General features: G+C 66.6%; 116 protein-coding genes (2 of these 116 running past the window's edge). 58 read left to right on the forward strand and 58 right to left on the reverse strand.

The genetic code is table 11. From position 1 onward, the window contains the following. From RCP37_RS00275 to eccB, 8 genes are all read right to left on the reverse strand, one after another. Window positions 1-142, reverse strand: the 5' portion of a protein-coding gene (locus tag RCP37_RS00275; protein WP_308487211.1) for a MinD/ParA family ATP-binding protein. The gene continues 875 nt to the left of window position 1, outside the view; 142 of the gene's 1,017 nt are visible here — the first part of the coding sequence; its start codon is at window positions 140-142; its stop codon lies off the left edge, out of view. Between the two features lie 94 nt (window positions 143-236). Then, complete coding sequence (locus tag RCP37_RS00280) at window positions 237-1,085, reverse strand: ESX secretion-associated protein EspG (RefSeq protein WP_308485091.1); 849 nt, start codon at window positions 1,083-1,085, stop codon at window positions 237-239. A gap of 104 nt (window positions 1,086-1,189) precedes the next feature. After that, window positions 1,190-1,483, reverse strand: coding sequence for a WXG100 family type VII secretion target (locus tag RCP37_RS00285; protein ID WP_065041726.1), 294 nt, complete (start codon window positions 1,481-1,483; stop codon window positions 1,190-1,192). Between the two features lie 36 nt (window positions 1,484-1,519). Then, window positions 1,520-1,837, reverse strand: coding sequence for a WXG100 family type VII secretion target (locus RCP37_RS00290; RefSeq protein ID WP_308485092.1), 318 nt, complete (start codon window positions 1,835-1,837; stop codon window positions 1,520-1,522). Between the two features lie 115 nt (window positions 1,838-1,952). Further along, on the reverse strand, window positions 1,953-3,137 hold the full coding sequence (locus RCP37_RS00295) for a PPE family protein (protein WP_308485093.1): 1,185 nt from the start codon (window positions 3,135-3,137) through the stop codon (window positions 1,953-1,955). A 3-nt stretch (window positions 3,138-3,140) separates the two neighbouring features. Further along, window positions 3,141-3,446 carry a PE domain-containing protein gene (locus tag RCP37_RS00300; protein WP_308487212.1) on the reverse strand — a complete coding sequence of 102 codons (306 nt, stop codon included), beginning with the start codon at window positions 3,444-3,446 and terminating at the stop codon, window positions 3,141-3,143. Window positions 3,447-3,545: 99 nt separating this feature from the next. Continuing rightward, a complete protein-coding gene (eccCa, locus tag RCP37_RS00305; protein WP_308485094.1) occupies window positions 3,546-7,694 on the reverse strand; it encodes a type VII secretion protein EccCa in 4,149 nt (1,382 codons plus the stop codon). 4 nt (window positions 7,695-7,698) lie between these two features. Then, entirely contained in the window at window positions 7,699-9,198 is a 1,500-nt protein-coding gene (gene eccB / locus RCP37_RS00310) for a type VII secretion protein EccB (protein ID WP_308485095.1), read from the reverse strand. A gap of 144 nt (window positions 9,199-9,342) precedes the next feature. Between eccB and RCP37_RS00315 the strand changes: the two genes are divergently transcribed. After that, window positions 9,343-10,083 carry a DUF4226 domain-containing protein gene (locus tag RCP37_RS00315; protein WP_308485096.1) on the forward strand — a complete coding sequence of 247 codons (741 nt, stop codon included), beginning with the start codon at window positions 9,343-9,345 and terminating at the stop codon, window positions 10,081-10,083. A gap of 236 nt (window positions 10,084-10,319) precedes the next feature. Next, on the forward strand, window positions 10,320-11,051 hold the full coding sequence (locus RCP37_RS00320; RefSeq protein ID WP_308485097.1) for a hypothetical protein: 732 nt from the start codon (window positions 10,320-10,322) through the stop codon (window positions 11,049-11,051). A gap of 32 nt (window positions 11,052-11,083) precedes the next feature. Here RCP37_RS00320 and RCP37_RS00325 read toward each other — a convergent pair whose 3' ends face one another. The 5 genes from RCP37_RS00325 to RCP37_RS00345 all read right to left on the reverse strand — a co-directional run bounded on the left by RCP37_RS00325 (window position 11,084) and on the right by RCP37_RS00345 (window position 16,118). Further along, window positions 11,084-12,043: a hypothetical protein gene (locus RCP37_RS00325; protein WP_308485098.1), complete on the reverse strand. Its 960-nt coding sequence runs from the start codon at window positions 12,041-12,043 to the stop codon at window positions 11,084-11,086. Continuing rightward, window positions 12,040-12,819, reverse strand: coding sequence for a DUF5631 domain-containing protein (locus RCP37_RS00330; protein WP_308485099.1), 780 nt, complete (start codon window positions 12,817-12,819; stop codon window positions 12,040-12,042). Before RCP37_RS00330 ends, RCP37_RS00325 begins: the two co-directional genes overlap by 4 nt. A gap of 1,612 nt (window positions 12,820-14,431) precedes the next feature. Next, the gene (locus RCP37_RS00335) at window positions 14,432-14,845 is read right to left on the reverse strand and encodes a hypothetical protein (RefSeq protein WP_308485100.1); all 414 of its coding nucleotides are present in this window, start codon (window positions 14,843-14,845) and stop codon (window positions 14,432-14,434) included. Window positions 14,846-15,174: 329 nt separating this feature from the next. Further along, a complete protein-coding gene (locus RCP37_RS00340; RefSeq protein ID WP_308487213.1) occupies window positions 15,175-15,657 on the reverse strand; it encodes a hypothetical protein in 483 nt (160 codons plus the stop codon). 128 nt (window positions 15,658-15,785) lie between these two features. Beyond that, window positions 15,786-16,118, reverse strand: coding sequence for a VOC family protein (locus tag RCP37_RS00345; protein ID WP_373693206.1), 333 nt, complete (start codon window positions 16,116-16,118; stop codon window positions 15,786-15,788). A gap of 77 nt (window positions 16,119-16,195) precedes the next feature. On the opposite strand from RCP37_RS00345, the gene RCP37_RS00350 reads away from it, so the two are divergent. Further along, window positions 16,196-17,122, forward strand: coding sequence for an alpha/beta fold hydrolase (locus tag RCP37_RS00350; RefSeq protein WP_308485101.1), 927 nt, complete (start codon window positions 16,196-16,198; stop codon window positions 17,120-17,122). Here RCP37_RS00350 and RCP37_RS00355 read toward each other — a convergent pair. Further along, the gene (locus tag RCP37_RS00355) at window positions 17,119-18,075 is read right to left on the reverse strand and encodes a dipeptidase (RefSeq protein WP_308485102.1); all 957 of its coding nucleotides are present in this window, start codon (window positions 18,073-18,075) and stop codon (window positions 17,119-17,121) included. The genes RCP37_RS00350 and RCP37_RS00355 overlap by 4 nt on opposite strands. A gap of 54 nt (window positions 18,076-18,129) precedes the next feature. Here RCP37_RS00355 and RCP37_RS00360 point away from each other — a divergent pair, with 54 nt between their 5' ends. Further along, on the forward strand, window positions 18,130-18,741 hold the full coding sequence (locus RCP37_RS00360; protein WP_308485103.1) for a GNAT family N-acetyltransferase: 612 nt from the start codon (window positions 18,130-18,132) through the stop codon (window positions 18,739-18,741). Window positions 18,742-18,761: 20 nt separating this feature from the next. On the opposite strand, the gene RCP37_RS00365 is transcribed toward RCP37_RS00360, so the two are convergent. The 7 genes from RCP37_RS00365 to RCP37_RS00395 all read right to left on the reverse strand — a co-directional run bounded on the left by RCP37_RS00365 (window position 18,762) and on the right by RCP37_RS00395 (window position 27,072). Continuing rightward, window positions 18,762-19,310, reverse strand: a complete 549-nt coding sequence (locus tag RCP37_RS00365) for an AAA family ATPase (RefSeq protein ID WP_308485104.1) — start codon at window positions 19,308-19,310, stop codon at window positions 18,762-18,764. Window positions 19,311-19,357: 47 nt separating this feature from the next. Further along, on the reverse strand, window positions 19,358-20,476 hold the full coding sequence (locus RCP37_RS00370; RefSeq protein WP_308485105.1) for a nitronate monooxygenase: 1,119 nt from the start codon (window positions 20,474-20,476) through the stop codon (window positions 19,358-19,360). Between the two features lie 153 nt (window positions 20,477-20,629). Beyond that, entirely contained in the window at window positions 20,630-22,060 is a 1,431-nt protein-coding gene (locus tag RCP37_RS00375; RefSeq protein WP_308485106.1) for an alkaline phosphatase family protein, read from the reverse strand. Window positions 22,061-22,223: 163 nt separating this feature from the next. Beyond that, entirely contained in the window at window positions 22,224-23,684 is a 1,461-nt protein-coding gene (locus RCP37_RS00380; RefSeq protein ID WP_308485107.1) for an alkaline phosphatase family protein, read from the reverse strand. Window positions 23,685-23,737: 53 nt separating this feature from the next. Then, complete coding sequence (locus tag RCP37_RS00385; RefSeq protein ID WP_308485108.1) at window positions 23,738-25,129, reverse strand: alkaline phosphatase family protein; 1,392 nt, start codon at window positions 25,127-25,129, stop codon at window positions 23,738-23,740. A gap of 173 nt (window positions 25,130-25,302) precedes the next feature. Beyond that, on the reverse strand, window positions 25,303-26,352 hold the full coding sequence (locus tag RCP37_RS00390) for a glycoside hydrolase family 183 protein (protein WP_308485109.1): 1,050 nt from the start codon (window positions 26,350-26,352) through the stop codon (window positions 25,303-25,305). A 3-nt stretch (window positions 26,353-26,355) separates the two neighbouring features. Further along, window positions 26,356-27,072, reverse strand: a complete 717-nt coding sequence (locus tag RCP37_RS00395; RefSeq protein WP_308485110.1) for a TetR family transcriptional regulator — start codon at window positions 27,070-27,072, stop codon at window positions 26,356-26,358. A 69-nt stretch (window positions 27,073-27,141) separates the two neighbouring features. Between RCP37_RS00395 and RCP37_RS00400 the strand changes: the two genes are divergently transcribed. Both RCP37_RS00400 and RCP37_RS00405 read left to right on the forward strand, forming a co-directional pair. Next, window positions 27,142-28,197 (forward strand): flavin reductase family protein, encoded by a 1,056-nt coding sequence (locus tag RCP37_RS00400; RefSeq protein ID WP_308485111.1) that lies wholly within the window; start codon window positions 27,142-27,144, stop codon window positions 28,195-28,197. Window positions 28,198-28,216: 19 nt separating this feature from the next. Further along, complete coding sequence (locus RCP37_RS00405; protein WP_308485112.1) at window positions 28,217-29,335, forward strand: fatty acid desaturase family protein; 1,119 nt, start codon at window positions 28,217-28,219, stop codon at window positions 29,333-29,335. Window position 29,336: 1 nt separating this feature from the next. Here the strand turns inward: RCP37_RS00405 and RCP37_RS00410 are convergent, their stop codons facing one another. After that, on the reverse strand, window positions 29,337-29,945 hold the full coding sequence (locus tag RCP37_RS00410; RefSeq protein WP_308485113.1) for a TetR/AcrR family transcriptional regulator: 609 nt from the start codon (window positions 29,943-29,945) through the stop codon (window positions 29,337-29,339). A gap of 109 nt (window positions 29,946-30,054) precedes the next feature. On the opposite strand from RCP37_RS00410, the gene RCP37_RS00415 reads away from it, so the two are divergent. Continuing rightward, window positions 30,055-31,404: a cytochrome P450 gene (locus RCP37_RS00415; RefSeq protein ID WP_308485114.1), complete on the forward strand. Its 1,350-nt coding sequence runs from the start codon at window positions 30,055-30,057 to the stop codon at window positions 31,402-31,404. 6 nt (window positions 31,405-31,410) lie between these two features. Here the strand turns inward: RCP37_RS00415 and msrA are convergent, their stop codons facing one another. Genes msrA through RCP37_RS00445 form a run of 6 tightly spaced genes read right to left on the reverse strand, consistent with a single transcriptional unit; the run spans window position 31,411 to window position 36,264 of the window. Then, window positions 31,411-31,917 (reverse strand): peptide-methionine (S)-S-oxide reductase MsrA, encoded by a 507-nt coding sequence (gene msrA, locus RCP37_RS00420; RefSeq protein ID WP_308485115.1) that lies wholly within the window; start codon window positions 31,915-31,917, stop codon window positions 31,411-31,413. Window positions 31,918-31,934: 17 nt separating this feature from the next. After that, complete coding sequence (locus RCP37_RS00425; RefSeq protein ID WP_308485116.1) at window positions 31,935-33,101, reverse strand: cytochrome P450; 1,167 nt, start codon at window positions 33,099-33,101, stop codon at window positions 31,935-31,937. Continuing rightward, window positions 33,101-34,213 (reverse strand): alpha/beta hydrolase, encoded by a 1,113-nt coding sequence (locus RCP37_RS00430; protein WP_308485117.1) that lies wholly within the window; start codon window positions 34,211-34,213, stop codon window positions 33,101-33,103. The genes RCP37_RS00425 and RCP37_RS00430 overlap by 1 nt, the downstream gene beginning before the upstream one ends. A gap of 16 nt (window positions 34,214-34,229) precedes the next feature. After that, entirely contained in the window at window positions 34,230-34,883 is a 654-nt protein-coding gene (locus tag RCP37_RS00435) for a TetR/AcrR family transcriptional regulator (RefSeq protein ID WP_308485118.1), read from the reverse strand. Further along, on the reverse strand, window positions 34,880-35,713 hold the full coding sequence (locus tag RCP37_RS00440; RefSeq protein ID WP_308485119.1) for an enoyl-CoA hydratase/isomerase family protein: 834 nt from the start codon (window positions 35,711-35,713) through the stop codon (window positions 34,880-34,882). The genes RCP37_RS00435 and RCP37_RS00440 overlap by 4 nt, the downstream gene beginning before the upstream one ends. An 11-nt stretch (window positions 35,714-35,724) precedes the next feature. Then, window positions 35,725-36,264, reverse strand: coding sequence for a VOC family protein (locus RCP37_RS00445; RefSeq protein ID WP_024440291.1), 540 nt, complete (start codon window positions 36,262-36,264; stop codon window positions 35,725-35,727). A gap of 132 nt (window positions 36,265-36,396) precedes the next feature. On the opposite strand from RCP37_RS00445, the gene RCP37_RS00450 reads away from it, so the two are divergent. From RCP37_RS00450 to RCP37_RS00460, 3 genes are read left to right on the forward strand one after another with little or no spacing between them, the layout of a single operon-like run. Then, window positions 36,397-36,903 (forward strand): nuclear transport factor 2 family protein, encoded by a 507-nt coding sequence (locus RCP37_RS00450; RefSeq protein ID WP_308485120.1) that lies wholly within the window; start codon window positions 36,397-36,399, stop codon window positions 36,901-36,903. Further along, a complete protein-coding gene (locus tag RCP37_RS00455) occupies window positions 36,900-37,910 on the forward strand; it encodes an NAD-dependent epimerase/dehydratase family protein (protein WP_308485121.1) in 1,011 nt (336 codons plus the stop codon). Before RCP37_RS00450 ends, RCP37_RS00455 begins: the two co-directional genes overlap by 4 nt. Continuing rightward, window positions 37,907-38,302 (forward strand): DUF427 domain-containing protein, encoded by a 396-nt coding sequence (locus RCP37_RS00460; RefSeq protein WP_308485122.1) that lies wholly within the window; start codon window positions 37,907-37,909, stop codon window positions 38,300-38,302. The genes RCP37_RS00455 and RCP37_RS00460 overlap by 4 nt, the downstream gene beginning before the upstream one ends. A gap of 17 nt (window positions 38,303-38,319) precedes the next feature. Here the strand turns inward: RCP37_RS00460 and RCP37_RS00465 are convergent, their stop codons facing one another. After that, window positions 38,320-38,709 carry a nuclear transport factor 2 family protein gene (locus RCP37_RS00465; RefSeq protein WP_308485123.1) on the reverse strand — a complete coding sequence of 130 codons (390 nt, stop codon included), beginning with the start codon at window positions 38,707-38,709 and terminating at the stop codon, window positions 38,320-38,322. 64 nt (window positions 38,710-38,773) lie between these two features. Here RCP37_RS00465 and RCP37_RS00470 point away from each other — a divergent pair, with 64 nt between their 5' ends. Further along, window positions 38,774-39,700, forward strand: coding sequence for a DNA-3-methyladenine glycosylase family protein (locus RCP37_RS00470; protein ID WP_308487214.1), 927 nt, complete (start codon window positions 38,774-38,776; stop codon window positions 39,698-39,700). Here the strand turns inward: RCP37_RS00470 and RCP37_RS00475 are convergent. Continuing rightward, window positions 39,687-40,277 (reverse strand): TetR/AcrR family transcriptional regulator, encoded by a 591-nt coding sequence (locus RCP37_RS00475; protein WP_308485124.1) that lies wholly within the window; start codon window positions 40,275-40,277, stop codon window positions 39,687-39,689. The genes RCP37_RS00470 and RCP37_RS00475 overlap by 14 nt on opposite strands. A gap of 187 nt (window positions 40,278-40,464) precedes the next feature. Here RCP37_RS00475 and RCP37_RS00480 point away from each other — a divergent pair, with 187 nt between their 5' ends. The 3 genes from RCP37_RS00480 to RCP37_RS00490 all read left to right on the forward strand — a co-directional run bounded on the left by RCP37_RS00480 (window position 40,465) and on the right by RCP37_RS00490 (window position 43,035). Further along, window positions 40,465-41,037 (forward strand): TetR/AcrR family transcriptional regulator, encoded by a 573-nt coding sequence (locus RCP37_RS00480; RefSeq protein WP_308485125.1) that lies wholly within the window; start codon window positions 40,465-40,467, stop codon window positions 41,035-41,037. Window positions 41,038-41,109: 72 nt separating this feature from the next. Next, window positions 41,110-42,048, forward strand: coding sequence for a class I SAM-dependent methyltransferase (locus tag RCP37_RS00485; protein WP_308485126.1), 939 nt, complete (start codon window positions 41,110-41,112; stop codon window positions 42,046-42,048). A 126-nt stretch (window positions 42,049-42,174) separates the two neighbouring features. After that, window positions 42,175-43,035, forward strand: coding sequence for an SDR family oxidoreductase (locus tag RCP37_RS00490; protein WP_308485127.1), 861 nt, complete (start codon window positions 42,175-42,177; stop codon window positions 43,033-43,035). A gap of 33 nt (window positions 43,036-43,068) precedes the next feature. On the opposite strand, the gene RCP37_RS00495 is transcribed toward RCP37_RS00490, so the two are convergent. Continuing rightward, window positions 43,069-43,905 carry a tyrosine-protein phosphatase gene (locus RCP37_RS00495; RefSeq protein WP_308485128.1) on the reverse strand — a complete coding sequence of 279 codons (837 nt, stop codon included), beginning with the start codon at window positions 43,903-43,905 and terminating at the stop codon, window positions 43,069-43,071. 82 nt (window positions 43,906-43,987) lie between these two features. Further along, a complete protein-coding gene (locus RCP37_RS00500; protein WP_109470502.1) occupies window positions 43,988-44,131 on the reverse strand; it encodes a hypothetical protein in 144 nt (47 codons plus the stop codon). Window positions 44,132-44,265: 134 nt separating this feature from the next. Here RCP37_RS00500 and RCP37_RS00505 point away from each other — a divergent pair, with 134 nt between their 5' ends. Then, complete coding sequence (locus RCP37_RS00505) at window positions 44,266-44,913, forward strand: TetR/AcrR family transcriptional regulator (RefSeq protein WP_046285376.1); 648 nt, start codon at window positions 44,266-44,268, stop codon at window positions 44,911-44,913. A gap of 15 nt (window positions 44,914-44,928) precedes the next feature. Here the strand turns inward: RCP37_RS00505 and RCP37_RS00510 are convergent, their stop codons facing one another. Together RCP37_RS00510 and RCP37_RS00515 are read right to left on the reverse strand one after the other, a co-directional pair. Beyond that, window positions 44,929-46,440 (reverse strand): HNH endonuclease signature motif containing protein, encoded by a 1,512-nt coding sequence (locus tag RCP37_RS00510; RefSeq protein ID WP_308485129.1) that lies wholly within the window; start codon window positions 46,438-46,440, stop codon window positions 44,929-44,931. 52 nt (window positions 46,441-46,492) lie between these two features. Continuing rightward, complete coding sequence (locus tag RCP37_RS00515) at window positions 46,493-47,392, reverse strand: alpha/beta hydrolase (RefSeq protein WP_308485130.1); 900 nt, start codon at window positions 47,390-47,392, stop codon at window positions 46,493-46,495. 75 nt (window positions 47,393-47,467) lie between these two features. Here RCP37_RS00515 and RCP37_RS00520 point away from each other — a divergent pair, with 75 nt between their 5' ends. Next, entirely contained in the window at window positions 47,468-48,805 is a 1,338-nt protein-coding gene (locus RCP37_RS00520; RefSeq protein ID WP_373693207.1) for an FAD-binding oxidoreductase, read from the forward strand. Here RCP37_RS00520 and RCP37_RS00525 read toward each other — a convergent pair. After that, complete coding sequence (locus RCP37_RS00525) at window positions 48,802-49,338, reverse strand: TetR/AcrR family transcriptional regulator (RefSeq protein WP_308485131.1); 537 nt, start codon at window positions 49,336-49,338, stop codon at window positions 48,802-48,804. The genes RCP37_RS00520 and RCP37_RS00525 overlap by 4 nt on opposite strands. A gap of 106 nt (window positions 49,339-49,444) precedes the next feature. Between RCP37_RS00525 and RCP37_RS00530 the strand changes: the two genes are divergently transcribed. After that, entirely contained in the window at window positions 49,445-50,098 is a 654-nt protein-coding gene (locus RCP37_RS00530) for an SDR family NAD(P)-dependent oxidoreductase (RefSeq protein WP_308485132.1), read from the forward strand. Here the strand turns inward: RCP37_RS00530 and RCP37_RS00535 are convergent. Together RCP37_RS00535 and RCP37_RS00540 are read right to left on the reverse strand one after the other, a co-directional pair. Next, window positions 50,095-50,901: a thioesterase family protein gene (locus RCP37_RS00535; RefSeq protein ID WP_308485133.1), complete on the reverse strand. Its 807-nt coding sequence runs from the start codon at window positions 50,899-50,901 to the stop codon at window positions 50,095-50,097. The two genes, RCP37_RS00530 and RCP37_RS00535, sit on opposite strands and share 4 nt — an antisense overlap. A gap of 10 nt (window positions 50,902-50,911) precedes the next feature. Next, a complete protein-coding gene (locus RCP37_RS00540; RefSeq protein ID WP_308487216.1) occupies window positions 50,912-51,772 on the reverse strand; it encodes an SMP-30/gluconolactonase/LRE family protein in 861 nt (286 codons plus the stop codon). Between the two features lie 88 nt (window positions 51,773-51,860). Between RCP37_RS00540 and RCP37_RS00545 the strand changes: the two genes are divergently transcribed. Further along, window positions 51,861-52,760 (forward strand): acyl-CoA thioesterase, encoded by a 900-nt coding sequence (locus tag RCP37_RS00545; RefSeq protein ID WP_308485134.1) that lies wholly within the window; start codon window positions 51,861-51,863, stop codon window positions 52,758-52,760. Here the strand turns inward: RCP37_RS00545 and RCP37_RS00550 are convergent. Next, window positions 52,755-53,450 (reverse strand): DUF427 domain-containing protein, encoded by a 696-nt coding sequence (locus RCP37_RS00550; protein ID WP_308485135.1) that lies wholly within the window; start codon window positions 53,448-53,450, stop codon window positions 52,755-52,757. The two genes, RCP37_RS00545 and RCP37_RS00550, sit on opposite strands and share 6 nt — an antisense overlap. Window positions 53,451-53,594: 144 nt before the next feature. On the opposite strand from RCP37_RS00550, the gene RCP37_RS00555 reads away from it, so the two are divergent. The 7 genes from RCP37_RS00555 to RCP37_RS00585 are packed head-to-tail and all read left to right on the forward strand — an operon-like array spanning window position 53,595 to window position 60,030. Further along, complete coding sequence (locus tag RCP37_RS00555) at window positions 53,595-54,152, forward strand: hypothetical protein (protein WP_308485136.1); 558 nt, start codon at window positions 53,595-53,597, stop codon at window positions 54,150-54,152. Further along, on the forward strand, window positions 54,152-54,868 hold the full coding sequence (locus tag RCP37_RS00560) for an NIPSNAP family protein (protein ID WP_308485137.1): 717 nt from the start codon (window positions 54,152-54,154) through the stop codon (window positions 54,866-54,868). Before RCP37_RS00555 ends, RCP37_RS00560 begins: the two co-directional genes overlap by 1 nt. Window positions 54,869-54,918: 50 nt before the next feature. Continuing rightward, a complete protein-coding gene (locus RCP37_RS00565; RefSeq protein WP_308487217.1) occupies window positions 54,919-56,094 on the forward strand; it encodes a cytochrome P450 in 1,176 nt (391 codons plus the stop codon). 3 nt (window positions 56,095-56,097) lie between these two features. Further along, on the forward strand, window positions 56,098-57,066 hold the full coding sequence (locus RCP37_RS00570) for a zinc-binding dehydrogenase (RefSeq protein WP_308485138.1): 969 nt from the start codon (window positions 56,098-56,100) through the stop codon (window positions 57,064-57,066). Beyond that, window positions 57,063-57,812 carry an HpcH/HpaI aldolase family protein gene (locus RCP37_RS00575; RefSeq protein WP_308485139.1) on the forward strand — a complete coding sequence of 250 codons (750 nt, stop codon included), beginning with the start codon at window positions 57,063-57,065 and terminating at the stop codon, window positions 57,810-57,812. Before RCP37_RS00570 ends, RCP37_RS00575 begins: the two co-directional genes overlap by 4 nt. After that, window positions 57,809-58,540 carry an SDR family NAD(P)-dependent oxidoreductase gene (locus RCP37_RS00580; protein ID WP_308485140.1) on the forward strand — a complete coding sequence of 244 codons (732 nt, stop codon included), beginning with the start codon at window positions 57,809-57,811 and terminating at the stop codon, window positions 58,538-58,540. The genes RCP37_RS00575 and RCP37_RS00580 overlap by 4 nt, the downstream gene beginning before the upstream one ends. After that, window positions 58,537-60,030, forward strand: coding sequence for a flavin-containing monooxygenase (locus RCP37_RS00585; RefSeq protein ID WP_308485141.1), 1,494 nt, complete (start codon window positions 58,537-58,539; stop codon window positions 60,028-60,030). The genes RCP37_RS00580 and RCP37_RS00585 overlap by 4 nt, the downstream gene beginning before the upstream one ends. On the opposite strand, the gene RCP37_RS00590 is transcribed toward RCP37_RS00585, so the two are convergent. Next, window positions 60,011-61,126 carry an alcohol dehydrogenase catalytic domain-containing protein gene (locus tag RCP37_RS00590; protein WP_308485142.1) on the reverse strand — a complete coding sequence of 372 codons (1,116 nt, stop codon included), beginning with the start codon at window positions 61,124-61,126 and terminating at the stop codon, window positions 60,011-60,013. The genes RCP37_RS00585 and RCP37_RS00590 overlap by 20 nt on opposite strands. Before the next feature lie 14 nt (window positions 61,127-61,140). On the opposite strand from RCP37_RS00590, the gene RCP37_RS00595 reads away from it, so the two are divergent. The 16 genes from RCP37_RS00595 (at window position 61,141) to RCP37_RS00670 (ending at window position 77,276) form a co-directional block, all read left to right on the forward strand. Then, window positions 61,141-61,617 (forward strand): acyl-CoA thioesterase, encoded by a 477-nt coding sequence (locus tag RCP37_RS00595; protein ID WP_308485143.1) that lies wholly within the window; start codon window positions 61,141-61,143, stop codon window positions 61,615-61,617. Between the two features lie 36 nt (window positions 61,618-61,653). After that, window positions 61,654-62,094: an SRPBCC family protein gene (locus RCP37_RS00600; protein ID WP_024442929.1), complete on the forward strand. Its 441-nt coding sequence runs from the start codon at window positions 61,654-61,656 to the stop codon at window positions 62,092-62,094. A 20-nt stretch (window positions 62,095-62,114) separates the two neighbouring features. Beyond that, on the forward strand, window positions 62,115-63,698 hold the full coding sequence (gene fadD5, locus RCP37_RS00605; RefSeq protein WP_308485144.1) for a fatty-acid--CoA ligase FadD5: 1,584 nt from the start codon (window positions 62,115-62,117) through the stop codon (window positions 63,696-63,698). A gap of 323 nt (window positions 63,699-64,021) precedes the next feature. Beyond that, window positions 64,022-64,759 (forward strand): MlaE family ABC transporter permease, encoded by a 738-nt coding sequence (locus tag RCP37_RS00610; RefSeq protein ID WP_109559839.1) that lies wholly within the window; start codon window positions 64,022-64,024, stop codon window positions 64,757-64,759. A gap of 1 nt (window position 64,760) precedes the next feature. Next, window positions 64,761-65,630 carry an ABC transporter permease gene (locus RCP37_RS00615; RefSeq protein WP_047320359.1) on the forward strand — a complete coding sequence of 290 codons (870 nt, stop codon included), beginning with the start codon at window positions 64,761-64,763 and terminating at the stop codon, window positions 65,628-65,630. A gap of 5 nt (window positions 65,631-65,635) precedes the next feature. Beyond that, window positions 65,636-66,847: an MCE family protein gene (locus tag RCP37_RS00620; protein WP_308485145.1), complete on the forward strand. Its 1,212-nt coding sequence runs from the start codon at window positions 65,636-65,638 to the stop codon at window positions 66,845-66,847. Then, complete coding sequence (locus RCP37_RS00625) at window positions 66,844-67,872, forward strand: MCE family protein (RefSeq protein ID WP_308485146.1); 1,029 nt, start codon at window positions 66,844-66,846, stop codon at window positions 67,870-67,872. The genes RCP37_RS00620 and RCP37_RS00625 overlap by 4 nt, the downstream gene beginning before the upstream one ends. Then, window positions 67,869-69,473, forward strand: a complete 1,605-nt coding sequence (locus tag RCP37_RS00630; protein ID WP_308485147.1) for an MCE family protein — start codon at window positions 67,869-67,871, stop codon at window positions 69,471-69,473. Before RCP37_RS00625 ends, RCP37_RS00630 begins: the two co-directional genes overlap by 4 nt. Next, window positions 69,470-71,035 (forward strand): MCE family protein, encoded by a 1,566-nt coding sequence (locus RCP37_RS00635; protein WP_308485148.1) that lies wholly within the window; start codon window positions 69,470-69,472, stop codon window positions 71,033-71,035. Before RCP37_RS00630 ends, RCP37_RS00635 begins: the two co-directional genes overlap by 4 nt. Continuing rightward, on the forward strand, window positions 71,035-72,204 hold the full coding sequence (locus RCP37_RS00640) for an MCE family protein (RefSeq protein ID WP_308485149.1): 1,170 nt from the start codon (window positions 71,035-71,037) through the stop codon (window positions 72,202-72,204). Before RCP37_RS00635 ends, RCP37_RS00640 begins: the two co-directional genes overlap by 1 nt. Continuing rightward, window positions 72,198-73,790: an MCE family protein gene (locus RCP37_RS00645; protein WP_308485150.1), complete on the forward strand. Its 1,593-nt coding sequence runs from the start codon at window positions 72,198-72,200 to the stop codon at window positions 73,788-73,790. The genes RCP37_RS00640 and RCP37_RS00645 overlap by 7 nt, the downstream gene beginning before the upstream one ends. Further along, window positions 73,760-74,416: an Rv1363c family protein gene (locus tag RCP37_RS00650; protein WP_046283305.1), complete on the forward strand. Its 657-nt coding sequence runs from the start codon at window positions 73,760-73,762 to the stop codon at window positions 74,414-74,416. The genes RCP37_RS00645 and RCP37_RS00650 overlap by 31 nt, the downstream gene beginning before the upstream one ends. Then, window positions 74,413-75,369, forward strand: coding sequence for an RDD family protein (locus RCP37_RS00655; RefSeq protein WP_373693086.1), 957 nt, complete (start codon window positions 74,413-74,415; stop codon window positions 75,367-75,369). Before RCP37_RS00650 ends, RCP37_RS00655 begins: the two co-directional genes overlap by 4 nt. Beyond that, a complete protein-coding gene (locus RCP37_RS00660; RefSeq protein ID WP_046283303.1) occupies window positions 75,366-75,914 on the forward strand; it encodes an Rv1363c family protein in 549 nt (182 codons plus the stop codon). Before RCP37_RS00655 ends, RCP37_RS00660 begins: the two co-directional genes overlap by 4 nt. Further along, window positions 75,881-76,597 carry a mammalian cell entry protein gene (locus RCP37_RS00665; RefSeq protein ID WP_373693087.1) on the forward strand — a complete coding sequence of 239 codons (717 nt, stop codon included), beginning with the start codon at window positions 75,881-75,883 and terminating at the stop codon, window positions 76,595-76,597. Before RCP37_RS00660 ends, RCP37_RS00665 begins: the two co-directional genes overlap by 34 nt. 10 nt (window positions 76,598-76,607) lie before the next feature. Then, the gene (locus tag RCP37_RS00670; RefSeq protein WP_308485152.1) at window positions 76,608-77,276 is read left to right on the forward strand and encodes a YoaK family protein; all 669 of its coding nucleotides are present in this window, start codon (window positions 76,608-76,610) and stop codon (window positions 77,274-77,276) included. A gap of 11 nt (window positions 77,277-77,287) precedes the next feature. On the opposite strand, the gene RCP37_RS00675 is transcribed toward RCP37_RS00670, so the two are convergent. The 10 genes from RCP37_RS00675 to RCP37_RS00720 form a co-directional block, all read right to left on the reverse strand. Further along, on the reverse strand, window positions 77,288-78,082 hold the full coding sequence (locus tag RCP37_RS00675; protein ID WP_373693088.1) for a mannan-binding family protein: 795 nt from the start codon (window positions 78,080-78,082) through the stop codon (window positions 77,288-77,290). Between the two features lie 10 nt (window positions 78,083-78,092). Further along, on the reverse strand, window positions 78,093-78,707 hold the full coding sequence (locus tag RCP37_RS00680; RefSeq protein ID WP_308485153.1) for an Rv1363c family protein: 615 nt from the start codon (window positions 78,705-78,707) through the stop codon (window positions 78,093-78,095). 19 nt (window positions 78,708-78,726) lie between these two features. Next, a complete protein-coding gene (locus RCP37_RS00685; RefSeq protein ID WP_308485154.1) occupies window positions 78,727-79,977 on the reverse strand; it encodes an MlaD family protein in 1,251 nt (416 codons plus the stop codon). Next, window positions 79,974-81,209: an MCE family protein gene (locus RCP37_RS00690; RefSeq protein WP_308487220.1), complete on the reverse strand. Its 1,236-nt coding sequence runs from the start codon at window positions 81,207-81,209 to the stop codon at window positions 79,974-79,976. The genes RCP37_RS00685 and RCP37_RS00690 overlap by 4 nt, the downstream gene beginning before the upstream one ends. Before the next feature lie 14 nt (window positions 81,210-81,223). Beyond that, window positions 81,224-82,315 carry an MCE family protein gene (locus RCP37_RS00695; protein ID WP_373693208.1) on the reverse strand — a complete coding sequence of 364 codons (1,092 nt, stop codon included), beginning with the start codon at window positions 82,313-82,315 and terminating at the stop codon, window positions 81,224-81,226. 110 nt (window positions 82,316-82,425) lie between these two features. Next, the gene (locus tag RCP37_RS00700; RefSeq protein WP_308485156.1) at window positions 82,426-83,478 is read right to left on the reverse strand and encodes an MCE family protein; all 1,053 of its coding nucleotides are present in this window, start codon (window positions 83,476-83,478) and stop codon (window positions 82,426-82,428) included. Window positions 83,479-83,482: 4 nt separating this feature from the next. Next, window positions 83,483-84,562, reverse strand: coding sequence for an MCE family protein (locus RCP37_RS00705; RefSeq protein ID WP_308485157.1), 1,080 nt, complete (start codon window positions 84,560-84,562; stop codon window positions 83,483-83,485). Further along, complete coding sequence (locus tag RCP37_RS00710; protein WP_308485158.1) at window positions 84,559-86,139, reverse strand: MlaD family protein; 1,581 nt, start codon at window positions 86,137-86,139, stop codon at window positions 84,559-84,561. Before RCP37_RS00710 ends, RCP37_RS00705 begins: the two co-directional genes overlap by 4 nt. A 1-nt stretch (window position 86,140) precedes the next feature. Further along, window positions 86,141-86,998, reverse strand: a complete 858-nt coding sequence (locus RCP37_RS00715) for an ABC transporter permease (protein WP_308485159.1) — start codon at window positions 86,996-86,998, stop codon at window positions 86,141-86,143. Between the two features lies 1 nt (window position 86,999). Then, on the reverse strand, window positions 87,000-87,869 hold the full coding sequence (locus RCP37_RS00720; RefSeq protein ID WP_047320377.1) for an MlaE family ABC transporter permease: 870 nt from the start codon (window positions 87,867-87,869) through the stop codon (window positions 87,000-87,002). 425 nt (window positions 87,870-88,294) lie between these two features. On the opposite strand from RCP37_RS00720, the gene RCP37_RS00725 reads away from it, so the two are divergent. Beyond that, a complete protein-coding gene (locus RCP37_RS00725) occupies window positions 88,295-88,840 on the forward strand; it encodes a hypothetical protein (RefSeq protein ID WP_308487221.1) in 546 nt (181 codons plus the stop codon). A gap of 98 nt (window positions 88,841-88,938) precedes the next feature. Continuing rightward, window positions 88,939-89,589 carry an Rv1363c family protein gene (locus tag RCP37_RS00730; protein WP_308485160.1) on the forward strand — a complete coding sequence of 217 codons (651 nt, stop codon included), beginning with the start codon at window positions 88,939-88,941 and terminating at the stop codon, window positions 89,587-89,589. 195 nt (window positions 89,590-89,784) lie between these two features. Here RCP37_RS00730 and RCP37_RS00735 read toward each other — a convergent pair whose 3' ends face one another. After that, the gene (locus RCP37_RS00735; RefSeq protein ID WP_308485161.1) at window positions 89,785-90,873 is read right to left on the reverse strand and encodes a phosphodiester glycosidase family protein; all 1,089 of its coding nucleotides are present in this window, start codon (window positions 90,871-90,873) and stop codon (window positions 89,785-89,787) included. 124 nt (window positions 90,874-90,997) lie between these two features. Next, the gene (locus tag RCP37_RS00740; RefSeq protein WP_308485162.1) at window positions 90,998-91,720 is read right to left on the reverse strand and encodes a pirin family protein; all 723 of its coding nucleotides are present in this window, start codon (window positions 91,718-91,720) and stop codon (window positions 90,998-91,000) included. A 124-nt stretch (window positions 91,721-91,844) separates the two neighbouring features. Between RCP37_RS00740 and RCP37_RS00745 the strand changes: the two genes are divergently transcribed. Both RCP37_RS00745 and RCP37_RS00750 read left to right on the forward strand, forming a co-directional pair. Further along, complete coding sequence (locus RCP37_RS00745) at window positions 91,845-93,758, forward strand: putative alpha/beta hydrolase (RefSeq protein ID WP_308485163.1); 1,914 nt, start codon at window positions 91,845-91,847, stop codon at window positions 93,756-93,758. Next, window positions 93,758-94,315 carry an LppA family lipoprotein gene (locus tag RCP37_RS00750; protein ID WP_308485164.1) on the forward strand — a complete coding sequence of 186 codons (558 nt, stop codon included), beginning with the start codon at window positions 93,758-93,760 and terminating at the stop codon, window positions 94,313-94,315. The genes RCP37_RS00745 and RCP37_RS00750 overlap by 1 nt, the downstream gene beginning before the upstream one ends. Before the next feature lie 4 nt (window positions 94,316-94,319). On the opposite strand, the gene RCP37_RS00755 is transcribed toward RCP37_RS00750, so the two are convergent. Continuing rightward, the gene (locus tag RCP37_RS00755; protein WP_067968924.1) at window positions 94,320-95,444 is read right to left on the reverse strand and encodes an NDMA-dependent alcohol dehydrogenase; all 1,125 of its coding nucleotides are present in this window, start codon (window positions 95,442-95,444) and stop codon (window positions 94,320-94,322) included. Between the two features lie 68 nt (window positions 95,445-95,512). Beyond that, a complete protein-coding gene (locus tag RCP37_RS00760) occupies window positions 95,513-96,256 on the reverse strand; it encodes a glucose 1-dehydrogenase (RefSeq protein WP_308485165.1) in 744 nt (247 codons plus the stop codon). Between the two features lie 48 nt (window positions 96,257-96,304). Between RCP37_RS00760 and RCP37_RS00765 the strand changes: the two genes are divergently transcribed. Genes RCP37_RS00765 through RCP37_RS00785 form a run of 5 tightly spaced genes read left to right on the forward strand, consistent with a single transcriptional unit; the run spans window position 96,305 to window position 100,512 of the window. Beyond that, entirely contained in the window at window positions 96,305-97,144 is an 840-nt protein-coding gene (locus RCP37_RS00765) for an alpha/beta hydrolase (RefSeq protein WP_308485166.1), read from the forward strand. A 45-nt stretch (window positions 97,145-97,189) separates the two neighbouring features. Further along, window positions 97,190-97,942: a DUF2786 domain-containing protein gene (locus RCP37_RS00770; protein ID WP_308485167.1), complete on the forward strand. Its 753-nt coding sequence runs from the start codon at window positions 97,190-97,192 to the stop codon at window positions 97,940-97,942. A gap of 11 nt (window positions 97,943-97,953) precedes the next feature. Next, window positions 97,954-98,463: a TIGR04338 family metallohydrolase gene (locus RCP37_RS00775; protein ID WP_308487222.1), complete on the forward strand. Its 510-nt coding sequence runs from the start codon at window positions 97,954-97,956 to the stop codon at window positions 98,461-98,463. A 59-nt stretch (window positions 98,464-98,522) separates the two neighbouring features. Continuing rightward, window positions 98,523-100,121 carry a TNT domain-containing protein gene (locus RCP37_RS00780; RefSeq protein ID WP_308485168.1) on the forward strand — a complete coding sequence of 533 codons (1,599 nt, stop codon included), beginning with the start codon at window positions 98,523-98,525 and terminating at the stop codon, window positions 100,119-100,121. Window positions 100,122-100,179: 58 nt separating this feature from the next. After that, the gene (locus RCP37_RS00785) at window positions 100,180-100,512 is read left to right on the forward strand and encodes an Imm63 family immunity protein (protein ID WP_308487223.1); all 333 of its coding nucleotides are present in this window, start codon (window positions 100,180-100,182) and stop codon (window positions 100,510-100,512) included. A 110-nt stretch (window positions 100,513-100,622) separates the two neighbouring features. Here the strand turns inward: RCP37_RS00785 and mymT are convergent, their stop codons facing one another. Beyond that, window positions 100,623-100,772 (reverse strand): copper-binding metallothionein MymT, encoded by a 150-nt coding sequence (gene mymT, locus RCP37_RS00790; protein WP_308485169.1) that lies wholly within the window; start codon window positions 100,770-100,772, stop codon window positions 100,623-100,625. A gap of 122 nt (window positions 100,773-100,894) precedes the next feature. On the opposite strand from mymT, the gene RCP37_RS00795 reads away from it, so the two are divergent. Both RCP37_RS00795 and RCP37_RS00800 read left to right on the forward strand, forming a co-directional pair. Next, the gene (locus RCP37_RS00795; RefSeq protein WP_308485170.1) at window positions 100,895-101,554 is read left to right on the forward strand and encodes an O-methyltransferase; all 660 of its coding nucleotides are present in this window, start codon (window positions 100,895-100,897) and stop codon (window positions 101,552-101,554) included. 128 nt (window positions 101,555-101,682) lie between these two features. Then, a complete protein-coding gene (locus RCP37_RS00800) occupies window positions 101,683-102,126 on the forward strand; it encodes an SPW repeat protein (protein WP_308485171.1) in 444 nt (147 codons plus the stop codon). A gap of 57 nt (window positions 102,127-102,183) precedes the next feature. On the opposite strand, the gene ilvD is transcribed toward RCP37_RS00800, so the two are convergent. Further along, window positions 102,184-103,908: a dihydroxy-acid dehydratase gene (gene ilvD / locus RCP37_RS00805; protein ID WP_373693209.1), complete on the reverse strand. Its 1,725-nt coding sequence runs from the start codon at window positions 103,906-103,908 to the stop codon at window positions 102,184-102,186. A 73-nt stretch (window positions 103,909-103,981) separates the two neighbouring features. On the opposite strand from ilvD, the gene RCP37_RS00810 reads away from it, so the two are divergent. From RCP37_RS00810 to RCP37_RS00825, 4 genes are all read left to right on the forward strand, one after another. After that, window positions 103,982-104,554: a DUF305 domain-containing protein gene (locus RCP37_RS00810; protein WP_308485173.1), complete on the forward strand. Its 573-nt coding sequence runs from the start codon at window positions 103,982-103,984 to the stop codon at window positions 104,552-104,554. After that, window positions 104,551-104,844, forward strand: coding sequence for a copper-sensing transcriptional repressor RicR (gene ricR, locus RCP37_RS00815; protein ID WP_308485174.1), 294 nt, complete (start codon window positions 104,551-104,553; stop codon window positions 104,842-104,844). The genes RCP37_RS00810 and ricR overlap by 4 nt, the downstream gene beginning before the upstream one ends. A 79-nt stretch (window positions 104,845-104,923) precedes the next feature. After that, window positions 104,924-106,135 (forward strand): MFS transporter, encoded by a 1,212-nt coding sequence (locus tag RCP37_RS00820; RefSeq protein WP_308485175.1) that lies wholly within the window; start codon window positions 104,924-104,926, stop codon window positions 106,133-106,135. Between the two features lie 160 nt (window positions 106,136-106,295). Beyond that, window positions 106,296-107,429, forward strand: coding sequence for a L,D-transpeptidase (locus RCP37_RS00825; RefSeq protein ID WP_308485176.1), 1,134 nt, complete (start codon window positions 106,296-106,298; stop codon window positions 107,427-107,429). Window positions 107,430-107,472: 43 nt separating this feature from the next. Here the strand turns inward: RCP37_RS00825 and RCP37_RS00830 are convergent, their stop codons facing one another. After that, window positions 107,473-109,461 carry a M13 family metallopeptidase gene (locus RCP37_RS00830; RefSeq protein ID WP_308485177.1) on the reverse strand — a complete coding sequence of 663 codons (1,989 nt, stop codon included), beginning with the start codon at window positions 109,459-109,461 and terminating at the stop codon, window positions 107,473-107,475. Between the two features lie 51 nt (window positions 109,462-109,512). Between RCP37_RS00830 and RCP37_RS00835 the strand changes: the two genes are divergently transcribed. Both RCP37_RS00835 and RCP37_RS00840 read left to right on the forward strand, forming a co-directional pair. Further along, window positions 109,513-110,229, forward strand: coding sequence for an Rv1363c family protein (locus tag RCP37_RS00835; RefSeq protein ID WP_308485178.1), 717 nt, complete (start codon window positions 109,513-109,515; stop codon window positions 110,227-110,229). After that, window positions 110,226-110,939: a hypothetical protein gene (locus tag RCP37_RS00840; RefSeq protein ID WP_308485179.1), complete on the forward strand. Its 714-nt coding sequence runs from the start codon at window positions 110,226-110,228 to the stop codon at window positions 110,937-110,939. Before RCP37_RS00835 ends, RCP37_RS00840 begins: the two co-directional genes overlap by 4 nt. Before the next feature lie 22 nt (window positions 110,940-110,961). Here RCP37_RS00840 and RCP37_RS00845 read toward each other — a convergent pair whose 3' ends face one another. Continuing rightward, window positions 110,962-111,456, reverse strand: coding sequence for a helix-turn-helix domain-containing protein (locus tag RCP37_RS00845; protein ID WP_308485180.1), 495 nt, complete (start codon window positions 111,454-111,456; stop codon window positions 110,962-110,964). Beyond that, a protein-coding gene (locus RCP37_RS00850) for an MMPL family transporter (RefSeq protein WP_308485181.1) crosses the window boundary here: on the reverse strand, window positions 111,453-113,123 show its 3' portion. Its footprint extends 1,317 nt past the window's final position; 1,671 of the gene's 2,988 nt are visible here — the last part of the coding sequence; the start codon falls outside the window, past its right edge; the stop codon is at window positions 111,453-111,455. The genes RCP37_RS00845 and RCP37_RS00850 overlap by 4 nt, the downstream gene beginning before the upstream one ends.

The raw sequence follows: 113,123 nt of genomic DNA on the forward strand, positions 1-113,123 counted from the left end.
GCGGAATCTTCCGCGGTGTGGCCAGGTCGGAAATGCGCATAGAGTCCGATACGGAATCCCGGTAGCGGTGGCTGGATGCCGGATCCCATCGCCCGGATGAGCCTTCGTCAGGCATATTCTGGCTATTCCATGGGCTCGTCACGAGCGTGATGTTAACACGGCTGCTGATTCCGTGTTTGCAACGTTTCTGACGGGGGACGGTAATGCACGGTAATGGTGAAGATGTGAATTCACTGTCATACAACGCGCCGATGCGAATGCCAGTCCGCACCGGCTGGGAGCCGAGCGATGAGCCGCAGGATGGCGTTGGCGACGTCGGCACGCGTACCGGGGGAGACGATCTGGTAGCGGCGGCCGCCGTTGTCGACGTTCTCCACGCAGACGCGACCCGACGGAGTGTCCGAGATCAGCACCGCCGTGTCCGCGATCGCCATCCGCGCCAGCTCCTCGGGGCCGGCACCCGGCTGGATCGCGACGATGTTGGCCTGGCCGGATAACTCCGGGTCGGCGGCCAGCGCCACGATCTGCTGCTGGTCGATGTCGAGCCGCTGTGCGGCCAGGTATCGACGCAGACTGTCCTGGTCGCGGACCCGCTCGAGCAGCTCCTTGGTGTCGAGGGTGACCGGCCGCAGCTTGGCGGCCTCGGTGACGCCGCACAAACGCTCGATCTGGCCGACCAGCAGATCGCCCGCGGCCGCCTGGTCGGTGGCGCTGCCGGCGGGATAGAGCCGCACCTCTTGGTCATGGCGTTCGAGCACCACCCACCAGGAGGCGAAACGGCTGATCGAGACGCGGGTCAAGTGCTGGGGGTCGGCGGAGGGCCGCCCGGGGAAACGCAGGTTCAGCATCAGCGCGATGTCGCGCCGCATGATCACCGTCAGCCATTCCCGGACCATCGAGTCCACTTCGCCCTGGTCATCGAGCACGCCGATCGCGGTGAGTTCCTCGGCGATCGGGTGTCGCAACGCCCGCTCGGCGGTGTCCAGACGGGGCAGCAGGGGACGCAGTCCCAGCTCCGGACAGAGCGTCTCGATCCCGGTGACGGCCTGCAGCACCCACAGCCCGTCGAGCGTCGTAGTCAGCACGTCACCCTCGTCTCAGCTGTGGTTGCGGTAGTCGACCTGACACACGAAATGGGGCGTCTGCGCCGGTCGCGCGGACACCCCACCTCGGTGACGATCGGGGTCGATCAGAAAAGCGACTGGATCGTCTGGTCGGTCGAAATGGCCCCTTCCAACACAGAGCCGATGGTGGAACCGTGCTGGCCGATGGTCTCGATCAGGCCCTGCAGGCCGGACAGCATCTGGGCCTGGGCTTCGAAGAAGCCGGTGGCACCGTGGCCGGCGAAGTACTCGGTCAGCATTTGGGTGAGCTGGTGGGAGTCCTGGTGGATCTGGTCGAGGGTGCCGGCGCTGCTGACCACGCTGTGGGCGTGATCGGAGACGGGGCCGGGGTTGTAGGTGATACCGCCACTGTCTGCCATGGGGATCGATGTCCTTTCGAGTACGGGTGTCGGAGGTTAGGCGGACTGTCCGCCGAAGAGCGAGTGGAAGGCGTGCTCGGAGTGGGACTCGTGCGACTCCATCAGGGCAGCGGCCTGGTTGAGGCCCTCGGTCAGGCGGTGGCCGCCGGTGAGGACTTTCTGTACGTCTTCGTGGATCTGCGCGGCGGTGGCATACGAGGCCTTGGAGCCGCCCCCGTCCCACGTCCCAGCGCCCAGGATGTTCTCGTGGTCGGCCAGGTACTGGTTGGCGATCGCCTGCGCGTGTTCGATGTGCTGCGACAACTTCGACGCGGTGTTCCGCATCAGTTCGGGCGTGACGACAATGGCTGCCATCGTTTCCTCCTTGGTTGTAGAACAACCCCCCCGGGTCCGGCGGGATGTAGCTGGCGGTAGTGTATTGGCTCCTCTCGGATGTGTCGATTCACCCTTTACTTAGCAAACGACCTGGTCACGCCCGGTCGTCGACAACTCGCACGGTGTTGGTCCGGTCGGATGACCGCTCGCCCTGACCTTTTCCTCCTGCACCGGCGCCGTGAGCCATCGGCATGCCGCCCATGCCGCCGCCGCTGGTGGTCGTCACCCGCTGGGACTCGACGGAGCCCAGCGCGCCACTGGGCCGCAACCCCACCGGACGGCCGCCCCCGGACTCGAATGCGCTCACGGGTCGGGTGAACGCGGACATCGGCGCTCCCGCTCCGCCGCCTCCGAAACCCCCCGCACCGGGTGAGACCGTCGCATTGGCCAGCATGGCCGTGGCCGGAACCCCGCCAGCCCCGGCCGGATTGAGAGCGCCGCCCAGCATGCTCGGGTTCATGAACATGCCCATCAGGGACTGCATCGGGCTCATCATCGACTGCGGCATCTGCATCAGGGACTGCGGCGCCTGCATCAGCGTCGAGCCGATCTGCTGGACCGGGCCCAGCATCGAACTCATCTGTGAGCCCATGCCCTGGGCGGCGTTGGCGCCCTGGCCGGCGGCATTGGTTGCCGACGACGTACCGGTGTAGGCGGCGCGCATCGCGCCACCGGCCGCGGCCTGCGATGCCGCTTGGCCGACGGCGCTGGCCGCGGCCGCCGGCGCCGCGGGCGACGCGCCCATCCCGGCCACCGGCGCGGGAACCGTCAGGCTGGAGGTGAGCGCGGTCAGCACCGCCCCGTAGGACGCGCCCACCGCCGCGTTATTGGGCCAGAACATGCCGAAGTACTCGAACTCGAGTGACGTGATGCGGGGTGTCAACGCCCCCAGTACCGACGGATTGATCCCGTAGTCGGTGGCGGTCTCGACCCGGTTCTCCTCGCACTCCTGGGTGGTACGCATGCTGCCGTAGGCCAGTTGGTAGGCCTCGACCGCCGCCGCGACGATCGGCGCCTTGACGTCCACCCAGCCCGCCAGTCCATGCAGGGCCACGTTCAGCAGGGTGGCGTTGAGAACAGATCCCTCCGAACCGGCACCGACCCATCCGATCGAGGTCAATGCGGTGTTGACCGCCGAGGCGATACCCGACGCGTGGTGTGCCACACCCAGCGACGTCCATGCCGCCCCGTTGGTCAGCATGGTCATCACACCCGCGCCGGATTTGATCAACATGTCGTTGGTCTCCGGTGTGCGGGCGGCCCACCCCGGGTCGGCCACGGATTAGCCGCCGAGTGCGACGGTGGCGGCTCGCAGTGCCTCGGTGGCGCCGTACACACCCGAGGCGGTGGCCTGCGCTCCGGAGAAAAGTCCGCGCTGCGCCGAATGCTCGGCGACAATGCCCAGGTATTCGGACCCGGATGCCAACAGGGCGGCCTGGAACGCGATGGAATCGGGGTCGTTACCCATCGGCAGAACGCCCAGCAGGGCCGGGCTGGCCGCGGCGGCAGCCGCCTCCGTTTCAGCGGTGATTCCCGCCTCGACACCCGATGACGCCAGGACTGCTTCCGGTTCTACAGAGAACATAATTTCCCTCCGATGCCTCATCGCTGATATGCCGACGTTGGCAGGTCGGAGTCGATCGTAAACCGATATTGGGCCGCCGTCACTTCATGATGTAAATACCGGTTATTGCTGCTCGAAATCGTGGATCATCGACGAGGGCACCCCGACCAGCACACCTTCCACTTCGGAATCGTTGACCAGTAATCCCCGGCCCGCGGGCAACGCCTGTGCCCGCACCATCCGATTGACCTTGTTCTGCGGGTCGTTGTCCATGAACAAGGTGGGCACCTTGGCGGCCCGTTGCGTCTTGACCCAGGGGTCCATCTCGAGCTGGCCGAAGTTGGACGAGTTCCTAGTGGCGAACACGTGCAGCCCGATCTGGCGGCCCCGCTCCATCAGCTTCCACAACGCCGCGCCCACCGGGGGTTTGGCCGGATGGATCTGCGCCGGACGCAGATCCATCACGTCGTCGACCAATACGAAATGGCGTGGCCCCTCCCAGGGTTTGAGCGCGCGCAGCTCCTCCTGGCTTAGGCCCTTGGCGGGCAGCCGGGGCAGCAGAACCTGCTGGGCCAGCGTGGTCAGCACCTCGTCGATCTCGTCCTGGTCGTAGGCGTAGGCATTGACGTAGCCGGCGCCCTGCAGGTCACGCAGCGGTCCGGTCTTGGGGTCGATGATGGTGATCTGGGCTTCCTGCGGGCTGAACCGCGCCATCACCGCTTCGCCGATTGCGGCCAGGGTGGCGCTCTTGCCGCATAGGGCCCGCCCCAGAATCATCATCCCGGGATGCTCGGACAGCATCAGCGGCACCGGCAGCAGTTCGTGCTGCTCGCCGATCATGAACGCGATTGACGGGGCGGTCTGGGCGGGCGGACGCTGCGCCACGTCGTAGGCCAGGATCTCCGACAGTGCCACCGCGGGCGGCAGCCGCTTGAGCGTGGCGTGCTTGGTCACGCCCGCGACCTCGGCGACTCGCGCCCCCAGTTCGCGGGTTCCGATCCGGGCGCCGTCTTCGGCGTCCGAGGCGGCCAGTTCTGGCACCCCGATGAGCATCTCGTGCAGCGACTCGGTCAGACCGAAGCCGGGGCGGTTCACGGTGCGCTTGGCGGCATCGCGGGCGTCCAGAGACGCCGTGCCCATCTCGTTCTCGCCCGGGTTCTGCAGCCGCAACTGGATGCGCACGTCGGAGTTCTGCAGCAGCGTCTGACGCTGACCGTGGATCCAGCCGGAAGCGCTGGTCATCAGGTGCACGCCGTACTCGGGACCGACACCACTGAGCGCGATGATGCGGTCGCCGAGCATGGTGTCGGCGGCGTAGAGGTCGGAGAAGTCGTCGATGACCAGGAACACATCGCCGTACGGGTCGTTGGGATCGGTGCCCGCGAGGCTGTCCCCGCCGGAACCGAAGCGCCGCTCGCGGAACTCGTTGATGTCGATCTTGTCGCGGCGGAAGGTGTCCTGCCGGGCGCTGATCAGGGCGGCCATCGTCGCAACGGTGCGCTCCACCCCCTCGCGGTCCGCCGGCGAGACGATGTCGGCCACATGCGGCAGGGTCTCGGCGTAGCCCAAGGTGGCGCCGCCGACACAGAAGAACGTCAGCCGTGCCGGGGAATACATCAGCGCCGCCGAGCACATCAGTGTCATCAGCGTCGTCGTCTTGCCGCGGCTCTTGGCGCCGACCACCATCACGTTGCTGCGCAACACGTCGACGCAGTGCACCAGCTGCTGGGCGTCCTCGGGGATGTCTTTGACGGCCAGCGGCCACACCAGCCCGGGGTTGCGGCCGTAGTCGATGTCCCACGGCTTGCCCCGGTACCGCGCCACCAGCTGATCGACCGACTCGGAGATCTCCAGCGGGGGCAGCCACGGCAGGTGCGGTGCCTGGCGGTCCGCGGCGATCAGGGACTCGCGCAGCACGTCGACGATCTTCTTCTTCTTGAACCCGTCGGCGTGCAGCAGGAACTCGTCGGGCTCGGCGTCGGTAGCCGACATGTCCTGCAGTGCTTGGGCGTCCGCCTCGTCCAGCGGCTGGTACTGCCAGGTGTACAGCCGGGGTTTGGTCAAGGTCATGTCGAGGGTCTTGCCCGTCGACGACTTGCGCTTAGGAACGACGAACGGCGCCGACAGGTAGAAACAGCGGAACGGGTCCAGGTCGCGCGGGCCGACCTTCAAAAGGCCGAAGCCGTTCTCTTTCGAGGGCAGGTGATAGGCGGCATCCGAGCCGATCACCTCACGGCTGTCGTCACCGGACTCGGCGCGCAGCGCGACCCGGAAGGCGATGTTGGACTTGACTTTCTGCAACGAGGACAGGTCCAGGCGCTGCCCGCCGAGCATGAAGAAGACGTTGGCGCCGCGGCCTTCCTGACCGATGTGGATGATCAGGTCGATCCACTTGGGATGGTTCTGGAACAGCTCCAGGTATTCGTCGATCACCACCAGCAGGATCGGCACCGGCTCCAGGTCCCGGCCGGCCAGCCGGATCTCCTCGTAGTCGTTGGCGTCGCGCGCACCGACGGAGTTGAACAGGCGGTAGCGCCGGGCGATCTCACCGTCGATGGCCCGGCGCATCCGTTCGGCGAGGTGCCGCTCGTCCTTACCGAGGTTGGACAGGGCCGCCGACACGTGGGGAATGCCGAGGATGTCCTGGGCCGCGGACTCGAACTTCATGTCCACGAAGATCACGTTGAAGGTCTCCGGCGAGTGGGTCAGCGCGATGCCGTACACCAGGGAAAGGAAGAACTCCGATTTGCCCGAGCCGCTGGTGCCGATAACCACGGAGTGGAAACCGAAGCCGCCGAAGTCTTTTGCGCGCAGCACGACGTTCTGCAGTTCGCCGTTGGGCTTGGCGCCGACCGGGATCTCAGCCCAGCGCTCGTCGCCGCGACTGCGCCGATCGGCCCACAGCCGGTCGACGTTGAGCTCGCGCGCGTCGTCGATCCCCAGCGCGCGCAACAGTTCCAGGGCGCCGCTTCCCGCGTCGGCGACGTCGACACTGGCCGTCGGGGACCAGCGCGCCATCGCCCGCGCGTAGCGGTAGGCGCGCGGCACCGACAGTTGGTCGGCGTGGGCGAAGAACTTACCGCCGGAGCGCAGCATGGGCCGTGAAGGATTGCCGATGACCTCGAAGATCTCATCGCGGGCGAATCCGACACCATTGCCGAGCCGGGAGGCGACCCGCAGCACCGTGATACCTTCCTTGCCGACGCGCCCGATGACGCTCTCCCAGGCCTCGGGGCTGCCGGTGTTGTCGTCGACGATCACCCAGTGCGGCCCCAGATCGTGTCCGTCCGTGCCGGTTTCCAATGCCGAGCCCATAGTGGTGGGGCTCGGCGCTGACGGCGGCCGCCAGGCGCCGCGCTTGCCTTTCATGTGCAGGTCGGCGCCGAGCGTCGCCTCGAGTTCAGTGGGGCTGGTGAACACCAGGCGCCGCCACCCGCAGGCGTCGAACAGCTCGTCGTGCTGGTTGTGCGGAAGCCAGACCATCCAGGACCACAGCTCGGGGTGGCGGGTCACCACCATCAACTTGACGTCCAGCGGATTGTGAAACACCGCAAGCCCGCTCAGCACGGATCGCAGTAGCGAGCGGACCCCGTCGAGATCCTCGCCGACGAAGCTGAAGCCCGGGCGGGCGCGCAGGTTGACCACTTTCGCGATGTCGCGGATCTTGCGTTGTTCGAGGATGAAGTCGCGCAACGCCTGGCCGGTGACCGGCTCCAGCTCCTCGTCGATCGGGATCTCCGGCCACTGCACCGACAGCACTGAGTCCGGGGCATGCTGCACGCCGACGCCCACCCGCACATCGAGGAAGTCCGGGTCGGAGCGGCGCCGCTCCCACATCTGCGGCCCGCCGATGACCGCGCCCAGGTCTTGCGGGTTGGAGTGCACCAACTCCTGGGAATTGCGTTGGGCGCAGACCGCTTTCTGGATCTCGTCGCGCTCGCCGTCGAGGGAGCGCAGATAGCTGCGCCGATTCTTTTCCTGCTCGCCCCAGCTGATCTTGCGGGCCCGCCCGAATCGGCCGGAGAACATCAACATGCCCAGGCCTGCCATGCCGACCATCGGGAACATGCCCGAACCCAGGCTGCGCACCCCGGACACGTAGAGCATGACGATGGTGCCGATCAGCGCGACGATCAGCGCGGGCATGCCGATCATCACCCACAGGTTGCGGGGCTCGCGTTCGGGAAGGGCATCCGGTGCGCGGGGCGCGACCCGCACCGGCTTGGGCTCGGGGACCTGAAGACGGACCGGAACGAATGCGCGCTTTGACATCGCCTCAGTGCCCTCCCGGGACGCCCTGCTGATTGTTGGGGACCACCGGCTGCACCGCGCCGGCCGACGCCACGGTGTCGCGGGCCAGCAGCGCGGCATGCCGGGACAGTTCCGGGCCGGTCGCGAAGGTGCGCAGCAGCGGCCACGGCGCCTGCTGTGCCGAGCCGGGATCCAGGCCGAGGCCACGCAGGGTCTCGCTCTCCCCGGCGATGCCGAACCGGACACCGTTGGGCGACACCCAGAACAGTGTTTCGCGGGAATCGGAGTCGAGCAGTTCACTGGTCGAGGTGACGAAGTTGGTTGCGCCCGGCAACACCAAGACCTGGTTGGCCACCACCGAGGTGGGGCTGCGGTCATCACGCACCAACCGGACGATCCGGTTGTCCATCGCCGGCGACACCGGCAGCCCGCGCCCGCTGTACAGGGTGATCCGCGCCTGCCGGTCTCCGGACGCCTTCTCCCAGCCCACGCACGTGGTCGGGTCGGCGGCGGTGTCGACGAACTTGAGCCTGCTGTTGGGGTAGTACTCGACGGGCAGCGTGCCCACTTCGGGGATGTTGACCAGCTTGTCCGGGCTGACCACCAGGGGCGCCACGGACCCGAACGAGTTCGCGCTGCGGATCAGGTCGGCCACGAAGCTGGTGATCTTCTGGACCCCGTCGGGCACCAGCACATAGAACTGGGAGCCGCCGCCGGCCGTCCTGGTCTCCAGCACCGCCCCGACCTGGGATCCGGGCACCCACTGCGACGGCGTGCCGGCCAAGGGGATCACCGGGACCCGCAACGGCTCGGTGCTGGGCAGCGCGTCGAACAGTGCCCGCGACATCTCCACCGGAACGGTGATGCCCGGGTCGATGCCGAGGCTGAGCGTGACTGCCCGATCGGCGGGATCCACCTGGGATCGTTTGCCGCCCCAGATGACGTAGGTGGCGCCCTGGAAACGAGTCAGCACCGCTGCGCCCGGGGCTAGTGGCGCGGCGCGGCCGGCCGTGCTCAACGGGCCCGCGATCGAGGTCACCACGGGGGGTTCGGCACGGCGCGGGGAGCCCGCGGTGTCGCAGACCGCCCAGGCTGAGGGGGCGCCGGTGTTGGCGACCAATGACGTCGGGGCGCCAGGGATGCCGATCATGGGGCCGGTCGGGTATTTGGCGATCTCGGCGGGTTTGACCCAGGTGGGCACCTGCGCGTTTCCGACCGCCAGCCGCGCCGAGGTGATGTTCAGCGCCGGATACAGCCGCCCATCGATGCGCGCGTAGATCGCGCCGGAGTCGCGGTCACCGACGATCGACGATGTGCGCACGATCCCGGCCGGACGCAGCACGTTCAGCAGCAACATCCAGCCCATGCCGATGAAGATCAGCACGACGGAGAGCACGATTGCGGCGGTTTGTTTGCGGTCGTCGTGCTTCATGCGCACCGAGAATTTGGTGGTGGCGGCGCGCAGTCGTCGGTTGTAGAACAGGTGACCGGAGTTCTGGTCCCGGTTCGACAGACTCAGCGGCATGCTCTGCTACCCCTAACGACGCACGCTCGGCGGCGCCGCCCCCTGCGGCGACAGAGCGCACCGCGACGACATTACTGGCCTTGGCCAGCGGGAACCAGTCACTTGCGCAGACGCGATGAGGCCGACGCGCGTACCTTTTGCGCTATGCCGGACCAGTCGGGGGCGTTCGCTGAGGCCGCCCGGGCACGCGAAGAGCAGTTGGCGCAGCGGTTGGTGACGTCGGTCGAGCTCGACCGCTCCTTCGAGGGGATCCTGCGCGGCGCCCACCAGTACAACCTGCAGGCGCGGGCGCGTCTGGACGCGCTGGAAGCCGAGATCCGCCAGAGTGCCGCGAGTTGGCCCGGTCTGGACACCCCGGCCGGTGCCCGTCAGTTCCAGGCGTATCTGGCCGGCAAGACCCGGGAGATCCACAGGATCGTCGCCGATGCAGGCGCGGATAGTCAGCAACGGGCGGCTCAGGTCCAGGCGTTGACTGGGCGGTATCCGGCTGGTGGGGCAAAACGGGGCGGCCAGAAGACCAGCCCGCCCCCCACCCCGAGTCCGACGCGCGAGTCACCCGCGTACGACCCGGCGGATGCGGCCGACCTATTCAAGAAAATTGATGACTGGAAACAGGAAAATAAATCCGTCACGAATAAGGTTAAGGCGTTCAATAAAAAATGGCCCGACGGTATCACCTTCGATATGGAAGACGCCGCGCAGGCGGCGCGATACCAGGAGTGGAAGCGTGAACACGATGCTGTCCAATTGGCGAGAACTAAAGTAGTGCAAGAGTATGGTGAAATTGTCGTGGAAGCCGGAAAATTCGGAGGCCAGGTTGACGACAGCACCGGAGATATCGTTTGGCCAGATGGGTCCAGAACCTCAATGCGTCCGCCGGAGTGACTGTTGCTCTACAAGTTTCGACTGATCGGCTGCGGCAGCAACCCGAACGGGAGGAAGTAATTCAGATGGCTCGGGGTCGTCGAACCGTAACCACTGCTATTTCGTTCAGTCTTGCCCTGGCGGTGGCCGGTTGTGAATCAAATAATCCACAGAACCCGCCCGTTGCGGGTACTTCGAGTGTTGTAGGGACGCCGTCGCCCAAGGTGTTTCCCCCTGCCCTCAACGAAGCGACCGTTGTGCCGAAGCCGGTGGCGAGATTGCAGCCCGGAATTCAGGTATTGGTGGGCGACGGATCGGCGACGACGGTGTGTACGACCGGCTTTTATGTGGATTTCCCGGATCCGCACGCCTCGGGAGGACGGTCCACCGGTTTTGTTACCGGCGCGCAGTGCGCCCACGGTGACGAGGATGCTCCAGTCGCCGTCATGAAGATCGAAGACGCTGGATTGGCTCCAACTCGGACCAAGATCGGCGAGATGGCTTACCTGACGGCTGGTGAAGCAGGTCCGCAAGTGGCCGATGAGCCTTGGACGATGCCGACATCTCCGCTGGCGCTATTCAGTTCCGTACCGGGTGGCTGGCCTCTGCCCGTCGACGGCGCAGTCAACGGAAAGCCACCAATAGCAGAGACCATCCAGACAGCCGATGTGGTGCAACACAGCCGGTCTCGCGCAGCGTGGACAGGCCTCGACGGCGGGGTTGTCGGAGGGCACGTGGTCGATCCCGCCGTGACAGCGGAAGTGCGGGACATCCCCGCCGGCATCGACCGAGTCGTCGTCGCCGTGGACGATGTGAAGGCCGCCATCGATGGCAAAATCATCGGCGCGCCGGTGACAGCCGAAGTCAATGGCTCCATTGCCAACCTAGGAATCATCACCGGGATCGACGAGGCGCGTCACTGGGTAGTGGTCGACTTGATCGGTCCGTTCCTGACGCGACAAAGCGCCTCGGTTATCGCCGAGAATTAAGTGCCGTGCCGATCGGCGCGGCGCCGAATCTGTTACCTCGACGAATCGTCTTTGTCCACAATGCGTTTCAGCGGCGTGATGCCGGGGTGCCCGGCAGCCTTTGCGACGGACTTGGTCACCGGCACATTAGGCGGGGCCGTCGTTCGTCCCTTGACGGGCTGGCCGTTGGGCACGCCGGGGGCGGCGATCCGCTTCGCGTCGGTCTTGTCGTCTTTGCCGCCCTTGCCGCCGGCGCCGGCCCCGCCGGGCATCATCGGCATCATCCCGCCACCACCCCCACCCGCGGTCGGCGCACCGCCTGCGGTGCCGGCGGCACCGGCACTGGACAGGGAGCTGGTGGGCGTTGTCGGAGTTGACGTCCCCGGAACCGGTGGTGGTCCCAGGTTGCTGGCCGGCGTGGTGCCCATGCCCAGCCCTCCTCCGCCACTTCCGCCGGAGCCGAAATCCCCGCCGCCCACACCGGCGTCGGGACTGATGTTCGAGGCCAGCGTGGTGCCGCCGAGGCCGGCCTTGCCCAGCGACGATGCAGCGCTCATCAGCGGCGACAACGCACCTTGGCCGGCTTGCATCAACCCCTGGGGCAGTTTGGTCACTGCGCCGAGAGCCCCGCTGAGTGCGCTGGTGATGCCCTGCATCGCGCTGTTGACACCCTGCATCGCCCCGCCCATGGCTTCCTGCGGCGATTGCTGTGCCATCACGGCGTCACCCTGCGAGGCGACGTTCTGGAACTTCGAAGCCGCTTCGGCCTCGTGCTCGCCGAACTTGCGTACGGCATCGGCGGCGTGGCCGGTGCGGTCTCGGTGATCGTTGGCCAGTTCGGTGTTCGTCTCGACCAGGTTCAGGTTGGTTGCGGCACCAAAGGCGGCCATCGTGGCGTCGACCGGGGACGATCCACCGTCGTGGACCGGTCCCGGGGGGATCGCCGCCGGCGGCTGTGAGAGTGCAATGTGCAAAAAGTCGGCACCGTAATGCTTCACGAAGTCGTCTGTCATGGCATAACCCCCCCATGCCGTACTGCCACTGCCAGATACCACGCCAGGTGGTAGCGGGCGAGCTCTTCGCTTCCGTCGATCAGGGCGTCGATGGCCGCCAACAGCATCCAGTCGGCGACATCCCGCGGAGCATGCTGGGGATAGGCCGACAGTACGCGCGCCTGCGTGTCGGTGACTACCTGCTGGAACAGCTCGATTTCGTTGTCGGCGACGCCGGATCTGCGTGCCACGGCGCGTGCCACGGTCTGCACGATCCGCGGTAGGCCGTCGTTGGCGCCGGTGATGTCGATGAGCGTGGGACCGAGTTCGTCAACGTGCTGCCCATAGCGGGCGCGCTCCCCGCTGCCGGGAATCGGATCGTTCGGGCCGGCCTCGGTGATGTAGGTGTTCGGTTGATGGGCGGCGGCCGCGATCACCGCACCCAGCAGATCGACCGCGCTGGTCTCGCGGCGGCGGTGGGCCGGATCCAGCAACGTGAGCCCCGGCGGGAGTTTGACGGTGGGCGGAATCCAGCCGCCGGCCAAATCGGTGGCCAACACGGTGGTGGTCTCGTCGTCGCGAAGGCCAGCCGCCCAGGCCAGCTCCGGCGCCTGGCGGGCCACCGCGTCGACTTTGCGCTGCAGATCCTGATGTTCGGCCAGACGCCGGGCGGCCGTACCGGCTCCGGCCCCGGCCGTGCCCCCGGCGCCCATGCTGCCGGCCACCGATGCGCCGGACTGGCTGGCTGCGCCGGGCGTCGGCTTGCCCGGTGTCGGACGATCGCCGGCGGAGGCCACGGTGGGTCCCCCCGACGTCGGCGTCGTGGGGCCGCCGGGCGGGGGAGTCGGGCTCGCAGGACCGGCAGGCGCCGTGGGCGCGGCCGGGACGGCTCCAGCTGCTGGGCGCAAATCTGCCCCGTAGCCGGGCAAGGGGCCCGACGGGGCTGCTGGGCCGGCGCTGATCGGCCCCGACGATACGGAGGCCGGGCTCGCTGTCACCGGCGGTGCCGTTGGAGCTGCCGGTGTCGCGCTGGCGGTGGGTGCGGCCGGGGCGATCTCGGTGTTGGGGCTGCCCAATTGGGCTATATTGCCCAGCGCCCCACCGGCCATCGGCGTCACCGACGGGGATGGGGGAATCTGCGATGGCTGACCGAGTCCCCCAGGGCCGGCTCCGCCTGGCGCCAATGGCGATGGCGGCCCGCCCAGTCCGGGAGGACCACCACCTGGCATGCCCGACGCGAGCGCCTGGGCTGGCCCGCCGCCCGGGAGGCCGGGTGGCATACCACCGCCGCCGCCGGAGCTTCCGAGGCCCGACATGCCGGAGGCCATGGGGGAAGGTATGCCGCCTGGTGATCCGACCCCTCCTCCCGAGAATCCGCCGCTCCCACCTGACGGCCCGCTTGCGGCGAGGTCAGTGGTACCCGTTTGGCCTCCTTGAGGGCCGATATCGCCGCTGCCTGAGGTGAAGCTGCCGCCGCCACCTGTGGTCGGGATGCCGTTGCTGCCCCCACCTGTGGGGATGTCGTTGCCGTTACTGCTTCCGCCTGGGGTGACATTGCTGCCGCCACCTGTGGTGGGGATGCCGTTGCCGCCTCCACCTGTGGGGATGTCGTTGCCGTTACTGCTTCCGCCTGGGGTGACATTGCTGCCGCCACCTGTGGCAGGGATGCTGTTGCTGTCTCCGCCCGGGGTGATGTTGTTGCCGCCGCCCGTGCCGCCGTCGTCCGGAAGAAGGAGATCGTCCACGCTCCTGGGAATGGGGCGATTCTCCGCGTCCCCAATGCCGTACCGGAATGGAAGCTGGTCGGTACCAGTTGCCTTTCTGCTCAGCTCTTCGGCGGTGGGTGGTTGGGACGGTGGTGGGCTGAAATTTGCGCCGTTATCTTGCAGCCACTTCTGGGCGTCGCCTTCGATGCCGAGATCTTCGAACATCTGTCGGGTTGCCTCAATGATCTGTCGGTTGGCTTGTGAGCTATGTTCGGCTGCCTTGCCGTTGGCTTCGACGATTAGTCCGATGGCTTCGGTCATTGCCTCCGGTGTATTTTTCGCTACCAGGTCGTCGATTTTCGGGTTGTACTGGTTGGCGATATTCGTCAAGTTCTGACGGAGTTCATTAACGGCCTTGGCGACGCTGTCGCTAGCTGTGCTTTTACTCCGACAGTGCTCCGCTGCATTCGCAAGGCGGTTATAGCCAATCCGAAGGCGCATCAGCTCGTCTTCGGTGGTCTGTCCGCTGTTTCGAGAGCTTACGCTGTTGGTGAACGCCCGAAGTTCGATAGCCTCATTTTCTTTGGCACTGGATTGACTTGACCAGTGCTGGACCCCTTGCTCGGGTCTGGTCGGGGGGCCGGGCCACCACACACCTACCAAGTAAGACGACCATTTACCCGGCGGTAGGTCAGTGGGCAGATCAGTCACTGCATAAATCCTTCAAAACATGTTCTTTGGCGTTCACGGCATCGACGGCATTATCGAATGGTGACTTGCCCGCGCTGCTAAGGGTGGACTCAACGACCAAGTCTTTGTACGTCAGCACCACTGCCTTGGCGACATCACGGAGGTTTGGATCCAATGCGGGGTCTGACGAGGCGCCTTCAAGGATTAGGGCCCCGTTTACCAAGGCGATACGTCCGAAGCCTGCGTCGGGTCCGTTGGTCTCGATATGGACAGCGTCCATGGCCGGTTTGAACTGACCACATAAGTCGGTCTTGGCGGCCGTCTTTTGGGCCGTCGAATAGGTCGGGCTGGCCGGGGCTCGAGTGAATGCCACTATTGCCAGGAGCATCGAGCCGATACCCAACAAGGCGCCAAGTGCCGCAACCACTAGGGCAGACCGACGGCGCGGTTGACCGGTGGGAGGCGCCGGCCAGGAGGGTGATGGCATGGTCACATTGCGGATGGTAGCCCTCAACGCGATTTCACGTTTACATCCTGATTGAGACTGCGTTCGGTCGGCAGGCGGATGTCCCCGGGCCTGAACGTAATGGCAGGGGCAGCGCGTTATCTGGCGCCGGAGGAAGCCCTGGTCGCTGTTCCAGTGGGGAGTGGTCGCGATGTACGACTCGGAAAAGGTGGTCCTGCTAGCCAGCTGTTTGACTCGATGGCGCAGCATCGGAGTGGCTTCAACCGACGTTCACCGCTTGTAGAAGGTGACTAATCGCCGCAGAGCTCATGCATCACGCGAGTTTTGGCGTTTGCGTCGTTGATCGCTGCTCCGAGCGCCGGGTCGTCCCCCTCTTTACCCGTGGCAACCGCTACTAGAGTTTGGTAGGCGCGTGCGAGATCGCGGGCAGCGTCGCGGTACTCAGGTTCTAGGGCGGGGTCTGCCGCAGCCGTCTCGAGGATCAGGGCACCATTGGTTGCGGAGAGACGCGCGAGCGCAAAGTTGTTGGGCGTGTTCGTCTCAATGTGTTCCGCATGAGCTGCCAGCTTGTAACTGTCACAGAGACGCTTCTTCGCGTCGGCTTGCTGCGCCGCCGTGTAATGCGGCGTTGACGCGTCGGCTGAGCGGGTTAGCGAAATGATCGCCACGACCAACGCGGCGACTGACAGCAATGCAGCAAGCGCCGCGAATACCGCAGTGGATCGCCGGGGTGGCGGGGCGGGAGGCGGTGTGGGCCAAGGAGGTGGTGTCATGGTCACCTTCCGGATGGTAGACCTCAACCAGGCACTAGGCCCCTAGATCGTTGCCTCGCAATGGGGGCGAACCCAGAGCAAGACAACCTGTTAGCTAGGGGACCGGTCGCGCTCGGCCGCGCTGACCCCTACCGCCCCAACGGCTTATAGAACACCAGCCCATTGCCCTTGTTGTCGTAGACCACCGCCCGGCGCTCGTGCGCGTCGTCGTAGGGGCCCTTCACGATTCCGCCCCCACTGGCCTCGATAGCTTTCGCCGCACCGTCGACGTCGTCGGTCTTGATGCCGACCACCACCTGTCCGTGGATGGGGTGGTCCACCGCGGTCGCCAGCGCCAGTGTCACCGATCCGCCGTCGAGGGCGGCGAAGTGCGCACCGTCGCGAAACTTCAGCGGCATGCCCAAGGTCTCGCTGTAGAACTTGATCGATTCGTCCAGGTCGTCGGTGGACAAGACGATCATCCGAATGTCGTGGTCGCTCACGGCTACCTCCTGTAGTTCGGCCTCGATTCAGGCTAGGCCCGAGATACCGTCTGCGGGTGGGTAAACGCCTGGCCGCTTTGGTCTTCACGCTCGTCCTGGTCGCATTGCTGGTCAATGCGGTGGTCACCGACCGCATTGCACGCGCTGCCGAACCGTTCGGCGGGGGGCGGGTGCTGGAGCTGCCCGGCCCGGATCTCAATGTGCGCGAGTACGGCGCGGGTGGCGATCGGGCCATCGTGTTGTTGCACGGGTATTCGGCGTCGATCCAGTGGTGGGAGGCGGTGGCGCCGGCACTGGCGCAGGGCGCCCGGGTAATCGCGATCGATCTGGTCGGCCACGGCGGGTCGGAGGCCCCGAGCGACGCCGCCCCCTACAGCGCCGAGGGCCAGGCAACCGCCGTGCACCAAGCGCTCGACGCCTTGGGCGTACACCATGCGGTGCTGGTGGGGCATTCGATGGGTGGGACGGTGGCCACTGCGCTGGCCGAGAGCGCACCGGACCTGGTGGACCGGGTGATCGTCTCCGACACCCCCGCGGCGTTGGGGATGACCGCCATGCCCGCGCTGGGCAACGCGGTGTGTTGGCCGGTGCTCGGTGCCGCGGTGGACAAGTTGCGCGGCCTCGACGCCGTCGACAAGAGCTCGCTGCAGACCGGCTTCGACGCCGACTTCCCGGTTCCCGCATTGGCCTACCGTTCGTTGAAACGGATGACCCACAACGCATTGTGTGACGCCAAGACGGCGGGCCAGATCAATGAAGAGCGGGCGGTGGCCGACCGCTTGGCGGGTCTGGGCAAGCCGGTGCTGGTGGTGTGGGGTGACAGTGATGTGCTGACCCCGACCGCCCAGAACGTCGACCGCTACCGCCAGGCCGGACTGCAGCCGATCGTCATCGCCGGATCAGGCCACAGTCCCTTACTCGAGAAGCCAGCCGAATTCGTCAGCACCATAAAGCCTTTCATCAACGCACAAAGCAAGACCTAGGTCGGCCAAGTCTCGCGTGCCACCCGGTGGAAGTTGCCGCCGAGCACGGCATTGATGTCGGCGACAGCCCAGCCCCGGTCCGACAGGTGATCGCGCAGGCCCAGCCAGGTCTCCGGAGGCATCCACTGGATCGGGCCCCAGCGGGTGTAGCTCTCGTCGAACAGCTGCGGGTTGGCGAGCAGCTCGGCATTGAAGTCGGCGTGGTCGAAGGAGTAGTCGGTGCTGACGCCGACGTGCTCGATACCGACTAGCTCGACCGCGTATTCCAGGTGGTGTGCTGCCGCGTCGAGGGTTGGAGTGTTGGGGCCCAGGAAGATTCCCACTGCGGTGATGCCGACTACACCACCGGTGGCCGCACACGCACGGGCCTGATCGTCGGTGATGTTGCGTGGGTGATCCCACAGGGCCCGCATACACGAATGGCTGTAGACGACCGGGCCGGTCGAAACAGCACACATATCCAGGCCGGTGCGGGCGCTGCAGTGTGAGCCGTCGGGAACCATGCCCACGGCGTTCATCTCGGCCACGATCGCGCGGCCCCACGCGGTCAGTCCGGAGTCCACGGCGTCCAAGCAGCCGCTACCGGCACGGTTGGCGTGGTTGTAGGTGGGCAACAACGTACGGACCCCAAGCTCGGCCAGCAGGGCTAGGTTGCTCAAGTCGTCGTCGAGTGGGTTGGAGTCCTCCAGGTCGAACACCACCGCGATTCCGCCGGCACGGGTGATCGCGTCGACGTCGTCCAGTCCGGCTGCCACCGTCAGGCCTGGGTGGGCGTCGATGGCGCGGAGAAAATGCCGCAGCAGGGCCAAAGTGTCGGCCAAGCGCTGTGGGGCGTAGCCCGCGTTCACCGACAGCAGTGCCCCGCCGGAGTGCTGGTAGCGGGTCAGCGGGGCCACCTCGGCGCCGTCCTGCAACGGCAGGCAAGTGTGCTGGTCCCACAGCAGCGTGCTCATAGCCGCTGATCTTGCTCTGCACGCCGCCCGAATGCGACGCATTAACCTAGCCCCATGGCAATCGACTCGCGGCCCGCGTTGAAATCGGACATCCCCTCGTTGGCGCAGGCGTTGGGGCGCGCGTTCTACGACGACCCAGTATCGATGTGGCTGCTGCCCGACGACGAGGCCCGCACCGAGCAGTTGACGACGTTCTTCGGCACCTCCACGCGGGTTCATCACCTGGCGGGCGGTGGCGTCGAGGTGGCCGACGACGGCGCAGTCGTCGGGGCGGCTGCACTGTGGGACCCGCCCAACCGCTGGAAGCAGTCGATCTGGTCGCAGCTGCGCATGGTGCCGTCGTTGTTCCGGTCCTTCGGCTTCCGGCTTACCCAAGGCCGCACGCTGACAGACCTGTTGGATGCCAACCACCCCGAAGAGCCGCACTGGTATCTGGCGGTGATCGGCAGCGACCCGTCGGTGCGGGGGCGCGGCTTCGGACAGGCCGTCATGCAACCGCGGCTCGATCGCTGCGATGCCGAACTCTGCCCGGCCTATCTGGAGTCCAGCAAGCACGAAAACGTGCCGTACTACGAGCGTTTCGGCTTCCGGGTGATCGGCGAGATCAACGTCCCCAACGGTGGGCCGACGCTGTGGAAGATGTGGCGGGAGCCGCAGACCCCCTAGGGGCGCGGGAGCGCAAGGCGCTAGGTGGCAAATAAGCGGAAGCGGCCATCACGGATAGCTTCCGCCACCCGGCGGGAACTGTGCTCCTCCCCTTCGCTCGAGGTGTCGAGTACATGGTTGTCGAACTCGCCGAGGTCGGAGAATTGGTCCCACATCGCGAGGATCGGCCCCTCGTCGATGAGGGCGCTCGGCGCGGTTCGGGCCTGGGCCCGTTTCAGTGTGATGGCGCGCTGCGGTCGCAGGACCACGTAGTCGAGCGGCAGGTTCTGGTGCTGCATTGCTCGGATTCGGAAGTGGTCGAGCATCCACGGCCCAATGATTCCGTCGATCACGGTGGCGAAGCCGCCGAGTGCATAGGTGTAGGCGGCACCCGCGATCACGTCCATGACAGTCTGGTTCTGCGCGTCAGAGGCGGGATCGTAAGGGGGTATCGCGCCCGACACGATGTAGTGCCAGAAGTCGTCCGTGTGCAGATGAACGCCCTTGTCATAACCGCAGGCAAGCTTCGAGGCGAGCGTTGACTTTCCCGACCCGGGTGGGCCGGTCAGGATGATCACGCGTCCGGTCACGGACGACAAGCTACCCGCGAAGTCGACCAGCGACGGACAAACGAGGATCAGTCGCTGACCGAGCCGCCGAGTCGTTCAGCGGCGGCGATGTAGTCCTCGACGAACTCGAACACGACGTCGCGCGCGGGTTTCACCTTGTTCATCAGCCCGACGCCCTGGCCGACGAAATAGGTGGACAGGGCCTGGGCCCCAGCGTGTCCGGTGGCGGCCAGCTTGTCGATGCGACGCAGTGTGGGTTCGGCGATCATCGACTGCAGCGGTAGCGGCAAGGTCGGGTGGCCGGTGTCGTTGGGCCGCCATGCGTCGGTCCAATCGGAGATCAGTTGGCGTGCGGGCTTGCCGGTGCGTCCGGTGGAGCGAATGGTGTCGCGGGAGGTGGCCGCGAGCATCTTCTGCACGGTGTGCGGAGCTGTTTCGGCCTCCTCGGTGGTGAGCCACACCGAACCTGTCCACGCGCCGGCGGCGCCCAAAGCCACGCAGGCCGCCATCTGCCGACCGGTGACGATCCCGCCGGCGGCAAGCACGGGCACGGCGTTGTCGATGGCTTCGATGACTTCGGGAACGACCACCAGCGTGGAGACCTCGCCGCAGTGTCCGCCCGCCTCGGTGCCCTGAGCGACGATCAGATCTACGCCTTGCGCCACCTGCTTGAGGGCGTGCTCCTTGGCGCCCACGAGCGCTGCGACCGGGATGTCGTGGTCCTTGCCGGACTTGATCATGTAATCCGGCGGAACGCCCAGCGCGTTGGCCATCATGCGGATGGGATGGGCGACGGCGACTTCGAGCAGTTGCTCGCCGTTGCTACCGGCGAGCATGGCGGATCCCAGCCGGGGCTTCTCGTCGGGCTCAATGTCATGCTGCGCCAGCAGGTCTGCGATGAAGGCCTTGTACTCATCGGGGATCCGGTCGGACAGTTGCCGGCCGGAGAGGTTCTCGCCCTTGCCTTCGAATTTGGCGGGCACGATGATGTCGATACCGTAGGGCTTTCCCTTGACCTGCTCGTCGATCCAGGTCAGTTCCTGATCCAACTGCTCAGGGGTGTAAGCGGCGCCGCCGAGCACGCCGAACCCGCCCGCATTGGTCACTGCGGCAACCACGTCACGGCAGTGGCTGAAGGCGAAAAGCGGGAAGTCGATGCCGTACTGCTCGCAGATGGGGGTCTTCACGGTTTCGCCGCTCCTTTGTTCAACAGGGATCGAGAACGGGTCCGGGTCCCGCGGTGTGAGGTAACTACCGCGACGTTAGCGCAGCGGCTTCCGGCCGAAACACCGATGCCGCCAGGTCCCTGACCTGGCGGCATAGCGGCGTGCGAAGGGCTATCAGCCCACCAGCGCGTCGAGCAGCCCCGACAGGTCGGAGTCGCCGAGATCGGGCGCCGAGAAGCTGTGGCCGGCCAACAGGGAATCGATGATGGTGGCCTCGGAGCCTCCCGGAGGCGGCGGCAGCGGCGCGTCGGTCGGAGCGATGACGCCCGATCCCGTCAGGTAGCCGACGCCGTGTGCCACCAGTTGGAGTGCGTCCACCGACAGACCACCGAAGAAGTCGTTGATCTCCTGGGCGAACTGGGCCAGTCCGCTGATCAGGAAGATGTCCTGATCGACGATCCCCTGCAGGAACTTGTCGATGTCGGCTACCCAGCCGTTGATTACGTAAGGGACCGTGGCGATTACGGTGCGGAGGCCCAGGGCGAGGTCGTTGCCGATGTTCGGGTAGCCGTACATCGCGATCGCGTCGGTGAGCGCCTGCTTGAGGTCGACCGGCGTGACGATGCCGTTCAAAACGGTCGGGTCGAACGCCATCGAGACACCGTCGAAGTCCGAGCGCATCGGGACGCCGAACAGCGACAAGATGGTGGGCGTGATGTCGGCGATCGAGTAGTTCAGGTTCTGGCTGCCGTCGGTGGCGTGGTCGCCGGCCTGATCGAAGATGACGAACTGCGTTGTCTCGTTGGGCGATTGGAAGCCGTGCCCGAAGCCCAGCGACTGCTGGTGGCCGTGGTCGGTGGTGATGATGATGGACCACTCATCGCCGGTGGCCGCCTCGGCCGCCGCGACTGCGGCCAAGATCGCTTGAATGTTGTTGCCGACGTTGATGACGGCCTGCATGTACTCGTCCGACCCCCCGCCGAACTCGTGTCCGGCCTCGTCGGCCTGCACCTGGTAGGAGAACATGAAGGTGTCGATGTTGGGGTTGGTCGTGGTCGCCAGAATCTGGGCGATGGTCTGCGCGGTGACCTCCGCGTCGGTGTCGGCCCAGCTGTTCTGGAACGGCACGAACAGGTTGTTGTCGGCTCCGTAGCCGCCGGCGGCGCCGATGTCGTTGATGTAGTCCCAGTCGGCGATCACCGACGTCTCGATGTTCGGGTTGTGGTATTCGAGCAGGTTGAACACCGTCGGCCACTTGTCGTACGGGTCGGACTCGAACACGTTGTTGATCACGCCGTGCTTGTCGTCCCACACCCCGGTGAGGATCGTCGACCACGACGGGCCGGAGATCGTGGTGTGGTTGACCTCGGTTGCGGCCCCGGTGATGCCCTGGTCCATCGCGGTCTTGAAACCGCTGTCGTAGGCGTATTCCAGGATCTTGGAGAGGTTGGTGCCGTCGGTCCCGATCAGCAGCACATGCTCGGCGGCCAGCAGCCAGTCGGCCGTCGTTGCGGACAGCCCCGCCGGCGACCCGACGGCGGCTCCTGTCCCGGCAACCAGGCCGGCGACGGCCACACCACTGAGGAACTTCTTGATTGTTGTCACGATCGGATTCCCTCGTCGAGTTGGGCCAGCCAATTGGGCGCAAGACTAGCAGTTACCCAGCGAAAACTCAGCTTTCTGCCCAGAATCGCTCATTTGAGCAGGGTGTTGCTGAGGAGGTCAGCGGGTTATTTCACCCGGCGCGACGCACGTAAGCGCGGCTGTATCAGCTCGGCAGGGCATCTACGTCGAGCAGCGGAAGTTCCGAGGCGCCCAGGTCGGGGGCGCTAAAGGCATGGTCAGCCAGCAAGGCCTCCAGCGATCCGGTGAACTCAGCGGCGCCCGGCAGCGGCAGCGGCGCGTCGTTCGGCGGGATGACGCCGGCCCCGGTGAAGTACGCGACCACCCTGCCGATATCGGTGAGTACGTCGGCCGTGGCGTCACCGACGGTCTTGAGCACCCACTGGGCGCCCTCGGCGAGCCCGCTGATCAGGAAGATGTCCTGGTCGACGATCGACTGCAGGTAGTTGAGGATGGGCGGCAGTGCGTAGTTCTCCAGGAAGTAGCCGGCCCCGCCCGCCAGCGCCCGGATGCTCAGCATGACGTCGATGCCGATGTTCGGGTAGCCGTAGCTGTGGATCGCGTCGGTGAGGGCCTGCTTGAGGTCGGCGGGGAACACCACACTGTTGAGCAGGTCGGGGTTGAGCTGCATCGGGGTGCCGTCGAAGTCTGAGCGCATCGGGATGCCGAAGGCCTGCAAGATGGTCGGGGTGATGTCGATGGTCTGGTAGGCCAAGCTCTGCCCGCCGGCCTGGGCTTCGTTCCCGGCCAGCGACAACATGACGAAGCTTGATGTCTCGTTGGGTGATTGGAAGCCGTGGCCGAGGCTGAATCCGAACAGGTCCGGGTTCTGCTGGTGCCCGTGATCGGTGACCGCGATGATCGTCCATTTGTCACCGGTGGCCGCCTCGGCGGCGGCGACGGCCTCCAGGATTTCCTTCCAGTTGGCCCCGACGTTGATGACGGCGTCGCGGTACTCCTCCGACCCGCCGCCATAGGAGTGCCCGGCATGGTCGACCTGCGACTGGTAGGAGAACATGAAGGTGTCGAGGTTCGGGTTGTTCGTGGTCGCGAGGATCCGCGCGACGGTCTCCTGCGTGACCAGCGCGTCCATCTCCGCTGAGGTGGAGCCACCGGAGATGCCGATGATGTTGTCGGCCGGGTAGTTGCCCGTCGAGGCGATCTCGGTGAACAGGCCCCGACCGGAGATCACGGTGGTGTCGACCTCAGGCTTGAAGTACTCGATCAGGTTGAACACCGACGGCCAGGTCGTGTACGGCTCGGGCCGGTAGACGTTGCTGACCACGCCATGCTTGTCGTCCCAGACACCGGTGAGGATGGTCGACCACGATGGTGTGGACATCGTCATATGACCCGCGATGGTGGTGGCCGCGGTGACGCCCCGGTCCATCAGCATCTTGAAGCCGCTGTCGTCGTTGTAGGCGTACTCCAGGATCTTGTCCAGGTTGGTGCCGTCGGTGCCGAGCAGCAGCACGTGCTCGGCGGCGAGCATCCACTCGGCGGTCACGGCTGACAGGCCCAGTTGCGTCCCTACTGCCGCGGCTCCCGTTCCAGCAACCAGGCTGGCGACGGCCGTAGCGCACAGAAACTGCTTCACCTTCGTCACGGTCGGGTCTCCTCGCTGAAGTAGTTGGTGTGGCTGCCGGCGGCTTCGGCGGATCAGCCCAGCAGGGCGTTGACGTCGAGCAGCGCAGACAGGTCGGAGAACTCGGCGCTGCCCGGTAGCGGCAGCGGCGCGTCGTCGGGTGCGATCACGCCCGAACCGAGCAGATGCGTGACTCCCATTGCCAGCGTGTTGGTCACGTCCACTGTCAGGCCGCCGAAGAAACCGTTGATCTGCTGGGCGACTTCGGCCAGCCCGCTGATCAGGAAGATGTCCTGGTCGGCGATCGACTGCAGGAAGGTGTCGATCTGGGTCATGAACTTGTCGATGAAGTACGGCACGGACCCGGCCAGAGTCCGGATGGCCAGCGTGATGTCGTTGCCGATGTTCGGATAGCCGTACATCGCGATGGCGTCGGTGAGCGCCTGCTTGAGATCGACGGGCGTGACGTGGCCGTTCAGGACGGTCGGGTCGAATGCCATTGAGGCACCGTCGAAGTCCGAGCGCAGCGGGATGCCGAACAGCGACAAGATGGTGGGCGTGATGTCGGCCAGCGAGTAGTTCAGGTTCTGGCTGCCGTCGGTCGCGTGATCGCCGGCCTGATCGAAGATGACGAACGAGGTTGTCTCGTTGGGTGACTGGAGGCCGTGGCCCATGCTGAGACCGGGCAGGGTCACCGTCTCCTGGTGGCCGTGGTCGGTGGTGACGATGATCGACCAGTCGTCGCCGGTTATTGCCTGCACCTGCGCGATCGCGGCCAGGATCTGTTGGATGTTGGCCCCGAGATTGATGATGGCCTGCATGTATTCTTCCGACCCGCTGGCGAACGAGTGCCCGGCGTGGTCGCCCTGCGACTGGTAGGAGAACAGGAAACTCGAGATGTCATCGGGGTTGTCCGCCGTGCCGAGGATCTGGGCGATGGTCAGCGCGGTGACCATCTCGTCGCTTTGGGCGGCGCTGTCCCCGGCCGGGACGAAGATGTTGTTGTCGACCGAGTATTTGCCGGCGTCGGCCAACTGGTTGAGGTAATCCCAGTTGCTGATAATCGTGGTATCGATCTCCGGCTTGTGGTACTCGATCAGGTTGAACACCGACGGCCACGCGTTGTAGGGCTCGGGTCGGAACAGGTTGTTGTAGACCCCGTGCTTGTCGTCCCACACGCCGGTGAGGATCGTCGACCACGACGGCCCGGAGAGTGTGGTGTGGTTGGTCAGACTCGCGGTGCCGGTGATGCCCTGGTCCATCGCCGTCTTGAAGCCGCTGTCGTCGTTGTAGGCGTATTCCAGCACCTTGGCGAGGTTGACGCCGTCGAGGCCGATCAGCAACACGTGCTCAGCGGTAAGCATCCAGTCGGCGGTCACCGTCGAAAGACCTACCTGGGTCCCTACGGCCGCGCCTGTTCCGGCAACCAGGCTTGCGACGGCCGCACCGCACAGAAACTGCTTCACCTTTGTCACGATCGATTTCCCTCGCCGGAGTTACGTGGACCACTGGGCGGCAAGCCTAGCAGCTGATCCCCAGGAAAAATTCAGCTTTATGGGGCAATTTGCTCATTTACCCAGAAAGTTACTGAGGAATCCGGGTTAACCGTCCAGGTGCGGCGCTGTAGTCGGGCTCCGGGTTAGAGAATTTTCTCGCCGCTGCGCAACGTCGTGCGAAACTGCATCACCCGGTATGGCCAGCCGTGCGCGGTGTTCCACTGCGACACCAACAGGCCCACTCCGCCGGTGCGGTCCACCCGGGAGCCGGGCAGCACATAGCCGCCGTAGAGCTGGGCGACTCGGCCTCGTGCGTGATCCTCGTCGTCCCAACTGCTCCCAAGCAGCGGGCGCTGCAGCGCAGTCCCGGTCAGGTCGGCGGTGGGGGATTCCAGGACTCGGTAACCCAGGGCGTAGCGCGACGATACGAACCCGCCGAGCACCCAGGTTTCGGGCGCCAGCCGTCGCAGCGACAGTTCGCCCCATGTCTCACCCGGCGGGGTGATCGGCACCGGGGCTTGGCCCCAGGCCCGGCGCTCGCCCCGGTAGCCCCAGCCCGAGTATTTGCTCGGATCCCCAAGGTGTGCCGGACGCACCCTTTGCAGGATGACGCCTTTGTCGCGCTGGAAACCGGTCGAGACCACATACACCCAACCGTCGCCGGGGTCATAGTCCCACGACCAGCACTGGGCGTACCCGCGATGCAGCCGCGCGGGGAACCGCGCCCCCATGTTGTGCCAGGTGATTCCGTTGTCGGCCGATTGCCAGATCTCGGTCCATGCCACCTTGCCGAACCCGCGGTTGACGATCGCGTGCAGGTAGAGCATCTGCTCCACCCGCAGCAGATCCGACGGGATCACGGTGCTGATGGCATAGCGGTCCAGCCGGGAGGCCGGTTGGCGGTGCCGGTAGTGCCACAGCTGGCGCGCATAGTGCGCGTCAGGGCCGCCGGCTCGCCGGTAGCGCACCCGATGGGCGGCGTCGCCGGTACCGATCAGGATCACCGGGGATCGCCAATCACCCTGGCCAACCCGCTCGCCGGCGAAGGTGTCGCCGAACACCGACACCAGGGTGCCGTCAGAGGCCAATACAGAGGCGCCCAGGTCCGCGCACGTCACGCCCCACCGATCGGTGATCCCGGGGCCGGTGATGTCGGCCAGCTTCCCGGGGGTATTCCGCGCGGCGGGGTCCACCGCTCAAGGCTTGCTGCGCCAGCCGCCTGCGGCGACCGCGATCATCCGGAGTTGTTTGACGGCAACGTTTTTGATCTCGGCGAGCGTCTCGGCGTCGGGGGCGTCCTCGATGGCCTCCGCGGTGACGATCATCGCGTTGACGAACAGACCCGCCAGGACGTTGAGATCCTCGGCGCTCCAAGCGTTGAACCCGGGGAAACGCGCCAGATCCGTGGCCAGCTCCGAAGTGATCAGCCGGATCTCGGTACGGATCGCATAGCGCAGCACGGTCATGCCGCTGAAACGTTCCCGGTTGATGAATCGCCAATATTCGTGGCGGGAGGCCACGCTGTTGACCAGGACCTCCACCGAGGACTCGATGACCCGGCTGGGGTCCACCCCGCCGGTCCGGGCATCGCGCAGCGTCTCGCGCAGCGCCCGAAACGATTCGTCGATGAGCACCAGGCCCAGGGCATCCATCGACTCGAAATGCCGGTAGAACGCGGCGGGAACGATGTGGGCGGCGCGCGTCACCTCGCGCAGGCTCAGGGCGCTGAAGCTGCGTTCGTCCAGCAGGGTGAGCGCCGCGTTGATGATCGCGCGACGGGTGGCTTCCTTGCGTTCCTCACGCGAAACGCGCTCCGGCCGTTCTGGGCGGGGCGTGCGTTCGGGACGGGGAGGCCGTTCGGGCCGCGGTGGCCGCGTGCGCCCGGACCGTGAATTCGGCGTACGACTGTTCACTGTTGTGAAGCGTAACACAGCGGGCAAATAGCCCTTGACTCGTCGTGAACAAGTGTTCACTGTGTACATATGTTCACTCAAACTTTGACGCGGCGGGTACTGGGCTCGAGCCTGGTCGATCTGCTCACCGGTCCCCACGGGGTCGACCGTTACACCGAGTTGGTGTCGCCGACGTGGACCCAGAACGACGCCCGTGCCCGGGTCGTCGCGGTCCGGCGCTCCACCCCGCGCAGCGTGACCCTGCTGCTGGAACCCAACGACGCATTTCCCGGCTTCAAGGCGGGACAACACATCAACCTGTCCGTCGACATCGACGGGCGCCGGCGCACCCGGTGCTACTCGCCGGCAAGCGCAGAAGGCCAACGGCTCCTCGAGCTCACCATCGGCCGCCACGAAGGGGGACTGGTCTCCGAGCACCTCTTCCGCAACGCCCAGCCCGGCCTGGTGCTCGGACTGGAGAAGGTCGGCGGCGACTTCGTGCTCCCGGCCATTCGTCCCCGGAGCATCCTGCTGGTCTCCGGCGGAAGCGGTATCACCCCGGTGATGTCGATGCTGCGCACATTGATCGCCGAACGCTACGACGGCCGGGTGACATTCATCCACTACGCCCGCAGCCGCGAAGAGGCCTGCTACCACGACGAACTTGCCGAGATGTCGCGGTTGCGCGTGCTGCACGGCTACACCCGCACCCCCGCATACGGCGACCTGCAGGGCTATTTCGGCGCCGAGCATCTTCAGGCCGCTATGCCGAACCCCGAAGCGGTGTACGTGTGCGGGCCGCCGGCGCTGGTGGCGGCCGTGCGCGAGCAGTGCCCCGACGCAATCTCAGAGAGCTTCGTGCCCCCGGTCTTCACTGCTCCGGCCGACCCTTCCGGTGGCCAGGTGAGCTTCCTCGGCAGCACCGTCTCGGTGGTCGACGACGGCAGGACTCTGTTGGAGCAGGCCGAAGCGGCCGGCCTACAACCGGCCAGCGGATGCCGGATGGGCATCTGCCACAGCTGCACATGCCGAAAAACCGGTGGCGCGGTGCGAAACCTGATCACCGGCGCGATCTCCACCGCCGAGAGCGAAGACATCCAGATCTGCGTGTCGGTGCCCGTCGGCGACGTCGAAATCGATTTGTAGAAAACGAAAGGAGCCAATCATGACTCAGTCAGTTCTCGAGCAGCCGCAGACCGAGCAGCCGCGGGCGCTCGAACAGTCGCAGGTTCTCAAGCGCTCAGATCTGCCGGCGAACCTCGATGCATTTGGTGCCGAGCTCGATGCCCTCCGCCAGCGCGTCCTGGACGACCTCGGCGAGCGCGACGCCGACTACATCCATCGGATGATCAAGGCGCAGCGCACCTTGGAGGTCGGCGGGCGCGCCCTGCTGTTCTTCAGCATCATCCCGCCGGCCTGGCTGGCCGGCACGGTGATGCTGGGCTTGTCGAAGATCCTCGACAACATGGAGATCGGCCACAACGTCATGCACGGCCAGTACGACTGGATGGGCGAACCGGCGTTGTACGGCAGGGACTTCGAGTGGGACAACGCCTGCCCAGCCGACCAGTGGCGGCACTCGCACAACTACATGCACCACACCCACACCAACATCGTCGGCATGGACCGCGATGTGGGCTACGGCATCCTGCGCATGAGCGACAAACAACCCTGGGAGCCCTACTTCCTCGGTAACCCGCTCTACGCCTTCCTACTGATGGTGCTGTTCCAGTACGGCGTGGCGGTGCACGAGCTGGAGACCGAACGCATCCGGGCCGGCGAGATCGGATTCGCCGACAAGAAGGAGATGCTGCTTGAGACCTGGCAGAAGGTTCGTCGCCAGACCCTCAAAGACTATGTCGCCTTCCCCCTGCTGGCCGGGCCGTTCGCACCACTGGTGTTCGCCGGCAACATGACCGCCAACCTGATGCGCAACGTGTGGTCTTACACGATCATCTTCTGCGGGCATTTCCCTGACGGCACACAGGAGTTCACCGTTGAAGAGACCGAGAACGAGTCCCGCGGGATGTGGTACTACCGCCAGATCCTCGGCTCGGCGAACCTCACCGGCGGCAAGTGGTTCCACATCTTCAGCGGCAACCTGTCGTTCCAGGTGGAGCACCACCTCTTCCCCGACCTGCCGGCGCACCGCTACGCCGAAATCGCGCCGCAGGTGCGGGAAATCTGCGAGCGCTATGGCGTGCCGTACAACACCGGCCCGCTGCTCAAGCAGTTCGGCAGCGTGGTCCGCAAGATCTGCAAACTGGCGCTGCCCTGGAACTGAGTCAGGCCCGGGGGCCCAGCAGCGCAATCGACGCGTCGATGGCCGGCTCGGTGATGACGCCGATGTCTTTGCCGTCTTCGACGGCCAGCGCAGTCAGCTCTCGCAGGCCGCCCAGCAGAATCACCGCCAGTGCCGGACTCAACGCCGGCAGATTCGCCCGGCGAAACCCGGGACTGCCGCTGAGTTCGATCAGCAGGTTCGACATCAGCTCCAGACCGCGACGCTGGGCCGGCCGGGCCACCTCGCCCAGTGACGGCATGTCGCGGATCCAACTCAGCGTGATAGCCGGGCGCGCCCGGATCTGGGCGACATACGCCTGCACGGCTTGGCGGATCTGCACCTGCCAATCGGACTGGGGATCCACTTCGGCCCGGATTCGCAGCGCCAACTCCTCGTTGTCCACCCGCAGCAGTTCCAGGAGGCACTCTTCCTTGCTGGCGAAGTGGTCATAGAAGGTGCGTTTGGAGGTGCGGGCCGCGCGCACAATCTCGGCGACGGTGCTGGCCCGGTAGCCGCGCTCGGCGATCGAATCGGCCAGCCCGTCGAGCAATCGGTGCCGGTAGGGGTCGGCAGCGTTGGCCGCCGGGGTATCGACTGCAGGCACCGTCATCGCCGCACCTCCCTGCGCGTGAGCCTTGCCACTTGTTGGTACTTAAGAGTACCGTGTCTCGCAAGCATTGGTACGCATCGGTACCAAATCTCACGTCGGGAGGCGTCGCATGACCCACACGATGGCCAGCGCGGCCGCGGACACCGTCGAGACCCCGGATTCACCGGCGATCAACCTGCCGCCCGGCGCGCGGGGGTTCAAGTTGATCGCGGGAGTGCTGTTCATCCTGTCCCGGCGCCGGGTGCTGCAACGCCTGACCGGTAAATACGGCGCGGCCTTCACCGTCGCGGTCCCGATGTTCGGGCCGACCGTCATCGTCACCGACCCCGACCTGGTCCGGCAGGTAATGCTGACCAACCCAGAAGATCTGGGCAACATCCAGCCCAACCTGTCGCGGGTACTCGGCTCGGGTTCGGTGTTCGCGCTCGACGGCGCGGCGCATCGGCGCCGGCGCAACTTGCTGAGCCCGCCGTTCCACGGCAAGAGCGTGCGCGCCTACGAGCAGATCATCGTCGAGGAGACCCTGCGCGAGATCGCCGGCTGGCCCACCGGAAAGCCCTTCGAGACCTTCGGTCCGATGAACCGGATCACCCTGAACGTCATCCTGCGGACCATCTTTGGAGCCGAAGGCGCTGAACTGGATCAGCTGCGGGCGCTCCTGCCCAAGTGGGTTACGTTGGGCTCTCGGCTCGCGGCCTTGCCGATTCCGATTCGCCGGTACGGTCGGTTCACCCCGTGGGGCCGCCTGGAGGCATGGCGTGCCCACTACGACGTCATCCTGGACAAGCTGATCGCCGATGTGCGAGCCGACCCTGATTTCGAGAACCGATCCGACGTGCTGACCCTGCTGCTGAGCAGCAACCACGAAGACGGTACGACCATGACTCGCCAGGAGATCGGCGACGAGCTGCTGACCCTGTTAGCTGCCGGGCATGAGACCACGGCATCGACCATGGCCTGGGTCTTCGAGCGGCTGAGCCGCTACCCACAACTGCTCGACGAACTGACCGCCGAGGCGGACGCTGGTGGGAACACGTTGCGACGCGCCACGATTCGCGAAGTGCAGCGGGTGCGCACCGTGATCGACTTCTCCGGACGGCATGTTTATGCGCCCAGCATCCAGATCGGCGAGTGGGTGATTCCGCGCGGATTCTCGGTGATCGTCGCCATCAACCAGGTGCACCAGAACCGCGCCGCGTTCGATGATTCACAGGGATTCGACCCCAAGCGCTACATCAACGGCAGCCCGTCGGCGTTCGAGTGGATGCCGTATGGCGGCGGCACCCGACGCTGCCCCGGCTCGACCTTTGCGAACCTGGAGATGGATGTGGTGTTGCGGACGGTGTTGGAGCGCTTGACCATCGAGCCCACCACAGCGCCCGCAGAGAAGTACCACTCCCGCGGCGTGGCCTTCACGCCCAAGAAGGGCGGTCGGATCACGGTGCGCCGCCGGGACTGATCCCGGCTAGCGCTGCGGTTGCAGCTGCCAGTTCGGCCGGATGTAGTGGCAGGTGTAGCCGCTCGGGAACCGCTCCAGGTAATCCTGATGCTCGGGTTCGGCCTGCCAGAAATCCCCGGCGGGGGTCACCTCGGTCACCACCTTGCCCGGCCAGCGGCCGGAGGCCTCCACGTCGGCGATGGTGTCCAGCGCGACCTGGCGCTGCTCGTCGTCGAGGTAGAAGATCGCCGAGCGGTAACTGGTTCCGATGTCGTTGCCCTGCCGGTTACGCGTGGTCGGGTCGTGGATGGCGAAGAAGAACTCCAGCAGGCTGCGGTAGTCGGTCGCCGTGGGGTCGTAGGTGATCTCGATGGCCTCGGCATGGGTGCCGTGATTGCGGTAGGTGGCATTCGGGACATTGGGGTCGCCGGTGTAGCCGACTCGGGTGCTCACCACGCCGGGCTGCTTGCGGATCAGGTCCTGCATGCCCCAGAAGCAGCCGCCGGCCAGGATCGCTCTCTGGAAATTGGTCATGCCCTGATTATCCGCAGCTATCGGTGACCCGCCAGCGGATAGGAACGATAGCTGGTCAGCACGGCGCTGGGCTCGCGGTGCGGTGGCGCCTGCGCGGTCAACTCGGGGAACCGGTCGAACAGGGCGAGCAGGCCCAACCGGATCTGCATGCGGGCCAACGGCGCGCCCAGGCAGACATGCGGGCCGAACCCGAATCCCAGGTGGCCGGTCTGCGACCGGGCCAGGTCGAGGCGGTCGGGGTCGGGGAACATCGCCGGGTCCCGGTTGGCGGCCGCCAGCCCGAGCAGGATCGGGGCGCCGGTGTCGATCACGCTCTCACCGATCTCGATCGGGGCGCTGGCCACCCGGGAGATCATCAGGGCCGGGCTGATCATCCGGACCAGTTCGTCAACGGCCTGCGGGGAGTCGGCCAGCAGGCCGCGTTGCCCCTTCTCCTGGATCAGCAGTTCGGCCGCCCCGGTCAGCACGGCGGTGGTGGTGTCGTGCCCGGCTGACAGCAAGAAGATGGCGTTGTGCAGCAGCTCGTCGTCGGACACCGGCAGCCCGCTGGTGGCCACCACCGACAGCAGGTCATGGCCGGGATCAGCGCGGCGCAGCACCAGCAGGTCGGCGAGCAGAGCCTTCATTCCGGCGGCGGCGTCGTCCGCGGCAGCGAACGCGGTCCGAGATGCCGCCGGTTCCAAAGCCCCGATCAGCGCCATCGACCAGGTCGCCAGGTTGTCCAGTTCGCTGTCGGGCACCCCCAGCAGCGTGGCGATTGCCCCCAGCGGCAATGGCTTGGCGAACTCGGCCACCAGGTCGAAGCCCCCTGGGTCCAGCCCCGCCGCCAAAGACCGGGCCCGGGTGGCGACTTCGGCTTCGAAGGAGGCCAGCGCCCGCGGCGTGAACGCCCGCGACAGCGGCGCCCGCAGCCGGCGGTGATCGTCACCGGAGCGGTAGAACAGGTTGTGTTCCACGTGGGTCAGATACGGACGAGAAGGATCGAGCTTGTTGCGGTACAGGTTTCGCCGGTCGGTGCTGACCCGCTCGTCGCGCAGCATCGCCAGTACGTCGGCGTAGCGGGTCAGCACCCACAGCCCCTGGCTGTTGCGGTGCACCGGCTCGGCTTCGGCGAACCGCCGCTGATACGTCAACGGATCGACGTGCAGCTCCGGGTCGCGGAAGTCGAAGTCGAGCGTGCCCATCAGGTGCGTTCAGCGATCCAGGACGCCACCAGATCCGCGCAGATCGTGCGGCTGTCCGTCGGCTGCTCCAGGTAGTGGTCGCCGGGGATGAAATGCAGTTGCTTGTCGGTGCTGGCCAACGAGTCGTGGATGTGGTGGGCATCGCTCGGGAAGACACCGGTATCCGCGGTGCCCTGGATCACCAACGAGGGCAACGTGATCCGGCCCAGGTGCGGAGCGCCCTGGCAGAACGACGTCTGCAGGCTCCACATAGACAACCAGGTCCGCAGCGTGCAGTGCGCGGCGATGTTGTACGGTGCGCGGTTGGCGCGCCGCGGGTCACCCAGGTAGCACGAGTTCAGCGGACGGTCCGACGGGTCGAGTGAGGCGTCGAGGTAACGCGGGTCGGCCCACACCCGGTGCACCGAGAAGGAGCGGTCATAGGTGCCGCCGGCCTTGAGCCGCTTCAGCTCGGCCTGCGCCCACGTGGTGATCCGGTCATTGCGGTCGCGCTGGGCCTGGCGGTAGCGGGCGATGAATTCCGGCGTGTAGGGCGGCGTGTTCTGCTCGGCGTACATGTCCAGAGATGGGTCGCAGGACAGCGGGTCGGTCTCGTCGGTCACCGACGGGTCGATCCACGCGGTCAGTACTTCCGGGCGCCCGGCGTGGGCCTGGGTGGACACGTAGAGGTCGCCGGGCGGCAGCGCGTTGACCGCGTCGGGCACCGGGCCTCCGCCGACAGTGGTGATGTGCGGGTCCACGGACTGCGACTGGTAGGCGGCCATCAACGATCCACCGCCGGAGTTGCCGAGCAAGACGATCGTCTCGACGCCGGCCTGTTCGCGTAGCCACTGCACCCCGGCGGCGATATCGAGCAGGGCATGCTCGAGCAGGAACAACGACTCGCCGCTGCGATACCGGGTGTTCCAACCCAAGAAGCCGTAGCCGCGTTCGGCGATGAGCGGCGCCAGGTAGTGCTCGGCGAAATCCACGTTGTAGTGGCTGGCGATCACCGCCACCTTCGGCTTGACGCCGGCCGGTGTCCAGTACAACCCTTGGGCCGGGTGGTAACCGGCGGGGTTCACGCCCGCCGATGCCGAAGTGAGCGAAACGAATTCGCGGGTTACTGCCACTGCATTGCTCCTTTGATCATGAACCCTGGTCGCGCCAGCTCACCGAGCGATACCAGGTATCGGTGAGCGTCTTGATCGCTGCTTCTTCGTCGAGTTCGCGGCCCGCGACGTCGCCGCCGGCCACCAGCCAGACGTAGGTGAAGTGGTTGAGCATGGCGACGATGGCCGACCCGACCAGCTCCGGGTCCGCGTCGGTCGAATAACCCTGGCGTTGAGCCATCCGCACCGTCTGCGCCACCCAGTCGATGGCGTCGGCGCACATCTCCCGCCAGCGCTGGGCGAACGCGTCGTCGATCATCGCCAGCTGGAACACCCCGACCATCACCCCGAGATGCTCGCGGTAGGTGTCCCAGTGCGCACGCACGGACTCCTGGATGATCTCCCGCAGATCCTGCCCGGGGTGCAGGGCCTGCACCGCACGGCTGCGGGCCATAGCCCGGAAGTCCTCGGCCAGCGACGCCAGCAGCTCTTCCTTGGACCCGAAGTAGTGGTAGAACGACGCCGGCGAGCGTTTGGCGGCAGAGGTGATGTCGGTGATCGTCGTCTTGAAAAACCCCTTGCGGGCGATCACTTCGCGGGCCGCCCGTTCCAGGCGAGCCTGGGTGTCGCGGCCCCGGACGGTGGGGCGGGCGGCAGTCCCGTCCGCGATCCCGCCGTCTGGAGGCGTCACGCCGGTTCCATCCGATCCAGGTCGGCCACCAGCTCGGCCAGTCGGCGTTCGCCATCGAGCGTCTGGCCGCCTGCGTCGAGGAACCGTTGCATCTTCGGCAGCGCCGCACCGCGGGCCAGCATCTGGGCGAACGCGGAGCGCTCCACTGCCAGGCCCGAGGCGATGTCCGGGGCGGCCAGGGTGGCCTTGACGTCGGCGATGTCGGCCAGCGGCACCGTGGCGATGCGCTGCACCAGCCGGTCGAGAAACGGCGCGACCTCCTCGGGGGCCAGCGCCCGGTTGACCAGTCCGTAGCGTTCGGCGAGTCCTGCATCGAGGTCGTCGTGCCCGAGGATGACCTCCAGCGCCCGGCCTCGCCCCAGCAGGTGACGTAGGTGCTGTGGACCCGAACCTGCCGGGATGACCCCGAGTCCGGTCTCGACCTGGTTGAACACAGCCCGGCCGGTGACGGCAAACCGCAGGTCGAGGTTGACCAGTAGCTCCATCCCGCCGCCGGCAACCCGCCCGGCAACCACCCCGATGGTGACCTGGTCCAGGGCCCGGAACGCTCCGACCAGGTCCTGAAAGGAGCCGACGGCAGCCTCGGTGTTCTCGACCGAGGCGGCCAGCAGCGCCAGGTCCACGTGGGCGATGAAGAAGTCGGGGTTGGCGCTTTCCAGAACCACCACCCGTACGTCGCGCCCGGCGGGTGACCGCAGCCAATTCACCAGTCGCCACAGGTCGCCCATCATGGTGGCGTCCATCAGGTTGATCGCGCCGTGGTCGATGAGGACCCGGGCGATCGGACCGTCCTGGGTGACGGTGAGCGACGTCAGCGAATCGAGCGCCATGCGCGGCCGGTTCAGCCGAGCTGGGTGGTGGTCGTCTTCGACGTGACCACCTTGGGGTCAGCGGCTCGCTCGGTGCTGTTCAGCAACTTGTGTGCCTGCTCCGGGTCGGGTTCGAACCCGGGGGTGTCGCGGCACAGCTCGATCATGATGCCGTTGGGGTCCAGGTAGTACAGCGAGTGGCACCAGCCGTGGTCGACGTCCATCAGCGCCTTGATGCCGGCGGCGTCCATCCGCGCCCGGACCTCGTTCTGCTTCTCCTCGGTGGCCCGGAACGCGAAGTGGTTCACCCACACCGGCAGCCCGTTCGGACGTGACAACGAGCTGGACCAGTCGGGCTTCTCGCCGACGCCGTGCAGGTCGAAGAACGCGATGCACGAGCCGTCGCCGAGGTCGTAGAAGACATGGCGGAAGAAGCCTTCTTGCAGGTGCTCGACTTCGGTGTGCACCAGCGGCAATCCCAGCAGGTCTTCGTAGAAGTGGTTCGTCGCCTCAAGGTCGGCACAGGCGTAGGCGGCGTGGTGCAGACCGACGGTGGGCTTAGGGGACGTCACTGGCTGCCGAACCTCCTCGTGGCCCGCGGTGGGCCGACGGCGTCACCGTAACACTGTCTCGAATATAAACCCAGATTCGATTCCGGGCGCGGACCCTCGACAACCTCGCTAGAACGTGTTCTAGTTCTTGGCATGACGAAACCGCAGTTCAGCCGCGCGGAACTGGCGGCCGCATTTGATGTGTTCGAGCAGACCGTCGCCCGCGCCGCCGAAACTCAGGACTGGGATGCCTGGGTGGCGCACTACACCCCCGACGTCGAATACGTCGAGCACGCGATGGGCACCATGCACGGCCGCGACGAGGTGCGCAGCTGGATCCGCAAGACCATGTCGACCTTCCCGGGCAGCTACATGACCGAGTTCCCGGCACTGTGGACCGTCATCGACGAGGAAGGCGGGCGCGTCATCTGCGAACTGGACAACCCCATGCGCGACCCGGGCGACGGCACCATCATCAGCGCCACCAACATCTCGATCGTCACCTACGCCGGCGACGGCCTGTGGTCCCGCCAGGAGGACATCTACAACCCGCTGCGCTTTGTCGCTGCGAGCATGAAATGGTGCCGCAAAGCCCAGGAGCTCGGCACCCTCGACGACGAAGCGGCCGCCTGGATGAAGCAGTTCGGAGGAAACGCATGAGCCGCAAGCCCAAGCTTGTCATCGGAGCCAACGGGTTCCTGGGGTCGCACGTCACTCGCCAGCTCGTCGACGCCGGAGAAGACGTCCGGGTGATGGTGCGCCCGAGCGCCAACACCATCGCCATCGATCACCTCGACGTCACGCGGTTCCACGGCGACATCTTCGATTCGGCCGTCCTGGCCGAGGCGATGGCCGGCTGCGACGACGTCTACTACTGCGTCGTGGACACCCGCGCGTGGCTGCGCGACCCGAGCCCGCTGTTCCGCACCAACGTCGAGGGCACCCGCAATGTCCTGGCCGTTGCAAAAGACGCCGGCCTGCGCCGATTCGTGTTCACTAGCAGCTACGCCACGGTGGGCCGGCGTCGCGGTCACGTCGCCAACGAGGACGACATCATCAACCCGCGCGGACTGACGCCCTATGTCCAGTCCCGTGTGCAGGCCGAAGAACTGGTACTGCGCAGCGCCGAAGCTGGCCTGCCCGCGGTCGCGATGTGTGTGTCCACCACCTACGGCGACGGCGACTGGGGTCGGACCCCGCACGGAGCCTTCATCGCCGGGGCAGCGTTCGGCAAGCTGCCGTTCTTGATGAAAGGGATCGAGCTGGAAGTGGTCGGGGTCGACGACGCAGCCCGCGCGATGATCCTGGCCGCCGAGCGTGGACGCAACGGCCAGCGCTACCTGATTTCCGAGCGGTTGATCGCGCTGCAGGACGTGGTCAAGATCGCCGCCGACGAAGCGGGTATGCCGGCGCCGTCACGTTCGATCTCGGTGCCGGCGCTGTATGCGCTGGGCGCACTCGGCAGCCTGCGGGCGAGCTTGACCGGTAAGGATGCCGAGCTGAGCCTGAAGTCGGTGCGGATGATGCGCGCCGAAGCCCCGGTCGATCACAGCAAGGCGGTACGCGAGCTCGGCTGGCAGCCACGACCGGTTGAGGAATCGATTCGGGAGGCGGCGCGTTTCTGGATGAAACTGCGCAACGCCAAGAAGCGAGGTTCGCCGGCATGACACACGGACATTCAGGCAGACGACCGATACACGTCCCGACTGACGAGTACCCCATCACCGTGACCCCGACCGGGCGGCAGGTCACCGTACGGATCGGCGGCGAAGTCATCGCCGACAGCGCCAATGCGCTCACCCTGCAGGAATCGAATCACCCTGCGGTGCAGTACATTCCGCTGGCCGATGTGAAGACCGATCTGCTGACCCGCACCCAGACCACCAGCTATTGCCCGTTCAAGGGCGATGCCGCCTACTACAGCGTCACCACCGCGGCCGGCCAGACGATCGCCGACGCGATCTGGACCTACGAGCAGCCGTTTGCGGCGGTTGCGCCGATCGCCGGACACGTCGCGTTCTACCCCGACAAGGCCGACATCAGCGTCGCTGACGCCTGAGGCGCGCCAGAGCTTCCCTAGAGCCCCAACAATTGCCCGGCGAACCGGGTGTCGGTGTACTCGCGCACCGAGACGATCCGTCCGTCTTGGGTGTCGACGATGTACGCCAGCGGGCTGTCATAGTGCGAACCGTCGGCGGCGCGACAATCGCCCAGCGCTTCGATCACCACGGTCTCGTGTTCGTTGATGCACCGGACCAGCTCCAGGTTGATCCGCAAGCCGAGTCGACGCTGCTGGACTTCCTGCCGCAGCTCGTCCTTGTCGACGGCCTGGCGGGTCAGGATGCTCCACCAGGTGAAGTCATCGCTGACCAGCGCAAAAATATCGTCCAAGTCGTCGTCGCCGCAGATGCCCTGGAGAAACATCCACGCCAATTCCGCCTGCGGATCATCGAACGGGGTGGCCATTTCTCCATCGTGACCGGGCGGCGGGGAGCGGTCAACGAGGACAGGCGATCCTTATGATCGCGTCATCAGTAATTCGCTTTCTCGCACCGTCACCTTTCCCGGCCCGGCCAGCCCCGCGCTCACGCTGGGCCCACTGCGCCGCGGCCCGGGCGACCCATGCCTGCAGGTGGTAGACGGCGCCATCTGGCGAACCAGCCTGATGCCCAGCGGGCCGGTGACCGCACGCATCGTCCAGGTCGCGCCCAGTGCGGTGGATTGTGCGGCCTGGGGCGCCGGTGCCGCGGAATTTCTTGACGGGGCACCCGGCTTGTTGGGCGTCCACGACGACGCGACCGACTTCGCGCCGACCGATCCGACTGTGATCGCTGCCTACCGGCGCGTACCCCACCTGCGGCTGGGGCGCACCGGCCGGGTGCTCGAGGCGCTCATTCCTGCAGTACTCGAGCAGCGGGTGCCCGGTGCCGACGCCTTTCGGGCCTGGCGCCTGCTGGTCACCGAGTTCGGCTCGCCGGCCCCTGGTCCGGCGCCGTCGCGGATGCGGGTGCCACCGTCAGCGCAGACCTGGCGAACCATCCCGTCCTGGACGTTCCATCGGGCCAACGTCGATGGCGGCCGGGCGCGCACCATCGTCGGTTGCGCGGGTCGAGCCGATGCCCTGGAACGGCTGGTTTCCCGCCCGGCGGCGGAGGCGCGGGCGGCGCTGATGTCGCTGCCCGGCATCGGTGAGTGGACCGCGGCCGAAACCGCACAGCGAGCGTTCGGCGATGCCGACGCCTTGTCGGTCGGGGACTATCACCTTGCGACGATGATCGGCCGTACCCTGCTCGGCCTGCCGCTCGACGAGGTGTTCACCGACGAAGCCATGGTCGAACTGATGGAGCCGATGCGGCCGCACCGGCACCGCATTGTTCGGTTGCTGATCGACAGCGGGCTCGCTGTCAGCAAACGACGGGGGCCGCGACTGGCCCTGCAGCGGATCAGCTCGCTGTAGACGGCATGCCGGGCGGGTCATCGGACGCCGTGGCAAACCTCCCGGAGTCGAGCGCGTCGAGCAATTGGGCGGCGATCCACTCGAACGTGGAGGCGTCGCGCGGCAGCAGAGCCTGCTCGTAGCCGATCAGCAGGTAAATCGCCCAGTTTGCGAACAGCTGCGCTTGCCGTTTGTCGCGGAGGACTTCCTGCGCCGATTCGAAGAGGATGTCGAAGCGTTGCTGATCCACTTCGGCCTGCACCGCGTGCACCCGGGCGTCAGCCGAGCTCCAGGCGCGGATGGAGGCTTCGGCCCCGTGGGGCAGGGTCAGGCCGATCTGGATCAGGCTGTCGAGGCGTTGCCGCGGGTCGGGTATCGCGCGTACGAACTCCACATGCTGGAGGGTGCGCTCATCTAGCCAGTGTTGAACCAGGTCACGGGTGTAAACCGGCCAGCTGGTGAAGTAGTGGTAGAACGAGCCCGTCGTCACGCCGAGCCGGTTGCAGACTTCGGCGAGCTTGAGGCCGCCGTAGCCCAATTCGGACAGCACTTCGAAACCTGTCTCGAAGTACGCCTGTCGAGAGAGAACCGCGCCCATAAGTCGACTTTAGTTCGCTGGGCGCAGTTGGCATACAGCGCAGCTGAGTCTTAAGTGAATCTTCGCAATTACGATTTTTCTGGGGTTGGACGCTGTGCCGTGCAACACTTGTTTAGTGCGGGATGCGGTTTTTCGCAGGGTCGGGCGCCCCCGCGGGGCGCGCTCTGGCGTGACCAGGGAACGCATAGTGACTGCCGCCAGCGGTGTCTTCGGCGAATTCGGCTACCACGCAACGACGTTCCAGGCGATAGCGGAGCGAGCACGGCTGACCCGCCCGGCGATCAACCACTATTTTCCCAGCAAGAAACTGCTCTATCAGGCGGTTCTGACGCAGGCTGAGACCCTGTTCGAGCACGCTGTCGATCAGGCGCGCACCGAGCCCACCCTGGTCGGACAATTGGCTTCGGTCATCGTGAGCTTCACCCAACTCGGCGAAGATGACCGCACGGTGGCGGCGTTTGCCGTCACCGCGGTGGTGGACGCTCAGCGCGACCCGGTGTTGAAGTCAGTGGTCGGCGACATCCAGGGCCCCCCGCGGGCATTTCTGGCCGGGGCGCTCACCGACGCCATTGACCGGGGAGAATTGGTCTCGACTTCGGGCATCGGCGAGCTGACCGAGATGTTGTTGGCCGTGTTGTGGGGGATCGCGTTCTATGTGTCGCTGGTCGGCAATCAGGCGGCAGCGGCCGGGGTGGTCGCCACACTGCAGGCGCTGTTGACCCAGGAACTCTGGCAGTTGCGTCAGCCGGCCGACGGATAAAGTTAATAGCCCGGCTAACTTTCATCGGTAGTATCGCGTGCGACACCGGCCGTGACCAAGCGAGGTAAACCGATGAGCGCACTCCGTACCCACGACGACACCTGGGATATCGCCACCAGCGTCGGCTCGACGGCGGTCATGGTGGCCGCCGCCCGCGCAGCCGAGACGGCCAGCGTCGATCCGCTGATCAATGACCCGTACGCCAAGCTCCTGGTCGCGGGCGCCGGTACCGGGATCTGGGAGATGCTGCTCGACGACACGTTGGTCGACAAGGTGGAGGCCATCGATGCCGAGATCGCCGCGGTCTATCACCACATGCGCAACTACCAGGCGGTCCGCACCCACTTCTTCGACGCCTTCTTCGCCGACGCGGTTGCTGCCGGCATCCGCCAGGTGGTGATCCTGGCGTCCGGGCTGGACTCGCGGGCCTACCGGCTGGACTGGCCGGCTGGCACGACCGTCTATGAGATCGACCAGCCGAAGGTTCTGGACTACAAAGACCAGACCCTGACGGCCAACGGCGTGACGCCGGCGGCCGAGCGCCGCACCGTAGCCATTGATCTGCGGCAGGACTGGCCCGCCGCATTGATCGCCGCCGGCTTCGACCCCGCGGCCCCGACCGCCTGGCTGGCCGAGGGACTGTTGATGTACCTGCCCGCCGAGGGCCAGGACCGGCTGTTCGACCAGATCACCGAGCTGAGCGTCCCGGGAAGCCGGATCGCAGCGGAGACCGCGGGCAACCACCGCTCCGACGAGCGGCGCCAGCAGATGGCGGAGCGATTCAAGAAGATCGCCGAGACGGTCGGCCTGACGCAGAGCCTCGACATCCAGGATCTGATTTACCAGGACGAAGACCGGGCGTCGGTGCGGGGATGGCTTGACGAGCACGGCTGGCGGGCGGCCTCTCAGCCCTCGACCGCGGAGATGCGCCGGCTGAACCGCTGGGTGGACGTATCGGTGACCGACGACGCCGACGCGTTCTCGGAGTTCGTCACCGCAGTGCGCAGCTGAGTCGGCATAGCCGACCCGACATAGCGGACTCGATTCATCCCCCGTATACAGAGAAGGCCTGGAAGTTGGCGCTAGGCCTTGTCTGGGTCTGTTCTAGCGTGGCGATCGAATCGAGGAAGGAAACTGATGTCCGGAGTGCAGGATCGTGTTGTCGTCGTCACCGGAGCCGGTGGTGGATTGGGCCGCGAATACGCCCTGACCTTGGCCCGCGAGGGGGCCTGTGTGGTGGTCAACGACCTCGGTGGTGCCCGCGATGGCACCGGTGCCGGGCACAACATGGCCGACCAGGTAGTCACTGAGATCAAAGAGGCCGGCGGCCGGGCCGTCGCCAACTACGACAGTGTCGCCGACGCCGAGGGCGCGGCCAACATCATCAAGACCGCGATCGACGAGTTCGGGAAGATCGATGGCGTCGTCAGCAACGCCGGCATCCTGCGCGACGGCACCTTCCACAAGATGACGTCGGAGAACTGGGACGCCGTGCTGCAGGTGCACCTCTACGGCGGATACAACGTGGTGCGCGCTGCATGGCCGCACTTCCGCGAGCAGAGCTACGGCCGCGTGGTCGTCGCCACCTCCACCAGCGGACTGTTCGGCAACTTCGGGCAGGCCAACTACGGCGCGGCCAAGCTCGGCCTGGTCGGCATGATCAACACGCTGGCCATCGAGGGCGCCAAGTACAACATCAAGGCCAACGCGATCGCCCCCATCGCGGCAACCCGGATGACCGAGGACATCCTGCCGCCGGAGGTGCTGGCCAAGCTCAAGCCCGAATACGTCGCACCGGTGGTGGCCTACCTGTGCACCGAAGAGGTCGCCGAGACCGGCTCGGTTTTCATCGCCGGCGGCGGCAAGGTGCAGCGCACCGCGCTGTTCGAGAACGCCGGCGCCACCTTCGAGAACCCGCCATCGGTCGACGAGATCGCGGCACAGTGGTCGACGATCGCCGACCTGTCGGCGGCCAAGTCGGCCAGCTTCTCGCTGTAACAGCAGGTCAGGTTCGGGACGTGGCGCGCTGCTTTAGCCGAGCAGCGCGCCACGCAGCCTGTCGACGTCGGCGTCGGTGACCTCGGCGGCCCGCAGGAACCCGTCGAGCGAGCCGAAGTTCTCCTCGATCGAGCGTTCGGCGGCATGCAGATAGTCAGCGCGCACACCGAGCACCTCGTCGGACAGGCGCGCTTCGGTGAAGGTCAGGACCTCGGGGGTGATCTCGGCCTCGGGCCGCGACCGGATCATCTCCATAATGCGGTCACGCAGCACCGACACCGCGGTGTTGCTGCGCAGGTAGTCCTCGATGACGGCGTCGCGGTCCACCCCGGCCGCCCGCAACACCACCGCGACGACGAATCCGGTGCGGTCCTTACCGGCGAAGCAGTGCGCCAGCACCGGCCGGCCTTCTGCCAGCAGCGACACCACCCGCTGCACCGCCCGGCGGGACCCGGCGAGGGTGGGGAAACGCTCGTACTCTTCGAGCATGTAGCGGGCGGCGACGTCGGCGGCGGAATCCGCATCGGGTTTCTCGGCCATCATGTTGCGGAACGCGTCCTCGTGCGGAGCCGAGCTGTCCGGTGATTGGTCGCCCGCCAGATCCGGGAAGGGCAGCAGGTGGATGCCGACACCGGCGGGCACCAGCCCCGGCCCGCGGCGCGTGACTTCGCGCGGTGACCGCAGATCGGCTACGTCGGACACCCCGAGTCGCAGCAGTTCTTCGCGGCCCCGATCTTCGAGGCGACTCAGTTCGCTGGACCGGAACAGGCGGCCGGGGCGCAGCGCGCCGGTGGTCTCGGAGACGTCGCGAAAATTCCACGCCCCGGGCAGATTCGGCTGGGAGGTCACCCGGCCACGATAGGACACCATGCTGGTGGCTTGGCCGACCAGACGACAAACAGCCCCCGATCCGGGCGGATCAGGGGCCGTCAGTACGGTTCGGTGTCGCCGTTTAGACCGGCGGGTAGTTCTGCGGGGGGTAGCCGCCACCGCTTTCGACGCCACGAAGGCCCCAAGTCAGGTACTTGAAGAAGAACTCGGCCTCGTCGCTCAGCTCATAATCCGGATTCGGATCGTAACCGTAACCAGGACCCATGTCGTCAACCCCTTAGCTTGGATTTCCCCCAGTTTAGTCGGCCCGTCAACGCTGCAACAGCGGACTGCCTAGAATCCTTCCAACCAGTTGATTGACACGCCGATGACACCGGCCTGGCCGAAGAGTGAGTGGACATGGCAAACGGCAAGGCTACGCCGGGGGGATCGTCCCAGGCCCCATCTCGTCGCGAGGAGTTGCTCGCGGTCGCTACCAAGTTATTCGCCGCCCGCGGCTACCACGGCACCCGCATGGATGACGTGGCCGACGTGGTGGGGCTGAACAAGGCAACGGTCTACCACTACTACGCCAGCAAGTCGTTGATCCTCTATGACATTTACCAGCAGGCCGCGGAGCGGACACTGGCGGCCGTCCACGACGACCCGTCGTGGACCGCGCGTGAGGCGTTGTACCAGTACACCGTGCGCCTGCTCGATCAGATCGCGGTCAATCCCGAGGGCGCGGCGGTCTATTTCCAGGAGCAGCCCTACATCACCGAGTGGTTCACCGAGGAACAGGTGGCCGAGATCCGGGAGAAGGAAGCTCAGGTCTACGAGCACGTGCATGGCCTGATCGACCGCGGTATCGCCAGCGGGGAGTTCTACCCGTGCGACTCGCACGTGCTGGCGCTTGGCTACATCGGTATGACGCTGGGGGCTTACCGCTGGTTGCGGCCCAGCGGCCGGCGTAGTGCCAAGGAGATCGCCGCGGAGTTCAGTACGGCGCTGCTGCGGGGGCTGATCCGCGACGAGACGATTCGGGTCGAGTCACCGCTGGGTGTGTAGAACCGCGGGATCGCACTAAGGCGGAGGACTATCGCGCTGGGCGAGGTTGTAGGCGCGTTCGGCCTCGATACACCGGAGCCGATCCTGGCTGCGGGTGTTCTTGCGCGTGGGCATCATGAGGCTGCGATCTGACGATGACGAGGGAGCCCTGGCCGGTGGCGCGGTGGTCGGCAGACACAGGCTGGGAAACAACAGGCGGCTGCCGGGTTGCGTGGTGTAGGTGTGGCCGGTGGGGCTGGTCCATTCGATGGTGCCGTTGGGGTGCTGACGGTCGCTCCAGCCCCTGCGGCCGGTCCAAAAGGTCTTGAGTAAGTGGTGTTTTCGGCATAGGCATCGCAGGTTGGCTGGGTGGGTGGCTCCATGCGGGTGGGCCACGGCGTGGTCGATGTCGCAGTAGGTGGCGGGCTGGTCGCAGCCGGGGAATCGGCAGGTGAGGTCGCGGGCCCGGACGAAGGCGGCCAACGCTGTCGAGGGCCGGTAGTGCGGTTCGGCCGGCAGGTCGGCCGGGTGCCGCAGCGGTTTGACGGTGGCGCCGTTGTTGACGAGGTGGGCCAGCAGCGGTGCGGGCACCGTACCGCCGCCGATGATGTGCCCGGACGGTGCCGGACGCGTCTGGGGCGCCGGCGTGGTTGCCGCACCGGCTGGCTCGGAGTTTTGGTCGGGGGCGCCGGCGCCGAACCTGGGGTCGGCCGGGTTGTTCAGCGCGGTCTGGTCGGCGAGGACGTAGACGGTGACGTTGGTCGCGCGGGCGTCGGCGCCGGCAGCCGGGCAGTCGCTGGTGCCGCAGGCGCAGGCCAGGGTGTCGGCTCCGTTGGCCAGGGCGCCGAGGGCGTCGGCGCGGCGTTGGGCCAGGGTGCGGGGATCGTCGTCGCAGACGGTGTGGGCCAGTTGGGTTAGGCGCCGTTCGAGTGCGGTGGCATCGGTGGCAAACAGTCGGCCCCATAGGCCGGTGGTGCCGTTTTCGCTGTTGCGGGTGTCGACGACAATTTCGCGGCCGCGGGCGTCGCGCTCTTGGCGCCGGACGGCGTCGGGGTCGTGCCGGTCGATCAGGGCGTCGATGGCGGCCGCGGTCTTGGCCGCCGACAGGGGCCCCAGGCCGGTGGCGATCGCGGCGAGTTCGGTGTCGACGGCGTTCAGTAGGTAGGGGTTGGTGATCAGCGTGGTGCGCCAGACGATCGTGGCGACCAGCCGGCTGTTGATCGCCCCCTTGAGAAACAGTGCGGCCACCTTCGGCAGGCGTTCCCGCAGCGCTGTGGCCAGGTACATCTGCGAGGACGCCATCCCGTGGCTGATCTGCTCGGCAGCGCCGACCTCGGAGGCTGCGGCATCCCAGTAGTCGCATGACCAGCGCGACCGGTTCACCGCATCGGACCCGCGGGTGCGCCGTGCCACCAACTCGCCGATGACGGCCAGCCGGCGCGCCGAGGCGGCGGCCTCCAGTCGGGCCCACCCTGTAATGGCCGCCACCAGGGCTTTATCGCCGGCATCGGCCAACGACGCCGGCTCCAGCAGATTGCCCTCGAACATGTGTTCGATTGTACCCGAACCGGGCGACAAGGCGGCGTCACACCGGTCTGGCTCAGGCCCCCGCGGTCTTGAGGTTGCAGTCCAGGAACTCCAGCTGATCCGCGACAACCCGCTCGAAGGCGTCGCCGACGTAGATGTCGAAGTGGCCTTCGGGGTATCTCTTGACGGTGCCGCGGGGCGCCTTCGCGGCGTAGCGCAGGGTCGGTCCGGGCGGGGCGACCGAGTCGGTGTCGCAGACGCAGAACAGAATCGGGCACCTCACCTTGGCAGCAAGCCGGCCCGGACGGTAGGCCAGGATCTTCATCCCGATCCGCGCGGCAACCTCGTTGCGCAGATTCTGTCCCTGCGGAACCAGCTTCAAGTAGCCCGGGTAGGAGTCGGGTGTGCTCATCAGCGCGATGTCTCCGGGGCGACCGGCGGTCGCCACCATCACCGGCGGATTGCCGAGTCGGGCCGAAGCCAGATCCCGCAACGCCAACAGGGTGATCCGCGCGATGGTCAACGGCGGAATGGTGCGCGCGGAGGCGATTCCGTCGGTGAAGGGGCATTGCGCCACTACCGCCGCCACCCGCAGTCGCGCCGCGGTGGCGATTACGTGGCCGCCACCGAACGACGTGCCCCACAGGCCGATCCGGTTGTGGTCTACGCCGGCCAGGGTGTGCGCGAAGTCGACCGCCGCGGCCCAGTCCGCCAGCTGCTTGCCCACGTCGAGCAGTTGGCGGGGAGCGCCGTCGCTGTCGCCGAAGTTGCGGTAATCGAACACCAGGCAGGCGTATCCGGCCGCGGCGAACCGCTCGGCGTAGGCGTCGAGCCGCATGGTGCGCACCGCGCCCAGGCCATGCGCCATCACCAGCAGCGGGGCGCCGTCGCGCCCGGCGTTGTCGGGGCGGTACAGCCAGGCGCTGATACGGTCCGCGCCTGATCGAAACGAGACGTCTTCGCGGATAGCCATGCTTAAAGGTAGCCCCGCGTGTGGTAAACCGGCTTCGTGACCGGGGCGGTGACTCAAAGCCAGTTTCGGAGCCTTTTGCAGAGCGTGGCGGAGCTGGTGGGCCCCGCCTATGTCACGGACGACCCCGACGTACTGGCCGCGCGCAGCGTCGACTACACCGGCCGCTACCGGGGCCGGGCGAGTGCGTTGGTGCGTCCCGGATCTCCCGAGGAAGTCGCCGAGGTGCTGCGGCTCTGCCGCGGCGCCGGCGCACACGTCACCGTCCAGGGTGGGCGCACCTCGTTGGTGGCCGGCACCGTCCCCGAACACGACGACGTGCTGCTGTCCACCGAGCGGCTGAACACCGTCGGTGAGGTCGACGTGGTCGAACGACGGGTGAGTGTGGGGGCGGGCGCCACGCTCGCGGCGGTGCGGCGCGCCGCGGCCGATGCCGGGCTGATCTTCGGTGTCGACCTGACCGCCCGGGATACCGCCACGGTCGGCGGCATGGCCTCCACCAACGCCGGTGGGCTGTACACCGTGCACTACGGCAACATGGGCGAGCAGCTACTCGGTCTGCAGGTGGCGCTGCCGGACGGCGCGCTGGTGCATCGGCATAGCGCGGTGCGCTCCGACAACACCGGCTACGACCTGCCGGCACTGTTCGTCGGGGCCGAAGGCACCCTGGGCGTCATCACCGCGCTGGACCTGCGGCTGCATCCCGTCCCGGCGCACCGGGTGACGGCGGTCTGCGGCTTCGCGGAGCTGCAGGATCTGGTCGATGCGGCGCGAATCTTTCGCGATCTGGACGGCGTCGCGACGCTGGAGTTGATCGACGCGCGCGTCGCCGCGCTGACCGGGGAGCGGCTCGGGATCGGCGCCCCGGTGCGCGGTGACTGGCTATTGCTGGTGGAACTGACCGGCGACACCGACCAGACCGACCGCCTCGCCGACCTGCTGGCGCAGGTGCGATCCTGCGACGAGCCCGCGGTGGGTGTGGACCTTGCGACCGGGCAGCGGCTCTGGCGGGTGCGCGAGGCGATCGCCGATGTGTTGGGTGCCTTCGGGCCGCCGGTGAAGTTCGACGTGTCCCTGCCCTTGGCGGCGGTCGCCGGATTCGCCGCGGCGGCGAGCACGGTGGTGCAACGGCATGCGCCGGAGGCGCTTCCGGTGCTGTTCGGCCATATCGGCGAGGGCAACCTGCACTTCAACGTGCTGCGTTGCTCAGCATCGGCCGAGGCGGGCCTGTACGCGGCGATGATGACGCTCATCGCCGACTGCGGCGGCAACGTCAGTTCCGAACACGGGGTGGGCAGCCGCAAACGGGCCTACCTGGCGATGTCGCGCGGGCCGGACGACATCGCCGCGATGCGGACGATCAAGGCCGCGTTCGATCCGACCGGCTACCTCAATGCCGCGGTGCTCTTCGACTAGTCGCGGTGCTTGATGCCGACGGCCTGACGCAGCTGGGCCAGGAACTGCTCGGAGTCGTCGCTGCGAATGATGTAGTGCGAGATGGCGATCCGGATCGCGGCGGCCGCTTTCACCGGGGCATCCGGCCCGGTCAGCATCCGCTGCAGGCCCTCGCGCATCGGCACGATGATGCGGGTGAAGTCGGCGAGCACGTGCTTGGGCTCGATGTCGATCATTCGCACACCCGTGTACGAGTGCTGGTAGTCGACGATGAAACGCAGTGCGGCATCGAGCTTTTCGGTGCCCTTGAGTCCTTCGGTGGCGCGGGCGATCCCGCTGTCGAAGATGTGCCGCTCGTAACGGGAGAACGCTGAAATCAGCTCTTCCTTCGAAGGGAACCATCGATACAGGGTGGGCCGGGAGACCCCGGCTTGGGAGGCCACCTCGGACAGGCTGAGCTTGGTCATCCCATTGCGCCCGAGCACCTCGGCGGTGGCCGCGAGGATCCGCTGCCGGGTCGAGCTGTCGGGGCCGTCCACCGTGCTGCGGGTCATAGCGGAGACTTTACAAAAAATAGCGAGAGTGTCACGCTGGTTCGGTGCCTGGACATCGTTCCTCACCGTCACGGGCCCCGGGGGATCGGGCCGTAGGGCAATTATTGTGATCGAGGCGCCGCAAGTCACGTGCGAGAAACGCACGCATCCGCCGCGCGCCGTGATGATCGTCATCGAAGCGGCCGGCATCGGCCAGGTGGCCGCGGCCCAGTTGGCCGCCCAAGGACACCTGGTGCTGATCGGTGGTCGACGAATAGAGGAGTCCGAACGGTTCGCGGCGCAGCTTCGAGACCGCGGCGGCAGCGCCTTCGCCGCCCAACTCGATCTCGCCGAGCCGCGGTCGATCAACCAGTTCCTTACCGCCGCGCACTATCTCATCGGCACCCCGGACGTGCTCATCACCGATGTCGGTCTCGCCGGCCCGGCGGGGGAGAGCCCGGACAGTACCGGAGTAGGTGCGCAAACCCTGGCCACCCGGGTGATCCCCGCGATGATCGCCCGGGGCAGCGGCGACATCGTGCTGGTCGGCCCGGAGTTGGCCGGGGTGAGCTGCGCCGCCGCCCAGCGCAAGGTTGACGCTTGGCTGGCGGCCTTGGACGCGGAGTTCGTCGGCACCGGAGTGCGGGCGTCGGTGGTGCGCTCGGCCCAGCCGGGTGCCGTCGCGTGCGCCGCTGAGGCCGGCCGCCTGCTCGCCGGAATGGCTACCGAGTCGCGGCTGCGTCTGGTCGAATTGCTCCCGGCGGAGCGAGCGGCCCGCTAACGCCGGCGCACCAGGACTGACTGCGCAATGCCCGCCACCGCGCCCTGCTGATCGAACAGGGTGCCGATGGTCGTCCCGATGCCGTCGGGGCCGTAGTTGGTCTCGGCCCGGATGCCGATCCATTCGCCGTCGGGAATCCGGTGCACGTGCACCACCAGGTCGGTGTTGAGGAACGTCCACTTTCTGATGTCGAGCTTGGTGCCGACCCCGTTGGCGTCGTCGGCCACGGCGAACAGCCGTTGCAGCGGAGTCATGGCTTCACCCTTGACCAGGTCCACGATCGGTGAGATCCAGGATTCACCGGCGCCGGGGGCCAACGGCGTGGTCAGCCACCGCCAGTCGAGGCTGTGCACGTAGTTGCGGTCCCAGTTCTGCTGCATGTTGTTGCTTTGTGCCTCACTGACCGGCCGCAGCGGTGGAGCCGACGCGTGCTGCACGTCGCCGGTGTCCAATGTCTGCAACCGCCAACCCGATGCCCGGGCGACCGGTCGCGGCAGCTGGTCGGGGCCCGGTGCCAGCATCTCGGCGCTGACCAGTTCGATCTGCTTGCCGGCCCGGTCCACCTGGCTGCGCACCCACAGCGCGCCTTCGGCCGGCACCGGCCCCAGCAGGTCGATGCTGACCCGGCTGAGCCGGGTGTCGTCGCGCGGCGCCAGGCGTTCCAGTGCCCGCACCAGCAAGGCTGAAACCGGTGCAGCGTGCTGGATCTGGGCCGACCACGTGCCGCGCACCAGATCGGTGGCAGCGAACTTCTGTCCCCGCGGATCGGCGGCGTCCAGCAACTCGTAGTAGGAGTCGGTCATCGAATCCCTTTCAGGGCAGTCCGGCGCCGGAAATCTCCACGGTCACCGTGTCCAAGCGCGAGTCGCGGGTGCCGATCAGGCGCTTCGGGTAGGCGGTGGGGCTTGACAGCAGGAACAGCGTGCGGCGGTTCGGTCCGCCCAGCGCGCACGCGATCGCGGCCCGCTCGCCGGTTGCGATCCGGTCGGTCACCGCGCCACCCTCGGTGATGCGCTCGAACTGATTGGCCAGGGTCATCGCCGTCCAGACCCCGCCGGCGGCGTCCAGCGCAATGCCGTCCGGTGGTCCGTCCAACCCGTCGGCGAACACTCGGCGTTCACTCAGCCCGCCGTCGGCGTCGATGGTGAACCGGGTGAGCCGGCGGCCCATCGACTCGGCGACGATCAGCGTGCCGCCGTCCGGGGTGATCGCCATTCCGTTGGGAAAGTCGAGATCCTCGGCGACGAGGTGCACGCTGGCGTCGGGATCGACGCGTACCAGCACCCCGCCGGAGTAGGCCTGTGACCCGATATAGCTGCGCCCGGCCGCGTCCACCACCATGTCGCCGAGGTCGGCCGGTACCTGCCCGCTCAGATCGACCAGCGTGGTCACGGTGTCACCGTCGTAGCAGAGCACCTGGCGGTCGGAGGCCGAGGCGATCACCAGCGATCCGTCCGGCCGGAAACCCAGCCCGCTGGGGGTATGTCCCGGCAGTGGCACGGTGGTCATCGAGCCGCGCAGGTTCACGGTGTGGATCGCCTCGCCGAGCATGTCCGAGAACCACAGCAGGCCCTCGAACCAGCGCGGCCCCTCCCCGAAGCAGAAGCCGCCGGCCAGCGGTGCAGGGGGCGACTTGGAGCCCGGGTTGTCCTGCTGTGAACTCGTTTCGGCGATACCCAACACTGTCGCCCTCCTGTCCGGCGGCCGCGGGTGCGGTCAGAGCCTACTTTACAAAATGCGGCTGAAATGTCACGCTCGCGGAATGTCTGAAGCATCTCCGGCCACCGAGACTTCCCCCGCGGCGCAATGGTCGGTAAGCGGCCTGCTGGACCTATTCGAGGTGACGGAGGACGGCCCGGACCGGTTCACCGGCGCGACCGGCCTGGCCGGCGACGACGAGCGCCAAGTCGTGGAGGGCACCCAGCTGCTGGCGCAGGCCATCGTCGCGGCGGCGAAACGCTTCGGCGACAAGTCCGTCCGATCGGTGCACGCGGTGTTCGCCCGGGCTGTGCTGGTGGGACCGGCGGCCGAATACGTGATCGACGTGGTCAGCGAGGGGCGCTCAACGGCCACTGCGGTGGTCTCGGTACTGCAGAACGGCAAGCGCTGCGCAACCATCACTGTGCTGGCCGATGTCCCGACGGCCGACGTGATCACCCACTACCTGCCGCGGCCCGATGTGGCAGCCCCCGCGCAGGCCAACCCCTGTGTCATGCCGATGACCGGACGTCAGGTGCGCCTGGTCGACGTCGTCGACGTCAATAGCCCCGACGAGGTGGGTCCGCCGGAGCTCTACGCCTGGCTGCACTACGAGCCCATTCCCGCCCGCGACGACCTCGCCAAAGCGCTGATCGCTTACTTCACTGGACATTTGGGCATCTCGACGACGATGCGCGCGCACGCGGGGATCGGCACCAGTCAGTCGCACCTGACGGTGTCCACCGCTCCGATGACGGTCACGGTGAGCTTCCACGAACCGGTGCGCTGGGACGGCTGGATCCTCTACAGCCACGAAAGCACCCAGGTAGGTGCGGGCATGTCCTACGTTCGCGGCACCGTGCACACCGAGGATGGTGCCCTTCTCGCCTCGTTTGCCCAGGACGGCCTGATCCGGCCGCTGCGCACCAGCGACAACAAGATCGCCGAGCACTCGCGGCTATAGCCGCGGGCGCCCGGTCGCGGCGGGCAGTTCAGCGAAACCGCCGACGAGCGACAGATCAAAGCTGAAAAGACCTGCGATGGGCGCACTCTCGGGCAGCGGGTCCGGGTAGCTCCAGGCCACGTCCGGTACGACGGTGTCTCCGACGACCGCGGACCAATATCGGGCGTACCCCTTGTAGTTGCAGTAGGTCGACGTCGCCGAAGCCTGCAACAGATCCGTGCGGACATGGTCCGGGGCGACGTACAGCCGCGGAGCAAGGGCGGTCTCGAACAGGATCACGGTGTCATCGGTATCCACCAGCGACACCCCGTCAACGTCGACCCGCAATGCGCGCCGGGTGGGTCGGCAATCAACCCGGTGATAGGGGTTCGGCGGGTAGTGCACCAGCCGCCGGCCCTCCTCGAACCAGGTGTCCACGGCGTCCCACGGCACCTGCACGAAGCCCGGTGCCTCGGGCAGCGCCCGATGCGGAAGATCGCCGACGGCATCCGCGGGGAAGGCGTAGCCCAGCGGCTCGCCCTGGCGATGCACCAGCAACGCGCTTTCGGTGTCGATCACGGTGCGCTCACCGCGGCGTGCCCGCACGCGGCGCGGATGCGGTTCGACGTACACCAGAGTGCCGGTGATCTCCGGGGCGAACCAGCCGGCGCGCTCGGTGCTCAACGGGCCCTGCCCGGCAACCAGACTCATTTCACTCCCACCCGTGTTCGCCTCATTCGGCTTTACAAATTTAGCTTCAACTGTAATATCTCGGAGAAGTTGTGCTGCGCGGCCGGACAGTTCGCCCGGCCGGCGGCACCGTCTGAGATTCTCACGACGAGCTGGGATGATGCGATGACGAGTACCGCTGCGGCCCTGGATTCCTTGGCGCAGGACCACTACCTCCGCTACCGCCTCGATGTCATCGCCCCCGATGTCGCCAGCCTGGTGCACGCGGCCGGCGGGTGGCTGTATCACCGTGCGGCGACCGGCTGGGACGTGCGAGTGCTGGTGTCGCCGCACCAGGACCTCCGACCGTTGCAGATCTTGGGCCTCAATACGGCAGACCTCGAGACGGAGCTGTCTGCGTCCGGCAGCGACGCACCCGGGCACAGCCTGGCGGTGGTCGCCGACGCTCTTACGGCCGATCCCCGGATCGGCGCGCGGGTACACCACGCGCTGCGGAACAGCCTGACCGAGGTCGTGATGTGGGGTGAGCGCTGGCCGCTGGAGGTCAGCCATCGGCTCAGCACCGTGCAGCACCTGCCCACCGTGGCGGGCCAGGCGTTCAAGCGGCAGGCGTTGGCTGCCGCCGATGGCGGGCACGCGGCACCATTCGACGGCCCGGAGATATTCCGTAGCGACCAGAAGCATTGCCTGCCGGTCAATTCCGACCTGGTCCCGGTCGGCTGATGCGCAAGCACTACAACCACACCCTGCTCTACCTGCACGAGACGATCGATCTGGGCCGCGGCCTGCGCGACGAGTTCACCCGCAACTTCACCGAGATCTACCAGCCGATGATGGCCGAGCTGGGTGCGCGCCTGTTCGCGCTGTGGGAGTCCACCGCCTACAACGGGCACTGGCCCCAGGTCACGATCATCTGGGAGATCGACGCGTTCGCCGACTACGCCCGAATCGGGCGGGCGCAGAGCCGCGGCGGCAGCCACGCCCAGAGTGCGGCCGAATGGTCGGCCTACCTCGCCGGAATCGGAGCCTCGGGGGAGGGCCGCATCATGTACCCCGGCCCGCATAACAAAACCCTGGCCGCGTTACGCGCGGCCGACTTCGACGCGACCGTGGTCATCCAGGAGATCATGCAGACCAAGCCTGGTCGCCAGGACGACTACATCCGGGAACTGGAACGGCTGTATGTGCCGTGGTCGGAGAGCACCGGAAAACGCTGGCTCGGTTCGTTCACCACCACGTTCCGCTACAACGAGGTCATCCACTACTGGGCACTGGACGGCGGCTGGGACTGCTTCGCCGAGCATTACCCGTCGTGGAAGGACCATCCGCCGGCGGAGATCGTGACGTGGATGAGTGTGGCGCCCGCATTACGCGACGGCTGGGAGGATTCGATCCTGCAGGCCCTGCCCCCGTCCCCGCTGCAGCGAGACGCCTCGTGACAAGCGTTGCCGCACCGGAGTTCTCCTACGATCCGTTCGACCCGGCGGTGATGGCCGACCCCCTCCCGTACTACCAGGTGCTGCGCGATCAGCACCCGATGTACTACGTCCCACAGTGGGATCTGTACGCCCTGTCCCGTTTCGACGACATCTGGGATGTGCTGGCGCTCAGTGACGGCACCTTCGTGGCCTCGGAGGGAACACTGCCGGCGGCCACCGTGCTGGCACAGCACAACAGTGGCCCGGTTCCGGACCCGCCGCTGCACCCGCTGCCGTTCCACGCCGTCTTCGACAAGCCGATCTACGACGACATCCGCAGGTTGCAGGCCCCGGCGTTTCGGCCCCGATCGGTGGCCGACTGGGAAGACCGGATCCGCGTCTTGGCCAATCAGCGGCTCGATGAGCTGCTTGGGCAGGGCCAGTTCGACTTGACCTGTGATTACGGCGGAGTCGTGGTGGCTCAGGTGGTCTGCGAACTGTTGGGCATTCCGATCGATTGCGCCGCAGAGGTTCTGGCGGCGGTGAACGCCGGAAGTCTCGCGCAGGCGGGCAGCGGGGTGGACACGGCCGCAGCGCGGCCCAACTACCTGCAGTACCTCATCCCGGCTGTACAACGCCGGCGCGCCGAGCAGGGCCCCGGCGACCTGCCGATCGTCGACGGGATGCTGGCCTACCGACTGCCGGACGGCAGCGACCTCGATGACGTCGAAGCGGCGACGCAACTGCTGTGCATCTTTATCGGCGGCACCGAGACGGTACCCAAGATCGTTGCGCACGGGTTGTGGGAACTGGCTCGACGCCCGGACCAACTGGAGGCGGTCCGGGCCAATCCGCACGACACGGTCCAGTTGGCACGCGAAGAGATGATCCGCTATTGCGCACCGGCGCAATGGTTCGCGCGCACTGCCCGCAAGCCGTTCACGCTGCACGGGACGACTGTCGAGCCGGGTCAACGCATCATCACCCTGTTGGCGTCGGCCAACCGCGACGAGCGCCAATACCCAAACCCGGACGAATTCCAGTGGGACCGGCCGATCAAACGATCACTGGCGTTCGGCCGCGGACAGCATTTCTGCATCGGCTACCACCTGGCCCGACTGGAAGTGACTGTCTTGGTGCAGGAATGGCTCCGTCGAGTCCCGAGCTACCGGATCCTCGACGACGGCGCGACCCGGCTTCCGTCCAGCTTCCAATGGGGCTGGAACACCATCCCGGTGGAGGTCTGAAATATGTGGGCATACCGGCTGATCGCGCCGTATCAGTTCGAGAAGATCGAAGCCCCCGATCCCCTTGAGCAGCAGCTCGGTGCGGGGCAGGTGCTGCTGCAGTTCGTCGCGGCCGGGGTATGCGGCAGCGACCTGCCCGCCTTTCGCGGCGCGCAGGGCAGGTTGCCCGGTGATGACGGCGCCGGGGCCGCGGAGAAGCTTGGCTTCCCGATTCACGAGATCGTCGGTGACGTCATCGCCAGCCGGCACCCGCAGCACCAACCCGGCGACCGGGTCGTGGGCTGGGCGTCGGGCTTCGATGGACTGATGGAACAGGTGATCAGCGACGGCGACGGCTTGGTGGCCTGCGACCCGGCGCTGGCGCCCGCTCAAGCCGTGGGCCTGCAGCCGTTGGCGTGTGTCCTCTACGCGGTCGAACAGCTGCCCGACCTGGCCGGCCGCCACGTCGCGGTGATCGGTCAGGGGTCGATCGGTCTGCTGTTCAGCGCAGTCGCCAAAGCCGCGGGCGCGCGCCGCGTCACCGGTGTGGACCCGGTCGATCGCCGAGAAATGGCTTCAGCCTTCGGGATTGACACCGTGGTGCAGGCGACAAGTGACCGCTGGGTGCACCACCTGGACGTTGGCGACCGCCCGGAGATCGTGATCGAGGCGGTCGGACACCAGGTCGCCACGTTGGGCCACGCCATCGAGGCCGTCGCACCCGGAGGCACGGTGTTCTACTTCGGTGTCCCCGACGACGACAGCTATCCGATCAGTATGCGCACCATGCTGCGCAACAACCTCACGTTGATCTCCGGAGTCACCCAGGATCGGCGGCGGATGCTGGCGGAGGCAGGCCGATTCGCAGCGGAGCATCCAGAACTGTTGGGCGACTATGTCACGCACGTCTTCGGTTGCCACGAAGCCCAGGCCGCCTTCGAGTTGGCGACCCGACCAGTGCCGGGCCGAGTCAAGATCGCGATGGTCGCATGACGTCGGCGCTACGTGCCGCCCTGGCGGACCGGGCCCCGCTCTGGGGCGGCTGGGTCACCGGTCCCACAGTGTTGGGTCCGGAAGAGTTCGCCCGCGCCGGCTATGACTACGTGGGTTTCGACGCCCAACACAGCTACCTCGACGACGCCGACATCGCCGCCATGCTGCGGCACACCGAGCACCTGCCGATCGCCACCGCAGTCCGATTGCCCAACGCGGACGCCGCCCCTATCGGGCGGGTGCTCGATGCCGGTGCCGACGCGGTCATCATCGCGCTGATCGAGACCGCCGAGCAGGCGGCCGCCGCGGTGGCCGCCACCCGCTACCCCCCGGCGGGGACCCGCAGCTTCGGGCCGCTGCGGCCCGGCCTGGGCCGCGACCTGGGCGGCCTCCAGGAGCGCGCGGACGTCTTCGCGATGATCGAGACCGCCGCGGCCCTGGCAGACGTGGAACGCATCTGTGCGGTTCCCGGCCTCGCCGGCATCTACGTCGGGCCCGCCGACCTGGCGATCTCGATGGGCGTCGACGTCTCCCAATCCACCACGCACCCCGACCTGCTCGCGGCTATGAGACGCATCCGGGGCGCGGCGGCGGAAGCGGGGGTGATCGCGGCGATCCACGGCGGATCGGGCGCGGCGGGAGCGGCCCTGGCCGGGCTGGGCTACCAGATGATCACACTGGCCGCCGAGTCCCAGGCGCTGCGCCGGGGAGCCCTCGAACATCTCGACGAAGCGAGGGGCCGATGAGCTCGGCACGGGTCGCGTTGGTCACCGGCGCCGCCCGCGGCCAGGGCTGGGCGATCGCCGAACGGCTGCGCGCCGACGGGTTCGCCGTGGTCGCCGGCGACATCAACGAGGCCGAGCTGAATGCCGCCGTCACCGCGCGGGCTGACGACGCACTGATCGGCGTTCGCCTCGACGTGACCTGCCCCGAGCAATGGCACGCTGCGGTGGCAACCACCGTCCAGCGGTTCGGGTCGCTGACCGCGTTGATCAACAACGCCGGCACCCTGCACCGTGCGGCCATCGTCGACGAGACACCCGAGGCCTTCGAAAAAGCCTGGCGGGTCAACTGTCTGGGGGCATTCCTGGGAATCCAGGCGGCCCTGGATCGACTGCGGGAGGCTGAAGGTGCCGCCATCGTCAACACCTGCAGCACCGGGGCGATCCGCCCCTTTCCGCAGCACAGCGCCTACGGGTCGTCGAAGTGGGCACTGCGTGGCCTAACCCAGACCGTCGCCGCGGAGCTCATTTCGGCGGGCATCAGGGTCAACGCGGTGTTTCCCGGGCCGATCGCCACCCCGATGCTCGACGACGTGACCCAGCAGCGACTGGCCGCGGTATCGGCGGGCGGCCGGCTCGGAAGGCCCGTCGAGGTGGCTGACGCGGTGGCGTTCCTGGTTTCGCCAGCCGCGTCGTTCATCACCGGCGCCGAGCTCGTCGTGGACGGTGGCCAGTGCCTGCAGATCCGATGACCACGCCCGGGGGAGGTCCGTCGGTCGGCATCATCGGTGCCGGACCGGGCGGGCTGGCGTTGGGAATCTTGTTGCGCCGCGCGGGATTCTCCGACTTCACCATCTTCGACCGGGAGGACGGCGTCGGCGGCACCTGGCGGATCAATACGTATCCGGGGCTGGCCTGTGACGTCAAATCACACCTGTACTCCTATTCTTTCGACCTGAATCCGCACTGGTCGCGGCAGTGGTCGCAGCAGCCCGAGATCTTGGCCTATTTCGAGCGCTGCGCGGCCGACCACGGACTGGACGCGCATCTGCTGCTGCGCACCGAGATTCGGGCCGCCCGGTGGGAACCGGACCGGCGTCAGTGGTGTCTGATCAGCAGCGACGGGACGCAGCATCGGTTCGACGTGGTGGTCTCCGCCGTGGGGCTGTTCACCCAGCCGGTGCTACCCGATCTGATCGAAGAACAGCCCTTTGCGGGCACGGTGATGCACTCAGCGAGGTGGGACCATTCGGTGCCGATCGCCGGCGCGAAAGTCGCTGTGCTCGGTACGGGTTCGACTGCGGCGCAACTGCTGCCGGAGTTGGCCGACGTCGCCGAGAAGGTGTACTCGCTGCAGCGGTCACCGACCTGGATCCTGCCCAAGCCGGACCGGCGCTACACCCCGCGGGAGCGGTGGGCCTTCGCCCGCATCCCGCTGGTCAAGCGTCTGTACCGGACGCGACTGTGGCTGCGCAGCGAGTCGAACATCTCGGTGATCGAGAACGGCAGCGACAAGACCCGCGAGTTCACCGACATCGCGCGAAAACTCTTGGACAACTCCATCGCCGACGAGCAACTACGGTCAGCGCTCACCCCAGACCACCCGTTGGGCTGCAAGCGTCTGGTGTTCTCCTCGGACTACCTGCCCGCGCTGGCCCGCCCCAATGTCGAAGTGGTGACCAGCCCGGCCCGGGCCCTGCGGTCCCGATCAGTGGTCACCGAGGACGGCACCGAGTGCGAGGTCGACGTCGTGGTCTGCGCCACCGGGTATGCCGCTGCGGATTACCTCGGCCAGATCGAGGTGACCGGTGAGGATGCCACCACACTCAAACAGGCCTGGCGCGACGGGCCGCGCGCCTACCTCGGTATGGCCGTGCCCGGCTTCCCCAACTTCTTCATGCTCTATGGGCCTAACACCAACGTCGGCTCCAACAGCGTCATCTTCGTGTTGGAAGCCCAAGCGCGTTACATCGTTCGGGTGCTCAAACACCTGCGACGCACGCGCAAGTCCTACGTCGCCGTGCGGCCCGCCGCGCTGGCGGACTTCATCGCCAAGGTGGACCGTTGGATGCACGGCACGGTGTGGACCACCCGCTGCAGCAGCTACTTTCGTGCTGCCAACGGCCGCGTGGTCACCCAGTGGCCGCGCAGCGCGGGTGCCTTCTGGGCGATGACCCGACGGTTCCGGGCCGCCGACTTCGCCTTCGAACCGGATAAACCAGTCAGTGCGGATCGAACGTGATGATCTGACGTACTGCGGCGCCGTCGGCGAGTTGGTCCATGGCCTCGTTGATCTGCTCGAGCGGCACGGTCGCCGACACCAGCTGCTCAACCGGAAGACGGCCGGCTCGCCACAACTCCACGAAGCGCGGGATGTCACGCGCGGGGACCGCTGAACCCAGGTAGCTGCCGATCAGTGAGCGCCCCTGCGCAACCAGATCCAACGGGGAGACGCTGATCCGGGCATCCGGGGGCGGCAGGCCGACGGTGATGGTGCGCCCGCCCGGTGCGGTCAACCCGATCGCCGTCTCCAGCGCGGCGGGATGACCCGCTGCCTCGATCACCACCGGGGCGCGCACGCCGGCGTCGAGCGCCTGCTGCGGGGTATAGGTGAGCTGAGCGCCCAGAGCGGTCGCGCCTGCCAGCTTGTCCGGCAGCCGGTCGATCGCGATGACCTGCACGCCGTCGTGGGCCAACGCGGTCAGCACCGCGGCCATGCCGACGCCGCCGAGCCCGACCACCGCCACGGTGTCACCCGGGGCCGGAAGGCCGACATTGAGCACGGCGCCGCCGCCGGTCAGCACCGCACAGCCGAGCAGGGCGGCCACCGTCGGCGGCACGTCATCAGGCACCGGGACCGCGCTGGTCTGGCTGACCACGGCATGCGTGGCGAACCCGGACACCCCGAGGTGGTGATAGACGGTCTGGTCGGCGCGGTGCAGCCGTTGTCCGCCGCCGAGCAGGGTGCCCGCGCCGTTCGCGGCGCTGCCGGGCTCGCACGGCGCCAGGCCGTCGGTGGCGCATGCCGGGCAGCGGCCGCAGCGGGGCAGGAAGGTCAGCACCACCCGCTGGCCCGGCCGCACGGCGGTGACCCCCGCGCCGACCTCTTCGACGATGCCGGCGGCTTCGTGGCCGAGCAGCATGGGCACCGGTCGCACCCGGTTGCCGTCGACCACCGACAGATCGGAGTGACAGACCCCGGCGGCCTCAACCCGCACCAGCAGCTCGCCCTCGCCGGGCGGGGCCAGCTCCACCTCGGTCACCGTCAGCGGGCGCGAGGCGGCATAGGGGCGCGGTGCCCCGATCCGCTCCAGCACCGCCCCGCGGATCGTGGTCATGCTGGAATACAACCATGAGTTCGGACGCAGCGGTCCCGCCCGCGCCGGAAGGGTTGACCAGCCAGGACTTTCCGGTGCACTGGCCGGTGTTGACCCGCTGGGCCGACAACGACATGTTCGGCCACCTCAACAATGCGGTGTATTACCAACTGTTCGACACCGCGATCAACGGCTGGATCGCCGCGCATGTCGCCATCGACCCGGTCGCGGCGTCGGAGCTGGGAGTGGTCGCCGAATCGGGCTGCCGCTTCCTGGGCGAACTCGCCTTCCCGGACCGGCTCGCGGTGGGGCTGGCCGTCACGCGAGTGGGGCGCAGCAGTGTCACCTATCGGCTCGCGTTATTCCGGGCCCCTGACATCGGAGTTGATGCCGCCGCCGTACCGCTCGCCGCGCTCGGGCACTGGGTGCACGTCTATGTCGACCGCAGCACCCGCAGGCCGGTGCCGATCCCCGACGGTATTCGCGCGCTGTTGGCCACCGCCCAGGTTTAGCTCGGCGGCTGTTTCGCCGGTGGCTATGCTCGGCGGGTGCCGCTCGTGAGCAAGACCGTCGAAGTCGCCGCCGACGCCGCAACGATCATGGGGATCGTGGCCGACTTCGAGGCGTACCCGCAGTGGAATGAAGAGGTCAAAGGGATCTGGGTACTGGCCCGCTACGACGACGGCCGGCCCAGCCAGCTGCGGCTGGATGCGTCCTACTCCGGTTTCGACGGCACCTTCATCCAGGCCGTCTACTACCCCAGTGCCACCCAGATCCAGACCGTGCTGCAGCAGGGCGATCTGTTCAGCAAGCAGGAGCAGCTGTTCTCGGTGGTCGAGATCGGCCCGACCACGTTGCTCACCGTCGACATGAACGTCGAGACGCAGATGTCGGTACCCAAGCCGATGCTCAAGAAGGCGTTCAGCAACGCTCTGGACTATCTGGCTGACAATCTCAAACGGCGCGCCGAAGAACTGGCTTCGGGCTAGCACGAAGCGGGAGACCCGAATTGAGCCACGCAACCGTCGATCCCGCCGAGCAGCCCTACCGGGCGCGTCGACAGAACTGGGTCAACCAGCTGGACCGGCACGCCCTGATGAAACCGGACGCTCCGGCGCTGCGGTTTCTGGGCCAGACCACGACCTGGTCGCAGCTGCGTGATCGCGTTGCTGCGCTGGCCGACGCCCTGAGCCGCCGCGGGGTCCGCGCCGGTGACCGGGTGATGATCCTGATGCTCAACCGCACCGAGTTCGTCGAGTCGGTGCTGGCCGCGAACATGCTGGGCGGCATCGCCGTCCCGGTCAACTTCCGGCTCACCCCACCGGAGATCGCCTACTTGGTCACCGACTGCGAAGCCAGGGTGCTGATCACCGAACCGGCGCTGGTGCCGGTCGCCGCTGGCGTGCGAGAGCTGACCGGACTGCTGGACCACGTGGTGGTGGCCGGCGGTTCAGCGAGTGAGGGCCTGATCGCCTACGAGGACCTGATCAGCGAGACCGGCGAGCCGCACGCGCCGGTCGACATTCCCAACGATTCGCCGGCCTTGATCATGTACACCTCGGGGACCACCGGCCTGCCCAAGGGAGCGGTGCTCACCCACACCAACCTGGTCGGCCAGACGATGACCGCGCTGCACACCGCCGGCACCGGCACCTCCGACGTGGCCTTCATCGGAGTGCCGTTCTTCCATATCGCCGGTGTGGGCAATCTGCTGCCCGGCATGTGGCTGGGCATCCCGACGGTCATCAACCCATTGGGTGCGTTCGACGCCGGCCAACTGCTCGACGTGCTGGCCGCCGAACGGGTCACCGGCATCTTCCTGGTCCCGGCCCAATGGCAGGCGGTCTGCGCCCAACAGCAGGCCAACCCGCGCGACATCCGGTTGCGGACCATGTCGTGGGGCGCGGCGCCGGCCTCCGACGCTCTGCTGCGGCAGATGGCGGAGACGTTCCCCGGCACCAAGATCCTGGCGGCCTTCGGACAGACCGAGATGTCGCCGGTCACCTGCATCCTCCTCGGCGAGGACGCCACCAGAAAGCTCGGTTCGGTCGGCACCGTCATCCCGACCGTCTCCGCCCGGGTCGTCGACGAGCAGATGAACGACGTCGCCGTCGGCGAGGTGGGCGAGATCGTCTACCGGGCGCCCACCTTGATGAGCGGCTACTGGAACAAGCCGGAGGCCACCGCCGAGGCCTTCGCCGGCGGCTGGTTCCATTCCGGCGATTTGGTCCGGATGGACGAAGAGGGCTACGTCTGGGTCGTCGACCGTAAAAAAGACATGATCATTTCCGGCGGCGAGAACGTTTATTGCGCAGAAGTGGAAAACGTTCTGGCCGATCACCCCGACATCGCCGAGGTCGCCGTCATCGGCCGTCCCCACGAGCGCTGGGGCGAGGTTCCGATCGCGGTCGCCGCGCTGTCGCGGACGGGCCTGACCCTGGCCGACCTCGACGATTTCTTGACCCAGCGGCTGGCGCGCTACAAGCACCCGAAGGCGCTCGAGATCGTCGAGGCCCTGCCCCGCAACCCGGCCGGGAAAGTGCTCAAAACCGAACTGCGCATTAACTACGGGACAGCTCAGGGATCCGAGTAGGGCCGGGCCCCAAGCGATGCCGCCCGAAACAGCGATGAGTGAGGTCGCAGCACGTTACTCTCCGGTAGGAAACCCGGGTAGGTTCCGCCCGTTCGATGTTCCTCTCAAGCAGCCATCAGGTATGGTCCGATGGTCGCCAAGGGCACTTCGGGCCGATAAGGTGACGCGGGTCTCGCTGAACGACGGACGGGAGAAGACACTGTGCGACGCGGTTCCTTGCTGAGTCGTGCGGCGGGATTTCTGGTGAGGGGGGTGGTGTGACAGCTCCAGCGCGTCCCCGTGTCGCCGACTTCCTCCGGGATCGAGTGCTGCCGCCGCTGATCATGGTCGGCGGATTCTTCAGAATGTGTGCTCTGACCGCCCGTGCGCTTTTCGTACGGCCGTTCCAATGGCGTGAGACCCTGCAGCAGGGCTGGTTCATCACCAGCGTCGCCATCATTCCGACCATCGCGGTCGCCATTCCGCTGACCGTTCTCCTGGTCTTCACGCTGAATATCCTGTTGGCGCAGTTCGGTGCTGCCGACGTTTCCGGAGCCGGAGCCGGCATCGCCGCGGTCACCCAGCTGGGGCCGCTGGTCACCGTGCTGGTGGTCGCCGGGGCCGGGTCCACCGCGATCTGTGCCGACCTGGGTGCCCGCACCATTCGCGAAGAGATCGACGCGATGGAAGTACTCGGCATCGACCCGATCCATCGACTGGTGGTCCCCCGGGTGATTGCCGCGACCGTGGTGGCCCTGCTCCTCAACGCTCTGGTGATCGTGATCGGTTTGGCCGGAGGCTTCCTCTTCGGTGTTTATCTGCAGAACGTGTCCGGCGGCGCCTACCTGTCTACGTTGACTCTGCTCACCGGGCTGCCCGAGGTGATCATCTCGACGGTGAAAGCCAGTGTGTTCGGACTTATCGCCGGTCTCGTCGGTTGCTACCGCGGCCTTACCGTCCGCGGCGGCTCCAAGGGCCTGGGCACGGCCGTGAACGAAACCGTCGTGCTGTGCGTGCTTGCGTTGTTCGCCGTGAACGTGGTGCTGACCACCATCGGCGTGAAGTTCGGAACGGGGACCTGACATGTCGACATCGACAGTTGTCCGGGGCCGTTTTCCCGGGCTGGTTGCGAACTACCAGCGCTACGTCGGGATGGCTGGCCGCGGGCTCGAAAGGAGCGGTCGGCTCGGCTGGTTCTCGGTGACCGCTCTCCGGCAGATTCCCTGGGCGCTGCGCCGGTACCGCACCGAGACGCTGCGCCTGGTCGCCGAATTGGGCATGGGCACCGGCGCCATGGCCGTGATCGGCGGCACCGTCGCCATCATGGGCTTCGTGATGCTGGCCGGTGGTTCGCTGATCGCGATCCAGGGGTTCACCTCGCTGGGCAACATCGGTGTGGAGACCTACACCGGTTTCGCCGCGGCGCTGGTCAACGTCCGCGTGGTCGGTCCGGTCAACGCCGGTATCGCGTTGGCTGCGACGGTCGGAGCCGGCGCCACTGCCGAACTCGGCGCGATGCGCATCAGCGAGGAGATCGACGCCCTCGAAGTGATGGGCATCAACTCGATCGCCTACCTGGTGTCCACCCGCGTGGTGGCAGGCTTCACCGTGATCATCCCGCTGTACGCGCTCGCGCTGATCATGGCGTTCGCCGCACCGCAGATCGTCACCACGTTGTTCTTCGGGCAGTCGTCGGGCACCTACGACCACTACTTCCGAACGTTCTTGCGGCCAGATGATGTGTTCTGGTCGTTCATCGAGACCATCTTGATCGCCGTGGTGGTCATGGTCACCCACTGCTATTACGGCTTCAACGCCAGTGGCGGTCCGGTCGGTGTCGGTGCCGCAGTGGGACAGTCGATGCGACTGTCCCTGATCACGGTGCCCACAGTCGTGTTGCTCGCAGCGTTGGCGCTCTACGGCGTCGACCCCAACTTCAACCTAACGATGTGACGCGCATGGCAACCGGGAATCAGAACAAAGTGCACAACCCGCCGTTCCGGATCGCGGGCGTGGCGACCTTCGCGGTCCTCGCGCTGATCGCGGGTCTGGTCTACGGCCAGTTCCGCGGGTCCTTCACCAAGACAACGTCGTTGACCATGGTTGCCCCGCGTGCCGGTCTGGTGATGGATCCGGGCGGGCCCGTGACCTACAACGGCGTCCAGATCGGGCGCGTGGCCGCCATCGGGCCGACCGAGTACGAGAACAAGCCGGCTGCCAAGTTCACCCTCGACGTGAACCCCAAGTACCTCAAGCTGATCCCGTCCAACGTCAAAGCCGACATTCTGGCGACCACGCTGTTCGGCAACAAGTACGTGTCGCTGACCGCACCCGAACACCCTGCGCGGGAACGCATCACCAGCAAGAACATCATCGCGACCTCGGTGACGACGGAGCTCAACACGCTGTTCGAGACCATCAACAACCTGTCCGAACACGTCGACCCGATCAAGCTGAACCTGACGCTGCACGCCGCGGCCGAGGCCTTGACCGGGCTGGGCGACAAGCTCGGCGAATCGCTGGTCAACGGCAATGCGATCCTCGACGACGTCAACGCACGGATGCCTTCGTTCCGTCGCGACCTCAAGGGCTTCGCAACCCTGGCCGAGGTCTACGCCGACGGAGCGCCGGATCTGATCGGCTTCTTGGACTCCTCGTCCGTCACCGTCAAGACGATCACCAACCAGCAGAAGGAACTGGACGCCGCGTTGCTGGGCGCCGCCGGGGTGGGCAACCTCGGGGCGGATGTCACCCAGCGGTTCGGACCCTACTTCCGTGCGCAGTTCGCCGACCTGGTCCCGGTGTCGGCACTGCTGGACGAGTACAGCCCGGAGTTGTTCTGCGCCATCCGCAACCTCGCCGAGGGCGCGCCCAAGGTCTACGAATTCCTGGGCGGCGACGGCTACGCGCTCGACACCGTCAGTGAACTGGTCGGACCGGCTAACCCGTACGTCTATCCCGAGAACCTGCCGCGTTACAACGCTCGCGGTGGCCCAGGCGGTGCGCCGGGCTGCTGGCAGGAGATCACCCACGACTTCTGGCCGGCGCCTTACCTGGTGGCCGACACGGGAGTCAGCCAAGCGCCGTACAACCACTTTGATATCGGATCGCCCCTGGCCATTGATTACGTCTGGGGTCGCCAAGTCGGGGATAACACGATTAACCCATGAACATCACCAGAACCGCCCTCAAACTTGGTGCCGTCGGCTCGGTGCTGCTGCTCTTCACGGTCGGCCTCGTCGTGGTCTTCGGGCAGATCCGGTTCGACCGGACGGCCCGCTACTCCGCCGAATTCAGCAACGCCAGCGGCCTGCGGCCGGGGCAGTTCGTCCGCGCCTCCGGCGTGGAGATCGGCAAGGTCAAAAAGGTCCGGCTGGTCGACGGAGGCCGTCGGGCTGTGGTCGACTTCGACGTCGACCGATCACTGCCGCTGTTCCAGTCGACCACCGCGCAGATCCGCTACGACGACCTCATCGGCAACCGCTACATGGAGCTCAAGCGGGGCGAGGGTGAGGGTGCCGACCAGCGGCTGCCCATGGGCGGATTCATTCCTGCCTCCCGTACCGAGCCGGCGCTGGACCTGGACGCGTTGATCGGTGGATTCAAGCCGGTGTTCCGGGCGTTGGACCCGGAGAAGATCAACACCATCGCCTCGACCATCGTCACGGTCTTCCAGGGGCAGGGCGGCACCATCAACGACATCCTGGAGCAGACCGCCCAGTTGACCGCTCACATCGCCGACCGCGATGCGGCCATCGGCGAGGTCGTCAAGAACCTGAACGTGGTGCTGGACACCGCGGTCCGGCATCGCCAGACCTTCGACGAAACGGTCGACAACTTCGACAAGCTGGTCAAGGGTTTGAACAGCCACGCCGACCCGCTGGCGAACGGCACCGCGGAGTTCGGTAACGCCGCAGGCAATCTGGCGGATCTGCTGGCCGACAACCGCACGCAGTTGCACAGCCTGTTCCCGGTGGCGGGCCCGGAGCCGGCAGACCGGCTCAACGACGTCGACGAGCTGCTGCAGAAGATTCCGAAGGCGCTGAAGCTGATCGGCCGCACCGGTGTCTACGGTGACTTCTTCAACTTCTATATCTGCGACGCGACCATCAAGCTTCCCGGCTTGCAGCCGGGCGGACCGGTCCGAAACGTCCGGTTGTGGCAGCAACCGACGGGGAGGTGCACGCCCCAGTGAGGACCCTGGAACCGCCCAACCGGGCACGGATCGGCATCATCGGCGTCGCCACAGTGGCGTTGGTGACGCTGGTGGGGCAGAGCTTCACCACTGCGCCGATGCTCTTCGCCGAACCGAGTTATTTCGGACAGCTCTCCGACACCGGCGGCCTTACCGCCGGTGACAAGGTGCGCATCTCCGGCGTGGACGTCGGCAAGGTCCAAGACCTGTCGATCGAGAATGACCATGTGCTGGTGAAGTTCTCGGTCGGGGCTAACCCGATCGGGAGTGACAGCCTGATCGGGGTCAAGACCGACACGATTCTGGGTCGCAAGGTTCTGTCGATCGAGCCCAAGGGCGAGCGCCGCATTGCGCCGCAGGCCGTCCTGCCGTTGGGCCAGAGCACCACGCCCTACCAGCTCTACGATGCGGTCTTCGACGCCACCAAAGCCGCCTCCGGCTGGGACATCGACACGGTCAAGAAGTCGTTGAAGGTGCTGTCGGAAACGGTCGATGAAACCTACCCGGACTTGAGCGCCGCGCTTGACGGCGTCGCGAAGTTCTCCGACACCATCGGCAAACGCGACGATGAGATCACCCACCTGCTGGCACAGACCAATCAGGTCGCGAGCGTTATCGGTGACCGCAGCAACCAGATCGACGCACTGCTGCGCAACACCCAGACCCTCTCGGCGGCGGTCAACCAGCGCAGCCAGGCGATCTCGGCGTTGCTGGGCAACATCGCCTACTTCGGCGAACAGGTTCAGGGTTTGGTCCGCGACAATCCGGGCCTGGATCTGAGTCATGTGTTCACCGAGGCCTCCAACATCACCGACATGCTGGTGCGGCGCCAAGATGACCTCAGGGAGATGTTCACCATCTTGGGCCGGTACCTGACGATCGTGAACGACGCGATCGCCTCGGGGCCGTACTTCAAGGTCTCGACCCTGAACCTGATCCCGTTCTGGATTCTGCAGCCCTGGGTCGATTCGGCCTTCAAGAAGCGCGGCATCTCGCCGGAGGAGTTCTGGCGTAACGCCGGCCTGCCGGAGTTCCGTTACCCCGACCCGAACGGAACCCGGTTCGCCAACGGCGCGCCGCCGCCTGCTCCGCAGGTGATCGAGGGCACCCCCGAGCACCCCGGGCCGGCCGTCGCACCCGGATCGCCGTGTTCCTACGCACCCGCGGCCGGCATGTTCCCGACCCCGGGCAACCCACTGCCGTGTGCCAACCTGGACCCGAATGATGGCCCGTTCGGACGGAGCGGACCGTACCCGGGCCCGACCGATGTGTTGGTCTCGCCGGCGAACCCGGATGGCCTCCCGGCCTCGCCGGGTATCTCGATCGCGGGACGTCCGGGAGAGACACCGCCGGTGGTTCCCGGCACCCCGGTCCCGATGCCCGACGCCAACCCCGGCGGGCGTTCCGAGCCGATGGGCCCGGTCGCCGGTCCGGCTCCCGCCAACCCGGGAGCGGCACCGCCCCCGGCACCGCGGGCACCCGGTCCGCCGGCTCCGCCCGGACCCGGCAACCAGCTGCCGGCACCGTTCATCACGCCTGGCGAAGGTGGCAACAGCCAGCCCGGTGGCGGCGGTGGCGCAAGAGGGAGTGAGCGGCCGTGAGTACCGTCTTTGATGTTCGCAACCTGCGGCTGCCGGAGCGGTCGCGGTCGACGGTGATCGTCGGGTCGCTGCTGCTGGCGCTGGCCCTGGTGGCCGGCTTCGGGGGAGTGCAGCTCTTCCGCAAGCTGAACAGCACCAGCGTCGTCGCCTACTTCCCGCAGACCGACGCGCTGTACCCCGGTGACGCGGTGCAGATCATGGGTGTCCGGGTGGGCGCGATCGACAAGATCGAGCCGGCCGGCGACAAGATGAAAGTCACCCTGCACTACAACAACAAGTACAAGGTGCCTGCCGACGCCAAGGCGATCATCTTGAACCCGACGCTGGTCGCATCGCGGACCATTCAGTTGGAGCCCCCGTACCGGGGCGGTGCGGTGCTGGCCGATAAGGCGGTCATCCCCGAGGAGCGCACCGAGGTCCCGGTCGAGTGGGACACACTGCGCAACGACGTCACCAACATCATCAACAAGTTGGGCCCGACGGCCGAGCAGCCGAAGGGGCCGATCGGCGACGCCATCGAATCGTTCGCCGACGGGCTCTCCGGCAAGGGCCAGGAGATCAACAAGGCGTTCGACAGCCTGTCCGATGCCCTGACCGCGCTGAACAAGGGCCGCGGGGATTTCTTCGCGGTGGTGCGCAGCCTGTCGTTGTTCGTCAAGGCGTTGGACCACAATGACCAGCAGTTCGTCGCGCTGAACCATGACCTGGCCAAGTTCACCAACAACCTCAACAGCACCGACCAGGCACTGGCAACGGCTACCGACCAGTTCTACGCCACCATGACGATCGTCAAGGCGTTCCTGAACCAGAACGCAAAGCCGTTGACGCACACCATCAACAATGTGGCCGAGGTGACGACGGCGATCACGCAGCCGGATGCACTGGAGGGTTTCGAGACCGCGCTGCACATCCTGCCGAACGTGCTGGCCGGCGTGGACGAGATCTACCACCCGGCGCAGGGCATGGTCCTCGGTTCCCCGGTCATCGTGAACTTCGCGAACCCGATGCAGTTCATCTGCAGCGCGATTCAGGCCGGCAGCCGGCTGGGCTACCAGGACTCCGCGGAGTTGTGCGCGGAATATCTGGCACCGGTGGCCGACGCGATCAAGTTCAACTACCTGCCGTTCGGTATCAACATCTGGACCAACGCCTACACCACGCCGAAGCAGATCGCCTACTCCGAGCCGCGGCTGCAGCCGCCACCGGGGTACAAGGACACCACCGTCCCGGGGATCTGGGTGCCCGACACCCCGACGTCGCACCGCAACACCCAGCCGGGATGGATCACCGCGCCCGGGATGCAGGGTGTGGAGCCCGGTCACGACACCGCGCGACTGCTGACCCCGGAGTCGCTGGCGCAGTTGATGGGTGGCCCCGACCCGGCACCGGTCGACTCGCAGTACCAGACGCCGCCTGGCCCGCCCAACTCGTATGACGAGTCCGCCGGTCCGCTGCCGTTCATCGGCCAGCCGCCTGGGGTGGGGCCGATCGCGCCGCCTCCGCCGGGACCGAACGTGATTCCGGGGCCGGTGGCACCGCTTCCGCCGCGAGGTGATGGCTGATGAGACGGAGGACAGCGATGAACACGGTCAGCCGCCGCGGCTGGCAGGCTCTGGTGCTGCTGATGGCCGCGCTGACGCTGACGTCCTGCAGCAGCTGGCGTGGTATCGCCAACGTGTCGCTGCCGGGCGGTCCGGGTAGTGGCGCCGGTGCCTACACGGTGTACGTCCAGGTGCCGGACACCTTGGCGCTCAACGGCAACAGCCGGGTCCTGGTCGCCGATGTCTTCGTCGGCGCGGTCGAGCGGATTGAGCTCAAGAACTGGGTCGCCACGCTGAAGCTGAAGCTGAACAAGGACGTTCATCTGCCGCGCAACGCCACGGCGAAGATCGGCCAGACCAGCTTGCTGGGTTCGCAGCACATCGAGTTGAAGGCACCGGAGAACCCGGAGGGTGAACTCCGCAACGGCGACACGATCGGACTGAGCAATTCGACGTCGTACCCCACGATCGAGCGGACGCTGGCCGGGCTGGCGCTGCTGCTGCAGCGCGGTGGGTTGTCGGATCTGGACACCATCACCACCGAGTTCGCCGCGCTGTCCAACGGGCGGGCCGACCAGATCCGCGCGTTCCTGACCAAGCTGGACACGTTCATCGGCAACCTCAACGACCAGCGTGAGGACATCACCCGGGCGATCGACTCGAGCAACCGGTTGCTGAGCTACTTCGGTGCGCACAACGACTCCATCGAGAAGGCCCTGACGGACTTCCCGCCGCTGTTCAAATACTTCAACGCGCAGCAGGGGATCTTCATCAACGCCATCGAGGCCTTGGGCGCGATGGGCACTCAGGTCAACACCCAGATCGCACCCGTGCGGTCCGACCTGCACAAGGTCCTGACGTCGTTCCAGTGCCCGGGACGGGAACTGCGCAAGGCGTCGCCGTACCTGCCCGACCTGTTGCAGGTGATGATCACCGCGCCGTACCACGTCGACGGTGCCTTCAAGGCCGTCCGCGGCGACTTCATCAACACCTCGTTGGTGGTCGACCTGACCTACGCGTCCATCGACAATGCGATCCTGACCGGTACCGGTTTCTCCGGAATGCTGCGGGCGTTGGAGCAGTCGTTCGGTCACGACCCGGAGAAGATGATCCCGGATGTTCGGTACACGCCGAACCCGGCTACCGCACCCGGCGGTCCATATGTGGAAAGGGCTGACCGGAATTGCTGAAACCTCAGATCAAGCGACAACTGGTCATTTTCAGCGTCTTGACCGCGGTGGCGCTGCTGGTGTTGGGCGTCTACTACCTGCGTCTGCCGACCCTGGCGGGCCTGGGTCAGTACACGCTGAAGGCGGATTTGCCGGAGGCGGGCGGCCTGTACAAGACCGCCAACGTCACCTACCGCGGCACCATCATCGGCCGGGTTACCGCCGTCGAACCGACCGAAACCGGTGCGCAGGCCACCTTCCAGATCTCCAGCAAGTACAAGATTCCCGTCGACGCGAGTGCCAACGTGCATTCGGTGTCGGCGATCGGTGAGCAGTACCTGGATCTGGTGTCGGCCGATAACCCGAGCCAGTACCTGAAGCAGGGGCAGACCATCACCACGGGCACCGTCCCGTCGGCGATCGGCCCGGCGCTCGACACCGCCAACCGCGGGTTGGCGGCATTGCCGACCGGGAAGATCTCGGCGCTGCTCGACGAGACCGCAACGGCCGTGGGCGGGTTGGGTCCGTCGCTGCAACGCCTCGTGGATGCGACGCAGGCGATCGTCGGCGACTTCAAGACGAACCTCGCCGATGTCGACGACATCGTGGAGAAGTCGGCGCCCATCATCGAGAGTCAGACCAACTCCGGCGACGCTATTCACCAATGGGCGCGCAACCTGAACGTTCTGGCCAGTCAGGCGGCCAGCCGAGACGACACGGTCAAGCACATCATCTCGGATCTGCCGCCGCTGATCGACCAGGTCCACACGGTGTTCAACGACACCAAGGACAGCCTGCCGCAGCTGATGGCCAACATGGCGATCCTGACCGAGATGGCCAAGCGCTACAACCGGAACACCGAGCAGGTCTTGGTCTTCCTTCCCCAGGCCGGCTCGATCATCCAAACGGTGAGCTCGACTTACCCAGGCCGGGCGTCTCTGGGCGTGGCGCTCGGGGCGTTCCCCGGACCGATCTTCCCGGTGCCGGTTCCGGGCCTGAGCCTGAACGCTCCACCGCCGTGTCTGACCGGCTATCTGCCGGCATCGGAGTGGCGGGCGTTCGCCGACACCACCCCCGCGGAGCTGCCGGATGTCTCGTGCCGGATTCCGCAGGACACCCCGGCCAACAACGTTCGCGGTGTGCGCAACATCCCCTGTGTGGACGTGCCCGGTAAGCGGGCTCCCACGCCGAAGGAATGCCGCAGCGACAAACCGTATGTCCCGCTGGGTACCAACCCCTGGTACGGCGACCCGAACCAGATCCGGAACTGCCCGGCGATGGGCGCTCGCTGTGACCAGCCAGTTGAGCCGGGCCACGTGATTCCGGCACCGTCGGTCAACACTGGCCTCAACCCGCTACCCGCGGATATGGTGCCGGGGACGCCTCCGCCGGTCAGTGACCCACTGTCTCGGCCGGGTACCGGTAGCGTTCAGTGCAACGGGCAACAACCCAACCCCTGCATCTACACCCCCGGTGGGGGACCAGCCGCGATCTACAATCCGCAGAGTGGCCAGGCGGTGGGGCCAGACGGCGTCGAATACTCCGTCGAGAACTCGATGAACATAGGAGACGACGCATGGAAGGGGATGCTGGCACCGTTCCGCTGAGCACGGACGAGGACCAGCAGACCGCAGATACCTCGGCTCGCGAAGCTCAGGACGCTGAGGGCATGGCGGCGGAAGCGAATCCGGACGAGTCGACCGACTCGGTGGCGATAGACGCCGGGCCGGCACCGTCGCGTCTCGGCCGGCGCCAGCAGGCGGGTATCTGTGTGCTGTTACTACTGTTTGCAGCCGGCCTGGTGGCCGCGGGCTTCGTTGGTCTAGCTGACCACGCGGCAAGCCAGCAACTGGCCCGCGACAACGCCGAAGCCCTGGAGGCGGCCAAAGCGTGTGTACTCGCGACCCAGGTCCCGGACTCGGGCGATGTGTCACTGTCCCAGGAGAAGATGCTTAACTGCGCGACCGGGGAGTTCCGCACGCAAGCCTCGCTCTACGCACAGATTCTTCCGCCCGCCTATCAGGCGGCAAAGGTCCACGTCGAGCTGACCGAGATGGGTGCGGCGGTGGAGCGCAACAACCCCGACGGCTCGGTCGATATCCTGGTGGCCTTCCGGATCAAGGTCGACAACATCGAGGCCAAGGGCAGAGAAGTCGGATACCGGCTGCGTGTTCAGATGGTCCGCGACGACGGCCAGTATCGGATCGGCAGGCTCGACCAGGTGGCCAAGTGACCGACACAGTGGCCGAGGCGCCGCGTCTCGGGCCGGCCAGGTGGCGCACTCGCGCAACGGCGTTCGCAATCGACCTGCTACCGGGGTCTGCCGTGATGGTGACAATGGGCATGGCTGCCCTGTGTTTCCCGTCCGGTGGCCTGTGGCGGTGGCTCGCGACCATCGTTGGCGCCGTGGCGTTCCTGGCCACCGAGGCCAACCGAATTTTTTTGCCGGCGCTCAAGGGATGGAGCCTGGGCAGCGCGTTCACCGGGATCGAAGTGGTGCGCGCCGGCGAAGGGTCGGGCGCGCCAGCAGGCGTTGGCCGCCTGTTACTGCGTGAGGTCGCGCACCTGCTCGACACCGTGCCGGTTCTCCTGGGCTGGATCTGGCCGCTGCGGGATCGGCGGGGCCGTACTTTCGCCGACGTGCTGGCGCGCACTGAGGTTCGCCCGGCTGAACAGCGGCAACCACCGGCAAACATCCGATCCGTAACGGTGGCGGTGTTCGTGGCCGCGGCTGCCCTGAGCCTCATCGCTGCTGCCACGGCATACTCGGTGGTCTATCAGAATGACCACAAATCGGATCTGGCCCAGGCCGAGGTTGCCCGACAGGGTCCGAAGATCGTGGCGGACATGTTGTCCTATGACCCCGAGACCTTGCAGCAAGACTTCGAACGCGCGCAGTCCTTGGCTACCGAGAAATATCGGCAGCTCCTCGTCCCCCAGCAGGACGCGATCCGCGACGCCAACCCGGTTCCGAACTTCTACCGGGTGACCGACGCCGCGGTGATCAACGCCGTCCCTCATCGCGCCACCATGCTGCTGTTCTTGCAGGGCCAGCGCGGCACACCCGGCAAGGAGCGCCTGATCAGCGCTACCGTCCAGGTGGTATTCGTGCAGACATCGGGAACCTGGCGGGTCGACGACCTCACTGTCGTCAGCAAGCCGCTGCCCGCCGAGGGGGCGAAATGAGCCCGCGTAGCCGCAGGGACGCCCAAGCGCAACCACTCTTCGTCGACCAGCCGGTGCCGCGGCGTCGACGGCTGCCGATCATCATCGCAAGTTCGCTGGTAGTGATCGCTGCGGCCATCGCGGTGTGCGCGATGACGCTGGTGAGCCACGAGCAACACCGCCGGACCGCCCTACGGAACCTCGAGGCGCGAGATGCGGTCACATCGTTCATGACGATGTTCACCTCCCCGGATCCGTTCCACGCCAACGACTACCTCACCAACGTCATGGACCACGCCGCAGGAGACTTCGCCAAGCAGTACCAGGAGAAGGCGAATCAGATCCTGATCGCGGTGGCGCGCAGCGAACCGACCACCGGGACGGTGACCGCGGCCGGTGTTGAACGGTGGAACGACGATGGCAGCGTCAGTCTGCTGGTGGCCGTCGAGAACACCGGTAAGTCGCCGGACGGAAAGCACGATGTCAAGGTGGCAACCCGCTGGCTCGCGACAGCGCAGAAGGAAGGGGACCAGTGGAAGATCAGCAATCTGAACCAGGTGCTGTGACCGACGCGTCCTCCGGGGCAGAGGTCGATCACCCCGCCGAATCGACGGGCGACCTCGAACCGGACGCCGCCACCACTGAGGTGGATGCGGACGCCGAGGCTGAGGCGGAGGCGGAGGCGGAGACCGAGGCGGAGGCGGAGATGGCGGCCGCCAAGCGCCCCGGACGGCGTATCGGTGTGCGCCTTGCGGTTGCGGTCTCGGCCGCGGCGTTCGTGGGCGCCGCCGCGTTCGCGGGTGCCACCGCACAGCCGTATCTCCTCGACCGGGCAGAGGTGGCAACCAAACTGGACATCGCCCGCACCGCGGCCCGCGCGATCCACACGCTGTGGAACTACACCCCGGAAAACATGGACTCCCTTCCGGATCGGGCTTCGGTGTATCTCAGTGGCGACCTGGAAGCCCAGTACCGCAAGTTCATCGACGCCATCGCGGACAGCAACAAGCAGGCGAAGGTCACCGACACCACCGAGATCGTCGGTGCGGCCGTCGAGACCCTCGATGGCCCCGAGGCCACGGTGATCGTCTACACCAACACCACGGCAACCAGTGAACTGAGCAAATCGATCCCGCAGATCAAGTACCTCACCTACCGGCTCTTCATGAAGCGCGACCAGAACCGCTGGGTGGTCACCAGGATGCCCACTATCACCTCGCTGGACCTGACTCCGCGTCTCCAGGGCTGAGCCGGAGCCCATGGCCGTCGCATCGCCGATCTCGCACCGGCGCACCGTGGCGGCCCTACTGCTGCTTACCTTCGCCACGGGCCTGGTCGACGCGGTGAGTGTGTTGGTGCTCGGCCGGGTGTTCGTGGCGAATATGACCGGCAATGCGATCTTCCTGGGGTTCCTGTTCGTTCCCAGCACCGGATTCGACCTGACCGCGGCGATCGTCGCGGTAACGGGATTCCTTCTGGGCGCGGTCATCGGGGGACGGCTGTTCCGGATCTTCGGGGAAAAGCGGCCCCGGCACTGGCTCACGATCGCACTGGGTCTGGAGGCGGCGATGCTGTTGGTGCTGGCCGCACTGGGCGGACTGGGCGTGCTGGACTACTACGGCGCCAGCAAGCTGCTGTTGATCGCGGGACTGGCGATCGCGTTCGGTGTACAGAATTCGAGTGCCCGCCAGTTCGGCATTCAGGAGCTCTACACCACGGTGCTCACCTCAACCATTGTCGGTATCGGGGTGGACAGTCGATTGGCCGGTGGGACCGGCGAACGCGGAAGGCTACGCTACGGCGTCGTTTTCGTGATGATCCTCGGTGCCGTCGTCGGCGCAACGTTGACGCCCATCATGGTGGCGCCGGTCATCGCGTTCGCAGGGATCGTGGTGCTGGCGAGCCTGGCGCTGTTTCGATACGGCTAGCGGGGCGCCGATCAGGACCCGCCGTACTCCGGGCGCAGGATCGAGCTGAGCGCCGAGAGCGGGATGTGCGCCTGAACGTTGCCGCCGTCCATGTACCACTGCATCTGGTTGTACTGGATCGGACTGTCGTGACTGACCGGGTAGTCGGGCATGTAGAGAATCAACTCATCGGGGGTGAGGGCCCACGACCGGTAACCGCCGGAAAAGACCTTGTCGGGCGTGAAGCGCTCCGGGACAAAGGGATAGTCCCCTGGGCGGTGCTCCCAGAACGCCCGGTCCAGTGCCTCGGAGATGTAAGGCTCGCCCAGCTGCGGGATCATCGCCAGCGGGTCGATCCCGGGCTTGGTGATGTCGGCCAATTGCAACTGCCGCCCGCCGGAGCCCATGTCGAACGTGAAAGTCCGGTAGGCGTTGTTGATGTACGGACCGTCGGAGTGGTAGTCCTCGTGAAAGACCGCGGTCAACGCGTTGCCGTGCTGGAAGATCTCGTAGTTCTCGTTTCCCCAGCTGTCGGCGACCATCGAGGCACCTTTACTGCGCCAGTTGGTAAACAACTTCGACAGGTAGTCACGGATCGGGGGACCGGCGATCGGGTGGTCGACCAGATCTCCGGGGACCGCCATCCGGATATAGCGGGTGGCCAGCCGCTCGGAATGCACGTCCGTAGCGCAGTACTGCCCGTCCCAGTTGCCGCCCAGCCCGCTGCAGAACGACGGCGCTGAAGCGCCGGCGACCGGCGCCCCGGACACCGTAGCCACCGCAAGTGTTGCGGCGAGCATGCCCGTCAATAGCCGGGTCGCCCACATAGCCTGCCTCCTAAGGCAATTCGACTTTGCTCGCCAGCCACCGGCCGTCGACCTTCTGCATCGTCATCTTCATTCGGGTCCGATCCACCCGCGGGTCTGGACGCGTGGTGTTCGTGATCGCCTGGTTGACCATCAACAGCACCACGACCGTGTCCTTGGAACCGGACTGCACGGCCGACTCCACCACCGTGCCCTGCGCGGTCGCCTTGTTGTCGATCAGCAGCTGCCGCAGCTGAACGCTGGCCTTGGTATAGGTGTCTTTGAACTCCCCGGTCGCACCGTTGAGCACCGCGGAGAAGTCATCGTCGACCTTGTTGGAGTCGATACTGGTCAAAACCTGGGCATAGTCCACCGCCGCCTGGCGTCCAGCTGCTTCCGCCGCAGAGACCCGATGCTGTTGCCACAACGGCCATCCGAGGCCGATGACCAACCCGAACACGGTGAGATACGTGGCTGCGACAGCCGTGATCGGCCACGGGACCTGACGCTTGCGTGCCGGTGCTACGGCCTTCTCCACGGCGGCGGCCTCGTCCGCCTCCTCGACGGCTTCTGACTCCGGTTCAACCGCGGTGGATTCCACGTCCTCGGGCGTGGTCTCGGCGGTCGGTTCGTCGGCGGTGCTCACCGCGGCATCTCCTTGCGCATCAACGAGGCGGCTCAATCAGCAGGGGCGGACCACCGTAGGGGGTGGGAATCGTGTAGCGGCCCTTAGGCGTCGGGTCGGTGGTCGCCGCCAGGTCCGCACCGGGCGGCGGACCCGCGGTGTCATCGCCCGGTGGGCGGGGCGCGTTGTGGGCGCCGCGCACCAGCACTGACTGGTCGGTGTCACGGCAGTAGCCGTACAGGAACGGCTCGGGGTAGTCCGCCTGAGACGGCGGGCGCCGGGGAGTGCCGTAGTCGCAGGTGTAGCGCGGGTAAATATCGACAGTCGCCCACATCCCGTCCTCGTGGATGGCCGAGCTGAGCGCCTCCACCGTGGAACCGCGGTAATTGGGGAACAGTGCGTTGAGTGCGGGAGTCCGCACGTAGAGCAGCTGGGCCGGGGTGACCAGATTCCCCAGCAGGCCAACCATAGTGTCGGAGTTGTCGTCGAACAGACCGTCCACCGACGACAGCATCCCCGGGCCTTGGTCCACCAGCCGGTGGTAGCCGCCGATCATCGGATTGATGCCCTTGAGCACCTTGTCGAGATTGGCCGATGTCGCAGCCATGCCCTTGTTGACGTCGCTGAGCATGGTCAGCACGACCCGGCTCGACTTGAGCAGGCTTACGGTCTCCGGCAATACCGAATCCAGCGTGGACAGCAGGAACGAGCCGCCGTCGACAATGTCGGTCAGCTTGCGCGGGCCTTCGTCGGAGAGACTGAGTTCCTTCTTGATCAGATCGAGTTTGCGCGGATCGGTCTGGGCCAGCATGCCGTCCGCATCGGCGAGCAACTGCGATATCGGAATCGGAGTCGTCGCGCGGTCCCGGGAGACCACACTGCCGGCGGACAGGAACGGACCGGCGTTCGACGGCGGCTCGAAGTCGATGTATTGCTCGCCGGCAGCCGACAGGCCCGAGACGCGCACCGGGCTGGCGGCGGGAATCTTCACCGTCGAGTTGATATTGGCTACCGCGTCGACGCCCGTCGGCGTGACGCGCAGTGACTCGATGCGGCCCACCGGGACGCCGCGCACCGACACGTCCTGGTTGGTGAGCAGGCCGCCAGAATCGGGCAGTGAAATGGTGATCTGGTAGGTCGATCGTGCCGGGTTGACCCGCAGTGCACCCACCAGCAGGTAGCTCACCGCCACCACCAGGGTCATCGCCAACGCGAGCCCGGACAGCAGGTTCTTCCGTCGGTAGCCGGCGCGGACCAGGGCAACGATCTGGCGACTCAGTGCGTCGATCATGGCGCCGGCCTCGGTCCTGGCAGGCCAGGCTCGACATCGGCCATGTCAGCTTCTGCGGGGGTCGGCGGTATCGGTGGGCCGACCGCCGTCCATGGTGCTTGGCCCATGTCGGTGTCCGGGCCGCGACCCACGACGCGTTCCTGCAGCCGCCACAGCGCGTACTTGATCGAACCGGCCATCTTGGCCCAGTCGTAGCGCTTCGGGCCGTGGAACGCCGGGTCGCCCTTGAATCCGGCGTCGGGCATCGAACCCCACACCAGGCGGTCGATGCTGGCGTGCACCGAGACCCCGGAACCCGCCGTCATCTTGATGAACGGCGCCATCAGCCGGTTCAGGGCGGCCAGGCTGGTGCTGGGATCGGTTGCCACGTCGTTCCACGCGCCGGCGAGAATGTTGGCGTCTTTGATGAAACTGTGTCCGGAATCGTCGGTTCCGGCGATGGACGGGAACCGGGCCAGCTGTCGGCTGGTCGCGCCCAGTTGCTCAACCAGGTCGGCGATCTGGCTGGTGTTGTCCACCAGCGTGTCGGTCGCCGGTCCCGCCGCGTTGAGTACGTCGGTGAGCGCGGCGCTGCGGGAATCGAGCTGGTCGGCGAGCCGGCTGGTTTCGCGCAGTGCGGTCTCGATCTCGCCGGATCGGGCGTTGAGTTTGGCCAGCAGATCGTTGGACTGGTTGATCAGCTTGCCGAACGCCTTGCCCTGGTCGCCGGTCGCCTTCCCGGCGCCGTTGACGATGTTGGTGAAGTTCTGCACGGCACCGCCGTTCACCAACAGCGCCGCCGAGCTCAGCACCGACTCGACGGTGGCGGCCGAGGTGGTCGATTCCAAGCCGATGGAGTCGCCGCCCTTGAGCAGCGGGGCAGCGGGATCGATGGGGGTCGGCGGCTTGATCGCCACGAACACATCACCGAGCGGCGTGGCCGACCGCAGTTCGGCGGTGCTGCCCACCGGAATTCGGACGCCGTCCATGATGCGCAGCGTGGTGACCGCGGTGTAGTTGCGCGCGACCATCGACTCCAGCTGGCCGACGTCGGCGCCGGAAAGCTTCACCTTGGCGTGGCCGGGCAGGTTGAGCGCGTTGGCGAACACCGCGGTGAGCAGATATCCGCCGCTGCCGATACCCGGGGCAGGTAGCGGCAGGCTGTCCAGCCCGCTGGTGCCGCAGCCCGCCGCCGACGAGGCGATGACGGCACTGCACAGCAGGGCCAGCGCAGTCCTCGGTGACCGTTTCAGTCGTGACGTCACGGCTACTGTCCCATCATCGAAAGGCCGTCGAGGACGTAGGTGAGGCCGAAGTCCGGACCGTAGTCCGCCAAGGTTCCGGTGCCGCAACCCAATTGCCGCAGATGCATCATGTTGCACAGTTCCTTGGTGCTTTGGCTGTCGACCAGGATCTTGTCCACCAGGGCGTGCAGGCGGACCGCCCCGTTGTTGGTGTCGACGGCGTTGTAGAGGTTCTCCATCGTCAGCGGCAACACGTTGATGAGCTCTGCCAGGTCGCGCTGCTTCTCGACGAGGGTGGTCACGGCGGTGTCGCCGTTGAGGACGCTCTGCTTGAGGTTGTCGCGGTTGGCCTGCAGCAGCGATGTCGCCTGGGTGACGATCTCGTTGAACTTGCGGCCCGTACGGCCGGTTCCGAAGTCCTCGTTAGCAAGCATCTGACTCAACTGACGTGTGGTGGAACCGAATTGACGCAGCTTCTCGTCGTTGCGGGCCGCCGCGTCCATCAAAGAGCTGAGATTGGTGATGATCGTGGTCAGCTGATCGCCGGTCGCCTCGCCGCGGTCGGAGCTGAGTCGCAATGCCCGGGACAACTCGCTCAGTGCCGATTTGATCTTCTCGCCGTTACCGTCGGCGATGTCGGCGCCGGCGTTGATCACGTCGGCCACCGGACCATTGCCTTTGCCGTCGCCGCCGAGTGACTTGGACACCTTGTCGAGCATGTCCAGCACGCGATCGAACGCCACCGGTGTCCGGGTGCGGTTCAGTCCGATGGTGGTGCGGTCGGCCAACACCGGGCCGCCCGAATACGCCGGGGTCAGCTCGATCTGCCGCGCGGTGAGGATCGAGGTGTTGATGGTGACGGCGTTGACGTCGGCGGGGATCTTCACGCCGCGGTCGACGGTGAATTCGGCCTCGACGTACTCGCCCTTCGGCGTGACCTTTTTGACCTTGCCCACCGGCATGCCGAGCACGGCGACCACATTGCCTTCGTACAGCCCTGCCGCGCTGTCGAATTGAGCGGTGACGGTGATGTGACCACCGAAGGGGTTGAGGTGTGAGCCGGCTACGACGGCGACGATCAGCGCACCGGCGACCAGCGTCGTCACCAGCGCCATGACGCGGCGACGACTTTTTGGCGCGGCCGCCGTCCGGGTTGCGGGTATCGCGGCGTCGGTGACCGTCGGTTCCTCGATCGGATCGTCTGCCGCGGTAGTGGGTGTCGCGCTCATTTGCAGTCCTTGAAGTACTCGATCATGCCGAACTGCTTGGCGCGTCCGCTGATGGCGCACATCCACGAGTCGATCGCGATTCCGTTGCCGGCGAAGAACTCGATGCCCGGGCCGTAACCGGTGGCGTTGGTGATGCCCCGCAAGGTCGGTGGCGCGGACTGGATCAGACTGCGCAGTAGGTCGTCGTGCTGACCGAGCATGTCCGAGAGTGCGCGCAGGTTGATCAGCATGTCGTCGAGCATCGATCGGTCGGTGACCACGACGTTGTTGAGTTGGCCTACCAGGCTGGTCAGCGCGGCCAGCATGGCGTGGAAAGTGCTCTGCCGCACCACCAGTTCGCCGATGAAGTCCTGGCCCTGATCAACGAGGTTTCCCAGATTCGTCTGCTGGTTGCGCAGGGTGTTGGCCACCCGCTGGGTGCTGGCGAGCAGGGTGCCGAGCTGGTCGCGACGATCGGCGGTGATCTTGGACAGCGTGTGCAGGTTGGCCATTGCCTGCGGAATCACCGGCGGCAGGCCGCTCAGCTGTTGGCCGAGCACCGCCAGGGACTGTCCGAACTGGTCGGAGTCCACCTGATCGAACGTGGTGGTGGCGTCCTCCAGCAGGGACTCTAAGGAGTAGGGCACCTCGGTGTGGGCGAGGTTGATCCGTTTGCCGGGCAGCGAGCCAGGGCCGTCGGGCTCAAGCTTGAGATACCGCGACCCGAGGATCGTCATCACCTGGATCTTCGCGCGGGTGTCCTTACCCAGTGGGACGTCGTTGCGGACGCTCAGGCCGGCCACCACGTGATCGCCGGCGAGTCGCATGCTCGTTACCCGGCCCACCTCGATGCCGGCGACCATGATCGGGTTGCCGGGGGCCAGCGCGGCGGCCTGGGCGAACTCGGCGGTGTAGCGGGTATAGCCGAAGCCGATCACCTTGACAAACAGGGCCCCGGCCACCACGACCGCCACCACGGCCAGTGCTCCGAACCCCAGCCACGTGGTGTTGTAGGACTCCAGCGGCCGGGTGCGCCACTCGCGGAAGAACTTCGTGGTCCGTGTGGTCATGGCGTTACCCATCGACGGTGTTCCTGCATCGGGGCGAGTGCCATGCCAGGTTCTCCCGGGTTATCGGGCGCGCATTGCCGGGGGTGGCTGCGTTGACGATGATCGTGGTGATGTCGTTGAAGCCGGGGAAGAATCCCGTGGCGTTCAGGTCGCAGAGGTAGGCGTTGCCGTAGGCGCCATCCCCAAATGCTCGGCCCAGGCCCTTGAGCATCAGCGGCAGGTTGGCCCCGGTGAACGCCAACTGCGGTTCGATGCCGGCCATGTGCTTGGTGAAGCCGGGTTCGCGGTTGATCATCTCTTCCAAGGAGGGGAAGACCTCGTCGGCAATCCGTGCGAGCTGTCGCGTCGTCTGAGCCAGGGAACCGACCGAGGACTGCAACGCCGGCCGGCGCGAGTCCAGGTCGGCGACCGCTCGGCGGGCCTGGGTCAGGGCGTGGTCCAACTGATCGTTCTGTCCGGCGATGGTGCCGGTGAGCCTGTTCAGGCTGGTGATGAGGTTCCCCAGCACCTCGTCGCGCCCGGCCAGCGTCGCGGTCAGTGTCGACGACTGATCCACCAGTGCGGTGATCGACGCCTGATCGCCCGACAGCGACTCCAGCACACCGCGAGTCAGATCGTCGGCCTGCTTGGGGTCCAGCAGCGACATCAACGGTTTGAAGCCGTTGAGCAGGGCGCCGACGTCGAACGACGGATCGGTCTGCTCGACACTGATCACGCTGCCGCGGGGCAGTTCTTCGCTGGTACCGAGCGCGCCCAGCGACAGCCCGAGATAACGCTGGCCGATGATGTTCTGGTAGGTCACCGAGGCGACGGTGTTGCCGTACAGCTTCTGGTCGTTTTGGACGATGAACGAGACCTTCGCCAGCTTCCCGTCCAGCGCGACCTTCTCCACCCGGCCCACCCGCACCCCGGCCATCCGGACATCGTCGCCCTCGCGCAGTCCGTATACGTCGGTGAACATGGCTGCGTACGGGGTCGTGGATCCGGCCACGTCGCGGCGCAGCGTGGCATAGACCAGCCAGGTCAGCACCGTCGAAACGACCATGAAGAGGCACAGGCCGATCAGCGGTCCGCGGAATGTCACTTGTGGCCTCCCGTGTTGGCGGGGCCGGGCGAGGCCCAAGATACGGCGTTGCCCCGTGCGACCGGGCCGAGCAGCAACTGCGTCGCCACCGATGCCGGCTCGCTTCGGCCGGTGATGGGCCCGGTGATCAGACCGAGCTGATTGCGCTCGGCCTGGCTACCGACCGGTCCCACGTTGCCGCCGAAGGACGCCGGCGCCGCCGGCTGCCACTCCGGTGCATGGGGTTGGGCTGGGATCGGCGGGCTGGGTGGTGGCGGGGGAGCAGGGTCAAGCGGGTCGGCGTTGCTGGGAACGCGCGGGAAGGGCCCGGTCCACCACGGCAGCGGCGGGTTGGTGTCCTCCAGGCTGCGATTCGGATTGACCAGGGGTGGCCCGACGGCGCGAAGGTTCCCGTCCGGGCCGATCTCGGTGCCGGGCGGGGGCTCGAGACCGGCCGGGAAGTGGTAGTTCTGCGGCAGCAGGGTCTCGGGAAGTTCGGGCCGTACCGAGATCATCGGCGCGGTGTAGCAGCTGGGTCCCTTCACTTCGCCGTACTGCGGGCAGTCGGCCCGGGTGTAGGTGTGCAGCGGGGTGAAGGACAGGTTGGCCCGCATGTTCCGGGTGATCAACTTGGGGTCGTAGAGCTGGTCGAAGAACTTGTCGGAGAGCCGGTTGACCCGGGTGAAGATCGGTACGAACTTGTCGGCGTTGTTGGCCAGCACGCCGATGACGGGCGTGAGGTCGTGGGTGATCTGGATCAACTGGTCGACGTGGTTGTCGAGGGCTTCTCGGGCCACACCGACGGTGTGCTGGCCACCGGAGACCAACGAGGCCAGCTCGGCGCGCTTCTGGGCGAATGCGCGCATCGGCTCGACGGCCTGGTGCAGTGCGTCGACGAGCTCGGGAGCGGTGGACTGCAGCCCGTGGGTGGCGTCGAGCAGTGCCGAGACCGTCGACGGACCGGGCTCGGTGGCGACGATGCTGTTGAGCTGATCGAGCAGGCGGGACATCTGCCCGGCCGTGTTGAGCAACTTGACGCGCCGGTTGTCGGTGGCCGCCCCGACAGCCGCCAGGATGCCCAGGCTGTGGTCTTCACGGCCGCGACCGGTGGCGGCCAGGATGTCGCGCAGCTTGGACACGGTGGTCTGGAAGATCACCGTCGACAGTTCGCCGTTCTCGGCGATGTGGCTGCCGTCGCGGATGGTGGGTCCGCCGGTGCCGGAATCGACCAATTGAATCGATGAGACCGCGAAGACATTGGACGGCACCACGCGGGCCGTCACCGAGCTCGGAATGTCCTTGGCGTAGCCCGGTTTGAGGTTGATGTGGACGTAGTTGGGCTTGCCGTAGGCGGCCGGGATCACATCGGTGACGCTGCCGACCAGCAGACCGTGGTATTTGACGTCGGACTGGGCGGGCAGTCCATCGCCGACGTTGATCAGGTCGGCGACCACCCGCACGTAGGAGTTGAGCATGCCGGTGGATTTGGCCAGCAGGCCCCCGGTGGCCAGCGCGATCACCAGCAATACCGCGATTCCCGCGCCCAGCAGTTGATTCTCGGAGGGGCCCCGGCCGTCGGTGTCCAGCGAATTGCTCATGTCAGCCACCGAACCTTGCGCCGGCGTCGATGCTCCACAGCGCCATGGTCAGCAGCATGTTGACCATGATCACGATCGTGATGCTGGCGCGCATGGCCCGGCCCGCGGCCACCCCGACCCCTTCGGGACCGCCGGAGGCGTAGAAGCCGTAGTAGCACTGCACGGTGGAGGCCAACCATACGAACACCACGCACTTGAGCACCGAGTAGACGATGTCCTTGCCGCTCAACATCATTGTGAAGTAGTGCATGTACGGGCCGATCGATCCGCCGCCGATGATGCCGGTGACCAGTTGGCACGTCAGGTAGGTGATGGCCAGGCAGGCCACGTACAGCGGGATGACCGCGATGGTCGCGGCCAGCAGTCGCGTGGTCACCAGGAAAGGAATGGGCCGGATCGCGATCGAATCGAGGGCGTCGATCTCCTCGGCGATGCGCATGGCGCCGAGCTGCGCGGTGAAGCGGCAACCGGCCTGCATCGCAAACGCCATCGAGGCCATGATCGGCGCCAGCTCGCGGGTGTTGACCAGTGAGGAGATGATGCCGGTGGCCGGGCCGAGCCCCAGCAGATTCAGGAAGTTGTAGCCCTCGATCGCTACCAGTGCGCCGGCGGTGAAGCCGAGGACGATCGCCACCCCGGCCGTACCGCCACCCACCACGATCGAGCCGTTGCCCCAGGCGATGTCGGAGAGCAGCCGCACAAATTCCTTGCGGTAGTGCCGAAACACGGTGGGGACACCGGCCGCGGCGCGGCCGAAGAACACCAGCATGTGTCCCAGGCGGATGGTCGGCACCGACGCCATCCGGTAGGCGCGCAGCAGTGGGCGCGCGAACGCCGGGACATAGGAAGAGGCGGTCATCTCACAGCCCCGTCCGCGGGTAGAGCACGTTGTAGAGCTCGCTGATGCCGACGTTGACGATCATCAGCACCAGGATCGATTCGACCACCGAAGCGTTGACCGAGTTCGCCACGCCGGCCGGACCACCGCGAGTGGACAGGCCTTTCTGGCAGGACACCACCGCGACGATGGCGCCGTAGACCACGGCCTTGATCAGTGCGACGATCATGTCGCCGGTGGTGGCGAACGAGGAGAAGGTGGCCACGAAGCTGCCGGGCGCGCCCTTCTGGAAATACACGTTGAACAGGTAGCTGGCCAAAAAGCCTACGAAACAGGTGATTCCGGTCAGCGCTACCCCGATCATGATGGCCGCGGCGAAGCGGGGGACCACCAGTCGACGGATCACCGAGACGCCCATCACCTCCATGGCGTCGGTCTCCTCGCGCATGGTTCGCGAGCCCAGGTCGGCGGTGATGGCCGACCCGACCGCGGCGGCCATCAGCATGGCCGCCACCAACGAGGCGGCCTGCCGGATGACCGCCAGCCCGGCAGCCGCGCCGGCCAGTGAGGTGGCGCCGACCTGGTTGGCCAACAGCGCGAACTGAATGGAGAGCGTGACCCCGATCGGCAATGCGACCAAAACCGTCGGCAGCACAGCGGTGTTGGCCATGAAGGCGCTCTGCCGGACGAACTCGCCCCATTGGAATCGGCCGCCGAACAGGTCGGAGAAGAAGTACTGCACGGTGCGCACCGCCAGGACGCATTGTTCGCCGACGGTGGTCAGCGAGGCCAGCGGGTGGCGGTTGACATAACCGGCGGTCCAGTCCTGGATGGCTGCCACTCCGTCGAGCGCAGGCTCGGCGGCGAGGTCGCGGTCGTCCTGGGTGGTCATTTGTCGCCGATCGTGGTCGTGAGATCACCTGAGGTTGCCGTTCGCGGGTGCGGCAGATGATCCATGGCGGCCACCTTAGTCAGCGTTCTTACTCCGCGGTAGGGTTCGGAACTTCTCGGACCAACTGGTGGGTAGATAGAAAGGATACGCATGGCTACCAAGGGGGAGGAGCTCATGGGGTCTCGCCGCGACCTTTCATCCGGACATGATGTCGGACACAATGCCCCGGCAAGGGCGCTTCAGGCAACATGACTCTGGTTATGGGCGGGTTACCGGCCAGTAGCACGCGTTTTCGTGGTTTTGCCACCCTCTTGCGGGCCTCGATGGCGATACTCGACCGGGATAAGCGCAACGGGTGGAAGGAAGTCGGGACGGTGCCGAAGCGGGCAGGGTGGACCCAGATCACTGCCGCGGTGGTGTGTGCGATGGCGGTCGTCGGGGCGGTGGCACCAGGCTCCGCCGTCGCCGACCCGGATCAGCCGCCGGCGCTTCCCGGCTTCACCCCCGCCCCGAGCGACTGGTCTCCGCGCATGGACATCTGGCCGTACAGCACCTTCACCTATCAGGTCACGCCCGAGATGATCGGCGGCATGTCGGATTCCTGCCAGTGGTTCAACGCGCAGTTCGACCCACTGATGGGACAGATCGACGCCTTCAACCGCAATCTTGCAGACCACCGCGACGTCTACGCGAGCGTGCAGTCGCAGGCGGATGCGGTGGTGGCCGACATCGACCGGTCGACCGGCTTCTTGGGGCCACGACTGCAGCCGCTGACCATCCGCAACACGCCGGACAACTTCGGCCCCTACTCGCCGATTTACGGCGGGGAACAGCTGACCGGCGTGCTGTTCCAGCTGTCCCGCATCGCCGACAGCATGCGCAAAAAACAGCCGGCCGGCTTCGCGCGTCCACACATCGACTCCGCGATCGGATGGGCCAACGCCTTGCGGAATTCCAAGGCCTGCACCTAAGCGGCGATCGAGTAAGAACCCGCAGGCGCGGGGTTGGGGTAGGTTCGGGGGCGCTGCGGCCGACCGGCCCCCAGTAGCGGACCAGAGAGGTAGTTCAGGTGTCGGACCGTGAGGACGAGCAAGCGGCCGCCGAAACCGAGGCCGTCGAACCGGCGGTCGAGTCCGCCGAAACCGAGTCCGCTGGAACCGAGTCCGCTGGAACCGAGTCCGCCGAATCTGTCGCCGCCGACGAGACCGCCGGCGAAGCCGCTGGGCTCAAGGGACGCATCGGCGGCCTGAAACCGAATCGGCGCTGGATCGCCGTGGCGGTCCTGGCGCTGGGCCTGATCGGAGCGACCTACGAGGGCTGGCTGTTGTTCGCCCACCACCAGCGCACAGCGGCCGCCGCGCAGGCACTGGAAGCCGCCGAGAAGTACACCCTGGTGCTCACCAGTGTGGACCCCGCCGCGATCGACAAGAACTTCGCCGAAATCCTCGACGGAGCCACCGGCGAGTTCAAGGACGTCTACAGTGCGTCCAGTGAACAACTGCGCCAACTGCTGATCGACAACAAGGCGTCCGCGCACGGCACCGTCATCGACTCGGCGGTCAAATCCGCCACCAAGAACAAGGTTGAGGTGCTGCTGTTCGTCGATCAGTCGGTGAGCAACAAGACCGCCCCCCAGGCGCAGATCGACCGCAGCCGCATCGTGATCACGATGGAGAAGGTGAAGGGCCGTTGGCTGGCCGCCAAGGTTGACATGCCCTGAGTCGATGGCGTCGGCCCGCTGCGCCCGGCTCCGCCGCGCTTGCGACCGCCGCGAGTCGATGGCGTCGGCCCGTTGCGCCCGGCTCCGCCGCGCTTGCGACCGCCGCGAGTCGATGGCGTCGGCCCGTTGCGCCCGGCTCCGCCGCGCTTGCGACCGCCGCGAGTCGATGGCGGGCCGCCCGGCCCGCGATAGCCGTTAGTTGAATCCGAGCCAGCTGGGCAGTGCGCGTTCATGCGCGTCGCACAGGACCTGCGCGGTGTCGCAGGATCCGCGTGGCACCCCGGCGCCGGTCCACATGCCGCCGGCGTCGCGGCGCAGCACGACCGCCGACGACGAGCCGCCGTCGAGCAGGAGGGCGTGGTCGCTGGCCAGGCCGCGGAACAGGTCCTGCATGTTGTCGGGTGTGTAGTGGCCGCCCTGAAAGATGTACAGCTCGTCTTTGGCTCGCGAATAGCCCACGGCAGTGCGTGCCGCGCTCGGCCCGCCGTCGTTGAGTTGCCCGGTGGCTCCCGGGGCAAGCAATCCCAGTCCGCTCACCGCGACGAACCGGTCCCCGCGTTCCACCAGGCCGGTGACCGTCGGCCCGGCCGAGTCGTAGTCCCCACCGTCGCGGCCGCCGCGCGGCCACAACACATATGGTGCGCCGCGAGTCGGCAGGATCATCGTGGTCAGTGTCGACCAGTGCTCGTTGCCGCCGGACAATCCTTGCTTGCCGGCATAGGGGACGGTGCCGGTAACCGGGACGTTGGCCCGGCCATTGCCGCGGGTGTTGTCGACGTAGGTGCCCAGCGGGGAACTGCACTTGGTGGTCCGCCAAGATCCACCTCGCTGGCCGCGGATGTCGAAGAAGTTGGCGTTGATCGCCACCGTCGGCCGGCCCAGCGCCTGCCAGGCCTGCAGCGGGGTATAGAGCTCGGAGGCCTGCATCAGCCCCTCGCTGGTGCGGGCCCGCGGATCACGTTCGCAGCGGCTCTGGGCGCCGCTATGGCTGTCGACCAACAGGTGCGGTTCGATGCGCTGCGAGGCCGACTTGAGGACCACCAGATGCCCACCGCCGGACATCTCGTACCAGTCGCCGGCGGCGTTGAGCATCGGTGTGGGATGCCCGCTCCCGAAGTTGTACACCAGGTAGGAGCCCGGTGTTCGCGCGATCGCGGCGGCCAATTGGTCTTGGGCGGCGGCTTGCGCGGTCGGCTGGCCCGGGCCGATCGCCAGGACTGCGCAGAGCAGCACCGCGGCGCAGCCAGCCGCCAGCCGGCGCGCGAAAGCCACTGGAGTCGACACTGTTTGTCCCTTCGGCTCCGGACTGGGAGAGACACCAGATTCCTACGGTAGCCACCGAAACCGCTGGGACAACCTGCGTGACCGGATTGTGCTGCGTCGGTGGCAGATCGGTTATGGCCAGCGATCAGCCGCCGAGCCGGCCGTGCATCTCCCAGATCAGGATCTCCGACTGGGCGGACGCGGTAATTCGTTGACCGCCGCCGCCGGTGCAGTGGACCGCGTCGCCGGTGTGCAGCGCACCGGCGCCTTCCATGTCGACATGGCCGACCGCAACGAACAGATGGGCATACGGCGACTCAGGTAGTCCGACATGGTCTCCGGGCTGCAGCCGCGCAACATGCAGCGTGGCGCCGGCGTTGCCGATGCTGATCGCGGCGTCGGGGTCACTGCCCGAGGCGACGGGGATGAGTCCACCGCCCGCCAAGGCGTCGCCGACGTCCTGCTGCTGGTAGCCGGGAGTGCGCCCCGGAGTGTCCGGCATGATCCACATCTGGATGAAATGAACTGGCTCGCTTGCCGAGTCGTTCTTCTCGGAATGCAGAATGCCGGTGCCCGCCGACATCCGTTGCGCCAGGCCGGGATGGATGACGCCGGTGTTGCCGATCGAATCGCGATGGCTCAGCGCGCCGGACAGCACCCAGGTGACGATCTCGGCGTCGCGATGGGGGTGGGTATCAAAGCCGGCGCCCGGCGCGACCACGTCGTCGTTGTTGACCAGCAGCAGTCCGTGATGGGTGTTGTCCGGGTCGTAGTAATCGTTGAACGAGAACGAATGCCGCGAGGTGAGCCACGGGGCACGGGTGGCCGCGCGGTCGTCCGCTCGTCGCACCTCGAGCTGGCCGGTCATGACTTCCAAGGTTAGCCCGCAACCTGGGCCCTGCCGGTAGTCTCACTGCAACCGCCGAGGTGATACGGAGGTAGCAGCCCATGTCCGTCGAAACCGGCGTGCGCTATGACGCCGGTATCGTCGCGTGAGCCGTCCGACGCTGCAGCATCTGCAGATCGCCGCGCTCATTTCCCAGGCCGGTGGTGATCCGTGGGCGGTCGACGACAGTCTGCAAGCCGGCAGCCCCACCCAGATCAACTTCTTGGCCCAGGCGTTCCACTCGGCCGCCGGCTCGGCCACCTCGGCCGAAGAGTCCTTCCGCACCGCCCAAGAACACTTCACCCAGTACAACCGCGAAAACGGCGAGCAACCGATCAACAACGGCGCCGAGGTGCAGCGGGTCAAGGACGGCCTGCATGCCACGAATCAACAGCTCGGCCAGATCGCGGCCGACCTGGAGTCCATTGCCGCCGCCTTGGCGCAGGCCCGCGCCGCCTCGCTGGCCAACGTCACCGCGCTCAACGCCAACCTGATCGTCCTCGACGCCCGTATCGGCGTCTACCTGGAGCAGGAGAATCAGGGCTACGACCACGCGGCGGATATCGCCGCGTGCCGCCAGCTGGCCGAGGACGACACCGCGACCGCGCTGCACAACGCCACGGTCATCCGTAACGGCTACTCCAAAACCCTGCAACAGGCCCTGACGAATCTGCGGGTGCGAGACGGCTACGACCCCGACGCGCAGCTGCGCAAGTTCGACGCGGACGCGCCGGCGCCGCCCCCGGGACCCGTGCCCGACGATCCCACGCAGTTCAACGACTACTGGAACAGCCTGACCCCCGGGCAGAAGGATTGGCTGTACAGCCAAGACCACAGCATCGGCAACCATCCGGGCATGCCCTGCGATCCGCCGGATCATTTGGGCTACGACCACTACAACAAGCTGCATCTGGCGGACGAACTCAGCCGGGCGCAGGGTGCCGCCGCACAGGCCGATGCGCTGCGCAACCAGCATTCGGACTGGGCTGCCGGCAACAACATTCCGCACCCCAATGAGCCGGGCGCAATTTTCGATGACCGCGTCGCCTACGAGAACTGGCAACGGCAATACGACGCAGCCCGGGACGGTTCGAAGTACCTGGACGACCTCAAGGCCGTCGATGCCGCGGTCAGTGCCAGTCCAGACCGCAAGTTGATGCTGCTGGACACCCAGAGCGGCACGCAGGCCCGCGCGGCCATTGCGGTCGGTGATCCGGACAAGGCCACCCATGTCTCGGTCACCGCGCCCGGGCTGAACACCACGGTGCACGGAGGCATCGGGAATATGACCGAAGAAGCAACCAACCTCAGACGGGAAGCATTGCGGCAATTGCGGTTCGAGCCGGGACACGAGAGCGATACCGTCTCGACGATCGCCTGGATCGGGTACGACCCCCCGCAGGTTCCCGGCTTCGACGACAAGACCGCGTCGCTGGCCGGACTCTGGGGAGTCACCCACGACGACCTCGCCAGAGCCGGCGCCCACGATCTGGCTCGCTTCTACGACGGGATTCAAGCCTCGCACCTGGGGGGCCCCGCCGATCTCACCGCGATCGGGCACTCCTACGGGTCGCTGACCACCGGGCTGGCATTGCAGGAGCCCGGCGATCACGGAGTGTCGCGGGCGCTGTTCTACGGGTCTCCCGGAATCGAGGCGTCAACACCCCAAGACCTGCACCTGCAGCATGGTCAGGTGTTCGCCATGGAAGCCCCCGATGACAAGATCCAATGGGTCTACGACGCCAGGGCCGTAGGCCAGGGCATTCCGATCATCGGCACCTACCTCAACAACGAGCTCGGCGACTTCGGCCCGAATCCGGCCACCAACCCCGAATTCACCCGCTTGGCCACCGGGCCCGCCACGGTGACGGACGGCCACGGTGGCACGATCACCCTGCAAGAGGCCCACGGGCACAGTGACTACCCGCGCTTCCCCGACGGCGGAGGCCTGCGGACCACGAACTACAACATCGCCGCGGTCCTCGCCGGCCTGGGCGACAAGGCGGTTCAAGGAAATTGATGTTGCACGAAGTGTCCCCACCCCAGCCGCGACGATGCCTGTTCGCTGTCTTGGCCATCGTCGCACTAACCGCAGGATGTCACGTGTCCCAACCGTATGAACCCACTCCGCCCAGCGTCGCTGCCGAGGCTTTGGCCGTTCTCAAGTCGTTACCGTCGTTTGAGGACACTCAAACTCAGGTAGCCGCCACGATGAATGAAATAACCTCCGCCGCACAACAACTCATCCCGTCCATCGTCTGGGAGACGTTGGACGAGGGAGAGGGCGGAAATTGCGAGCGGCCATACGAGCAAACCGAGGGTAAGCGTTACTTCCTGCCGGACTCGGTTGCCCGGGATGTCACGGTGTCAGAGCAGGCCTGGACCAAGCTCGAAGAGGCCGCCAAGTCGGCGGCCGCCAAGCTGGACGCCACCGAGGTTCAGGTGATGCAGAACCAGCCGGGCAATCACGATGTCGGCTTCTACGGTCCCACTGGCCTTTTCATCAAAGTCGGTTACCGCGGCAACCTGGTGGTCTCCGGTTACACCGGCTGCCGGCTGCCGCAGGACAAAAAGTAACCGCCTACCAGTCCGACTCGTCGTAGGTGATCACGCCGCGGATGTTCTTGCCGTCGACCATGTCCTGGTAGCCGGTGTTGATGTCCTCGAGCTTGTAAGTCGTGGTGATCATCTCGTCGATCTTGAGCAGCCCGGACTTGTACAGGCCCACCAGCTTGGGGGTCTCGATGTGCGAGCTGCCGCCGCCGAAGATGTTGCCCTTCAAGGTCTTCTGCAACATGGTGAATAGGAACAGGTTCAGCTTGACGTCCGCGTCGACCATCGAGCCCATCCCGGTGACCACGCAGGTGCCGGTCTTGGCGGTCAGGATCAGCGCCTCTTCGATGTACTCGCCCTTCATGTCGCCGACGGCGATGATCACCTTGTCGGCCATCAGGCCCCAGGTCTCCTCCATGACCGGCATGATCGCCTCGGCCATCGACGGGTAGACGTGGGTCGCGCCGAACTTGACGGCCTGGTCACGCTTGAAGGGTACCGGGTCGATCGCGATGACGCGGCGTGCCCCGGAGAGCACCGCGCCCTGCAGGGCGCTCATGCCGATACCGCCGACACCGATGATGATCACGGTCTCGCCGGGCTTGACCTCGGCGACGTTGGTGGCCGAACCGAACCCGGTGGGCACCGCGCAGCCCATGATGGCCGCGGTCTCGAACGGCACGTCCTTGTCGATCTTCACCACGGAGTCCTGGTGCACGGTCATGTAGGGCGAGAACGTGCCGAGCAGGTTCATCGCCGAGACCTCGTGGCTGCCGGCGTGGATCCGGTTGGTGCCGTCGGCGATGGCCTTGCCGCCCAGCAGTACGGCCCCGCGGTCACACAGCGAGCGGAAACCCTTCATACAGGGCGGACAGTTGCCGCAGGCCGGGATGAAGGCCATCACCACATGGTCGCCCTCTTCCAGGCCGGTGACACCCTTGCCGACCTTGGTGATGACGCCGGCGCCCTCGTGGCCGCCCAGCGCGGGCAGGGCCATCGGGGTGGCTCCGGTGGTCAAGTGATAGTCGGAGTGGCACATCCCCGCGGCGTGCATCCGGACCTGGACTTCGCCTTCAACCGGGTCGCCCAGCTCGATCTCGTCGACCCGCCACGGCGAGTTCAGCTCCCACAACAATGCGCCCTTGGTCTTCATGACCGGCCATCATAGAACACGTTTCAGAAGCTGGCCCGACGGGTGCTCTTACCTGGGAGAATGCTGTCTTAGCTGGTCTTGTGTGGAATGCCCACGGACAGGCCTCCGTCGATGACCAGATCGGACCCGGTCATGTAGGAGGACTCGTCGGAGGCCAGGAAGACCACCGCGGTGGACACTTCCGCCGACTTGGCGCCGCGGCCCAGCGGAATCTGTAGCGAGTCGTCGGGGATCGCGATCGTCATCCGGGTGCGGATCAGGCCGGGCAGCACACTGTTGATCCGGATGTTGTGCGGTGCCAGTTCGACGGCGGCGGCTTTGGCCAGCCCGCGTACGCCCCACTTGGAGGCGACATAGCCGTACAGGCCGGCGGTGCCGCGCATCCCTTCGACCGAGGAGATGTTGATGATGGAGCCGCCGCCGCCGGCTTTCATCGGGGCGACGGCGGCGTGCATGCCCAGCATGGTTCCGGTCAGGTTGACGTCGAGAACCTGCTGCCAGGCGGCCGCGTCGAAGTTCTCGATAGTGTTGTACTTGGCGATCCCGGCGTTGTTCACCAGCACGTTGAGGCTGCCGAAAGCATCGACTGCGGTCGCCACGGCCGCTTGCCATTGGTCGGCCTGGGTGACGTCGAGTCGGACGAAGCGGGCGGTATCGGCCCCCAGCTCCTCGGCGAGTTTGCTGCCCTCGTCCTCCAGGACGTCAGCGATCACGATCTTGGCGCCCTCGGCGGCCAGCGCCCGGGTGTGCGCCGCGCCCATGCCCCGCGCGCCGCCGCTGATCAGCGCGACTTTGCCTTCGACTCGTCCCATGGCTGGCGAGGTTACCTGGGCGGGCACTTTGCCCGTTACGCTGCCCTGATGGCTGTGACCCGCACCGAGCGAACCTTCGATGGAGTGCGGGCGGTACCGATCGTCTACGACACCTGGACCCCGGACGCACCGCCGAGTGCCGTGGTGGTGCTGTCCCACGGTTTCGGCGAGCATGCCCGTCGCTACGACCATGTCGCGGAGCGGTTCGCTGCGGCGGGGTTGGTGACTTACGCGCTGGACCACCGCGGACACGGGCGCTCGGGCGGCAAGCGAGTGCTGTGCCGCGACATCGCGGAATACACCGGTGACTTCCACACACTGGCGGGTATCGCCGCCCGCGAGCACCCTGGCCTACCGCGCGTGGTGCTCGGGCACAGCATGGGCGGGGCGATCGTGTTCAGCTACGGCGTCGACCGCCCCGACGACTACCAGCTGATGGTGCTGTCGGGACCCGCGGTGGCCATGACCGACACGGTGTCGCCGGGATTGGCGTTCGTCGCCAAAGCGGTCGGGGCTATCGCGCCGAGCCTGCCGGTGGAGAAACTCGACAGTGCCCTGGTCTCGCGCGACCCGGCGGTGGTGGTCGCCTACAACGAAGATCCACTGGTGCACCACGGTCGGGTGCCGGCCGGTGTGGCGCGCGCGTTGATCAAGGTCGGCGAGACCATGCCGACGCGGGCGCAGGCGCTCACCGTGCCGCTGCTGGTGGTGCACGGCGCCGACGACGGCCTGGTGCCCGCCGAAGGCAGCAGGCGGCTGGTGGAGTGCGTCGGCTCGAACGACGTGCGGTTGACGGTGTATCCGGGGCTTTACCACGAGGTATTCAACGAGCCGGAGCGTGCGCAGGTGCTTGACGACGTGGTGGGCTGGATCGACGCGCATCTGTGAGTTGCTGTCGGCGCGGTGTCGCCGCCGTCGGTTAGCGTGGCGGCCATGAGCACCGACGACAAGATGTTGGCGCGGATTGCCGCATTGTTGCGCCAGGCCGAGGGCACCGACAACGCCCACGAAGCCGATGCGTTCATGGCGGCGGCGCAGCGGTTGGCCACCGCGACCTCCATCGACCTGGCCGTGGCTCGCGCGCACTCAGCCACCCGGACAGCGGCCACCGCGCCGGTGCAGCGCACCATCACCATCGGTGAGCCGGGCGCCCGGGGGTTGCGCACCTATGTGCAGCTGTTCGTGGGGATCGCCGCAGCCAACGACGTGCGCTGCGACGTGGCGACCAACTCGACCTATGTCTACGCCTACGGCTTCGCCGAGGACATCGATGCCACCCACGCGCTCTACGCCAGCCTGGTCGTCCAGATGGTCCGGGCTTCGGACGTCTATATCGCCACCGGCGAGCACCGCCCCACCCCGACCATCACCGCTCGACTGAACTTCCACCTGGCATTCGGTGCTCGGGTGGGCCAGCGGCTGGCAGAGGCCCGCGACGAGACCCGACGCGACGCCGAGAAGGATCGGAGGCGGCCACCTGGCACCGCGATTGCGTTGCGCAACAAGGAGGTCGAGCTGCGCGACTTCTACCGCGGTACCTCCAAGGCACGGGGCACCTGGCGGGCCACCCGGGCGTCGGCGGGCTATTCGTCCGCGGCGCGACGGGCCGGGGACCGCGCTGGGCGCAAAGCCCGGCTGGGCGACAGTGCTGAGCTGTCGGTGGCGCGGTCCGCGCTGGAGCGGTGAGCGCTGGAACATTGAGTGAAGGCGCTGCAGAGCGCGACGGTCAGCGCGCCAAGGTCTACGCCGCGGAGGTCTTCGTCCGCACCTTATTCGACCGCGCCGCCGAGAGCGGCAGGCGCAGCGTGGAGTTCTTCGGCACCGAGCTGACGTTGCCGCCCGAGGCCCGTTTCGGCTCGGTAGCCGCCGTCGGGCGCTACGTCGATGACGTCATGGCGCTGTCGCCGGTGCGCGCGCGGTGGCCGGATGCTTCCGGGTTGGCCGTGCGCGCCCGCCGAGGAACCACCGCGGCGCACTACGAAAAGCTTGGTGCAGCAGGCGTTATCGCTGTACCGGATCAGCGCGGCGTGGACTGGGCGTTGCGAGAACTGGTGGTGCTGCATGAGATTGCGCACCATCTGTGTGACGTTCGGCCGCCGCACGGACCGGAATTCGTCGCGACATTCTGCGAACTGGCCGAACTGGTGATGGGCCCGGAGTTGGGCTATGTGCTGCGGGTGGTGTTCGCCAAAGAGGGTGTGCGGTGACGTGCGCTCCGGCGCGGTGTCGGTCATTATCTGACGATGGCGAGTAGCGCGGGCGCGCCGTGAGTCCTCCAAGCCTGCAGTATCTGGGGCTCGGTGCGCTTGTTGCCGCCGCGGGCGGTGACCCCTGGGCTGTTGATGACAGCGTGCAGGCCGGAAGTCCCACCCAGATCAACTTCCTGGCGCAGGCGTTCCATTCGGCGGCCGGCTCGTCCACCGCGGCCGAGGAGACCTTTCGCACCGCTCGACAGCACTTCGAGCAGTACAACCGCGAGAACGGTGAGCAGCCGATCAACAATGGCGCCGAAGTGCAACGGGTCAAAGAGGGCCTGCGCGCCACCAACCAACAACTGGGCCAGATCGCGGCTCATCTGGAGACCGTCGCCGGCGCCCTAGCCCAGGCTCGGCAGCGCTGCGATGAGCAGATCGAGGCGCTCAATGCGAATCTGCAGGGCTACGACGAGTATCTGGCTGACTACAACACCCACTACTTGGCGTATATGTTGCACGGCGACGACGTTGATGGCCTGATCGAAAAATGTTGGGACGGTGCGATAACCGACACACGGACGGTCCTGTCCAACGTCACGATCATCCGCGGCGGCTACGCCAAGGTGCTGCAGTCTGCGCTGACGAACCTGCGGGTCAAGGATGGCTACGAGCCCGATGTCGTGGTGCGCAGCTTCGACGCCGGTCGCGAAGTGCCGGCACCGGTGAACCCCGGCGATGTGGAGAGTTTCAAGGTCTTAGCCCAGGAGGTCCTGGCCAACGACGGTGTTCCGCCGGAGCAGATCGAAGCGCGCATCAACGCAGCAGTGCTGCAGGCCCAGCAGCCGCTACCGCGCTACGGGGCCCCCGAGTCGCAGCGGCAGGCGCCGCTGGGGTTCGGCGATGCGTTCGGGGACCGTTGGCGAGCCACCGAAGAGGCCGTCAAGAACCTGCTCGGGCAGGGCGGGCCAGGCGCCCCCGGTGTCCTGGAATCGTGGGGTGGCCTGGCCAAGGGGCTCGGTGACTCCTTCCTCAACCCGGTCGGTGCGGGTGTCGCCCAAGTCAAAGACGCCCTGAACGCGCCCAGTCCCGCCTACTTTCTGGGCGAGAAGGCCTTCGATGTCAGTGCCGCCGCCGTCACGCTTCCTTTTGGGGCGGAGGGGGCAATAGTCCGCGCAGGGCTGCCCGCCGAAGTTCTCACCGAGGGTGGCGCGCCCGCGGCCGTTCTGCGGGGATGGCATCCCACGGGCGGTCTGTCGTGGCAAGAATTTGAGGCCAGCTTCGGCAGGCCTGAAACCCGGGTCTGGCCTGAAAACAGCGGCTTCCCGCCGGGCTACATTCCGCAGCCCGCGCAGCTGCCCGAAGGCACCATCATCGACAGGTTTGGTACCGAATGGGGCCACTACCTGTCGCCAGATGGCACGCCATTTGCGGACCGGTCCTTAGCGCCGGAATCGGTCGGTTCGAACTACAATCGATATATTGTCACCGGAAAACCATTGCCTGAGGGCTGGAAAATAGTGCAAGGTCCAGTTGAGCCCTACTATGGACAGGCGCCATCGCCAAATGCGACGCAATATGTAATCACTGCGCCCGACGGCATCCGGCCATCCGTGTGGGAGCTCGTAAGACGAGGGGTTCTCGATGAGTATGGACCGCCTTTTGGACGATAAATCCAACGCGCTCCAGGTGGAGATCGATCAACTGTCGGAAGCTCTGGGCGTCCGTTCCATGCCTGTCGGGCTACGGACCAATGACGGACTCAATATCTTCGTCGACGCCGATGGCTCCTATCACTTCACCTTCTATGAGCGTGGAAAACTCGGCTTTGACCGGGTGGGCAGTCTTGATGACCTACTTTATTGGTACTGCGCAGATATCGTCTCGCGACAAGCATCTAGGGAAGTCGGTGACCGTGGAGAGCGGTTCAAGTATGAATACGAGGTGCTAAGCGAATTCAATGTCGACTGGGCGAAGAGAAATGTCCGTGAGACCGCGGCCCTCTTCCGCAATGGACAACCGGAGGACATTGCGCTACTTCCAGACATCGGCGAACCCTTGTGACGATCTTCGTTGGTTCGGTCGTAGCCTCAGCCGACTAGGTGGTGTAGACCAAGAACAGGCGCCGGTGACGCACAACAGTCGAGGTTGTGCGTCACCGGCGCCGTCTGTTGTTAGTTCTTGACGGGTACCAGTTCGTCGCCGCAGGTGCATCGGTAGCTCACGTCCGCGCCGGGGCAGTGGCACGCAGTCTCCACACGTACCCGGCATCCACAGCCGTCGTGGCCGCAGGTCAGCACGGTCCCATCCTCGTAGTTAGCCATCTGTCAGACCTTCCTTTGTGGTCCCGGCGGGCGCCGGGGTTCCCTGACTATATACCCCATAGGGGTATGGGGTAAAGAAAAATCAGAAGCCAGAACTACAGACGCGGGCTAGCCTCGGTGAAGTGACTGAAAAGCCCACGCCCCGTGATGTAGATGCCCTGCTGGACAACCTGTTCGCCGGAGAAGACCCGGCGCTGACGGCGGCGCTGGCCGCCAGCGATGAAGCCGGACTTCCGCCCATCGCGGTCTCGGTGCAACAGGGCACGTTCCTGAATCTGCTGGCGACCGCAGCCCGTGCCACCCGCATCCTGGAGATCGGCACGCTGGGCGGCTACAGCACCATCTGGCTGGCGCGCGCCGTCGGACCGACTGGTTCGGTGGTGACGCTGGAGTACGAGCCCAAGCATGCCGAGGTCGCTCGCGGAAATCTGGACCGCGCCGGCGTCGGTGATCGGGTGCAGATTCTGGTGGGTGCCGCGCTGGACACCCTGCCGACGCTGACCGGCGAGCCGTTCGACCTGGTGTTCATCGACGCCGACAAGGAGAACAACGTCGGCTACCTGAATTGGGCCGTGCGGCTATGCCATCCCGGCTCGGTGATCGTGGTGGACAACGTGATCCGCGAGGGCGCGATTCTGGAGCCGCGCTCCGACGACGCGACGGCGCGCGGCAGCCGGGACGTGTTGGAGCTGATGGGCACACACCCGCGGCTGCGGTCCGCCGCCCTACAGACCGTCGGGGCCAAGGGCTGGGACGGCTTCGCCCTAGCCATCGTCGGCTAGCGGTGGTCGGGCGCGGTTTCGCGGCGAACTTTTCGTTGCTGGCAAACAGTGGCCGGGCGTAATCTTTCATCAGATGGATGGGTGCTGCTAGCACCAAACCGCCTGTTGCATAACAGAAAGGTTACGAAATGAGTACAGTCCATTCATCAATCGAACACCACCCTGATCTGTTAGCTCTACGAGCACGGTACGAGCGCGCCGCCGAGTCGATGACGGCTCAGGGAACCTTCGGATTGACGCTGCTGACGGCCGTCTACGGGGCGGTATCCCCGTGGATTGTCGGATTCGAGACGGCCACCAGGTTGACCATCACCAATCTGGTCGTCGGGCTCTGCGTCGCCTTCCTGGCTTGCGGGATGGCGGCGGCGCTCGATCGCATGCACGGGCTCGCGTGGACCCTGCCAGTCTTCGGGGTGTGGTTCATCGCGTCGCCGTGGATCCTGATGCACGGAACGCCGAGCACCGAGATGATCTGGTCCAACGTGATCGCCGGTGCGCTGTTGACGATCCTCGGCCTCAATGCCGCGTACTTCGGTATGCGGGCGCGCAGTGAGTCAGCCCGGCACGCCTGACGAACTCACCGCGAATAGTCCCCCTCGCAGGCGGGTGGGCCCCAAGGCCGCTGACGGTTAGCCGCAGACGGCCCCGTTGGCGGCGGAGCCCACCAGCTTGCGGTACTTGGCCAGAACGCCGGTGGTGTAACGCGGCGGCGGCGGAGTGAAGCCCTGAGCGCGGGCGGCGAATTCATCCGAATCCGCGAGCACGTCCAGGGTCGCGTTGGCCACGTCGAGGCGGATCTTGTCGCCGTCGCGCAGGAACGCAACCGGTCCGCCGTCCACCGCCTCGGGGGCGATGTGGCCGACGCACAGGCCGGTGGTGCCCCCGGAGAACCGACCGTCGGTCAGCAGCAGGACGTCCTTACCGAGACCGGCGCCCTTGATGGCCCCGGTGATCGCCAGCATCTCCCGCATACCGGGCCCGCCCTTGGGGCCCTCGTAGCGGATCACCACGGCGTCGCCGGCGCTGATTGTGCCGTCTTCCAGCGCGTCCAGCGCCGCCCGCTCGCCGTCGAAAACCCGTGCGGTGCCTTCGAACACGTCGGTGTCGAAGCCCGCGGACTTAACCACCGCGCCGTCGGGCGCCAGCGAGCCGCGCAGAATGGTGATGCCGCCGGTCGGGTGGATCGGGTTGGTCAACGCGTGCAGCACCTTGCCGTCGACGACCGGGGGATTGAGCTCGGCGATGTTCTCCGCCATCGTCTTTCCGGTGACTGTCATGCAGTCGCCGTGCAGCAGACCGGCTTCCAGCAGGGTCTTCAACATGACCGGCACCCCGCCGATCTTGTCGATGTCGTACATGACGTGCGCCCCGAACGGCTTGACGTCGGCCAGGTGCGGCACCTTGGCGCCCACCCGAGAGAAGTCGGCCAGGGTCAGATCCACCTCGGCCTCGCGGGCGATCGCCAGCAGGTGCAGCACCGCGTTGGTCGACCCGCCGAACGCCATCACCACCGCGATCGCGTTCTCGAACGCCTCCTTGGTCAAGATGTCGCGCGCGGTGATGCCGCGACGCAGCAACTCCACCACGGCTTGGCCGCTGGCTCGGGCATACCCGTCACGGCGGCGGTCGATCGCCGGCGGGGAGGCGCTGCCGGGCAGCGACATGCCCAGCGCCTCGGCCGCGCTGGCCATGGTGTTGGCGGTGTACATGCCGCCGCAGGCGCCCTCGCCGGGACAGATCGAGCGCTCGATGATGTCGACGTCCTCTTGGGACATCAACCCGCGCGAACAGGCGCCGACCGCCTCGAACGCGTCGATGATCGTCACCTCGCGCTCGGTGCCGTCGGACAGTTTCGCGTAGCCCGGCATGGTCGAACCCGCGTAGAGGAAGACCGAGGCCAAATCGAGGCGGGCCGCTGCCATCAGCATCCCGGGCAGTGACTTGTCGCAACCGGCCAGCAACACCGAGCCGTCCAACCGCTCGGCGCACATCACGGTCTCCACGCTGTCGGCGATGACCTCGCGCGAGACCAGCGAGAAGTGCATGCCCTCATGGCCCATCGAGATGCCGTCGGAGACCGAGATGGTGCCGAATTCCAGCGGGTAGCCGCTCGCCTCCAGAACGCCCTCTTTGGCGGCCTTGGCCAACCGATCCAGCGACAGGTTGCAGGGCGTGATCTCGTTCCACGACGAGGCCACACCGATCTGGGGCTTGGCGAAGTCGTCGTCGCCCATGCCGACGGCGCGCAACATGCCGCGGGCGGCGGTCTTCTCCAGGCCGTCGGTGACGTCACGACTGCGCGGTTTGATGTCGACGGACGCCCCGGCGGCGTTGCTGCTCCCAGAATTCACCAGCTCAGTATGCCGGTAGGGCCGGACCGGGCAAAACGAATAAATACCCCAAGGGGGTATGCGCTAAAATGGGCGCATGAGATCGGTTCTTGCCGTCGTCGTCGCCGCCAGTGTCAGCATGGCCGCCGGCGGTTGTCACCACGCGCCCACCCCGGCGCCCGAAGCGTCGTCCAGTGCGGCAGGTATGGCCTCCGGAAGCCCCGCCGACGTGAGGTTTCTGGAAGACATGGTGATCCACCACCAGCAGTCCTTGGAGCTGGCGGCCCTGGTGTTCAGTCAGAGCGGCGACCCGGCGCTGGTGGCGTTCGCCGACCAAAGTTCAACCCAGCAGCGCACCGAACTGCAGGGATGCCAGGCGCAACTGTTGCAGTGGGAGGTCCCCGGCGGGCATAGCGGCCGGGAGCACGCCGCTGAGATTCCCGGCATGGTGGACACGGCCACCATCGACAAGCTGCGGGGCCTGCGCGGTCCGGCGTTCGACACGTTGTGGCTGCAGACGATGATTGCTCATCAGCGTGGCGCGATCGCGCTGGCGCAGAACGAGATTCAACATGGCGAGAGTCCCGAGGCGATCAGCATCGCGCAATCGCTCCTGCCGTTTCAGCAAGCCGAGATCAACCAGATGAACCAACTGTTGGGGGCGCCATGACCACCGAAGCTCCGGGATATTCCCCGCGCAAAGACAACTACGCCAAACGGATGCGCCGCATCGAGGGCCAGGTGCGCGGCATCGCCAAGATGATCGAAGAGGACAAGTACTGCATCGACGTCCTCACCCAGATCAGCGCGGTCAACAGTGCGTTGCGGTCCGTGGCGCTGAACCTGGTCGACGAACACCTCGTGCACTGCGTCAGCGGGGCTGTCGCGGTCGGCGGCGCGGAGGCCGACGCGAAACTCGCCGAAGCCTCGGCAGCGATTGCGCGGTTAGTTCGTTCCTGACCCTCGCGCCGTTACCATGTGAGCCAGCAGTTACCGGGAGCGCCATGCGCCACACACCACTCGACGCTGCCCCCAACACATGACTGTCGAAACCGGAAATGCCCGATTGAAGCCGTGGACGCCGCAGACCACGGCGCGGTTGGCGATTCTGTCCGCCGCGGCCTTCATCTACGCCACCGCCGAGATCCTGCCGGTCGGTGCGCTGCCTGCGATCTCGGCCGGTCTGAACGTCAGCGAGGCGCTGGTCGGGACGTTGCTGGCCTGGTACGCGGTGGTGGCAGCGGCCACGACGCTTCCGCTGGTGCGCTGGACCGCATTCTGGCCGCGCCGCCGGGTGCTGCTGCTCACGCTGGTCTGCCTGACCGCTTCCCAGGTGATCTCGGCGCTTGCGCCGAACTTCGCCGTGCTGGCTGGCGGCCGGGCACTGTGCGCCGTCACGCACGGCCTGATGTGGTCAGTGCTGGCGCCCATCGCCACCCGACTGGTGCCACCGAGCCATTCGGGCCGCGCGACGACAGCGATTTACGTCGGCACCAGCCTCGCGCTAGTGGTCGGCATCCCGCTGACCTCGGCGATGAGCCTGCTATGGGGATGGCGGCTGGCCGTAGTGGTGATCACGGTGGCGGCCGCGGCCGTCACCTTGGCAGCCCGGTTCGCGCTGCCGGCCCTGGTGCTCAGCACCGACCAACTGGCGCTGGTCGGCAACCATCACCACCGCAACGGGCGACTGGTGGCGGTGAGCACGCTGATGCTGATCGCTGTTACCGGGCACTTCATCTCCTACACCTTCATCGTGGTGATCATCGGTGACGTGGTCGGCGTGCCGGGGGCCCGCCTGGCCTGGTTGCTCGCTGCGTTCGGAGCCGCCGGGTTGATCGCGATGCCGCTGCTGGCCCGACCGGTCGACCACCGGCCCAAACTGGTCACCGGCGGCTGCATGGCCGCGATGTCGGCGGCCTTTGTGGTCCTGGCGGTGCTGTCCGTCGGCGGGCATCACACCACCGGTACGACGGCGGTGGGGGCGGCCGCGATCGTGCTGTGGGGTGCGATGGCGATGGCGGTGTCGCCGATGCTGCAGTCGGCCGCGATGCGCACCGCCCCCGACGACCCCGACGGTGCGTCGGGGCTGTACGTGACGGCGTTTCAGGTCGGCATCACCGGCGGCTCGCTGGCCGGCGGGCTGCTGTTCGAGCGGGCCGGGACCTCGGCCATGTTGGCGGCCTCGGCACTGTTGGTCGGCGTCGCCGCAGTCGGTATCGCGGCCAGCAAGCGCCTGTTCATCGTTCCCTGACGTTCCTGGAGCGGTAACGTTCGCCACGTCTGCGGCGATCAAAAGTACTGCTCAGCGGCGCCTAATCCGGTGCTCGGCGCCGCAATTCGCCTGCTTCGAGAGTTAGCTGGCAACCATCCTGTGAGACACTGGGATCAAGATCGTGACCGGAGGTAGGTAGATGTCGGGATGGAAGCTCGCGCAGTTCGGCGCGTGGCTCAGCGCCGCTGGCTTGGCCGCGAGTCTCACGCTCGGTTGCGGATCAGCCCTGGCTGATCCGCCGCAGCAGCCCGGCGACCCGGCCCCAGCGGACGCCGGCCCGGCCGATCCGGGCGCGCCGCCGCCTCCGCCGGAATTCCCGCAGTTCCCGCCGCCTCCGCCGGAGCTGCCGCCTCCGCCACCGCCCGGCGAGCCGCTGGCTTTCCCGCCGCCACCCGAGCTCGCGCCCGGTTTGCCCGCCGCGCCCGAGGGTGTCCCCCCGGGTCCGGACCCGCAGGCAGTTCCGGCCGGGTCGGCAGACCCAGCGGTACCGGGGCAGCCCGGTGCGGTGCCGGCCGCGGCCTCCGGACCGGTCGTGGGACAGAACCCGGAGCCGTTCACCGGCACGGCGCCGTTCCTGCCGCCGTCGTTCAACCCCGTCAACGGCTCGATGGTGGGTGTGGCCAAGCCGATCATCATCGACTTCCAGCGGCCGATCGCCGACAAGGCAATGGCCGAGCAGGCCATCCACATCTCGTCGAACCCGCCGGTGTCCGGCAAGTTCTACTGGATGACCCCCAGCCAGGTGCGGTGGCGTCCGCTGAACTTCTGGCCCGCCCACACCGTCGTCAACATCGACGCAGGTGGCACCAAGTCGAGCTTCCGCACCGGCGACTCCCTGGTGGCCACTGCCGATGACAAGACACACCAGATGACGATCACCCGAGACGGCAAGGTGGAGAAGACCTTCCCGATGTCGATGGGGATGAGCGCGGGTGGTCACGAGACCCCCAACGGTACCTACTACGTGCTGGAGAAGTTCCCCACGGTGGTGATGGACTCCTCCACCTACGGCGTTCCGGTGAACTCCAGTTGGGGATACAAGCTCACCGTGCAGGATGCGGTCCGGATCGACAACAGCGGCGGCTTCGTACACAGCGCACCGTGGTCAGTGGCCGATCAGGGCAAGCGCAACGTCAGCCACGGTTGCATCAACCTCAGCCCGGCCAACGCCAAGTGGTTCTACGACAACTTCGGCAGCGGAGATCCCGTCGTGGTGAAGAACTCCGTCGGTAGCTACACCAAAAACGACGGTTCCCAAGACTGGCAGATGTAGGGCGCACGCCCTCAACTGTTCGCGCTAGGGCACCCGGCGCTGCTCAGTTCCAGATCCGGACCCGGGATGCGGGCTCGAGGTAGAGCGCGTCGTCTGGTGTGACGCCGAAGGCGTCGTAGTAGGCGTCCATGTTGCGGATCACCCCGTTGCAGCGGAACTCCGGCGGCGAGTGCGGGTCCACTGCCAGGCGCCGGATCGCCTCGGCATCACGGGATTTCGTGCGCCACACTTGTGCCCAGCCGAAGAAAACGCGCTGAGTGCCGCTCAAACCGTCGATCACCGGAGCCTCGGTGCCGGCCAGTGACAGCTGGTAGGCGAGCAAGGCAATGGAAAGCCCGCCCAGATCGCCGATGTTCTCCCCGACGGTGAACGCGCCGTTCACGTGGCGGTCACCATCCAGTTCACGCGGCACATAGTTTTCGTACTGGGCGATCAACGCGCGTGTGCGGGAACCGAATTCGGCGCGGTCGGCATCGGTCCACCAATCGATCAGGTTGCCGTCGCCGTCGTACTTGGCGCCCTGGTCGTCGAAACCGTGCCCGATCTCGTGGCCGATCACCGCACCGATACCGCCGTAGTTGGCCGCGTCGTCGGCGTCGGCGTCGAAGAACGGCGGTTGCAGGATCGCGGCGGGGAAGACGATCTCGTTCATCCCCGGGTTGTAGTAGGCGTTGACGGTCTGCGGTGTCATGAACCATTCGTCGCGGTCCACCGGCTGACCCAACTTGGCCAGTTCGCGGTCGTAGTTGACCGCATACCCGCGCAGGTAGTTGCCGTAGAGGTCGCCTCGGTCGGTGACCAGCGCGGAGTAGTCCCGCCACTTCGCGGGATAGCCGACCTTGGCGGTGAACTTGTCCAGCTTGGCGAGCGCCCGCTCTCGAGTTTCCGGGGTCATCCAGTCCAGGTTGGTGATGCTTGCCCGGTAGGCCTCGCGCAGATTCCCGACCAGCTCGTCGATGCGTGCCTTCGCGTCTGGCGGGAAATGCTTTGCCACGTAAAGCTTTCCGACGGCGTCGCCCATCAGGGACTCAACCACGGACACGCCGCGCTTCCAGCGGTCCCGGATCTGCTCGGTGCCCGACAACCGGCGGCCGTAGAACTCGAAGTCCTCGGTGATCAATTCCTCGGTCAGCAGCCCGGCGCGAGCGTGAATGACCCGCCACCGTGCCCAGTCCTGCCAGTCGGCGAAGTCCGCGCTCTCCCACAATGCGGCGAACGCCGTCAGGAAATCGGGTTGCCGCACGACCAGCTCGTCGGCAGCCGCCACGGAGACGCCGAGAGCACCCACCCAGCCGGCCCAGTCGAAGCCAGGCGCCTCGGCCGGCAGGCCGGCGAAGGTGCGCAGGTTGTAGGTCAGCTCGGCGTCGCGGCGCTTCACCACGTCCCAGTGCGCGCCCGCCAACCGGGTCTCCAGCGCCACAATGCGCGCCGCGGTCCCGGCGTGCTCGTCCGGTTCCCCGCCGTAGGCCAGGGCGAACATCGCTGCGATGTGACCTGGGTAGGCCGCCAGGATCTCGGCGTGCTGGTCCTCGCGGTAGTAGGACTCATCGGGCAGTCCGATGCCCGACTGGTTCAGGTGCAGCAGGTAGCGAGTCGAGTCCTTCGAGTCGGTGTCCACGTAGAGCCCGACACCGCCGCCGACCCCGGTGCGCTGGCCTGCGCCCACCGCCCGCGCCAGGGCCTCGCGGTCACCGGCATTGTCGATAGCGGCCAGTTCCTGGCGCAGCGGCTCCATGCCGCGCTCGCGGACGATCTGCTCGTCCAAGAAGCTGGCGTAGAGGTCGCCGATCCGGCGCTCGTCAGTGCCGGCCGCATCCGCACTCGCCGCGGCCGCCTCGTCGAGCAATTCGCGAACCTGGATCTCGGCGCGATCGAACAAGGCGCGGAAGGCTCCGTCGGTGGCGCGGTCCGGTGGCATCTCGTAGCCGTCGAGCCAGCGGCCGTTGACATGACCGAACAGATCGTCCTGTGGGCGGACACCACTATCTATATAGGTGAGATCAAGGCCGGAACGGGTGGCTGGTGAGGTCACCGTCCCATCCTTCCACGACGGATGCTGCAGCTCTCCTGTAGCGTCACCGCCATGCCTGACGAGCAGCAACCCGACGACGCCACCGAGGTGGACTACGAGATCACCGAGCCTGACGACGTCACTGTAGAGAGCACCGAGGACCCGGCTGCTACCGAGAAGGTCGCCGAAAAGGCGCCAGCCAAGGCCGGCAAAAAGAGCGCCCACAGCAAGCCGGCTGCGGCGGCCTCAGGCGGCGGCCTCTCCGGCTACGGGTGGGGCTCGGTGGTCCTGGGCGTGGTCGCGGTGGCGGCGTTGGCCTTCAGTCTGATCACCTGGTACGAGCACCATGAAGATGTCAACGAGCGCGGTTACCGCAGTCGGGTGCTGCAGACGGCCGCCAGCTGGACCAGCGTGCTGATCAACTTGAACGCCGAGAACGTCGAGAAGGGCATGGCGCGGCTGCGCGACAAGACCGTCGGCGAACTCAACAGTGAGTTCGACGCCGCGTTGGCGCCCTACCGTGACGTGGTGCAGCGAATCCAGTCGCGCAGCAGCGGCCGGATCGAAGCCGTCGCCATCGAGCTCGAGCACCACGATCTGGACGAGCCGGCCGCGACCGGCAGCGACAAGCCGTCGAATCCCGGCCGCACCGACCCGGTGATGGTGATCGCCACCTCGATCGCCGAGAACGTCGGCGGCAGGCCCCAGACCGTGCATTGGGCTCTGCACCTCGACGTCACCGATGTCGACGGCAACATGATGATCTCCCGATTGAGGTCGATTCGATGAGCAAGCTGGAACTGTTGAAAAAGCAACCCCTGTGGCGGGTGTTGGCGGTCGATATCGCCGCGCCGCTGGCCGCGGTCGGGGGCCTGCTGCTGGTGGGGCTGACGCTGGACTGGCCGGTCTGGTACGTGTCGCTCTGCTCGGTGCTGATCCTGCTGATCGTCGAGGGCATGGTGGTCAACTTCGTGCTGCTGCGCCGTGACGCGGTCACGGTCGGCACCGACAATGAGCGGCCCGGCCTGCGCTTCGGGGTCGTCGGCCTGGCAGCGACCGCGCTGGTTGCCGCGGCAGTGCTCGGATACCTGCGCTGGACCGTTCCGGACCGCGACCTGGAGGTCGACTCGGGTGAGGCGGTCAAGACCGCCGTCGCCATGGCCGAGGCTGCGGCCACGGTCTCGCCGGCCAACCCGGACGCCTCGATCGAGAAGGCTGCGACCTACATGGTTCCGGACCGGGTCAACGCCTTCCGGGAGAGCATCGGCCGGACCGCCACCGACATGGCCAACCGCAACATCGCGGTCGAGGCGCAGACGCTCAGCGCCGGTGTCGAGGCGCTCGGACCGTCGGCCGCGCGGGTCGCAGTTGTGATGCGCAGCGTGCAGACAGTCGCCAACCAGCAGGTCAAGCAGTCGGTTGTGCCGGTGCGGGTGACGCTGACCAAGCGCGGCGGTCAGTGGCTGGTCCTGGAGATGTCACCGATCCACGCTCGCTGACGCGAGGGCGCAGCGCCCGGCGTCAATCGGCGTCGGGCGCCCCGCGGGTCTGCAGCTTGACGAAGCGGTCGGACAATCGGCGCATCCGGATCATCAGCGAGGCCGGCGGGCTGACCGCGCCACTGAGGTAGTCGCCGAGCGTGTCGGCAGGAACCCCGACCCGCGAGGCGAACTCGTGCTGGCTCAATCCCGACCGCTCGATCAGCACCCGCATGTGGCGCCCGACCTCCGCGCGCTCGTTGGCCTCCAGGTGTGCCCGGGTGCGGGCCAGGACCTCCGACAGGGCTTTGGCGATACCGAAGGATTCGGTGCCCTCCAGCACCTCTTCGACCTGGCGCGCGGTGCGGCCGTAGGGATCGCGCTTGAGTGCCACCACGATGAGCTGCCAGGTGGCGATGTCGCCGGTCTGCAGCGCAGCGCGGATAGCCGACGTGGGCCAGAACTCGACCGGCCGATCGGTGTCGCCGGACGGCTGCCGGGGCAGCGGCCCACGGCGTCGGTCCGCGGCCAACGTCACCTCGCCTCCTCCAGCATCGCCACGGCAACTGCCAGGCAGCGCCCTTGGACGTGTTCCCAGTCTGTACTCGCCCCAAGCGCATCGTCGCCGGAGGTGTAGTCGCCGCGTGCGGTGGGCTCCGGATCGGCGAGTCGACATACCAGCTGGGTGGCCATCCAGTGTCCGTCGGCTGGTTGACCAGAGTAATACGCATCAATTTCGCTGAGTGCGCCAGCAACGGTTTTCGGGCCCAGCGCATCGGCAAGCTCAGCAAGCCCGGCGTAGTCCCGCGGACTGTTGCGCGCCAACACCAGGTAGCCCGCCAAGCGCAGCGTTTCGGCGCCGGTGGGGATCTGCAGCCGGTCACCGGTGGGCAGCTGGACGGCGGCGGCTTCCATCGGCCGGCACCGGGTCAACGCCGGGACATCGAGCCCGATCTCGGTGGCCGCCCATGACTCGGTTTCCAGCGCGTCGAGGGCGATGGCGAGCCGGCGGCGCCACACGGTGACCGGGTGAACCGGACGGATGGTGCGGGGCTGCGCCCGGACCGTTCCGGTACGCGATTGCCAGCTGCCCGTCAGCCGAGCCAGTGCATGGCTCACCACGGTGCCTCCGGAGGGAGCCGGCCCGGCAGTGACCGGCACCGCTTGGATCTTGCTGGTCGCCATCTCGGCAACCCCGCAGCCACGCAGTGCCAGCGGGTCGCTGACGCAAACCGCGTCGGGAACCAGCCCTTTGAGCCGGGCCGCCGACTTAACCACGACACGAAGGTCGGCGCTGGGTGTGATCAGGGCGGAGATGTCATCGGGTATCACCACGACGTCACCCAAATCCACTGTGGGTAGCGGCTTTTCGAAGTCAACCGACGGCAGGATCCGGGCCAGCCAGCGCGGCAGCCACCAGTTCCACTCCGCGAACATCGCCATCAGCGCGGGAACCAGCACCAACCGCACCACCGTTGCGTCGACTGCGATGGCCACCGCACAGGCCACCCCCAGCTCGGCGACCAGCGGCATCCCGGCAAATGCGAAGCCGATGAAGACCGCGATCATGATCAGGGCGGCGCTGGTGATGGTGCGCGCGCTGGTGCTGACCCCGTAGGCGACGGCGTCGTGAGTGTTTCCGGTCTGCAGGAACCGCTCTCTGATGCGGGTCAGCAAGAAGATCTCGTAGTCCATCGACAAGCCGAACGTCATCGCCAGCACGAGGGGCGGGATGAACGTGTCGATGGAACCGGTCGATGCGAAGCCGAACCGTTCCAGCCAACCCCACTGGAACACCGCGACCAGGCTTCCGTACGCAGCAGCCACCGACAGCACCGTCATCACGACGCCCTTGAGCGCCAGCAACACCGACTGAATCGAGACCAGCAACATCAGGAAGGCGATCAACGCCACGAACACGAACACCATCGGTTCGGCCGCTGCAACGCGGTCGTCAAAGTCCTTGATCAACGCGGTCGGTCCACCGACATCCACCTGCACTGCCGGCGAGCCGGCCGCCTCCGGCAGGTGTTCACGCATCCAGTCGACGGTTGTCCGCGCGGCCATGTCCTCGGGATCGACGGACAGTACCGCCGACAGCAGGCCGCTGCTGTTGTCGTTGCCGAAGACCGGCGGGGACACCGAAGCGATGTTGGGGGCCTGCGACATCTCCTGGCGGATGGCGGCAAACGTCTCGGCGTGGGC

The sequence above is a fragment of the Mycolicibacter sp. MU0102 genome (assembly GCF_963378105.1).
Classification (GTDB): domain Bacteria; phylum Actinomycetota; class Actinomycetes; order Mycobacteriales; family Mycobacteriaceae; genus Mycobacterium; species Mycobacterium holstebronense.

Bases quoted from the DNA above. Each gene is read 5' to 3' on its own strand.
- RCP37_RS00285 (WP_065041726.1), bottom strand. From the start codon at position 1,483: ATGGCAGACAGTGGCGGTATCACCTACAACCCCGGCCCCGTCTCCGAT.
- RCP37_RS00290 (WP_308485092.1), bottom strand. From the start codon at position 1,837: ATGGCAGCCATTGTCGTCACGCCCGAACTGATGCGGAACACCGCGTCG.
- eccCa (WP_308485094.1), bottom strand. From the start codon at position 7,694: ATGTCAAAGCGCGCATTCGTTCCGGTCCGTCTTCAGGTCCCCGAGCCC.
- eccB (WP_308485095.1), bottom strand. From the start codon at position 9,198: ATGCCGCTGAGTCTGTCGAACCGGGACCAGAACTCCGGTCACCTGTTC.
- RCP37_RS00315 (WP_308485096.1), top strand. From the start codon at position 9,343: ATGCCGGACCAGTCGGGGGCGTTCGCTGAGGCCGCCCGGGCACGCGAA.
- RCP37_RS00325 (WP_308485098.1), bottom strand. From the start codon at position 12,043: ATGACAGACGACTTCGTGAAGCATTACGGTGCCGACTTTTTGCACATT.
- RCP37_RS00340 (WP_308487213.1), bottom strand. From the start codon at position 15,657: ATGACACCACCTCCTTGGCCCACACCGCCTCCCGCCCCGCCACCCCGG.
- RCP37_RS00345 (WP_373693206.1), bottom strand. From the start codon at position 16,118: ATGATCGTCTTGTCCACCGACGACCTGGACGAATCGATCAAGTTCTAC.
- RCP37_RS00355 (WP_308485102.1), bottom strand. From the start codon at position 18,075: ATGAGCACGCTGCTGTGGGACCAGCACACTTGCCTGCCGTTGCAGGAC.
- RCP37_RS00360 (WP_308485103.1), top strand. From the start codon at position 18,130: ATGGCAATCGACTCGCGGCCCGCGTTGAAATCGGACATCCCCTCGTTG.
- RCP37_RS00400 (WP_308485111.1), top strand. From the start codon at position 27,142: ATGTTCACTCAAACTTTGACGCGGCGGGTACTGGGCTCGAGCCTGGTC.
- RCP37_RS00405 (WP_308485112.1), top strand. From the start codon at position 28,217: ATGACTCAGTCAGTTCTCGAGCAGCCGCAGACCGAGCAGCCGCGGGCG.
- RCP37_RS00410 (WP_308485113.1), bottom strand. From the start codon at position 29,945: ATGACGGTGCCTGCAGTCGATACCCCGGCGGCCAACGCTGCCGACCCC.
- RCP37_RS00415 (WP_308485114.1), top strand. From the start codon at position 30,055: ATGACCCACACGATGGCCAGCGCGGCCGCGGACACCGTCGAGACCCCG.
- msrA (WP_308485115.1), bottom strand. From the start codon at position 31,917: ATGACCAATTTCCAGAGAGCGATCCTGGCCGGCGGCTGCTTCTGGGGC.
- RCP37_RS00425 (WP_308485116.1), bottom strand. From the start codon at position 33,101: ATGGGCACGCTCGACTTCGACTTCCGCGACCCGGAGCTGCACGTCGAT.
- RCP37_RS00440 (WP_308485119.1), bottom strand. From the start codon at position 35,713: ATGGCGCTCGATTCGCTGACGTCGCTCACCGTCACCCAGGACGGTCCG.
- RCP37_RS00450 (WP_308485120.1), top strand. From the start codon at position 36,397: ATGACGAAACCGCAGTTCAGCCGCGCGGAACTGGCGGCCGCATTTGAT.
- RCP37_RS00455 (WP_308485121.1), top strand. From the start codon at position 36,900: ATGAGCCGCAAGCCCAAGCTTGTCATCGGAGCCAACGGGTTCCTGGGG.
- RCP37_RS00460 (WP_308485122.1), top strand. From the start codon at position 37,907: ATGACACACGGACATTCAGGCAGACGACCGATACACGTCCCGACTGAC.
- RCP37_RS00465 (WP_308485123.1), bottom strand. From the start codon at position 38,709: ATGGCCACCCCGTTCGATGATCCGCAGGCGGAATTGGCGTGGATGTTT.
- RCP37_RS00475 (WP_308485124.1), bottom strand. From the start codon at position 40,277: ATGGGCGCGGTTCTCTCTCGACAGGCGTACTTCGAGACAGGTTTCGAA.
- RCP37_RS00485 (WP_308485126.1), top strand. From the start codon at position 41,110: ATGAGCGCACTCCGTACCCACGACGACACCTGGGATATCGCCACCAGC.
- RCP37_RS00490 (WP_308485127.1), top strand. From the start codon at position 42,175: ATGTCCGGAGTGCAGGATCGTGTTGTCGTCGTCACCGGAGCCGGTGGT.
- RCP37_RS00495 (WP_308485128.1), bottom strand. From the start codon at position 43,905: ATGGTGTCCTATCGTGGCCGGGTGACCTCCCAGCCGAATCTGCCCGGG.
- RCP37_RS00500 (WP_109470502.1), bottom strand. From the start codon at position 44,131: ATGGGTCCTGGTTACGGTTACGATCCGAATCCGGATTATGAGCTGAGC.
- RCP37_RS00505 (WP_046285376.1), top strand. From the start codon at position 44,266: ATGGCAAACGGCAAGGCTACGCCGGGGGGATCGTCCCAGGCCCCATCT.
- RCP37_RS00510 (WP_308485129.1), bottom strand. From the start codon at position 46,440: ATGTTCGAGGGCAATCTGCTGGAGCCGGCGTCGTTGGCCGATGCCGGC.
- RCP37_RS00515 (WP_308485130.1), bottom strand. From the start codon at position 47,392: ATGGCTATCCGCGAAGACGTCTCGTTTCGATCAGGCGCGGACCGTATC.
- RCP37_RS00525 (WP_308485131.1), bottom strand. From the start codon at position 49,338: ATGACCCGCAGCACGGTGGACGGCCCCGACAGCTCGACCCGGCAGCGG.
- RCP37_RS00535 (WP_308485133.1), bottom strand. From the start codon at position 50,901: ATGACCGACTCCTACTACGAGTTGCTGGACGCCGCCGATCCGCGGGGA.
- RCP37_RS00545 (WP_308485134.1), top strand. From the start codon at position 51,861: ATGTCTGAAGCATCTCCGGCCACCGAGACTTCCCCCGCGGCGCAATGG.
- RCP37_RS00550 (WP_308485135.1), bottom strand. From the start codon at position 53,450: ATGAGTCTGGTTGCCGGGCAGGGCCCGTTGAGCACCGAGCGCGCCGGC.
- RCP37_RS00555 (WP_308485136.1), top strand. From the start codon at position 53,595: ATGACGAGTACCGCTGCGGCCCTGGATTCCTTGGCGCAGGACCACTAC.
- RCP37_RS00560 (WP_308485137.1), top strand. From the start codon at position 54,152: ATGCGCAAGCACTACAACCACACCCTGCTCTACCTGCACGAGACGATC.
- RCP37_RS00565 (WP_308487217.1), top strand. From the start codon at position 54,919: ATGGCCGACCCCCTCCCGTACTACCAGGTGCTGCGCGATCAGCACCCG.
- RCP37_RS00570 (WP_308485138.1), top strand. From the start codon at position 56,098: ATGTGGGCATACCGGCTGATCGCGCCGTATCAGTTCGAGAAGATCGAA.
- RCP37_RS00575 (WP_308485139.1), top strand. From the start codon at position 57,063: ATGACGTCGGCGCTACGTGCCGCCCTGGCGGACCGGGCCCCGCTCTGG.
- RCP37_RS00580 (WP_308485140.1), top strand. From the start codon at position 57,809: ATGAGCTCGGCACGGGTCGCGTTGGTCACCGGCGCCGCCCGCGGCCAG.
- RCP37_RS00585 (WP_308485141.1), top strand. From the start codon at position 58,537: ATGACCACGCCCGGGGGAGGTCCGTCGGTCGGCATCATCGGTGCCGGA.
- RCP37_RS00590 (WP_308485142.1), bottom strand. From the start codon at position 61,126: ATGACCACGATCCGCGGGGCGGTGCTGGAGCGGATCGGGGCACCGCGC.
- RCP37_RS00595 (WP_308485143.1), top strand. From the start codon at position 61,141: ATGAGTTCGGACGCAGCGGTCCCGCCCGCGCCGGAAGGGTTGACCAGC.
- RCP37_RS00610 (WP_109559839.1), top strand. From the start codon at position 64,022: ATGGTCGGCGGATTCTTCAGAATGTGTGCTCTGACCGCCCGTGCGCTT.
- RCP37_RS00615 (WP_047320359.1), top strand. From the start codon at position 64,761: ATGTCGACATCGACAGTTGTCCGGGGCCGTTTTCCCGGGCTGGTTGCG.
- RCP37_RS00620 (WP_308485145.1), top strand. From the start codon at position 65,636: ATGGCAACCGGGAATCAGAACAAAGTGCACAACCCGCCGTTCCGGATC.
- RCP37_RS00625 (WP_308485146.1), top strand. From the start codon at position 66,844: ATGAACATCACCAGAACCGCCCTCAAACTTGGTGCCGTCGGCTCGGTG.
- RCP37_RS00640 (WP_308485149.1), top strand. From the start codon at position 71,035: ATGAGACGGAGGACAGCGATGAACACGGTCAGCCGCCGCGGCTGGCAG.
- RCP37_RS00650 (WP_046283305.1), top strand. From the start codon at position 73,760: ATGGAAGGGGATGCTGGCACCGTTCCGCTGAGCACGGACGAGGACCAG.
- RCP37_RS00660 (WP_046283303.1), top strand. From the start codon at position 75,366: ATGAGCCCGCGTAGCCGCAGGGACGCCCAAGCGCAACCACTCTTCGTC.
- RCP37_RS00670 (WP_308485152.1), top strand. From the start codon at position 76,608: ATGGCCGTCGCATCGCCGATCTCGCACCGGCGCACCGTGGCGGCCCTA.
- RCP37_RS00675 (WP_373693088.1), bottom strand. From the start codon at position 78,082: ATGTGGGCGACCCGGCTATTGACGGGCATGCTCGCCGCAACACTTGCG.
- RCP37_RS00685 (WP_308485154.1), bottom strand. From the start codon at position 79,977: ATGATCGACGCACTGAGTCGCCAGATCGTTGCCCTGGTCCGCGCCGGC.
- RCP37_RS00695 (WP_373693208.1), bottom strand. From the start codon at position 82,315: ATGGCGCTGGTGACGACGCTGGTCGCCGGTGCGCTGATCGTCGCCGTC.
- RCP37_RS00700 (WP_308485156.1), bottom strand. From the start codon at position 83,478: ATGACCACACGGACCACGAAGTTCTTCCGCGAGTGGCGCACCCGGCCG.
- RCP37_RS00710 (WP_308485158.1), bottom strand. From the start codon at position 86,139: ATGAGCAATTCGCTGGACACCGACGGCCGGGGCCCCTCCGAGAATCAA.
- RCP37_RS00715 (WP_308485159.1), bottom strand. From the start codon at position 86,998: ATGACCGCCTCTTCCTATGTCCCGGCGTTCGCGCGCCCACTGCTGCGC.
- RCP37_RS00720 (WP_047320377.1), bottom strand. From the start codon at position 87,869: ATGACCACCCAGGACGACCGCGACCTCGCCGCCGAGCCTGCGCTCGAC.
- RCP37_RS00725 (WP_308487221.1), top strand. From the start codon at position 88,295: ATGGCGGTCGTCGGGGCGGTGGCACCAGGCTCCGCCGTCGCCGACCCG.
- RCP37_RS00740 (WP_308485162.1), bottom strand. From the start codon at position 91,720: ATGACCGGCCAGCTCGAGGTGCGACGAGCGGACGACCGCGCGGCCACC.
- RCP37_RS00750 (WP_308485164.1), top strand. From the start codon at position 93,758: ATGTTGCACGAAGTGTCCCCACCCCAGCCGCGACGATGCCTGTTCGCT.
- RCP37_RS00755 (WP_067968924.1), bottom strand. From the start codon at position 95,444: ATGAAGACCAAGGGCGCATTGTTGTGGGAGCTGAACTCGCCGTGGCGG.
- RCP37_RS00760 (WP_308485165.1), bottom strand. From the start codon at position 96,256: ATGGGACGAGTCGAAGGCAAAGTCGCGCTGATCAGCGGCGGCGCGCGG.
- RCP37_RS00765 (WP_308485166.1), top strand. From the start codon at position 96,305: ATGGCTGTGACCCGCACCGAGCGAACCTTCGATGGAGTGCGGGCGGTA.
- RCP37_RS00770 (WP_308485167.1), top strand. From the start codon at position 97,190: ATGAGCACCGACGACAAGATGTTGGCGCGGATTGCCGCATTGTTGCGC.
- RCP37_RS00785 (WP_308487223.1), top strand. From the start codon at position 100,180: ATGCCTGTCGGGCTACGGACCAATGACGGACTCAATATCTTCGTCGAC.
- mymT (WP_308485169.1), bottom strand. From the start codon at position 100,772: ATGGCTAACTACGAGGATGGGACCGTGCTGACCTGCGGCCACGACGGC.
- RCP37_RS00800 (WP_308485171.1), top strand. From the start codon at position 101,683: ATGAGTACAGTCCATTCATCAATCGAACACCACCCTGATCTGTTAGCT.
- RCP37_RS00810 (WP_308485173.1), top strand. From the start codon at position 103,982: ATGAGATCGGTTCTTGCCGTCGTCGTCGCCGCCAGTGTCAGCATGGCC.
- ricR (WP_308485174.1), top strand. From the start codon at position 104,551: ATGACCACCGAAGCTCCGGGATATTCCCCGCGCAAAGACAACTACGCC.
- RCP37_RS00820 (WP_308485175.1), top strand. From the start codon at position 104,924: ATGACTGTCGAAACCGGAAATGCCCGATTGAAGCCGTGGACGCCGCAG.
- RCP37_RS00825 (WP_308485176.1), top strand. From the start codon at position 106,296: ATGTCGGGATGGAAGCTCGCGCAGTTCGGCGCGTGGCTCAGCGCCGCT.
- RCP37_RS00835 (WP_308485178.1), top strand. From the start codon at position 109,513: ATGCCTGACGAGCAGCAACCCGACGACGCCACCGAGGTGGACTACGAG.
- RCP37_RS00840 (WP_308485179.1), top strand. From the start codon at position 110,226: ATGAGCAAGCTGGAACTGTTGAAAAAGCAACCCCTGTGGCGGGTGTTG.